General features: G+C 55.7%; 100 protein-coding genes, 1 tRNA gene and 1 pseudogene (2 of these 102 running past the window's edge). 61 read left to right on the plus strand and 41 right to left on the minus strand.

The window, feature by feature from the left end:
* Together ACYVGU_RS12435 and ACYVGU_RS12440 are read right to left on the minus strand one after the other, a co-directional pair.
* Positions 1–243, minus strand: the 5' portion of a protein-coding gene (locus ACYVGU_RS12435) for a TPM domain-containing protein (RefSeq protein WP_460614972.1). Its footprint begins 213 nt before the window's first position; only the first 243 of its 456 coding nucleotides appear in the window; its start codon is at positions 241–243; its stop codon lies off the left edge, out of view.
* Between the two features lie 89 nt (positions 244–332).
* A complete protein-coding gene (locus ACYVGU_RS12440; protein WP_460614973.1) occupies positions 333–911 on the minus strand; it encodes a LemA family protein in 579 nt (192 codons plus the stop codon).
* Between the two features lie 244 nt (positions 912–1,155).
* On the opposite strand from ACYVGU_RS12440, the gene ACYVGU_RS12445 reads away from it, so the two are divergent.
* The 11 genes from ACYVGU_RS12445 to ACYVGU_RS12495 all read left to right on the plus strand — a co-directional run bounded on the left by ACYVGU_RS12445 (position 1,156) and on the right by ACYVGU_RS12495 (position 17,274).
* Entirely contained in the window at positions 1,156–2,157 is a 1,002-nt protein-coding gene (locus ACYVGU_RS12445; protein ID WP_460622365.1) for a sugar phosphate nucleotidyltransferase, read from the plus strand.
* Positions 2,158–2,278: 121 nt separating this feature from the next.
* Positions 2,279–3,643: a hypothetical protein gene (locus ACYVGU_RS12450; protein ID WP_460622366.1), complete on the plus strand. Its 1,365-nt coding sequence runs from the start codon at positions 2,279–2,281 to the stop codon at positions 3,641–3,643.
* Between the two features lie 184 nt (positions 3,644–3,827).
* Positions 3,828–4,220, plus strand: coding sequence for a hypothetical protein (locus ACYVGU_RS12455; RefSeq protein ID WP_460622367.1), 393 nt, complete (start codon positions 3,828–3,830; stop codon positions 4,218–4,220).
* A gap of 106 nt (positions 4,221–4,326) precedes the next feature.
* On the plus strand, positions 4,327–5,775 hold the full coding sequence (locus tag ACYVGU_RS12460) for a hypothetical protein (RefSeq protein ID WP_460622368.1): 1,449 nt from the start codon (positions 4,327–4,329) through the stop codon (positions 5,773–5,775).
* 302 nt (positions 5,776–6,077) lie between these two features.
* Positions 6,078–9,545: a hypothetical protein gene (locus tag ACYVGU_RS12465; protein ID WP_460622369.1), complete on the plus strand. Its 3,468-nt coding sequence runs from the start codon at positions 6,078–6,080 to the stop codon at positions 9,543–9,545.
* A 185-nt stretch (positions 9,546–9,730) separates the two neighbouring features.
* Entirely contained in the window at positions 9,731–11,230 is a 1,500-nt protein-coding gene (locus ACYVGU_RS12470; protein ID WP_460622370.1) for a hypothetical protein, read from the plus strand.
* A 173-nt stretch (positions 11,231–11,403) separates the two neighbouring features.
* Positions 11,404–12,864 (plus strand): hypothetical protein, encoded by a 1,461-nt coding sequence (locus ACYVGU_RS12475; protein ID WP_460622371.1) that lies wholly within the window; start codon positions 11,404–11,406, stop codon positions 12,862–12,864.
* A gap of 435 nt (positions 12,865–13,299) precedes the next feature.
* Positions 13,300–13,977, plus strand: coding sequence for a hypothetical protein (locus tag ACYVGU_RS12480; protein WP_460622372.1), 678 nt, complete (start codon positions 13,300–13,302; stop codon positions 13,975–13,977).
* 87 nt (positions 13,978–14,064) lie between these two features.
* Positions 14,065–16,248 carry a prolyl oligopeptidase family serine peptidase gene (locus tag ACYVGU_RS12485; RefSeq protein ID WP_460622373.1) on the plus strand — a complete coding sequence of 728 codons (2,184 nt, stop codon included), beginning with the start codon at positions 14,065–14,067 and terminating at the stop codon, positions 16,246–16,248.
* Positions 16,249–16,416: 168 nt separating this feature from the next.
* A complete protein-coding gene (locus ACYVGU_RS12490; RefSeq protein ID WP_460622374.1) occupies positions 16,417–16,650 on the plus strand; it encodes a hypothetical protein in 234 nt (77 codons plus the stop codon).
* 111 nt (positions 16,651–16,761) lie between these two features.
* Positions 16,762–17,274, plus strand: a complete 513-nt coding sequence (locus ACYVGU_RS12495) for a GNAT family N-acetyltransferase (protein ID WP_460622375.1) — start codon at positions 16,762–16,764, stop codon at positions 17,272–17,274.
* 95 nt (positions 17,275–17,369) lie between these two features.
* Here ACYVGU_RS12495 and ACYVGU_RS12500 read toward each other — a convergent pair whose 3' ends face one another.
* The 9 genes from ACYVGU_RS12500 to ACYVGU_RS12540 all read right to left on the minus strand — a co-directional run bounded on the left by ACYVGU_RS12500 (position 17,370) and on the right by ACYVGU_RS12540 (position 27,471).
* The gene (locus tag ACYVGU_RS12500) at positions 17,370–17,672 is read right to left on the minus strand and encodes a DUF4286 family protein (protein WP_460614986.1); all 303 of its coding nucleotides are present in this window, start codon (positions 17,670–17,672) and stop codon (positions 17,370–17,372) included.
* A gap of 115 nt (positions 17,673–17,787) precedes the next feature.
* Complete coding sequence (locus ACYVGU_RS12505) at positions 17,788–18,237, minus strand: DUF6526 family protein (protein ID WP_460622376.1); 450 nt, start codon at positions 18,235–18,237, stop codon at positions 17,788–17,790.
* 110 nt (positions 18,238–18,347) lie between these two features.
* Positions 18,348–18,722: a hypothetical protein gene (locus ACYVGU_RS12510; RefSeq protein WP_460622377.1), complete on the minus strand. Its 375-nt coding sequence runs from the start codon at positions 18,720–18,722 to the stop codon at positions 18,348–18,350.
* 94 nt (positions 18,723–18,816) lie between these two features.
* On the minus strand, positions 18,817–20,067 hold the full coding sequence (locus tag ACYVGU_RS12515) for an MFS transporter (RefSeq protein WP_460622378.1): 1,251 nt from the start codon (positions 20,065–20,067) through the stop codon (positions 18,817–18,819).
* A gap of 90 nt (positions 20,068–20,157) precedes the next feature.
* A complete protein-coding gene (locus tag ACYVGU_RS12520) occupies positions 20,158–21,090 on the minus strand; it encodes a cation diffusion facilitator family transporter (protein ID WP_460622379.1) in 933 nt (310 codons plus the stop codon).
* Between the two features lie 95 nt (positions 21,091–21,185).
* The gene (locus ACYVGU_RS12525) at positions 21,186–23,642 is read right to left on the minus strand and encodes a TonB-dependent receptor (RefSeq protein ID WP_460622380.1); all 2,457 of its coding nucleotides are present in this window, start codon (positions 23,640–23,642) and stop codon (positions 21,186–21,188) included.
* Between the two features lie 286 nt (positions 23,643–23,928).
* Positions 23,929–24,495 carry a hypothetical protein gene (locus ACYVGU_RS12530; protein ID WP_460622381.1) on the minus strand — a complete coding sequence of 189 codons (567 nt, stop codon included), beginning with the start codon at positions 24,493–24,495 and terminating at the stop codon, positions 23,929–23,931.
* A gap of 43 nt (positions 24,496–24,538) precedes the next feature.
* Positions 24,539–26,965 carry a TonB-dependent receptor gene (locus ACYVGU_RS12535; protein ID WP_460622382.1) on the minus strand — a complete coding sequence of 809 codons (2,427 nt, stop codon included), beginning with the start codon at positions 26,963–26,965 and terminating at the stop codon, positions 24,539–24,541.
* 161 nt (positions 26,966–27,126) lie between these two features.
* On the minus strand, positions 27,127–27,471 hold the full coding sequence (locus ACYVGU_RS12540; protein WP_460622383.1) for a hypothetical protein: 345 nt from the start codon (positions 27,469–27,471) through the stop codon (positions 27,127–27,129).
* A gap of 717 nt (positions 27,472–28,188) precedes the next feature.
* Between ACYVGU_RS12540 and ACYVGU_RS12545 the strand changes: the two genes are divergently transcribed.
* The 4 genes from ACYVGU_RS12545 to ACYVGU_RS12560 all read left to right on the plus strand — a co-directional run bounded on the left by ACYVGU_RS12545 (position 28,189) and on the right by ACYVGU_RS12560 (position 32,344).
* The gene (locus ACYVGU_RS12545; protein ID WP_460622384.1) at positions 28,189–28,497 is read left to right on the plus strand and encodes a hypothetical protein; all 309 of its coding nucleotides are present in this window, start codon (positions 28,189–28,191) and stop codon (positions 28,495–28,497) included.
* A 175-nt stretch (positions 28,498–28,672) separates the two neighbouring features.
* A complete protein-coding gene (locus ACYVGU_RS12550) occupies positions 28,673–29,215 on the plus strand; it encodes a hypothetical protein (protein WP_460622385.1) in 543 nt (180 codons plus the stop codon).
* A gap of 145 nt (positions 29,216–29,360) precedes the next feature.
* Positions 29,361–31,193 (plus strand): heat shock protein Hsp90 family protein, encoded by a 1,833-nt coding sequence (htpG, locus tag ACYVGU_RS12555; protein ID WP_460622386.1) that lies wholly within the window; start codon positions 29,361–29,363, stop codon positions 31,191–31,193.
* 158 nt (positions 31,194–31,351) lie between these two features.
* On the plus strand, positions 31,352–32,344 hold the full coding sequence (locus ACYVGU_RS12560) for a toxin-antitoxin system YwqK family antitoxin (protein ID WP_460622387.1): 993 nt from the start codon (positions 31,352–31,354) through the stop codon (positions 32,342–32,344).
* 61 nt (positions 32,345–32,405) lie between these two features.
* On the opposite strand, the gene ACYVGU_RS12565 is transcribed toward ACYVGU_RS12560, so the two are convergent.
* Positions 32,406–32,765: a YraN family protein gene (locus tag ACYVGU_RS12565; protein WP_460622388.1), complete on the minus strand. Its 360-nt coding sequence runs from the start codon at positions 32,763–32,765 to the stop codon at positions 32,406–32,408.
* Between the two features lie 263 nt (positions 32,766–33,028).
* Here ACYVGU_RS12565 and lipB point away from each other — a divergent pair, with 263 nt between their 5' ends.
* The 10 genes from lipB to porN all read left to right on the plus strand — a co-directional run bounded on the left by lipB (position 33,029) and on the right by porN (position 43,376).
* A complete protein-coding gene (gene lipB, locus ACYVGU_RS12570) occupies positions 33,029–33,832 on the plus strand; it encodes a lipoyl(octanoyl) transferase LipB (RefSeq protein ID WP_460622389.1) in 804 nt (267 codons plus the stop codon).
* Positions 33,829–34,245 (plus strand): hypothetical protein, encoded by a 417-nt coding sequence (locus ACYVGU_RS12575; RefSeq protein WP_460622390.1) that lies wholly within the window; start codon positions 33,829–33,831, stop codon positions 34,243–34,245. Before lipB ends, ACYVGU_RS12575 begins: the two co-directional genes overlap by 4 nt.
* A gap of 65 nt (positions 34,246–34,310) precedes the next feature.
* Positions 34,311–35,378, plus strand: coding sequence for an MraY family glycosyltransferase (locus tag ACYVGU_RS12580; protein ID WP_460615002.1), 1,068 nt, complete (start codon positions 34,311–34,313; stop codon positions 35,376–35,378).
* A gap of 38 nt (positions 35,379–35,416) precedes the next feature.
* Entirely contained in the window at positions 35,417–36,580 is a 1,164-nt protein-coding gene (locus tag ACYVGU_RS12585; RefSeq protein ID WP_460615003.1) for a DUF4271 domain-containing protein, read from the plus strand.
* A gap of 75 nt (positions 36,581–36,655) precedes the next feature.
* On the plus strand, positions 36,656–37,474 hold the full coding sequence (locus tag ACYVGU_RS12590; protein ID WP_460622391.1) for a uroporphyrinogen-III synthase: 819 nt from the start codon (positions 36,656–36,658) through the stop codon (positions 37,472–37,474).
* Between the two features lie 46 nt (positions 37,475–37,520).
* Complete coding sequence (locus tag ACYVGU_RS12595) at positions 37,521–38,612, plus strand: PorP/SprF family type IX secretion system membrane protein (protein ID WP_460622392.1); 1,092 nt, start codon at positions 37,521–37,523, stop codon at positions 38,610–38,612.
* Positions 38,613–38,850: 238 nt separating this feature from the next.
* Positions 38,851–39,870 (plus strand): T9SS ring complex lipoprotein PorK/GldK, encoded by a 1,020-nt coding sequence (gene porK / locus ACYVGU_RS12600; RefSeq protein WP_460615006.1) that lies wholly within the window; start codon positions 38,851–38,853, stop codon positions 39,868–39,870.
* An 87-nt stretch (positions 39,871–39,957) separates the two neighbouring features.
* Entirely contained in the window at positions 39,958–40,764 is an 807-nt protein-coding gene (porL, locus tag ACYVGU_RS12605; protein ID WP_460615007.1) for a type IX secretion system motor protein PorL/GldL, read from the plus strand.
* An 84-nt stretch (positions 40,765–40,848) separates the two neighbouring features.
* Complete coding sequence (porM, locus tag ACYVGU_RS12610) at positions 40,849–42,438, plus strand: type IX secretion system motor protein PorM/GldM (protein ID WP_460615008.1); 1,590 nt, start codon at positions 40,849–40,851, stop codon at positions 42,436–42,438.
* 47 nt (positions 42,439–42,485) lie between these two features.
* Positions 42,486–43,376 carry a type IX secretion system ring subunit PorN/GldN gene (gene porN / locus ACYVGU_RS12615; RefSeq protein ID WP_460622393.1) on the plus strand — a complete coding sequence of 297 codons (891 nt, stop codon included), beginning with the start codon at positions 42,486–42,488 and terminating at the stop codon, positions 43,374–43,376.
* 115 nt (positions 43,377–43,491) lie between these two features.
* Here porN and uvrC read toward each other — a convergent pair whose 3' ends face one another.
* The 3 genes from uvrC to porW all read right to left on the minus strand — a co-directional run bounded on the left by uvrC (position 43,492) and on the right by porW (position 51,089).
* Positions 43,492–45,315, minus strand: coding sequence for an excinuclease ABC subunit UvrC (gene uvrC / locus ACYVGU_RS12620; RefSeq protein WP_460622394.1), 1,824 nt, complete (start codon positions 45,313–45,315; stop codon positions 43,492–43,494).
* Positions 45,316–45,514: 199 nt separating this feature from the next.
* The gene (locus tag ACYVGU_RS12625) at positions 45,515–47,857 is read right to left on the minus strand and encodes a PBP1A family penicillin-binding protein (protein ID WP_460622395.1); all 2,343 of its coding nucleotides are present in this window, start codon (positions 47,855–47,857) and stop codon (positions 45,515–45,517) included.
* Between the two features lie 94 nt (positions 47,858–47,951).
* On the minus strand, positions 47,952–51,089 hold the full coding sequence (gene porW, locus ACYVGU_RS12630; protein ID WP_460622396.1) for a type IX secretion system periplasmic lipoprotein PorW/SprE: 3,138 nt from the start codon (positions 51,087–51,089) through the stop codon (positions 47,952–47,954).
* A 276-nt stretch (positions 51,090–51,365) separates the two neighbouring features.
* Here porW and ACYVGU_RS12635 point away from each other — a divergent pair, with 276 nt between their 5' ends.
* The 8 genes from ACYVGU_RS12635 (at position 51,366) to atpG (ending at position 57,384) form a co-directional block, all read left to right on the plus strand.
* Complete coding sequence (locus ACYVGU_RS12635; protein WP_460622397.1) at positions 51,366–51,611, plus strand: AtpZ/AtpI family protein; 246 nt, start codon at positions 51,366–51,368, stop codon at positions 51,609–51,611.
* Positions 51,612–51,668: 57 nt separating this feature from the next.
* Positions 51,669–52,076 carry a hypothetical protein gene (locus tag ACYVGU_RS12640; RefSeq protein ID WP_460615014.1) on the plus strand — a complete coding sequence of 136 codons (408 nt, stop codon included), beginning with the start codon at positions 51,669–51,671 and terminating at the stop codon, positions 52,074–52,076.
* Positions 52,077–52,109: 33 nt separating this feature from the next.
* Entirely contained in the window at positions 52,110–53,174 is a 1,065-nt protein-coding gene (atpB, locus tag ACYVGU_RS12645; RefSeq protein ID WP_460615015.1) for a FoF1 ATP synthase subunit a, read from the plus strand.
* A 53-nt stretch (positions 53,175–53,227) separates the two neighbouring features.
* Positions 53,228–53,485, plus strand: coding sequence for an ATP synthase F0 subunit C (gene atpE / locus ACYVGU_RS12650; protein ID WP_044000749.1), 258 nt, complete (start codon positions 53,228–53,230; stop codon positions 53,483–53,485).
* Between the two features lie 167 nt (positions 53,486–53,652).
* Positions 53,653–54,147: an ATP synthase subunit B family protein gene (locus ACYVGU_RS12655; RefSeq protein ID WP_460615016.1), complete on the plus strand. Its 495-nt coding sequence runs from the start codon at positions 53,653–53,655 to the stop codon at positions 54,145–54,147.
* Between the two features lie 89 nt (positions 54,148–54,236).
* Complete coding sequence (gene atpH / locus ACYVGU_RS12660; protein WP_460622398.1) at positions 54,237–54,797, plus strand: ATP synthase F1 subunit delta; 561 nt, start codon at positions 54,237–54,239, stop codon at positions 54,795–54,797.
* Positions 54,798–54,803: 6 nt separating this feature from the next.
* A complete protein-coding gene (gene atpA / locus ACYVGU_RS12665) occupies positions 54,804–56,387 on the plus strand; it encodes a F0F1 ATP synthase subunit alpha (RefSeq protein WP_460615018.1) in 1,584 nt (527 codons plus the stop codon).
* 106 nt (positions 56,388–56,493) lie between these two features.
* On the plus strand, positions 56,494–57,384 hold the full coding sequence (gene atpG, locus ACYVGU_RS12670; protein ID WP_460615019.1) for a F0F1 ATP synthase subunit gamma: 891 nt from the start codon (positions 56,494–56,496) through the stop codon (positions 57,382–57,384).
* An 89-nt stretch (positions 57,385–57,473) separates the two neighbouring features.
* On the opposite strand, the gene ACYVGU_RS12675 is transcribed toward atpG, so the two are convergent.
* Positions 57,474–58,199, minus strand: coding sequence for an HAD family hydrolase (locus tag ACYVGU_RS12675; RefSeq protein WP_460622399.1), 726 nt, complete (start codon positions 58,197–58,199; stop codon positions 57,474–57,476).
* A gap of 127 nt (positions 58,200–58,326) precedes the next feature.
* Between ACYVGU_RS12675 and pafA the strand changes: the two genes are divergently transcribed.
* From pafA to ACYVGU_RS12695, 4 genes are all read left to right on the plus strand, one after another.
* Positions 58,327–60,039, plus strand: a complete 1,713-nt coding sequence (pafA, locus tag ACYVGU_RS12680) for an alkaline phosphatase family protein (RefSeq protein ID WP_460622400.1) — start codon at positions 58,327–58,329, stop codon at positions 60,037–60,039.
* A gap of 138 nt (positions 60,040–60,177) precedes the next feature.
* Positions 60,178–60,759, plus strand: coding sequence for an inorganic diphosphatase (locus ACYVGU_RS12685; protein WP_460615022.1), 582 nt, complete (start codon positions 60,178–60,180; stop codon positions 60,757–60,759).
* A 132-nt stretch (positions 60,760–60,891) separates the two neighbouring features.
* The gene (locus ACYVGU_RS12690) at positions 60,892–61,575 is read left to right on the plus strand and encodes a DUF6766 family protein (protein WP_460622401.1); all 684 of its coding nucleotides are present in this window, start codon (positions 60,892–60,894) and stop codon (positions 61,573–61,575) included.
* Between the two features lie 65 nt (positions 61,576–61,640).
* A complete protein-coding gene (locus ACYVGU_RS12695; RefSeq protein ID WP_460622402.1) occupies positions 61,641–62,555 on the plus strand; it encodes a UbiA prenyltransferase family protein in 915 nt (304 codons plus the stop codon).
* Positions 62,556–62,579: 24 nt separating this feature from the next.
* Here the strand turns inward: ACYVGU_RS12695 and ACYVGU_RS12700 are convergent, their stop codons facing one another.
* Complete coding sequence (locus ACYVGU_RS12700; protein ID WP_460622403.1) at positions 62,580–64,103, minus strand: bifunctional ADP-dependent NAD(P)H-hydrate dehydratase/NAD(P)H-hydrate epimerase; 1,524 nt, start codon at positions 64,101–64,103, stop codon at positions 62,580–62,582.
* Positions 64,104–64,164: 61 nt separating this feature from the next.
* On the opposite strand from ACYVGU_RS12700, the gene ACYVGU_RS12705 reads away from it, so the two are divergent.
* The 3 genes from ACYVGU_RS12705 to sdaAA all read left to right on the plus strand — a co-directional run bounded on the left by ACYVGU_RS12705 (position 64,165) and on the right by sdaAA (position 66,640).
* On the plus strand, positions 64,165–64,968 hold the full coding sequence (locus tag ACYVGU_RS12705) for a M949_RS01915 family surface polysaccharide biosynthesis protein (protein WP_460622404.1): 804 nt from the start codon (positions 64,165–64,167) through the stop codon (positions 64,966–64,968).
* An 85-nt stretch (positions 64,969–65,053) separates the two neighbouring features.
* Positions 65,054–65,515 carry a peptide-methionine (R)-S-oxide reductase gene (msrB, locus tag ACYVGU_RS12710; RefSeq protein WP_460615026.1) on the plus strand — a complete coding sequence of 154 codons (462 nt, stop codon included), beginning with the start codon at positions 65,054–65,056 and terminating at the stop codon, positions 65,513–65,515.
* A gap of 219 nt (positions 65,516–65,734) precedes the next feature.
* Complete coding sequence (gene sdaAA / locus ACYVGU_RS12715; protein ID WP_460615027.1) at positions 65,735–66,640, plus strand: L-serine ammonia-lyase, iron-sulfur-dependent, subunit alpha; 906 nt, start codon at positions 65,735–65,737, stop codon at positions 66,638–66,640.
* Positions 66,641–66,770: 130 nt separating this feature from the next.
* Here sdaAA and ACYVGU_RS12720 read toward each other — a convergent pair whose 3' ends face one another.
* The 4 genes from ACYVGU_RS12720 to ispF all read right to left on the minus strand — a co-directional run bounded on the left by ACYVGU_RS12720 (position 66,771) and on the right by ispF (position 71,706).
* Complete coding sequence (locus ACYVGU_RS12720; protein ID WP_460622405.1) at positions 66,771–67,820, minus strand: hypothetical protein; 1,050 nt, start codon at positions 67,818–67,820, stop codon at positions 66,771–66,773.
* 87 nt (positions 67,821–67,907) lie between these two features.
* Positions 67,908–69,311 carry a lactate utilization protein B gene (locus tag ACYVGU_RS12725; RefSeq protein ID WP_460622406.1) on the minus strand — a complete coding sequence of 468 codons (1,404 nt, stop codon included), beginning with the start codon at positions 69,309–69,311 and terminating at the stop codon, positions 67,908–67,910.
* A gap of 102 nt (positions 69,312–69,413) precedes the next feature.
* Positions 69,414–71,102 carry a M28 family peptidase gene (locus ACYVGU_RS12730; RefSeq protein WP_460622407.1) on the minus strand — a complete coding sequence of 563 codons (1,689 nt, stop codon included), beginning with the start codon at positions 71,100–71,102 and terminating at the stop codon, positions 69,414–69,416.
* Positions 71,103–71,226: 124 nt separating this feature from the next.
* Positions 71,227–71,706 (minus strand): 2-C-methyl-D-erythritol 2,4-cyclodiphosphate synthase, encoded by a 480-nt coding sequence (ispF, locus tag ACYVGU_RS12735; protein WP_460622408.1) that lies wholly within the window; start codon positions 71,704–71,706, stop codon positions 71,227–71,229.
* A 222-nt stretch (positions 71,707–71,928) separates the two neighbouring features.
* Here ispF and ACYVGU_RS12740 point away from each other — a divergent pair, with 222 nt between their 5' ends.
* The 5 genes from ACYVGU_RS12740 (at position 71,929) to ACYVGU_RS12760 (ending at position 79,397) form a co-directional block, all read left to right on the plus strand.
* Positions 71,929–72,543 (plus strand): TetR/AcrR family transcriptional regulator, encoded by a 615-nt coding sequence (locus ACYVGU_RS12740; protein ID WP_460622506.1) that lies wholly within the window; start codon positions 71,929–71,931, stop codon positions 72,541–72,543.
* Positions 72,544–72,566: 23 nt separating this feature from the next.
* Positions 72,567–74,258, plus strand: a complete 1,692-nt coding sequence (locus ACYVGU_RS12745; protein WP_460622409.1) for a TolC family protein — start codon at positions 72,567–72,569, stop codon at positions 74,256–74,258.
* 19 nt (positions 74,259–74,277) lie between these two features.
* Positions 74,278–75,417, plus strand: a complete 1,140-nt coding sequence (locus ACYVGU_RS12750; RefSeq protein WP_460622410.1) for an efflux RND transporter periplasmic adaptor subunit — start codon at positions 74,278–74,280, stop codon at positions 75,415–75,417.
* Positions 75,418–75,490: 73 nt separating this feature from the next.
* The gene (locus ACYVGU_RS12755; RefSeq protein WP_460622411.1) at positions 75,491–78,907 is read left to right on the plus strand and encodes an efflux RND transporter permease subunit; all 3,417 of its coding nucleotides are present in this window, start codon (positions 75,491–75,493) and stop codon (positions 78,905–78,907) included.
* A 229-nt stretch (positions 78,908–79,136) separates the two neighbouring features.
* Positions 79,137–79,397, plus strand: coding sequence for an acyl carrier protein (locus ACYVGU_RS12760; RefSeq protein ID WP_460615036.1), 261 nt, complete (start codon positions 79,137–79,139; stop codon positions 79,395–79,397).
* Between the two features lie 519 nt (positions 79,398–79,916).
* Here ACYVGU_RS12760 and ACYVGU_RS12765 read toward each other — a convergent pair.
* Together ACYVGU_RS12765 and ACYVGU_RS12770 are read right to left on the minus strand one after the other, a co-directional pair.
* Positions 79,917–80,270 (minus strand): annotated as a pseudogene (locus tag ACYVGU_RS12765) (YkvA family protein); the annotation flags it as partial.
* 167 nt (positions 80,271–80,437) lie between these two features.
* Positions 80,438–81,031: a C40 family peptidase gene (locus ACYVGU_RS12770; protein WP_460622412.1), complete on the minus strand. Its 594-nt coding sequence runs from the start codon at positions 81,029–81,031 to the stop codon at positions 80,438–80,440.
* Between the two features lie 315 nt (positions 81,032–81,346).
* On the opposite strand from ACYVGU_RS12770, the gene ACYVGU_RS12775 reads away from it, so the two are divergent.
* Complete coding sequence (locus ACYVGU_RS12775; RefSeq protein WP_460622413.1) at positions 81,347–81,721, plus strand: hypothetical protein; 375 nt, start codon at positions 81,347–81,349, stop codon at positions 81,719–81,721.
* Positions 81,722–81,792: 71 nt separating this feature from the next.
* Here ACYVGU_RS12775 and ACYVGU_RS12780 read toward each other — a convergent pair whose 3' ends face one another.
* Positions 81,793–82,551, minus strand: a complete 759-nt coding sequence (locus tag ACYVGU_RS12780) for an SDR family NAD(P)-dependent oxidoreductase (RefSeq protein WP_460622414.1) — start codon at positions 82,549–82,551, stop codon at positions 81,793–81,795.
* A 422-nt stretch (positions 82,552–82,973) separates the two neighbouring features.
* On the opposite strand from ACYVGU_RS12780, the gene ACYVGU_RS12785 reads away from it, so the two are divergent.
* Positions 82,974–83,543 carry a hypothetical protein gene (locus ACYVGU_RS12785; protein WP_460622415.1) on the plus strand — a complete coding sequence of 190 codons (570 nt, stop codon included), beginning with the start codon at positions 82,974–82,976 and terminating at the stop codon, positions 83,541–83,543.
* A 126-nt stretch (positions 83,544–83,669) separates the two neighbouring features.
* On the opposite strand, the gene ACYVGU_RS12790 is transcribed toward ACYVGU_RS12785, so the two are convergent.
* Positions 83,670–83,742, minus strand: a tRNA-Thr gene (locus tag ACYVGU_RS12790).
* Between the two features lie 142 nt (positions 83,743–83,884).
* Here ACYVGU_RS12790 and ACYVGU_RS12795 point away from each other — a divergent pair.
* The 3 genes from ACYVGU_RS12795 (at position 83,885) to ACYVGU_RS12805 (ending at position 85,577) form a co-directional block, all read left to right on the plus strand.
* Positions 83,885–84,355, plus strand: coding sequence for a hypothetical protein (locus tag ACYVGU_RS12795; RefSeq protein ID WP_460622416.1), 471 nt, complete (start codon positions 83,885–83,887; stop codon positions 84,353–84,355).
* A 161-nt stretch (positions 84,356–84,516) separates the two neighbouring features.
* Positions 84,517–85,293: a class I SAM-dependent methyltransferase gene (locus tag ACYVGU_RS12800; RefSeq protein ID WP_460622417.1), complete on the plus strand. Its 777-nt coding sequence runs from the start codon at positions 84,517–84,519 to the stop codon at positions 85,291–85,293.
* Positions 85,293–85,577, plus strand: coding sequence for a DUF4834 family protein (locus ACYVGU_RS12805; protein ID WP_460622418.1), 285 nt, complete (start codon positions 85,293–85,295; stop codon positions 85,575–85,577). The genes ACYVGU_RS12800 and ACYVGU_RS12805 overlap by 1 nt, the downstream gene beginning before the upstream one ends.
* Positions 85,578–85,657: 80 nt before the next feature.
* Here the strand turns inward: ACYVGU_RS12805 and ACYVGU_RS12810 are convergent, their stop codons facing one another.
* The gene (locus tag ACYVGU_RS12810) at positions 85,658–88,297 is read right to left on the minus strand and encodes a DUF5686 and carboxypeptidase regulatory-like domain-containing protein (RefSeq protein WP_460615044.1); all 2,640 of its coding nucleotides are present in this window, start codon (positions 88,295–88,297) and stop codon (positions 85,658–85,660) included.
* An 86-nt stretch (positions 88,298–88,383) separates the two neighbouring features.
* Positions 88,384–89,277 carry a DMT family transporter gene (locus ACYVGU_RS12815; protein WP_460615045.1) on the minus strand — a complete coding sequence of 298 codons (894 nt, stop codon included), beginning with the start codon at positions 89,275–89,277 and terminating at the stop codon, positions 88,384–88,386.
* A 200-nt stretch (positions 89,278–89,477) separates the two neighbouring features.
* Between ACYVGU_RS12815 and ACYVGU_RS12820 the strand changes: the two genes are divergently transcribed.
* Positions 89,478–89,981, plus strand: coding sequence for a regulatory protein RecX (locus ACYVGU_RS12820; protein ID WP_460615046.1), 504 nt, complete (start codon positions 89,478–89,480; stop codon positions 89,979–89,981).
* Between the two features lie 51 nt (positions 89,982–90,032).
* On the opposite strand, the gene ACYVGU_RS12825 is transcribed toward ACYVGU_RS12820, so the two are convergent.
* Entirely contained in the window at positions 90,033–90,662 is a 630-nt protein-coding gene (locus ACYVGU_RS12825) for a DUF4230 domain-containing protein (protein ID WP_460622419.1), read from the minus strand.
* A gap of 154 nt (positions 90,663–90,816) precedes the next feature.
* Here ACYVGU_RS12825 and ACYVGU_RS12830 point away from each other — a divergent pair, with 154 nt between their 5' ends.
* Positions 90,817–92,034 (plus strand): hypothetical protein, encoded by a 1,218-nt coding sequence (locus ACYVGU_RS12830; RefSeq protein WP_460622420.1) that lies wholly within the window; start codon positions 90,817–90,819, stop codon positions 92,032–92,034.
* Here ACYVGU_RS12830 and ACYVGU_RS12835 read toward each other — a convergent pair.
* The 3 genes from ACYVGU_RS12835 to ACYVGU_RS12845 form a co-directional block, all read right to left on the minus strand.
* Positions 92,031–92,918: a 1-aminocyclopropane-1-carboxylate deaminase/D-cysteine desulfhydrase gene (locus ACYVGU_RS12835; RefSeq protein ID WP_460622421.1), complete on the minus strand. Its 888-nt coding sequence runs from the start codon at positions 92,916–92,918 to the stop codon at positions 92,031–92,033. The genes ACYVGU_RS12830 and ACYVGU_RS12835 overlap by 4 nt on opposite strands.
* A 161-nt stretch (positions 92,919–93,079) precedes the next feature.
* On the minus strand, positions 93,080–95,653 hold the full coding sequence (locus ACYVGU_RS12840; RefSeq protein WP_460622422.1) for a YfhO family protein: 2,574 nt from the start codon (positions 95,651–95,653) through the stop codon (positions 93,080–93,082).
* A 74-nt stretch (positions 95,654–95,727) separates the two neighbouring features.
* A complete protein-coding gene (locus ACYVGU_RS12845) occupies positions 95,728–96,633 on the minus strand; it encodes an EamA family transporter (protein ID WP_460622423.1) in 906 nt (301 codons plus the stop codon).
* 138 nt (positions 96,634–96,771) lie between these two features.
* On the opposite strand from ACYVGU_RS12845, the gene ACYVGU_RS12850 reads away from it, so the two are divergent.
* Entirely contained in the window at positions 96,772–99,285 is a 2,514-nt protein-coding gene (locus tag ACYVGU_RS12850) for a bifunctional UDP-N-acetylmuramoyl-tripeptide:D-alanyl-D-alanine ligase/alanine racemase (RefSeq protein WP_460622424.1), read from the plus strand.
* Between the two features lie 65 nt (positions 99,286–99,350).
* Positions 99,351–99,980: an OmpA family protein gene (locus tag ACYVGU_RS12855; RefSeq protein ID WP_460615053.1), complete on the plus strand. Its 630-nt coding sequence runs from the start codon at positions 99,351–99,353 to the stop codon at positions 99,978–99,980.
* A 155-nt stretch (positions 99,981–100,135) separates the two neighbouring features.
* Here the strand turns inward: ACYVGU_RS12855 and ACYVGU_RS12860 are convergent, their stop codons facing one another.
* Entirely contained in the window at positions 100,136–101,035 is a 900-nt protein-coding gene (locus ACYVGU_RS12860; RefSeq protein ID WP_460615054.1) for a carboxypeptidase-like regulatory domain-containing protein, read from the minus strand.
* Between the two features lie 217 nt (positions 101,036–101,252).
* On the opposite strand from ACYVGU_RS12860, the gene ACYVGU_RS12865 reads away from it, so the two are divergent.
* Positions 101,253–101,519 carry a FeoA family protein gene (locus ACYVGU_RS12865; protein WP_460615055.1) on the plus strand — a complete coding sequence of 89 codons (267 nt, stop codon included), beginning with the start codon at positions 101,253–101,255 and terminating at the stop codon, positions 101,517–101,519.
* Between the two features lie 9 nt (positions 101,520–101,528).
* On the plus strand, positions 101,529–103,712 hold the full coding sequence (gene feoB / locus ACYVGU_RS12870) for a ferrous iron transporter B (protein WP_460622425.1): 2,184 nt from the start codon (positions 101,529–101,531) through the stop codon (positions 103,710–103,712).
* A 196-nt stretch (positions 103,713–103,908) separates the two neighbouring features.
* Here the strand turns inward: feoB and ACYVGU_RS12875 are convergent, their stop codons facing one another.
* The 9 genes from ACYVGU_RS12875 to ACYVGU_RS12915 all read right to left on the minus strand — a co-directional run bounded on the left by ACYVGU_RS12875 (position 103,909) and on the right by ACYVGU_RS12915 (position 112,270).
* Positions 103,909–104,496 carry a hypothetical protein gene (locus tag ACYVGU_RS12875; protein ID WP_460622426.1) on the minus strand — a complete coding sequence of 196 codons (588 nt, stop codon included), beginning with the start codon at positions 104,494–104,496 and terminating at the stop codon, positions 103,909–103,911.
* Between the two features lie 153 nt (positions 104,497–104,649).
* Positions 104,650–105,357: an SAM-dependent methyltransferase gene (locus ACYVGU_RS12880; RefSeq protein WP_460622427.1), complete on the minus strand. Its 708-nt coding sequence runs from the start codon at positions 105,355–105,357 to the stop codon at positions 104,650–104,652.
* 48 nt (positions 105,358–105,405) lie between these two features.
* Positions 105,406–106,188, minus strand: coding sequence for an alpha/beta fold hydrolase (locus ACYVGU_RS12885; protein WP_460622428.1), 783 nt, complete (start codon positions 106,186–106,188; stop codon positions 105,406–105,408).
* 95 nt (positions 106,189–106,283) lie between these two features.
* Positions 106,284–108,179, minus strand: coding sequence for a sensor histidine kinase (locus ACYVGU_RS12890; protein ID WP_460622429.1), 1,896 nt, complete (start codon positions 108,177–108,179; stop codon positions 106,284–106,286).
* Positions 108,180–108,368: 189 nt separating this feature from the next.
* On the minus strand, positions 108,369–108,962 hold the full coding sequence (locus ACYVGU_RS12895) for a hypothetical protein (protein ID WP_460615060.1): 594 nt from the start codon (positions 108,960–108,962) through the stop codon (positions 108,369–108,371).
* Between the two features lie 9 nt (positions 108,963–108,971).
* Positions 108,972–110,033: a selenide, water dikinase gene (gene selD, locus ACYVGU_RS12900; protein WP_460622430.1), complete on the minus strand. Its 1,062-nt coding sequence runs from the start codon at positions 110,031–110,033 to the stop codon at positions 108,972–108,974.
* Between the two features lie 19 nt (positions 110,034–110,052).
* Complete coding sequence (locus ACYVGU_RS12905) at positions 110,053–110,442, minus strand: VOC family protein (protein ID WP_460622431.1); 390 nt, start codon at positions 110,440–110,442, stop codon at positions 110,053–110,055.
* Positions 110,432–111,484 (minus strand): tRNA 2-selenouridine(34) synthase MnmH, encoded by a 1,053-nt coding sequence (mnmH, locus tag ACYVGU_RS12910; protein WP_460622432.1) that lies wholly within the window; start codon positions 111,482–111,484, stop codon positions 110,432–110,434. The genes ACYVGU_RS12905 and mnmH overlap by 11 nt, the downstream gene beginning before the upstream one ends.
* Before the next feature lie 72 nt (positions 111,485–111,556).
* Positions 111,557–112,270: a pyridoxine 5'-phosphate synthase gene (locus tag ACYVGU_RS12915; protein ID WP_460615064.1), complete on the minus strand. Its 714-nt coding sequence runs from the start codon at positions 112,268–112,270 to the stop codon at positions 111,557–111,559.
* Between the two features lie 78 nt (positions 112,271–112,348).
* Between ACYVGU_RS12915 and ACYVGU_RS12920 the strand changes: the two genes are divergently transcribed.
* The 5 genes from ACYVGU_RS12920 to ACYVGU_RS12940 form a co-directional block, all read left to right on the plus strand.
* Positions 112,349–113,365: a hypothetical protein gene (locus ACYVGU_RS12920; protein WP_460622433.1), complete on the plus strand. Its 1,017-nt coding sequence runs from the start codon at positions 112,349–112,351 to the stop codon at positions 113,363–113,365.
* A gap of 66 nt (positions 113,366–113,431) precedes the next feature.
* On the plus strand, positions 113,432–113,896 hold the full coding sequence (locus ACYVGU_RS12925) for a GatB/YqeY domain-containing protein (RefSeq protein ID WP_460622434.1): 465 nt from the start codon (positions 113,432–113,434) through the stop codon (positions 113,894–113,896).
* Positions 113,897–114,009: 113 nt separating this feature from the next.
* Positions 114,010–114,531: a CvpA family protein gene (locus ACYVGU_RS12930; RefSeq protein WP_460622435.1), complete on the plus strand. Its 522-nt coding sequence runs from the start codon at positions 114,010–114,012 to the stop codon at positions 114,529–114,531.
* A gap of 84 nt (positions 114,532–114,615) precedes the next feature.
* Positions 114,616–115,233 carry an anthranilate synthase component II gene (locus ACYVGU_RS12935; RefSeq protein ID WP_460622436.1) on the plus strand — a complete coding sequence of 206 codons (618 nt, stop codon included), beginning with the start codon at positions 114,616–114,618 and terminating at the stop codon, positions 115,231–115,233.
* Positions 115,234–115,237: 4 nt separating this feature from the next.
* Positions 115,238–115,343 carry the 5' end (the start) of an alpha/beta fold hydrolase gene (locus ACYVGU_RS12940; protein ID WP_460615069.1) on the plus strand. It continues 671 nt past the right edge of the window, so only the first 106 of its 777 coding nucleotides appear in the window; it begins with the start codon at positions 115,238–115,240; its stop codon lies beyond the right edge, outside the window.

A 115,343-nucleotide genomic window follows, 5' to 3' on the forward strand; every position in this document is an offset into this window, starting at 1 on the left:
GCCGGCGTCGCCGATTACGGCAAACTGCCGGCTTTCCCAGGCCAGGTAAAACAGTACCCCGTTGCGCTGAGCGGTGCGGTGCATGCCTAGCTCCGCAAAAACCTGAGCAGCCCGGTCGAGGGGCTCAGGAGTAGGGCAGGTGTCTTCCAGATGAACCCGAACTTCGCCGGAAGTACGTAGCTCCGCCTGACGGATGGCTGCTACCAGTGCTGCTTCCTGGGCAGGGGTGAGAGGATTAGTCATATCAGGTACCGGTTACCGGTTGCCTAGTGCCAGCTGACAGCGGCAGTAACTACACTGGCAACTGGCAACCGGCACTGGGCAACACTCAATTAAAACTGCACAGTTGGAGCCTTCTGCGAAGCGGCATCAGCCTCGAAGTAGGGCTTCTCAGCAAAACCGAACATGCCGGCAAACAAGTTATTCGGGAAGCTCTTGATGTACCCGTTGTAGTCGTTGGTAACGGTATTGAACTTGTTACGCTCCACATTAATGCGGTTCTCGGTGCCTTCAATTTGGGCTTGCAACTCCTGGAAGTTGGCGTTGGCTTTCAGCTCCGGATAGTTTTCTGATACGGCCAGCAAGCGGCCCAAACCGCTGCTGAGCTGGCTCTGGGCTTCCTGGAATTTCTGAATGTTTTCGGGAGTCAGCTGGTCGGCGTTCAGCTGCACGCTGGTAGCCTTAGCGCGGGCGTTAACTACGTCCGTCAGGGTCGATTTCTCGAAGTTGGCGGCACCTTTTACCGTATTTACTAGGTTCGGAATCAGGTCAGACCGGCGCTGGTAGGCGCTTTGCACATTGGCCCACTGGGCTTTTACCGCCTGGTCTTTGGTGACCATGGAGTTGTAGCCACAAGACGACTGAGAAAGCAGAAGCACCAGACCGGCGAAGTACAGCAGAAAACGTTTCATGATGAAGTTGAAAAAAATGGGAAGGGAGAGAAGAAAGATATTTTCGGGAAGAGTAGCGCAGCACTATACGCGCAAAATTGACTTTCCGCCTTGCTGATACGTTTAAATCTGCCGGAAGCTACGGATATGGCGGCAAGAAGTGCTGCGCTGCAAAGTACGAATTCAACTCAGAGCGGTTGTGCTACTGCAAGCTCCAGCTTGATTCCGTATTTTGCGCTTCGGTGCATCCCGATTTTTCTCTCGCATGAAAGCAGTAATTCCCGTTGCCGGTATTGGTTCGCGTTTGCGGCCGCACACGCACACCCAACCCAAAACCCTGGTGCCTGTAGCGGGCAACACTATTTTGGGGCATATCATTGACCGGCTCGTGGAGGCCGGCGTTCAGGAGTTTGTGTTTATCATCGGCTACCTAGGCGAGAAAGTGGAAAGCTACGTGCGCCGCGAGTACCCCCAGCTGCGCTCCAGCTTCGTGATTCAGGAGCCGCGCGAAGGCATTGCCCACGCGTTGTGGCTGGCGCGGGAGCAGTTTCGGCATGAGCAAGAAGGCATCCTGATTTTGCTAGGCGATACCATCGTCGATATCGATTTGCCCGCCATGATGGCCACGCCCGGCAATGTACTAGCCATTAAAGAGGTGAAAACTCCTTCCTTATTTGGGCTGGTAGAGACCGGACCGTCAGGCCGCGTCACGAAAGTGGTCGAGAAACCCCGCATCCCGAAGTCTAACTACGCTTTGGTGGGGCTCTACAAAATTGCGAATCCTGACTGGCTGGCCTCGGCCTTGGAACGCATCATCGACCAGGACCAGCGCACCCACGGCGAGTTTCAGCTTACCGATGCGCTCATGCTTATGATTCAGGACGGCGCCGAAATGGTGACTACCGCCGTTGACAACTGGTTTGACTGCGGCCGTAAAGACAGCTTGCTTGAAGCCAACGCCCGCCTGCTCAACCGCCCCGAGTTCCTGAAGCGCCGCGAGTTTCCCGAGTTTCCGGATACCATCATCATCCCGCCCGTCAGCATCGGGAAAGACTGCCAGATCAGTGGCTCCATCATCGGCCCGAATGTGGCCATCGGCGACCGAACCATTGTCAAGAATACCATCCTGAGCGAGTCCATCATTGGCTCTTACAGCGAGTTGCGCTCGGCCGTTATGCACGACTGCATCGTTGGGTCCGACGCCCTGTTCAAAGGCACCCGCCACAGCCTCAACATCGGCGACAACACCGAAATCGACTATAGTTAAGCTGTTTTACACAGAATAGGAGGGGCGCATGAGCAATTGAGGGCATCAATTGTTCATGCGCCCCTCTAATTGTTAGGTGTCTACGTATCCGTGGCCAGCAGATTGTCGTTACTTTAGCCCGATGCGCTACCTGACCTCCTTTCCCCGCCTGTTGCCCATTCTGGGCCTCTCTCTGCTTCTGCTGCCCGGCTGCTACTCCCGCTCCGATATCAAAACGGAGAAGGAAGCTGGGGAAATGCCCGAAGCTGTACCGCCTACTGAGGTGCCTGGTGCCGTTCCTATTAAGCCGGAAGCAGGCACAACTCCCGCTGCTGCTACCCCCTCACAGCCACTAAAGGCCGTGAATGTATTCCTGGAAGTATCGGGCTCGATGGAAGGGTTTATGCCCAAAACGGGGGCTAGTGGCGAGAACACCAAATTTCAGCAGCACGTCGCCCAGTTTCTCTCGGAGGTGAACCGTACCGGTGCCGTCCGCCAGAAAGCGTTTTACCGCATCAAGGAAAAGCCCTATAAGGATTCGTACCAGGGCATTTCGAGCACCGTGCGCAGCGGTATTCAGCAGCCCGCCAAAAGCACCGACATTCCCTCGGTGCTCGATACGCTGATGAGCCACTATTACCAGCCCGGCACCGTGAGCGTGCTCATCTCAGACTTTATCTACTCGCCGAAAAACACCGGTGCCATTCCTTACATCAAAACCGACATTGCCGACGCGCTTTCCCGCAGCGGTGAACAGCAGGAATTGGCTGTGTCGGTCTATGGCTACACCTCGGATTTCCGCGGTACCTATTATCCGGCCTTGGTTGCTTCAGGCAAGAAAACGAACTGCTGCGACACCGAAATTCCGTACTACATCTGGGTAGTAGGCCCCGCCGCTGCCGTGCGCCAGTTTGATGCCGCCCTCTTAGAAAAACAGCCGGCCAAGCAAGCACACTTCGGCGTAACGTACCCGCAGCCCACGTATTCGCTGCTCAACAAATTTCAGAATAAAGGCAGTTGGTATTACGGTGATGCCGGCGCCAGCAAGCGCAACGCTGACACCTACCGCGTCATCTCCGTCAGCGAAGCTTCGGCGCAGCAACCCATTGAGTTTGTAGTCGGGTTGGACCTAGCAGCTCTGCCCGGCCAGTACCGCGACGTAGCCTACCTCAAGCAGAACCTGAAACTGCAAGGCACCGACACCGATGCCAAGCTGCTGGATGTGTTTGCCGCCACCGACCAGAATCGCGCCAGCAGCGGACCCGAAAGCAAGTTCACTCACTACGCCAAAGTACACCTGACCAAGCAGCCCAAGGCCGCTAGGCCACTTGTGCTGCGCCTGCAGGATCAGCGCCCGGCCTGGGTTGCCCAGTGGACCACTAAAAACGATGCTACGCCTGCTCCTAAAACCTTTGCCTTAAGCTCCCTGCTCGATGGCCTAGAGCAGCAGGGTGGCGAGAAAAAACCAATTTTTGAGTTGCCGCTTACACTGCAACCCGCTGAATAGCAGCGGCCACGTTTGCGTTCAGGCAATGCCTAGTAACTGGCCGTGTACTAGTTGGAACGATTTTCGTTCAATGAATAGTCGCTAGCTGCTGTGCAGCCGCAAACCTACCGGCGCTACCCCACAATTTCGTCCTACCCGTATCGTTCATCACATCGCGAAGCGAAACTTCGCGTTACTTCCTTCCATGAAAGCACTGTTCCGCTCCATCTACGAAATCATTGGCGCTCCGCAACCTCCCGCCGATACACCCGTCTACCGCGACGTTATTTTCCCCAATATTGGGCTGCTTAATCTGGGTTTTTCGTTGGCGCTGGTACTTATTTTTTACTACCTCATCAACCGCGCTATGGGTGTGGCTACCTTTAACAAGGGGCGTCATTGGTCCATCTTTCTGGTGCTGAATGCTCTGATTGCCTTCGTGGTAGCCATCTGGCAGGCCGATGCGCAGCAAGTCACGGAGCACAGCTACATCTACTGGCTGGCTACCTGGAACGCCGTGCTAGGTCTGTTCTGGTTCTTCATCTTCTCCCTGATTTTGCGGAAAGGCTCCACCAATGCCAGCACCACACCGTTTTAACACAAACTAAGTAAGAGTGAAAGCCTGGAACACTACAATGTTCTACTGTCAAGGCTTCGGCGGCATTCACTTCCTACTCTTCAGCTCTCAGCTCTTCCTTCCCATAATGGCTAAACTCTTTTTATTCGGCATTGGCGGCACGGGCTCCCGCGTCATTCGCTCGCTCACCATGCTGCTGGCCGCGGGCGTAGAATTGCCCAACTGCGACCGGGTAGTGCCCATCATCATCGACCCCGACGCCCACAACGGCGACATGAACCGCACGGTGCAGCTGCTGCAGAGCTACCAGCAGATCTATAAGCGCCTCGGCCCCCGCGAAGAAGGCTTTTTCAAAACTGATATCAGCACGCTGAGCGGCATTTCGCAGGACGTGAACGGCTCGGTGAAGGATACCTTCATCTTCGATTTCGGCGGCATCAATCAGAGCTTCCGCCAGTATCTGAGCTATGATGGTTTGTCGGTTGATTCGAAGGGCCTCGTGGATTTGCTGTTCACGCAGGATAACCTTGAAAGCCCTTTGACCATTGGCTTCCGCGGCTCCCCAAACGTGGGCAGCATTGTGCTGAACAAGCTGGTGGAAAGCCCGGAAATGCGGTTTTTCGCCGATAACTTCCAGGATGGTGACCGGGTTTTCTTTGTGTCGAGCATCTTTGGCGGTACGGGCGCGGCGGGTTTCCCACTGATGCTCAAGAACCTAAAGGACACCAACACGCGCCTCAGCAACGCCCGCTACCTCCGCGACGCACCCACCGGCGCCGTGACGGTGATGCCCTACTTTGCTCTCCAGAGCGAAGACAATGCCGTCATCGACTCCAACAATTTCCTGACGAAAACCAAGGCGGCGCTCAGCTACTACGAGCACAACCTCCAGGGCCTCGACGCGCTGTACTACCTCGCCGACACCCCCGACACGCCCTACGAAAACCAGCCCGGCGGCACCCAGCAGAAGAATAAGGCGCACGTAATTGAGCTTCTGGCCGCCCTGAGCATCGTGGACTTCATGCGCTACTCGCCCGCCGAGCTGCGCACTGGTGGCCCGCACTTCCACGAGTATGGCCTACAAGCCGACGCGCCGGAAATCCAGTTCAGCCACCTGCCCGAGGAGTCGCGCGAAATCATTGCCAAGCAGCTCACGCAGTTCCTGTACTTCACGCGCTACCACAAGCAGCACCTGCCCACCGACAAAGCGCCGTACGCCGACAACCTGAAGCTGGACTACGCCATGCGCAACGAGCCCATCTTCCGGGAGCTGAACACCTTCCTGCACAGCCCCGACTCCGGCGTAGATCAGTGGCTGCAGGAGCTAGCCCAGAACCGTCGTTCTTTCCGTCCCTTCGACCTTCAGACCGACGACTTCAACGCCATGATTCTCGGCAAGCCCGTGGAAAAGAAGTGGAACGACTTCTTCAACAAAGGCCTCAGCCACAACTACCTCCTCGACAACCTCAACAAAACCGAGAAGTCCATCCAAGAGCCCGACAGCTTCCGCAAGATGCTGGAGCTGTTCTATGATGTGACTGATAAGGCGTTTGAAGAGAAGGTGAAGGTGGTCTAGGTAGAAGATCAAAAATTCCCCTCCTCAGCTGAGGAGGGGGCGCTCAGCCGCAAGGCTGAACTGGGGTGCTTGGCCCCGTTGCTGATGTTATTTAGCCTGAACGATTAACTAGGAACGTCATGTCGAGCTTGTCGAGACATCTCGCTCGAATCGTTGCACTGGCCTAGCAACATCAGCACGCGAGATGTGTCGACAAGCTCGACATGACGGCCTGAGAAGAACGCCCTAGGCCAGTCAACCACCCCTAACTCTTCCTCATCTGAGGAGGGAAACTAGCTTTCTAGAATAGATTTCAGCAGCACATGGCCAAAGTCCTTCGCTTACATAATAATGGCTCCCAGCAGGTTCAAGGCTGGCAGAAAACGGCGCCGGTAACGAGCACCGAAATCAATACCGTTACGGACCCAGCGGGCGGCAAGTCCCGCAACTTGGCCGTGAGCATCCCGACGCCGTTTGCGCGGATGCACCTGTTTGAAACGGCTTTCGACTTCCTGGCCCGAGAAGGGCAGCGCAACCCCGGCTCGGTATATCACGAGCTGACGACCCACTTCTGGGACCTGCTGGAGCTGCTCTACAACTACCACCTCTACACCCAGGCCGGTCGTAAAATCACGCTGCGCCGCTGGAATGCGGAGGCCGAAATCCGCCGGATGCGGCAGGACGAGGGCACGCGCCTGCTGGGCGAAACTTTGCAGCTGTACATGCAGGATGAGCGTTTCCGCGACTTCACTGACATGTATCTGGTGTACTATGAGTCGCCGGAGCTGGCGGGCGGTACGCGCCTGCTGGGTGGTACTTCGCCGCTAACAATCCTGTTCACCGGCCCGGCCGTGACGCCTTTGGATTTGGAGCGCCCGCAGGCTCGTGGCCACTACTTCGATAAGCAAACTGTGCTGCTCGAAGACCGTGACCCGCAGTTCCGTGAGTTTGTGTACGAGCTGTTCCTGGCCTACCCGCAGCTGCAGCGCCGCGAGTTTGCTGGCAGCGTGTACGCCGGCCTCGACCGCTCGAAAATCAATCAGCTCCAGATGCAGGGCGACCGGAGCGCGCAGCAGTTTGCCACCCGCTACCCGGCCCTAACCGATGTGCAAGGCAACTTAGTGAGCGTGAAAGGCGTGCCCCTGCCTGGCCGCGCCGACCAGTCGGCCGTAACCAGCTCCGACCTGTTCATTCAGCCCACGCGGGAAGCCATTTCGGGTCGGCCTAGGCCCCTGGTGCTGCGCCCCAACCTGACGATGCCCGGCGCCAACTATCTGAACGGCCAGCCCTGGGATGACCGCACGCCGGTTCCGTACTACGATGAAGTTGCGCTGGAAAGTCGCGTACTGCCCGGCAAGGGCTTCAAGTACCCATACCTCACGGTAGGTGACTTGCTGGAAGACTCCCTCGTGGAGCTGCCCTACGAATTGAACACCCAGCGTTTCCACACCGGTAAAGTCACGTTCCAGTACGGCGCCGATGGACAGGGCCGGGCACGTTTCCCATACCTGCTGCCGCTGAAGCAAGCCTTCTTCGAGTACTTCACCGAGAACGAGCTGGCCGAGCTGCTCACCTTCACCATTGACCTCAGCCACGTGCGCGTGCAACTGCGGGTGCCGGTGCAGGCGGGCCGCTTTATCACCTTCGAGCGCAGTTACTACACCAATCCGCAGAACCCGAAGGATGCTCAGGGCCGCGAGATTCTGGAGAAGGGCCGCATTGTGAAAGCCACCGTGGGCGTGGGCGTGTTCCCGTTCTACAAGGTGCGCTACCAGCCCGAGTACAACGACCTTTACAAGGTAATGCTGGTGGACGCCGACAACTCGCCTACCATGCTCAGCCGCCGCTACGACCTGCAGTTCTTCGTGAACGGGGAGCGGATTACGGACCAAGGTGCTGCCCGCCGCGCCACTCGCTACGAGCGCACCCAGAAGAGCATGGCTACTGCGGGTAGTACCTACTATGAGATTACCGGCACCCACTTCGACCTAGTGGAGCTTACCTGCCCGCCCGCTACCATTGGCGCCGAGCCGGCCCGCGGCCTGTTTGTGCCCCGTTGGCGCGAGCTAGACCGGGGTACCCGCCGCTTCACGTTTGCGGTGGACTTTGGTACCACCAACACCCACATTGCCTACGCCGACTCGCCCACCGCGCACCCGCGCCCACTGACCATTGGCGAGGCCGATGTGCAGGTGGAATGGTTGCATGCTCCGGTGGCCGATGCAGGCCTGTCGGCCGCGCAGCGCTACCGTACAGGCGCCGGCCAAATCTGGACCTACATTGCTACCCTCCAGAACCGAGAGTTTGTGCCTTCCTTCGTGGGCGAAGGTGGCTCGGTATATGAATTCCCGATCCGCACTGCGGTTTGCGAAACCACATCGTTTGCCAATGAGCCCGCCAAGGTGCTCAGCAACATCAACATCGGCTTCAGTATCAACACCGAAAACGCTTCGGAGCTACCTCAGAACCGCTTTATTACTAACCTAAAATGGTCGGCGGAGCTGGACCCGCAGGGCGTGTCGCGCATTGAAGCCTTCTTCAAGGAAATCCTGCTGCTGCTCCGCCACAAGGCGGCCTTGCACGGCGGTATTCTGGAAGATACCCGCGTGGTGTGGTTTGCGCCGCTGAGCTTCGATGGCTTCCTGCGCAACCAGTTCCAGCAGGTCTGGGATGAGTCGTTTCAGCAGGTGTTCAAGGCCAGGCGCCCCACCATCTGCCTCACCGAATCGGTGGCACCGTACTACTACCTCACCGCCACCAACCAGGTAGTGCCTAACCGCGACGAAAACGTGGTGAACATCGACATCGGTGGCGGCACCACTGACTTGCTGCTGTTCGCGGACCAGAAACCGGCCTACAGCACCTCGTTCCGCTTCGCCGGCGACGACCTGTGGGGCGACGGTTACGCCCGCGTGCAGGGCGCGCCGAAGCAGAACGGTCTGCTGCGCCTCGGCGTAGGTCACGTCGAAAGCTTGCCCGATTCTGAGCAAAACCAGGAATACAAAGGCTACCTGCGAGCCGCCCTCAGCAACACCGATTTCGGCTCCGCCGACGTGACCAGCTTGCTGTTTAAGTACGATGATGCGCTGCGCTTTACCCAGGCCCTCGGCCTAGGCAAGGGCCGGCAGCTGCGGGTGCTGTTCTATTTGCACTATACCAGCATCATCTACCACACAGCGCAGCTCACCAAGCATCTTGGCTTGAAAACGCCGCGCTACCTGTGCTTCTCTGGGAAAGGCAGCCTGTACCTACGCCTGCTGGCCGGTGGCAGCTCTTTGGTTTCTATCGAGAAGATTACGAAAGCTATCTTTCACGCTGTAACGGGTGTAGAGCCGCCGCATAACTTCCGCGTTATCCTAGCCGACAACCCCAAGGAAGCCACCACCAACGGCGGTGTGCTGTTCGAGGAGAAGACGAATACGTCGGATTACGACAACATCAAGCCCGTGAAGTACAGCGGCGCCGTGGAAGGTACTGAGCTCAACCAGCAGCGCCTCAAGCTAAACCAAGTAGATGCGGAACTGAAAAACACGGTGCTTGAAAACGTGCGCAAATACCTCACACTGGTGCTCGAAGGCGACGAAGTAGCACCCTATCTGCGCGAAGTAGGCGTAGACGTGGACCGTCAGCGCGTGAAGGACATTCTGCAGCGCGAAATTGAGGACAGCCTGAGCCTAGGCCTGCACCAGTTCCAGCGTCAGCTTTCTTCCGACGAAACCCTGCCGGAAACTCTGTTCTTCCTGCCGCTGAAACAAGCTCTCTACAACCTGAGCCGCGAGTTGCAAGCGTAGTTTAAATTGGAAAATCGTTGTCATGCTGAGCTGGTCGAAGCGTTTCTACCGGAGCTAATCAAAAGATGAAGCACTGCAGTAGAGGTGCTTCGACCAGCTCAGTATGACAAGTTAGTTAAGTACGTTTAGCCATTCCTGATAAGAACTGAATTCCAGGTTCAGTCCAGCTCCCTACCCGAAACTCTATGACCTTTTCCCGCCGCGCTGCTTCACTGCTTACTGGCCTACTGCTTCTGGCAGCAGGCACTCGTGCCCAAACGCCGCTAGGCCAGCCCACACTGGATGAGCAGAAGGTGCAAATCTGGTGTGCTACGGCTCGCTATGTCTATGATGATAACGGGCGCTCTAACCTGAAGAGTAAGCTAAACTGCGGTAGCTCGTTGAAGGCATTTGAAGCAAGCATTAAGGCAGATAGCCAGCGGGTATATTCGGCACTTTACCAGCCATTGGAGGGTAGGGGAGTAATGTACAAGGGACTGGGCTCCAATCCGTCGCGTCTGCAGAAGCTGACTACGGAAATTATTACTCGGCTGAAGTCTTCACCAGCTCGGAGGGCCAACCCAGCCCGGATGCAGCGCCTGGCCACGCTGGAGGCGGCTTTGAACAACTACGTGCAAAACGGTACGCCTATTGGTGAGCTGAGTAATACGGATCTAGCCACAGAGATACCGGACACCACCGCCACTCCAGACCAAGAATTGGATACCTCTACTGGAGATGCAGGCTTAGCCGAAGCGGGGGTAGCCAGCACAGCCACACCCACCAGCACCGGCGTCGGCGAAAGCCTCATGAACAAGTTCTTTGCTCCCTTGGCCCTGATTTTTTCTTTGCTGAGCTTAGTGCTGTATTACTTGATGCGTAAGAATATTGGCGCCTTCCAGAAGGAGCTGAGTGCACGTATCGATAAACGTCGCGATGAGATACTAGCGCTTCAAAATGCGCCAGCTGGTAGCAGCGGTGCGAAGTCGTCGGGCTCTGCTTCAGCTGAGCGCCTGACGCCCGCCCAACAGCGGGAAGTGGAAAAGCTAGTGAATCAGCGAGTAGAAGAAGAAATCAAGAAGTTGCGTAGCCAATTTAAGGCTACTTCAGCCGCCTCTTCAGGAGGAGCGCCAACTTCGGCAATGCCAGCCCAGCAACCAGTAGCACCGGTTGCGGCAGTTACTACCCCTAGTGTTTCGTCGCAACCGGTAACACCCGTGGCGGCTCCTGTGACTGAGGTATATACAGCTCCTGCTCAACCAACGCACGTGCCGGTAGTAGCTCCCGTTATGCCTGCTAGCCCGCAAACGGCTACGCCGCATGATGAGTTTGAGAACCTAGTGCCACCTGTACAACTGCCAACACCTGCGGCTCCAGCGGCTGCCATGCCCCAGACGCGCTACGTGAAAGTACCCGTAAATGGCGCTTTCAATGAGTATGACCTCAGTGATGAGCCGCAGCACGACAGTATTTATGAGATTCACCTGGATCCGCAGTGGCCGGAGTTGGCGACCTTCAGTGTAACCTCCAACTCTGCAGTGCATGCCTACGCCATTCAGAGCGCGCAATACTCCTTGCGGGAGGCTTGTAAGTATCAGCAGCCTAGTAGTCCTGTTACACGCATCGTGACGGAAGAAGAGGGTGTATTGCGCAAAATGGCCGGAGCCTGGCAGATTGAACAAAAGGCATCTATTCGATTTGAGTAAATCAAAGCCTGAGAACTAGTTCCCCTCCTTGAAGGCAGAAGGGTTAGCGTTGGTTGATAAGCAAGAACAGTTTTTAGAAGCAACTCTAATGCATGTTCTAGGTCCGTCAATCACCGCTAACCCTTCTGCCTTCAAGGAGGGGAACTGGCTTTTAGCCTTAGCTTCGTGGTGTTATGCTTGAAATCATACTTGAAGTGGCAGTGGTTGCCATCGTGGTCGGCCTCCAGATTCGGACGTTTTTGCGGACCCGCGCCCAAACGTACCGCTTAGGTCAGATGTACCCGATGCGGGAGCAGTTGCGAGTAGAATCGCGCCTAGTGCTGCCCGATGGTCGCGACCTACCCGACTATGCCGCCGATGCGCCAGCCGACTCGTATGCGGCTACGCTTATCAAGTCGGAGCAAGCCTCGCCGGAGTTTGCGGAAATCCTGCTGGATACCAACGACTACCTGCGCCACAATAAAGGCGCTGCGGCCGACTTCAACATCCTGAAAGACATATCGGAACGGCGTAGTCAGGTGCTCGACAATGAGGTGCAGGCCAACGTCTCGACACCGCTGTACTTGGGCCTGCTAGGTACATTTCTGGGCGTGATTCTGGGCCTAGTAGGTATTGCCCGCAACGGCGTTTCGGATGACAACGCCCTCACACCTTTCCTGACCGGCGTGCTCATTGCCATGACGGGCTCATTCGTGGGCCTGCTCCTGACGCTGCTCGGGAATGGGTTGCTACGCGAAGCCCGGGCCCGCCTCGATATGCTGCAGAACAATTACTACACGTTCCTGCAAGCGCGGTTGCTACCCATTCTGCACTCTGATATGGCCGGCAGCCTGAGCAATCTGAAGTCGGTGCTTGATGCCTTTAACCAGCAGTTTGTGGGCCAGGTGGAGTTGTTCAACCCCCTGATGGACAAGGTAACCGAGAACATTCGGGTGCAGAGCGACTTTCTGGAGCGGCTGGATACCATTGGTTACGATAAAATGGCCGCTGCTAACATTGCCGTATTTGAGAAAGTGCGGGAATCGGCGGAGATGTTCGCGGCCTTTACGGGCTACCAGCAGAAACTGAATGATATGCTGGCCAACGGCTACCAGTCGGCGCAAAGCGTGAACAACATCCTGGACCGGCTGCGCGGGTTTGAGAAGGGTATCAATGACTTGGGGCAGTACATTGGAGGTAACAACAACTCGGTGCAGCTGATGCTTGATTTCTTCCAGAAGCACCAAGTGGAGCTGCGCAACCTGCGTGACCGGGCCGAGCAGCACATCGACCAAGCGGGCGTTTCTCTGGCGGATATCATGACCCAGCGCCAGGCCCAGAACGAGCGCCAAGCACAGCTAGCCTATGAGAAATGGCAGCAGTACTTCGAGAAGCTTAACGCTGATAACGTCTTCGACAAGCTGCTGAAGCAACTGGAGCCTTTCCAGAACCTCAACGTGCAGCAAGCCGACCTCAGCCGCGACGTAACCGCTACCCAGCGCGAGTTGCTGCGCAAAGTAGAGTTAGACTCTCAGATTCAGGCCAAGCTGCTGGCCGAGCTGTCCAACCTGAATACGGTGCTAGTAAAAGCCACCTCCAAGAACCGTTTCCAGCGGTTTATGGATAAGCTATTTGGCGGTGTGCAGCCACAATAATAAGCTGCGGTCAATGACAGAGCACAGTGTTGATCAAGTAATCGAGAACAATAGGAAATGGGCTGAGGTACGCACTAGATTGGCAGAATTTCCGCCACACTTCTACCCTTATAAGACGATTGAATTACTTGAAGTATGCCGAATTTCCAGGCATACTCGGTATTTACAACCATACATCAGTTTGGGTAGACTAGGGTTATACAGGTTTGATCCATATGAGAGAGGATTAACAGACGATTTCTTGTGCCTATACTTTGACCTGAACCAGTATGTGGTTTCTACATATGACAACCACCAGAAATGGTTCTTTGCGAATCCCCAAGAAGTTATTGGGTTTGTCAAAAGGAATCTGGAAAGGGAAGGGTCTTATACTTGATTAAAAAGGATAGGATTGAAATTTAGCTTCGAGAGAAGTTGCTAGGCTACACTTAAAACATGAACAACTCCACCTCCAATAACCGCCAAAGCAACGACTTCTTCTGGCCCAGCTACGTGGACCTGATGACGTCCTTGTTTGTGGTGATGCTGGTGCTGTTCGTGTACAGTTTCAAGCTATTTAAGGATAGGGAAGGAGAACTAAAGCAGGCCAACGGCGAGTTGAAAGTGAAAGCCGCTGAACTGGAGCAGATCAGTAAGATCCGGCGCTCCTTGCAGCAGTTGGAAGGCAAATACTTCCGCTACGACCCTGCCAATGAGCGACACGAGTTGCTCGTGCCGGTGCAGTTCAAAGCCGGTCGCGACGAAATTCAGGAAGCCTATAAACCCGCTTTGCTGCAAGCAGGTCGTACGTTGCGCTCGGTGCTCAAAAACATCAAAACCGACCAGCCGGTGCGCTACCTCGTGATTGTGGAAGGCATGGCCGCGCGCTACCCCCAAGGCGACCCCCGCAACGCCCGCGAGGAGCAAATTACCTACCAACTCAGCTACCGCCGCGCCCTGAACCTGCTGAACCTCTGGAAGCAAAATGGCCTCAACTTCGGGCAGGACAAGGGGATTGAGCTCATTATTGGGGGTAGTGGCTTTTATGGCACCGGCCGCTACCAAGGCCGCCGCGAAGGCGACAACAAGCGCTTTCTTATTCAGGTGATTCCGAAGGTGGGCCGGATGCAGTAAGGCGATGCTGCCAAGGTACTTTGGCTTGCCGGAAGAGCTAGGCAGGAACTGCGCCTTATCTTCGGCCTTTTCCGCCCTACCCCTGATATGCATAAACTTGCTATTCCCGTACTAGCCTTAGCCACGCTAGCCGCTTGCCGATCTTCCCAAACCGACTCGCCAGCGGCCAGCAGCCCCATTACTGCAACTAAAATCACTGCTTCTGTGCGCTACCCCGAAACCAAGAAAGGCGACCATAAAGACGATTACTTTGGCACTTCCGTCGCCGACCCGTACCGCTGGCTGGAAGACCTGGACTCACCGGAAACCAAAGCCTGGGTAGAAGCCGAAAATAAGGTCACGTTTGGATACCTCGAGCAGATTCCGTTTCGGGATAAAATACGGGAGCGGCTCACAGAAATCTGGAATTACGAGCGGTTTGGTATTCCGCAGCCGGAAGGCAAGCACCTCTACTACAGCAAAAACGACGGCCTGCAAAACCAAGCGGTGCTGTACGTGCAATCGGGCAACGGCAAAGAAGGCCAGCCCGATGTATTGCTCGACCCCAACAAGTTTTCTAAAGAAGGCACCACGGCTCTGGCCGGCACCTACTTCTCCAACGACCACCGCTACTTGGCTTACGCTACTTCCGGTGGCGGCTCCGACTGGCAAAAAATGCACGTGCTGGACTTGAACACCCGCAAGCCCCTAGTCGATGAGCTACAGTGGGTGAAGGTATCGGGGGCGGCGTGGTATAAGGATGGCTTTTTTTACAGCCGCTACGATGCGCCCAAGGCTGGCGAAAACCAACTTTCCGGCAAGAATGAGTACCACAAGGTGTATTACCACCAGCTTGGCAAGCCGCAAAGCGCCGATAAGCTAGTGTATGAGGACCGCAAAATGCCGTTGGGTTTCCGGATGGTAAGTACTACCGAAGACGAACGGTTTTTGGTGCTCTATCTCACGGATGGTAAAGCCGATGGCAACCGCCTTTCCGTGCGCGACCTAACCGACCCAAAGCAGGCCAACACGTTTACGCCCCTCATCAACAGCTACGATCATAACAACTCGGTAGTCGGCAACGTGGGCGGCCAACTGCTTGTGCACACCAACTACAAAGCGCCGCGCTACCGCGTTGTGCTCATCGACCCCAAAAAGCCGCAGGAAGCCAATTGGAAGGAAGTGCTGCCCCAGACCGAAAACAAGTTGGAGGGTGTGGAGCAGGTAGGCGGCCACTTAGTGGCTTCCTACTTGAAGGATGCCAGCAGCCTAGTAAAAGTGTACACCGAGAAGGGCAAGTTTAAGCACGATGTAGCCCTGCCGGCCATTGGTACCGCTGCCGGTTTTGGTGGCCGCCGAGATGCCAAAACGGTATATTACGCCTTTACCTCCTTCACGTATCCCACCACCATCTATAGCTACGACCTAGCCTCGAATACCAGCACCGTGTTCCGAGCGCCGAAAGTAGATGTGCAGCCCAATGACTACGTGACCACGCAGGTATTTTATACCAGCAAGGACGGCACCAAGGTGCCCATGTTCATCACGCACAAGAAAGGCCTAAAGCTGGACGGGCAGAACCCGACTTACCTTTACGCTTACGGTGGCTTCAATATCTCGCTCACGCCAGCCTTTAGTGTAGCCCGCATGCTGTGGCTGGAAAATGGCGGAATTCTGGCCGTACCGAACCTGCGCGGCGGGGGCGAATACGGCGAGGAGTGGCACCAAGCCGGCATGACGCCGAATAAGCAGAATGTTTTCGACGACTTTATTGCCGCCGCCGAGTACCTGAAAGTGCAGGGCTATACCAGCACTGAAAAGCTAGCCATTGCCGGCGGCTCGAACGGCGGCTTGCTGGTGGGCGCTACCATGACCCAGCGCCCCGATCTCTGCCAGGTGGCGCTGCCGGCGGTAGGCGTCATGGATATGTTACGCTATCAGAAGTTTACTATCGGCTGGAACTGGGCTCCCGAATACGGCACCTCCGATACGTATGAGCAGTTCCAGAACTTGTACCGCTTCTCGCCGTTGCACACCCTGAAACCCAGCACTAGCTACCCTGCTACCCTCATCACCACCGCCGACCACGACGACCGGGTGGTGCCGGCGCACTCCTTTAAGTTTGCCGCCGCGTTGCAGGCCGCCGATGCCGGTCCTCGCCCTCAACTCATTCGGGTAGATGTAAATGCGGGACACGGCGCGGGCAAAAGCACCAAGCTCCAGATTGAAGAGTGGGCCGATGTGTGGGCGTTTGCGTACCAGAATATGGGTGTGAATCCGTACCGTAAGTAAGTGGCTTAGTAAAAGGTACTAGGTGCCGTGTTACCTGAAACCCGCCGAAAAGGAAAGCCCCGTGGCGGCCGGCAGTAACTATCAACGGCCTACTGCTGACTGACAACTGATTTGCCGTATCTTCGCGGCCGCAACTCCCGTAATTGCTTCTGACTTTCTGATTGCTATATGAAAAAAACGCTCCTGTTCGGTCTGCTGGCCGGTTCGCTGCTGCTCTCTACTACCTCGTGCAGCAACCCCGATGTGAAGTCGGACGAAGATGTGGCTAGTCAGCCGCTGCCCCCCATTCCGGCTGCTCCCGACACTACTGGTGGCAAAACAGCCCCTGAAAATGCTGCTACCCGCGAAATCAACGCGGTAAACGCCACCGAGGACATCAAAAAGATGCAGCCTGTGATGTAGGCCCGGCCTACTCAGTAGCAAAGAATGAGCAGTGGCCGATGCGCCGCTGCTCATTCTTTTTTAAGGGCCGATGCGCTACCTTACATCCCCGCTGTTTTTACATCCTTACCCATGAGTTTAACCATCCGCCGAGGCCGAGAGGCCGATTTGCCCCAGGTGCTAGCCCTCATTCAGGAGCTGGCTGTGTACGAGCGCGCGCCGCATGAGGTAACCAACACCTTGGAAGACATGCAGCGCGACGGCTTCGGGCCAGAGCCTATTTTCAAGTTTTTCGTGGCCGAAGAGGAAGCAGAGGGCAAAATTCAGGGAATTGCACTGTATTACACGGCGTACTCCACTTGGAAGGGCCGGATGCTGTACCTCGAAGACTTGGTGGTAACGGAGGAGCTGCGTGGCAGCGGCATTGGCAAGCGCTTGTTTGATGCCGTAGTAGCAGAGGCCCGGCACACAGGCGCCCACCGCATGAAATGGCAGGTGCTGGAGTGGAACGAGCCTGCTATCGGCTTCTACAAAAAAATCGGGGCCAACCTTGACCCTGAGTGGCACAACGGCAACCTCTCCGAAGAGCAGCTACTAGCTTACGCCTGCGACCCAACCGTTGAGCGCATCGTGACCAGCAGTTAGCGCCGCGCTTCCTGTGCTTTCACTACCCCTCTAAAAAGCGCAAGGCCCCATCTATCAGGATGGAGCCTTGCGCTTTTAACTTGTATTGGGTGAGGTTAGTCTACCACTTCCAGCATGGTGCGGAAGGAAGCGTAACGGCCCCCGAAATGCTTTTCAATTTCTTCGCGCAGGGCCGGGGCAGCTAGCTGCTGATATTCTTCCAGTTGCTCCAGACTGACGCAGTAGTACTGAGCCGCGTAGGTAACGCCGTTGTCTTCCTCGTTCAGCATGCGGCAAAGCTGGCTTTTGAGAAAGAAGCCGGTGGCCATGACGTCGGGCATGTGGATGTCGCGCATGTACTCCACCCACTGGTCAGCAATTTCCGGATCGAGGCTGGTCGTGACGTTGTAGAGAATCATATAATTGGGTCGTGAGGTCGAAAGCGAAGAGTAGTTCTGAGTTGGCAGAATACTACAACGCAAAAGTCGGCCAAAAAATCCAAGCTCCTAGTGCTTTCCTAGCTACTGTTGCGTTTCAGACCCGCATATGATCGAAGTGAAAGTCGGTGATACGCGCCTGAATGTCCTTGGAAGAGAGTTTTTCGCGGATGGCGACTTGCACCAGTTCAGGCAGTTCGGCGTCGCTGGCAAAGCGCAGGGCTAGTATCTGGCTGAGCGTGAGCTGACCTTCAAGCGGCCGAAAACTCTGGCCCGTAATTTCAAAGTAGCGCTGGCGCACTTCCAACCGTAGCAGGCGGTCCTGGAGCGTGAGGGCGTAGTGCTGACGCATCATCACCAAAGCCCCGAGCCCCACCACGGCCAGCAGCATCACGGTAAACCACAGCCGTGAAATCTCCGAGTCGTCGCCGGCCACCGCTATATAGCGCCGGATACTATACAAGGCGAGCACCAAGGCCGCCGGTACCAGAACGAAATGGTGCCAGGGATAAAGCATCGGAGTATTTTTGGTAGGCTTTGCCGACATACAGGGGGTAGTAAAAGAGGTGAGGAAGGAATGGTGAGGTGCTGATACGAAAAACTCCGGCCAGAAGCCGGAGTTTACATACTACAACAAATAAGCGCAGAGAAGTACAGCTACATCTTGGAGGCTTTGCGGGCTTCCTTGGCTTTGCGCTTTTCGGCGCGGGCCAGTTCCTGCGCGGCTGACTCTTGACGGCGTGCTTCCTTGGCCACTGCTTGCTGGCGCTTAAGCGCTATTTTCTGCTCCTTCAGCTGGCGCTTTTGCTCGCGCATGGCGTTTTGCTGGTCGCGGAGCTGGCCTTTGCTTTGATCAACGTTGTTGCGCGTGGCGGCGGTTTCCTGCTTTTTATTGCCTAGTGCTGCTTTTGCCTCATCGGCACGTTGCTGCTGCATCTGGAGGCGTATCTGCGTCGAGTCAACGGTTTGCGCCTGTGTGGTATGCCAGCTGAAAAGAGCAGCGCACGTGACAAGGGTTAGAAACTTTTTCATGGGGAGGGTGGATTAATGTCCATCCTCTAGTACGTATTTTAGTAGGTAACGACTGATGTAATTGTTTGAAATTCTGAAAGTTAAACCTAAGGTGTTATTCCTCAACATAGTCGAGCTCTTTCCCGAAGCTTTCCGGCAGGGTAGTTACGGCCCAAAAAGCAATTAGCAACGACACCAGACCCAATATCGCCGCGCTGCCAATGATGCCAAAAGGGCCCCTGAGTGCCTGAAACAGCGGTACCAGCAGCACCACGGAGCCCCGCGCAAAGTTGGGAGCCGTAGTAGCTACCGTGGCCCGCAGGTTGGTCCCGAACTGTTCCGCCGCTACCGTCACGAACAAGGCCCAGAAGCCCACCGAAAGGCCCAACACAAAGCACACCGTGTAGAATACCGTGGGCGAAGCTCCTTGCATTCCAAACAGATACACGGCTACTAGCACTCCACAAAACACCAGAAACAACTGCAAGGCGCGGTTGCGGCTGCGCAGCAATTGGCTAAGCGTACCGCTAGCAAAATCACCGAACACCAGCCCGAAATAGCACCAGAACACGGCCAGTCCCGCCGTAACGGGAGCCGTTATGCTGAGGGCTTTGCCAAACTCAGGGGCTAGCGTAATCAGGATGCCGACCACAAACCACAGGGGCACGCCAATCAGCAGGCACTTGGCGTAGCGCGAGAGCCTAGCGCGGTTGGTGAACAAGGCCAGAAAGTTGCCGCGCTCTACCTCGCTCTTTTTGGCCTGCTCAAACATGCCCGACTCGTACACGCCGACCCGCAACGCCAGCAACGCCAACCCTAGGCCGCCACCCACAAAATAGGCGTTGCGCCAGCCCAGCGCTTCGCCCACCCAGTAGGCTAGCATGGCGCCCGATACGCCTACGGTGGCCACAATCATGGTGCCGTAGCCGCGCTTTTCCTTGGGCAGCGTTTCCGCCACTAGCGTAATGCCCGCGCCCAGCTCGCCGGCTAGGCCAATGCCGGCAATTAGCCGCAGCCAGGCGTATTGCTCAATCGTCTGGACAAAGCCGTTGGCCAGGTTGGCTAGTGAGTAAATCAGGATAGATCCAAACAGCACCGACAGGCGCCCCCGCTTATCGCCCAGAATACCCCATAGAATACCGCCGAGCAGCATGCCGCCCATCTGCATATTGATGAGGTAGAGGCCTTCGTTGGTTACGGCCTCGGGTGCCGTAATGCCTAGGTCTTTCAGACTCTGCACCCGCACGATGCTGAACAGAATCAGGTCGTAGATGTCAACGAAGTAGCCCAAGGCGGCTACCACTACAATGGCACTAAGCAGCCCGGTGGTGCGGGTGGTAGGAGAGGAGGGAGTAACAGTTTGCATGCGGTGGAAATTGGGAACTGCAGATTACGCAATTTCCGGCACTGGATGGAATACTCATTGAGTATACCAGCGTGGCAGACCTAGTGGGCGCTACGCGACTTCCTCGTTGCAGCAGCCGTGGGCGCCCATCAATGGCAGATCATCTTCCAGCTGAATGGTGCAGTGGCTGATGTTGAATTCGTGTAGTAAATCGTGCTGCAGCTCGCGCAGAAATACATTGCCGTTCTGGCCGCCGGGCCGCACCACATGCGCTGTGAGAGCGGTGTCCTGGGTACCCAGCGGCCAGATGTGCAGATCATGAATGCTGGTTACCCCCGGACGAGCCAGCAGGAAACGGCGCACGGCCCCCACCTCGATGGCCGCGGGGGCCGCGTGCAGGCTAAGCTGCGCTGTTTCGCGCAGCAAGCCCCAGGAGCCCACACCTACCACACCCAGAATGATGAAGCTGATGATGGGGTCTATCCAGGTCCAGCCCGTGAAGTACACTACTGCGCCGCCCACTACCACCCCCACCGACACGAGCATATCCGTGAGCATGTGCAAGTAGGCGCCGCGCACGTTTACATCGCCCTTCTGCCCATGCCGAAACAGCCAGGCCGTGAAGCCATTAATGAGTACTCCCAGTCCGGCCAGCGCCATAACTACTAAGCTATTTACCGGCTCGGGGTGGCGCAAGTGGTCAATGGTATCCCAAAGGATAAAGCCCAGCGCCAGATACAGCAGCGCCGCGTTCAGCAACGCTGCCTGAATAGTAGCGCCTTTGTAGCCATAGGTGTAGCGCTCTGATGCCGGGCGCCGGGCTAGTAGCGTAGCGCCCCAAGCCAGCGCCAGGCTCAACACATCGGAAAGGTTGTGGCCCGCATCGGAAAGCAAGGCAGAAGAGTTAGCCCACAAGCCTCCCGCCGCCTCGCCGGCCACAAACAACAGGTTCAGCCCAATGCCCCAGGCAAACGCCGGCCCGAAGTTGCCGTCGGCAGGCGGGCCATGATGATGGGCGTGGTCGTGAGAGTGGTTGTGGGCCATAGCTCAAAAAAAGGGTTGGAGCTGATACGTACCCTAGTAAACCACAGTCATCCGGAGAAGGGTTTCAGGTGGCGCAGGGGCTAGGAAGCGAGAAGTTACTTAAAACTCAACGGCACTACCAGCTTCACGCTCATGGTACGGCCCATATTGAATACGCCGGCGCGTCCCGTGGCGTAGTTTACGGCCGTGTATTTCAGACGACTCAAATGGTTCTGATACCCCACATCAAACAGGTTGTTGGCCGCCAGATACACCGAAAACAGCGTCCGATCTTCAGCCGTCACTACATCCGTACCTAAGCCCACATTGAACAGTGTGTAGCTCGGAGTAGGCGTTTCGGTGTCGAAGGCGGAGAAGATGCGGTTTTGGGCGAAGTTGTGCTCCATGGTAGCCCTAGCAAACAGGTTGTGCAGCCGCGACGCACCCACCTTCCGGAAGTTTACGCGCAGTTCCGACTGTAGCCGGTCGGCGGGAATGAATGGAAGGTTTTTCTGGCCTTCGGGCTGATCGAATTCCATAGCGCGCACCATCGAGAAGGAGTTTTCAAAGTGCAGCCAGTCCAGGGGGTGCGGATGGATATCCACGCTGACCTCACCGCCGGCCAGGCGCGCATCGCCCTGCCCATAGCGGAATACCCGTTCGCCCTCGGCTGACAGGGAGTCGGAGCCATTGGCGGCGGCAATGCGCCTCGGGAAGATGTAGTTGCTGATGCGGTTGCGGAACACATCGGCCGATACGCTTAGGTGGTCCGACGTGAAGTTGATGCCCCCGTCGAGCTGGAAGCTGGTTTCAGCTTTCAGATTCGGCTCGCCCAGCTCGTAGCGGGTAGTGCCTTCGTGCACGCCGTTGGAGCCCAGCTCCGCAATGTTAGGGGCCCGGAAACCGCGGGCGGCGTTGGCTTTCAGCAGCCACATCTCGCCCAGGCTATAAGAGCCGCCCACGCTGCCGCTCACGTTGCGAAACGTGCTCCGGAAGCCCGGAAATTTCTCTTCGCCCAGGCCATTGGGAACGGGTTGCTCGTCTTCATTTAGCCACAAGGCATCGGCAGTAATGCGGCGCAGGTCGTAGCGCAGGCCGCCGCTCAGGTCGAGGTTGCCGAAGCTCTTTTTCGTGACGGCAAACAGGCCGCCATCCAACAGCCGGTACGCCGGAATCAGGAACTCGACGCCCTTGTTCTGGTTTTCCTGCTGCATCCCGCTTACCCCCAGCGTGGTGTTCCAGCCCTGTACTTCCGGCAGAAACCAGCGCAAGGCATAATCCACGGTACGGAGCTGGAAAAACAAGGACTTCTCGTAATAGTCAGCGGGGTTGCCAAACTCGCGGCGCAAATTCTGCTGCCAACCCACATTAAGCGTCAGGCGGTGCTGGCCCAGAATGAAGTTGTTATCGGTGCCGATACGCAAGTGGTTGATCTGCTGGCGCGGAACATCGAGGCCGTAGCCCGAGAAGCCGCGGCCCATCACCACTTCCTCTTCGCCTAGGCTGTTGGTTTTCAGAAAGCGCCCCGACAGGGAGTCCCGCTCGCCCTCAATCAGCCCCAAAATCTGGTTGAAGCTGCTGACGGTGAGGTGAGAGTAGCCCCAGCTTTTGTTGAAGCCCACGTAGCCGCTGCCGTTCAGCTCCCGGAAGCCGGAATTGTACACGCGGCCATCGTAGCGGTTGCGGTAGTCGGTGGCTACTTTGCCCGAGCCGCGTACCTGCCAGTTGAAGCCGTTGAGGTTGCCCGCATTCCAAAGCGAGTAGCCCTGCTGGTAGTTGTTGGTTTGATAGTTAGCCGTGACGGAACCCAGAATGCGGCCATCGTCAACGGGGTCGGGCGCTAGAAAATTGATAACGCCGGCCAGCCCATCGGAACCATACAATAAGGAGCCCGGGCCTTTGATGATTTCAGCTCTATCAATGCTGTACTCATCTATTTCGATGCCGTGCTCATCACCCCACTGCTGGCCTTCTTGCTTGGCGCCGTTGTTCAGGGTGATGACGCGGTTAGAGCTCAGCCCCCGAATAACTGGCTTACTAATGGCGGCTCCGGTGGTGATTTGGTTGAGGCCGGGCGTGTGGGCAATGGCATCTACGGCATTGGTAGCCGAGGTTTGGCGCAGGCGCGTTTGGTCTACCACGTTCGTAGGAACCGGCGAGCGGCGCATCTCGGTGCTGGCCGAAACGCCCGTGACAATTACCTGCCCGATTTCCGTTTCGGCGGGCGTGAGGGCTACCTCTAGGGGTTGGCCAGTGCTGGTATCCACGGTGCGTACTACGGTGGTGTAGCCTACAAAGCGCACCTGCATCAGAAACCGGCCCCGCGGCAAATTGGCAAACCGGAAGGTGCCGTCGGCGGCAGTGGCAGTGGCCTGTTTCAGGTCCGGAAAAACCACGGTGGCGCCGGGCAGTACTTCGCCGGTAGCCGCATCCGTAACTCGGCCCGTAACGAGCGGAGCCGCCGTGCGGGTAGTACGCGCCGGAGGGTTGGCAGCGGGTGAGGGGGTAGGCGTTTGGGCAATGATACTCCCGGAAAGCAGTAGCAGGCCGGCAGTTAGTGGGAGTCGGGACATAGAAGTGCAAATTACACGAAGCCAATGAACGGAGCGCGCCCCGAAAAGGCTGCACAGCGGCTGCTACTAAAAAGAAAATGCCGACCACTGGCCGGCACCTTCCTGGAGTTTCTCCACAACCAAAACAGGAGAAAAGGTAATAGAGAGGCCGGTTGCAGCCAGCCTCTCTGCAGGTGAAAGACAAGCAGCGAAGTAGGAAACCAACCGTGCAGCGGCCGCACTAGGGCGCGCATAGTATATGGCTCCGAACTCCCTGCTTCCCCCCGTTCACCTGAATGCGAAATGCCTAGCGCACTACCGTCGGGAAGCTTACTTCCACATCGGTGCTGCCGGGCGTAGCGGTGCCATTTTTGGAACCTGGCTGGTGGCGTAGCGTGACTTTAAGCGTGCCGGTGGCACCAGCAGCATTGGCGGCGCCCGTAACGGCCTGCGTCGTCAGCCCAACTTCCAGGTTGTTCTTGTCCTTGTCGGTGCGCGTGACGGTGAGGTTCACATTCGAAGGCTCGAAAAGGAAAAGGTGCTCATCGGCTTGCTCCTGAATTTCGGCGGTAATGTTCTCGGCCGGAGTTTTCGTTTCGTCGAGCAGCGTGAGGGCGCCGGTATACGTGGTGTTGGGGGCTAGTGTGAGGGTGCCAATGGTAGGTGCCGCGCCGCCGTCACCATCGATGTCACGGTACTGCACCGTGATGGGCGTACCGCCGCCTACCGGCGTGAGGGTGTAGTTTACCGTCGTAATCTGCTCGTTGTCTTCATCGGGGGTGGGCTCCTCTTTATCATCACTGCACGCAGCAGCTAGAAGGGTTGTAGAAGCCAACAGGGCTAGCAGAAAGGGGCGGAAAGAAGGTTTGTTCATGAGGATTGGAAAAAGGAATGAAGAATTGAAAAGTCAGAGGAGGCTAGGGCCGGCGGGGGCTGAAGGTTAGCGGCACGCGCACGCGCAGGGTCACGTTGCGGCCCATTTCATCGGCGAAGTAGCGGTAGCGGTTGAGGTAGTCGCGGTAGCGGGTGTTGAGCAGGTTGGAGCCGGCCAGGCTTACTTCCAGCGGCAGGCGGCCCCAGTGCACGGTTGCGCCGGCTTCCAGGCCTAGTAGCACGTAGCCAGCGGGGGGCAGGGCGTAATCTTTGGCGGCGTAATCAGTGGGCACGCGGCGCTGGCGGGCAACGGCATAGGAGCCCAGCTGCACATAGCGCCCAGTTAGGCGGCTGGACGCCCGCTCCGGCACCGCGTGCCGCACCGATAGCTCAGCCCGATCTGAAGGCATGAAAAACAGCCACTCTTTCTGCTGCGTATCGCGGCCGCGCAGCACCGAAGCTTTGCCGCCTAGCTCCCACTGTGGGCCCAACCGGTACGTGGCGCCCAGGTCAAGGCCACGCAAAGTGGCGTTGGTGCGCATGTACTGCCAGCTAACCAGCGTGCCCCGAATATTGATGACAGGCGGCAAAATAGGCTGCTGGTAGATGTAGCCGCTGATGGTGGTTTGGTAAATGGTAAGCTCCCCATTGAGCCGCGGATTGTCATGCCAGCTGGCGGTCAGGGCCGTGTGGTACGCCGTTTCGGGGCCCAATGCCGAGTTGCCGGGTACTAGGTCGTAGCCGAGCTCATACTGCGCATTATGCACCCCGTCGCTGAACCGTTCATTGGCTGCCGGTGCCCGTTGGGTAAGGCTGCCGGTGAGGTTTAGCGTGAGGTGAGGGGTAGCGTCATAAATGGCACCTAGGGAAGCAGCCGGGGTTACATAGGTGAACTGCCGGCGGTCCACGTAATACACGCCCAGCGTATCGCGGGTGCCGCGGCGGGTGCTGAGGGTGCGGTAATCGGCCCGCAAGCCAGCCTCCAGCTGCCACTTGCCATGCTGCCACCTTTCGATGGCAAAGGCACCGGCAATGGTGTTGTTATAGAACGGAATGAAGCCGCGGGTACCATCAGCGTAGCGGTTGAACTGATAGGTGCCTGCTAGCCCCACGCTGCCCGTGAAGTGCCCCAGCGGCTTATGCTCCCACACCAGCTCGCCGGTAGTGGTGCGGTTGGAGTAGCTCAGCGCCGGACGGTTGCGGGCGGCACGGTCGGCGTTGCGGGCACTGAATCGGTCGTATTCATCGCGGAAGTCGGTTTGCTGGCCCAGAGTGGCTGTCAGCTTTCCTACCGTGCCCGTGCGCACAAATCCCGTGACCTTCAGCAGGTCGTGGCTGATTTGCTGGTACGCCCGGTTGATGTCGTAGCTGAAGTTGGACGTCTCCAGGGGCCTAGGGCGGGCAATAGCTGCGTACAAATCCGAAGGGCTTTCGGCATGCGCCGCTGGCAGAATGCCCAGCTTGGTATTGAACTGGCTATAGAATACCTCCAGGCCGTAATTCACCTTGCGCCAGCCTACTGCCCCCGAGAAGTCGTACTCCTCAAAGCCTGAATTCTGGAGGTAATAGCCCGGCGCCCGCATCGTGCCGGCCAGTTTGGCCGTGCCTTGCACGCGCCAGCTGAGCGCCGGCAGGTTGCGCAGGTTACCTTCCATGGTGCCCGAAGCTGCCCCTAGGCCGTTGTTGCTCATGCCCACTAGGTTTAGCTCAGCCCCCGTTCCCACGGAGTCGCGCAATGGTTTGGGCTGCACCAGCACTACCCCCCCAATAGCATCGGAACCGTAGCGCACGCTGGCTGCTCCTTTCACTACGGTGAGCTGAGAGGCCACAAACGGGTCGATTTCGGGGCCATGTTCCTGGCCCCACTGCTGGCCCTCCTGCCGCACGCCGTTGTTGAGAATGGTTACGCGGTTAGAGTGCAACCCATGAATCATGGGCTTGAAGATGCTCGGACCCGTCTGGATGGCCGTTACGCCCGATATCTTTTGCAGTGCCTCTCCTAAGGCCTGGCCGCGGGTTTGCTGCAACGCCTGGCCGCTCAACGTCGCTGTGGCTTGCGGGTTGGTTGCCTCCACGTGTTGCCCTTCTACCACTGCGCCTTTCAGGGCAATGGCATTCGGGTGCAGCTGAAAGTCGCGCAGCACGGAATTGGCTACGCGCAGCTCTACCGTCTCGGAGGTGAAGCCCACAAAACTAACCTGCACATGGTAGAGGCCAGGGCAGAGGTCGAGGTGGTAATGGCCATCAGGTTCGGTTTGAGTAGCCTGCTGAGTTTCCAGCACTACTACCGTAGCCCCAGCCAGCGCATCGCGGGACTCGTGGTCCTGAATGCGGCCGCTTAGCAGCAGGGCACATCCCACCGGAGCCGACGACTGAGCTGCTAGCAACTGAGGCAACGCGCAAAATAGCGTCAGCCCCATCCAGCGCCAGGTCGTGCGACTCCGGCGAGGGCCCGGAGCACAGAGAAACATACGAAAAGGGGGAGACCTGCCGAAAAAATCTAAACCAGCCGCTGTAGCCTACCTGTCGCCGGGGCAGGCAGCACCCCGGTATTCAACACCACATTATCTACAGCAAGGCGTAACTCCGCGCTACAAGCCAACACAAGTAGCTCCAGCGGATTGCACTAGGGTTAGCCTCGGGCAGGCGGGCCGCGCAAATCGGCCGTAACAATCGGTACTAGATGCCACGTGCCCGTGAGGGCTGTAGCAGTTGGAATGGCAAAATGCCCGGTTGCTGGGGCTGCTACCGCCAAGGAAGGCGCTAACTCAAACGCCGATTTAAAAAACTGATCGGTGTCGCAGTGCTGGTGCTTAGCGGAAAGAAGCACCTTGCCCTTTGGCCAGCTGGTAGCCTGCGTGGGCTCTTCGGTCGTGTGCTCGTGTGCGTGCAAGGCCAGTACCCACGCGTCGGGCAGCAGCACCCGCACAAAGCACAGGAGCAGCACAAGGGCCAGACGGGAACGAAGAGTACGCATTTGCAACATTGTAGCAGACAGGGCAAATGTAATAGGAATTCTTAATTCCTTCTGCCTTCAGGTTCAAGGGAATGAAAAGCAGTCACACAATCATAACGCTTTACACACTTTAAGGCAATACCGCTTCCTGACCTTTGGGCATGTTAAATCAACAAACCACTCTTATGAAGAGTATTGCTGTAAAAATGTTGCGCCGACTAGCCAAAAAGCTCCGGCCAGAGCTCAAGAAAAATGTAGTGAACACTACAGAAGCGCTGTTTGTATGAGCGGTAGCGCCAAGCGACCCTTCTCCTACAAGCCTCAGCGCTTTGGCTACCGTGCCGGCTCTGTCCGCCAGCAAGCGCTCCGCCATCCCTCAGTTGCTGAACCAACCCAACCAGTAGTTCAGAATAAGCTCTTAGAGCCAGTTTATCGGGCGGCGGCCTAGCTAAAGCGCTGTTTTATCGAGCAAAGAACCTGAACCAGCGAAACTCAACTGAAACCAGAAAGTAGTAAGGTACTTTCGTGGTAGTCAGCTGTATGCGGCGTGTTGTTTAGGATTTTTTCATGATTTATAAGTTCAGTTCCTTACTGGTTCAGGTAGAACCGGTTGGGCACCTGTTGCGCTGGCAATGGCGTGGCCCTGTTTCGTTTGTCGGATTTCAGGAAGCTTTTACACAGCTGATCAGATGCAGCGAGAAACACGGCATTACCCGGTGGCTCGCGGATACATCGCACATGCCCCCGGTGGGTATCGATGAGCAGGCCTGGCTTAGTGAAGTATGGCTGGCGCAGTTTGCCTCGTTGCGGGTGCGGCACCTCGCCCTGATCCAGCCTGCCGGCCTGCATAACCAGTTAGTAGTGGAAAACTTGCTAGCCGATGGCTGTCGGCAAGTCCGGGCCGATGTGCAGTTTTTCTCAGATAGTGCGGGGGCACTTGATTGGCTTTTGCCTTCGGCACTCGTCATCAGCGGCGTAGAGCAGGAGTGGCAACAGGCGCAAAGTAAACCCGGGAAACTGTTGCCCAAAGCCTGTACGGCCCAGTAGAGGAGCGGGCCAAACCTACTTCCTAGGTGCTAGGCATCACTATTGGCTAAACCGCATAGCACCATACTCTTCCCCAAATTGGGAATACAGGTACGTACAATGCTCTACCCACTGCTAACACAACAGGAGGCTGCTTTTAGTCTGTTAGAATAGGTAGTTGGCCGGTGGCTATGCTATGCTGGCCGAATTAGTATCCCAGGACAAAAGAGGGGCTCTATCATTGGTCAACACCTGCCAATTATTGGTAAGTGATACGCCAAGCGTTATGAAGGAGCCGCTAAATATGTCCGGAAAATCTCCCTGTTTCCAGATTTGGTACGAGCCACAGCACTGCCTGCTGCGGCTGCACTGGCAGGCGCTGTCCTCCTTTTACCAGATACAGCAATGTGTGCCAGATGTATTGGAGCGGCTGCAAAAAGAACAGATTCAGGGGCTGCTGCTTGACCTAGACGGAATGCCGGATCTTTCGGCCATGGACCAGTACTGGCTGGAGGTGCGCTGCCTGGCGGGGCTCCCAAATTTGCCGTTGCAACACTTGGCGTTGGTGCTCACCTCGCATACCCAGCATCAAATGCTGTTGGAAGTCAGCCTACGTCAGCCCGCGTTTGAAATTCAGGTATTTGATGACGCTGACACGGCCCTCGACTGGTTGCGCAGTTCAGCCGCTTTGCAGGCGGCTGCCGGGGCCGCAGGGCTTTCGGCGAGTGTGGCGGCCTAGTAAGCGCGGGTCCTGGCGCGCTGCCAAGATGACAGCCACAGCAGTTGTGGAACAAGGTTTGAAATTCCGTAACCGACGCACTTACCTAGCCCTAGGGCTGGCAAATAGTCCGGTTTCTGTTTTAACTCATCTTTTCTAACCTGCTATGCAAGAGAAAGGTAGCATCTCGATTCATACCGAGAATATCTTCCCCATCATCAAGAAGTTCTTGTACTCCGACCACGAAATCTTCCTGCGTGAGCTGGTAAGCAATGCTGTGGACGCTACCCAAAAGCTGAAAAGCCTGGGCCAGCTCGGCGAGTTTAAGGGCGAGTTGGGCGACCTGAAGGTGAAAGTGAGCGTGGATAAGGAAGCCCGCACCATCACCATTTCCGACCGCGGCCTCGGCATGACGGGCGAAGAAATTAAGAAGTACATCAACCAGATTGCTTTCTCCGGCGCCACGGAGTTCGTGGAGAAATACAAGGAGAAGGATGCCGCCGCCAAAGACCAGATTATCGGTCAGTTCGGTTTGGGCTTCTACTCGGCCTTCATGGTAGCCAAGGAGGTAGAAATCTTCTCGAAAAGCTACAAAGAGGATACCGAAGGTGCCCACTGGGTGTGCGACGGTAGCACCGAGTTCAGCCTCGAAACGACCGACAAAGCCGACCGCGGCACTGACATTGTGCTGCACGTAGCCGAAGACTCCGACGAGTTTCTGGAAGCAGCCCGCCTAAAAGGTATCCTGAACAAGTATTGCAAGTTCCTGCCGGTTGAAATTGAGTTTGAGGGCGAGGTCATCAACCAGACCGCACCTATCTGGACGAAGCAACCTGCTGAGCTGACCGACGAAGACTACACCAAGTTCTATCAGGAACTGTATCCATTCTCGGAGCCGCCGCTGTTCTGGATTCATCTGAACGTGGACTACCCCTTCAACCTGACGGGTATCCTGTACTTCCCGAAGGTGAAGGACGAGCTACAGTTCCAGCGCAACAAAATCCAGCTGTACTCGCGCCAGGTGTTCATCACCGACGAAGTGAAGGATGTGGTGCCCGAGTTCCTGATGCTGTTGCACGGCGTTATCGACTCGCCGGACATTCCGTTGAACGTGTCGCGCAGCTTCCTGCAAGCCGATGCCAACGTGCGCAAAATCAACACTTACATCACCAAAAAGGTGGCCGATAAGCTCGCGGAGCTGTACCGTAAAGACCGCGCAGGCTTCGAAGAGAAGTGGTCAGATATCGGCCTGTTCGTAAAGTACGGCATGCTCTCCGACGAGAAGTTTTACGAGAAGGCCAAGGATTTTGCTCTCGTGCAAAATACCGCCAAAAAGTACTTCACGCTGCCCGAGTACCAGGAGTTTGTACAGGCCAACCAGAAGGACAAGAACGAGCAGACCGTAGTACTGTATACTACTGACCCCGAGGCCCAGCACGCCTATGTGCAGGCGGCTACGGAGCGCGGCTACGACGTGCTGAAGCTGGATGCCGTGCTTGATCCGCACTTCATTGGGCAGCTAGAGCAGAAGCTGGAAAAAACTACCTTCAAGCGCGTTGATGCTGATACCGTGAGTAAGCTCATCGAGAAGGATGAAACCACGGAAAGCGTACTCAGCGACGATGATAAAACCAAGCTGCAGGATGTGTTTAAGCAGGCCATCAGCAACGAGCATATGCACGTGCAGGTAGAGGCGTTGTCGCCGCAGGATGCGCCGGTTATTATTACGCTGCCCGAGTTTATGCGCCGCATGAAGGATATGCAGCGCGTTGGTGGCGGCGGTGGCATGCAGATGTTCGGCTCCTTGCCTGACTCTTACACTGTGAGCGTGAATGCTAACCACCCAGTAGCCCAGCGCGTGCTGCAAGCAGAGGGCGAGGCTGGTTCCAAGCTGGCACGCCAGGCATTTGACTTGGCGCTACTAGCCCAGGGTATGTTGAAAGGCGAAGCCTTAACGGCCTTTGTGAAGCGCAGCGCCGATTTACTGGCTGCTGAGTAGTTTTAGAAAGTCTTAAGAGTACAAACAAGTATAAAACCCTGATGGCTTCGGCTGTCAGGGTTTTATGTTTTTGCAGACCTAGTGCGGCCAAGTACCTAGGCCTGGTTGCTTAGCAAAGCCTGCTGGGTGGGCACCAAATCCCTTTATATTTACGTTCGATGCTGCGAATCCTGCCCGACACTTTCATGCGCCCGTTTCGTTTGTATATGCTGTGGGTGCCTGCGTTGCTATTAGCGGCCGGCGCCTGCTCTAAAAAGACGGTTTCCTTTAATAGCCGCCCCGAGACGATTGGGAGCCTAGCTGTTGCGGACACCCTCGCTACCCTTAGCGATACTACCAAGGCTCCGTCTCTGGAAGCCAAGCAGGTCGTTATGACCAAGGAGCAGGAGCGGGCCGCTAAGGAAAAAGAGAAAGCCGCTCAACGAAAGCCAAAGAAAAAGAAGAACATCTTTCTCGGAGAGCGAATTAAGAAGGGCTATGTAAAGTCGGGCCCGAAGGGTAAAAACCAAGTAGTGGAAATTTTCTACTACCTCCGAACCTTTCAGCAACCCAACCCCTATGCACCGGCTCGTTACGTGTATGATTTGAAGCGGCGCCGAATAGCCAAAGCACCTCCCGGCGAGCTGGACCCTAGCAAAGTGCATGTGCTGCATGGCCCGTATAAAAAGCTTCAGGGCGGTAAGGTGATTGAAACCGGCTTCTACGCCATCGGGACGCGCCATTTGCGCTGGGAAACTTTCAACCGCGACAATATCCTGCTCAGCAAAAGCCATTTCGAAATGGGCTTCCCGCGTGATGCCAACATTACCTATTATGATGCGGCACAGAAGCAGCTAAAGGAGGTGGTGCCCTACGTAAATGGCAAACTGGAAGGCGACTACGTGCGCTACAACGAGAACGGCCAGCTGGAGTGGGTTGGTCAGTTTGAGAACGGCAAACGCGTAGGCACCTGGAGCCAGTACTGGGGGTTCCGGAATTCTCGCAACCGCCTGCGCTATGAGTACGAGTACGGCGAAACCGGCTACGACCCCGAGGTAACCGAGCCGGTCATGACAAAGGAGTACAACCGTAACGGCGTGGCTATTTTCGAGAAAGACAAATTCGATAACCGCGACAAACCCGACACCGCCCGCCCAGGTATGAAAAAGTAGCTCTGCTATAGGGTTTAATAAGGAGGGAGGCGCCTAGGCAGGGTTTGACCACGAAGTACACCTAGTAAAACGCATCGGCGAAGTGCTCGATGCGAAACCCGGTAGCGGTAGGGAAGAGGGCCATGATATCAAATCGAATATCGCCACGCCATGGCAGCTCCTCTTGCAGCTGCTCGGCGGCCAAGCGTAGGAGTTGCCGTTTGCGTTCCGTCACGAATTCTTCTGGGTGGCCATACTGAGCAGTAGAACGCGCTTTCACTTCCACAAGCACCAGCAACTCGTCGTCAAGGCGCACCACCAAATCTACCTCGGCCCGGCGGTAGCGGTAGTTGCGGTGCACTAGTTCGTAGCCTTGGCTTAGCAGGTAGCGTAACGCAGCATCTTCACCCTCTCGGCCAAGCTGATGAGCAGGAAGCAGCATATACTCAAGTGCTAAAATGGAAGTGACTATGCTACGTGCTTTACGGCTGACTCGGCTACGCGTAACGGGCCGTGGCACTAAATCTAGTACCTTTGCACCTCTTCTTGCCTAGAAAGCGCCGCTGACCAAGTGCCGGAAGAAGGGCTGCAAAAGGCCCAGTGTAAAGTAAGCTGAACACTAATGCATATGTCCGAGCAGGCACCAGCAGAGCGCTTGCTTGAGTGCTGGAAGTATGAAGTGCAACGCTCCTTTTAATTTTTGCCATGACAACATACTCCGCTTGCGTAACTCCGGTGCCTGCGGCTGCACTTCCTCCTACAGAAGCAGCTAGTGCTGGCCAGCATCGTCGCCTTCAGGTGCGGCGCTTAGGCTTGGTTGAGTACCAGCCCACCTGGGATTTGCAGGAGCAATTGCTCGCCGATACGTTAGCCGTAAAGGTGCGCAATCGGCAAGCCCAGGAAAGCGGACTACCCCTCGAGGCAACGGCAAACTACCTATTGCTCTGTGAGCATCCGCACGTATACACGCTAGGCAAAAGCGGTAAGCCCGAGCATCTGTTGCTCGACGAAGCCGGCCTGGCAGCGCATGCCGCCAGTTTTCACCGCATCAACCGCGGCGGTGATATCACCTACCACGGCCCTGGCCAACTGGTAGGGTATCCTATTCTCGACCTCGACAATTTCTTTACTGATATCCACCGCTACCTCCGCATTCTGGAGGAAGCAGTCATCCTCACCCTCGCCGACTATGGGGTGCGGGCCGGCCGGATTGATGGCCTAACGGGTGTGTGGCTTGATTTCGAGGAAGGCGCTGCTAACCCCCGGAAAATCTGTGCGATGGGCGTAAAGTGCAGCCGCTGGGTGACTATGCATGGTTTTGCCCTGAACGTAGCCACTGACCTCTCGTACTTCGGTCATATTGTGCCCTGCGGCATTACCGATAAAGCGGTAACCTCGCTGGAAAAAGAACTAGGTCGCCCTGTATCGGTAACCGATGTACAGGAGCGCCTGCTACCTCACCTAGCCCAGTTACTAGGTGCTGAGTTGGATGAAACCTCTCCCTTATGAAAAAAGATATTGCGTTTGACCCTGTTGAAGGGGTTTCGATTGCCATAGTACCCGATGATTCGGTTTCTACCACCGAGGGGCAGCCCGGGTGGCAGGTCTACTTGCTTAACCACAATGATTTTCCCTTAGAGAATGTCATTGTAAGTTCAAACGGCTACGGTACTAGCCCCGAAGGCGAGCCTATCCGGACCTCAACGCTACGCCACTCTCTGCTGGAAGTGGAGCCCAAGGCCATTGTTCCAATTGAGCCAATTGATCCGGCGCTGTTTCATCTGAACAATCAGTACTGGGTGAGTTATTATGTTGGCTCCCAGATCTTCGACAAGAAGTTCATCTTCGTGCCCGACTCCATAATTACGGACAATTTAACGCACATTGCTTTGCTCGACCGTCCCGGTGTGCTGCATAGTTAACCGTATCTTTGCACTTCAACCTATGTCCCGGTTTGGGGCATACTTACCGTAAGAGCCGAACCGCAATGAATGCACTCGGAATTCAGTTGGGCCTGTCCTCCCTGTGGGCGTTTTTGGTGGCCTTGTTCGCCGTACCGTCCATTATTTATATCGCTCACCTGAAAAACATGCTCGATACGCCTAACGTGCGGACGGTGCATGAATCACTCACCCCGCGCCTGGGGGGCGTTGCGGTGTTTGCTGGCTTCATGTCGGCCCTCACCATTTTCGCTCCTCTGAACAACGGCGTACAGCAGCTGCTGGCCGGCTGTATTGTGCTGTTCTTTGTGGGGCTGAAAGATGACCTAGTGAGCATCTCGGTATCCAAAAAATTCGTGGGCCAGCTACTGGCTACCGGCATCGTCATGATTATGGCTGATGTGCGCCTCACAAGTTTTCAGGGAATACTAGGTATTCAGGAGCTCCCAATCGGCATCAGCTACGCGTTTACCTTTTTTGCCATTGTAGGCATCACCAATGCCATCAATCTAATTGACGGGCTCGACGGACTGGCCGGCACCATTGTGCTGATCATTGTAAGCACTTTCGGGTATTACTTCTACCGGTACGGTGGCGAGTATTTCCAGAACTACGTGTTTGTATCAGTGTGCGTCATTGGCGGCATTTTAGGCTTCTTGCGCTATAACTTCCATCGGGCTACCATCTTCATGGGCGACACAGGCTCATTAGTATGCGGCTTCATCGTTTCCATTCTCACCATTCAGTTTATTGAAATGGGACTGAAGGTGGGCCAGCCCTTTGCCTCTTCGGCACCTTCAGTAGCCGCAGGCGTGTTATTTGTTCCCCTGTTTGACACTCTGCGCGTGTTCATTATTCGGATGATGGCGGGCCGTTCGCCTTTCTCGCCGGATAAAAACCACGTGCATCACCGCATTTTGGCCATGGGCTTCCAGCAGATTAGCACGGTGCTGCTGCTGGGCTTGCTGAATGTGCTCGTGATTCTGTTTGTTATCAACTTTGCTTACCTCGGTAACACGCTGCTCATTGTGGGGCTAGTAGCTTTCTCACTGCTGCTCAGTGTATTTCTGGGAGTATATCATAGCCGAGCCGAACGGCAGCGCGTCGCTTCCTAACAACTTACCACCTAGTGCGTACTGGCAGCTTCCGGCAAATGAGAACGTTGTTCTGGCTGATTGGCCTGAGCTTGCTCCCCTTTTGCGTGGCTGCTGCAGAGTACCGACCCTTTCCCCCAGCACCGCGCGCCGGCCTCACCTCCGATTGGCTGATACATGATGAGGGGCGCAACCGCCTCGTGCTATATCTGCCCGACTACCACGCGCCGGCGCATGCTTACTATCAGTGGCTGACCATCCGGCCCGGTAAGCCCTTGCCTATCAGCTTCACTGCCCGCGAGAACTTAAGCTTATTTCTCGATAATAGGCTTGTATTCACGGCCAAGGCGCCGGCATCCTTCACCGTTGATCTGGCTAAATTGCTGCCAACAGGCAGTACGCCGGGCCCGCACTTATTATGTGTGTGGCAGCCCGATGCCATGCCGAATCTGCCGTCTTTCACAAATGCTACACCGGCCGTAATTACGCCTACCGGAAAGCAGATTGCCCCCGCACCTTTTACCGCTCAGCCTCGGCCCCGAGGCCACCAGGGCCAGAATGTATTTGTTGGGTTCCTACTTCTGATAGGCCTAGGGTACGGCGCGCTGCGTGCTACCTATCAGCCCGGCTTCGCCCGAATTTACCAGCTTGAAGGCTTGTGGGGCAAAAGCCCGGCCGAGCAGGACTTTCTGATTAAGCCAACGCTTACGTGGCTTAACCTGGTTCTGGTGCTGCTTTTCGCGCTGTCTTTCGCGCTACTGTTGGTTGCCATCCACACCAATATCCAGACTATCGTAATCCTGCGGCGCCTGTTCGACGTGCCAGAATCGGCCATTGTTGTGCGGGTGCTTCTGTACACGAGCCTAGTTACCGCCTTTGTGGTGGGGAAATATCTGTTCCTGGAGTTGATGGGCTATATATTTGACCTGACCGATCTGGTCACGATTCAGTACCGCGAATTTATTCGCACCATCCTCTTTATGGGCCTGTTCCTGCCCGCAGTGATGCTGCTTTACTTAGGCCTCAATCAACAGCTGCCCGAAACGGTGCTCTGGGTATCCAACGGAGTGGTTTCCTTGCTGTTGGTAGGTACCGTCATTCGAGTCGGAAGAACGCTCCATCGTAAGGCCTCCCTGCTAAATCTGCATTTGTTTTCCTACCTTTGCGCCACAGAAGTGATTCCCCTAGTCATTCTGCTAAAGCTGATCGTTTTTACCTACTGACATACCTCTTCTCTGGCCAACTGCCGGCGCTGCTTCAACTTCCCCTTATCGCTTTAGATTTACTTTTTCCACCCTATGGCCGAGAGCAAAGACAAACCGGGGACGGGCCGTCATGCCAAGCGTATCTCCAGCATTCTTGTCACCCAGCCAAAGCCCGCAAATGACATCTCGCCTTATTTCTTGATTGCCGAGAAATATGGTATTAAGGTCGATTTTCGGGAATTTATCGATGTGCAGCCGGTTCCCTATAAGGATTTTCGCAAAGAGAAGGTCAATATTCTGGAGCACACGGCCGTGATTTTCACGAGCCGCAATGCCGTCGACCACTTCTTCCGGATTTGCCAGGAAGCTAAGCTGGAGATGCCTGCCGAAATGAAGTATTTCTGCATCTCTGAGCAAACAGCTAACTATCTGCAGAAGTATATTGTGTTGCGCAAACGCAAGCTATTTGTGGGCCAGCGCACCGCAGCTGATCTGTTTGATGTTATCAAGAAGCATAAGGGGGAGAAGTTTCTGTATCCGTGCTCTGATATCCGCAAAGACGACATCCCAGAGTTCATGCGGGCTAACGGCTTCAAGTTTACGGAGGCGGTCATTTACCGCACCGTAGCTAGCGACTTGTCGGATCTTTCCGATGTGAAGTATGACTGCATTGCCTTCTTTAGCCCATCTGGCATCAGCTCACTGTTCATCAACTTCCCTGATTTCGAGCAGAACGGTACGCGCATTGCTGCTTTCGGCCCAACAACGGCAAAAGCCGTTCTGGAAGCCGGCCTTGAGCTAGATATTGAAGCTCCGCAGCCCAATGCTCCATCGATGACAGGAGCTATTGAAGCCTACATCCGTCATCATCACGGAGTGGAGTTGGCGAAGGAGAAGAAAAATAGTAAATAAAATTAGCTAAGTTATAGAGTGAGAGGAGCAGCTACTACTGCTCCTCTTGCGTATATCCCGTGAATTGGCAGGGGTGGTTTTTTCGTTACATTTGAAAACGTCCGGCCTGCGCTTTTCACCTATCCCTGGCCCATCGTTAATAGCTATGAAGAGAAGTGTACTCTGTGCTTGCGCTGTTTTGCTGATGGGCAAAGCCGCTGCTCAGCAACAGCCTCAGTTCAGCCATTATGGTTTCAACGGGTTGAACTTAAATCCAGCGTATGCTGGTATTAAGGGATATGGTGAAATTACAGCTCTAGGCCGCATTCAGTATTTCGGTTACAACGCCACCTTCGATGATGGTGGCTCCCCTGCAACTGCTTCGATTACTGCGTCTCTACCAGTGCCAATTCTTGCCGGAGGCATCGGCATCGGCATTTATCGGGATAAAATAGCTCAACTCAATACTACCAACGTTCAAGTATCCTACTCTCGTCATATAACCATTGGAGAAGGTACGCTGGGATTAGGTATACAAGGTATTTTTAACAATATTTATCAGGGGCAGTATCGGGCGAATGATGAGTCGGATATTTATGTGCCCCGAGAAGGATCAGATGGAAAGTTGGACATGGGAGCGGGAGTTTGGTATGAGGCGCCTAAGCTGTATGCAGGCCTGAGCGTAAATAATTTGCTTCGCTCCAGTTATAAATTTAATAGTCAGGTAGCCGCTAGTGGTAATTCGGCTCAATATTTGAACGAGAACCATGCTTACCTGACTGTAGGTAGCAATATCGAACTTACTTCTTCCGTTGTATTAACACCCACTGCATTAGTGAAGATGGTACTACCGGGTGAGTTTGGCGACAATGGTAAATTCTCTCTCCGAAACAACTCATATGAGCTGGGGGCGAGGGCTACCTTTGACGACCGTTTTTGGGGAGGATTGGGATATCGGTCGGGTGACGCATTCACGGCTTTGGGTGGAGTGAGTTTTGCAAAAGATAACTCACTTAGGTTGGGACTAGCATATGACTTTATTGCATTTAATCAAGATGCTAAGGCGGCTAGTTCATTCGAAATAATGCTGGGATATCGGTTGCCAAAACCTGGATTGAGAGTACGGCCTGCCATCCATACTCCTCGTTATAGCTTCTAATTTAAGGGTAGTAGGAATCGGAAGAAGGGTAGAAACAATTGCTTAACCGTTGTGCTACCCCTAGTCATGAATTTAACTTGTCGCCTTTTTCGTTTAACTGGTTGTGAAACTGATTCGTAGACAAACTTTTAGTGTTGACCGACTAGCTTGTTTGCGAACACAGGATTCACTAGATTTGCCAGCTCATAAAATTGTAATCTTAGGGTATCGCCGCCTCGACAGTCTTTTTCTTTCTCACATGAACAAGTTTCTCGTATTGCCTCTCATCGCGCTTTCGACGCTTATCCTGGGAGGCTGTGGTTTCGGTAATGCACCACAAGGCGACCTGGTAGGGGCGGAAGATCGTCCGGAGTTTAACCCCCAGGAAGTTCCCTATGGCATGGTGCCTTGCCCCGGTGGAACGTTCCATATGGGCCAGACGGACCAGGATATATCAGCCTCTATGGTGAACATGAACAAGCAGGTGACTATCGCCGGCTTCTACATGGACGAGACGGAAATTACCAACAATGAATACCGTCAGTTTATGAATGCTATTCGTCAAGACTCTATTGATGTCTTGGGCGAAGAGTACGTCATGACTGAACTCTACCCCGATACAACGGTGTGGGTACGTGACTTCACGTATCACATGGGCGATCCGCTCATGGAGTACTATTACACTCACCCAGCATTTGATGACTACCCAGTAGTTGGTGTTGACTGGTTCGCTGCAAAATACTTCTGCAACTGGCGCACGAAAAACAAGAACGCTGCTAACGAAGAGGCTGGTTTGGCTCCAACTCCAAACTTCCGTCTGCCATCCGAAGCTGAGTGGGAGTACGCTGCTCGTGGCGGTCGTGACCTCGCTACATATCCTTGGGGCGGTCCTTACCTGCGTAACTCCAAAGGCTGCATGCTGGCTAACTTTAAGCCCGGCCGTGGTGACTACGCCTCCGATGGTTATGCATACACTTCTCCAGTAGGGGCTTTCTTCCCCAACGATTTTGGCCTGTATGATATGTCGGGTAACGTGGCAGAATGGTGTGATGATGCCTACATGGAAGCATCGGTGCCGGTAGTATGGGATATGAACCCAACTAACCCCGATGACAATGAGCCCCGCAAAGTTGTTCGTGGCGGTTCATGGAAAGACATTGCTTATTTCCTTGAGACTGGTACTCGCAATTTTGAATATCAGGATTCAGCCCGCTCTTATATCGGTTTCCGCACTGCCATGATTCAGATTGGCATGGGAACAAATAGCGGTTTGAACTAATATTTGACCGTTTCGCCCGCTGCGGCTTTCCTTTAATTACTTCTGCTTTTCAACTCACAACAATTACTTTTTACAAATTTCTACAACATGGCAGCAAAAGGCGGTAACTTTTTCTACGATGTGGTAATGCCGAAGATTTACGGCATCGGCGCAGCAGTCGTAATTATTGGGGCACTTTTCAAAATTCTTCACTTGAAGGGTGCTGATGAAATGCTCATCGTAGGTCTGGGTACGGAGGCAATCATCTTCTTCTTGAGTGCATTCCAGCCTAACCCCAAAGAAGTCGATTGGTCATTGGTGTACCCAGAACTGAGCGAAGGTTATGACCCATCTACCAACAGCAACAAATTCGTTGAGCAAAATACTGGCACGGGCCTGACCCGCAAGCTGGATGATATGCTGAAAGATGCTAACGTAACGCCCGAGGCTATTGCTTCACTGGGCCAGGGCCTGAATCGTCTGAGCACGACTACTCAGCAACTTTCTTCGCTGGGTGAAGCCACTAATGCTACGGACGAGTACACGACGAAAGTGCGCTCGGCTGCCCAGTCGCTGGAGCGTATCAATGAGTCGTATTCGCAGACTGCATTGGCTATGACTGCCATGGCTGATGCTACTAACGACGCTCGTGAGTACCATGTTCAGGTTCAGAATGTGACCAAAAACCTGGGTGCTCTGAATGCTGTCTACGAAATGGAACTGCAGGATGCTAACACGCACCTGAAGTCGATGAACAAATTCTATGGCACCCTAGCTCAGGCTATGGAGAACCTGACCGAAGCCGGTAAAGAAACCGACCAGTTCAAGCAGGAAGTAACCAGCTTGACTTCGAACCTCAGCTCGCTTAACCGCGTGTACGGCAACATGTTGAACGCAATGCGCGCCACCAACTAATTTGTCAGGTTTGTAATGCTAGCACTTGGGTAAGCCCCAAGTGCTCTTCTTCCTACACAGCAGTTATAGACACAGAGAGATACGATGGCGGGAGCAAAAGAGACTCCGCGGCAGAAGATGATTGGCATGATGTACCTAGTACTGACTGCGCTTCTGGCCCTACAAGTAAATTCAGCCATTCTGCTGAAATTTAAATTCCTAGACGATAGTCTGCTCGGCGTTAACGAAAAGACTGCTAAAACCAACCAAGGTGCTGTAAAAGGCATTCAGGAAGTAGTAGCCCGGAACCGGAACCAAGCAAAGGATATTGCTATCCTGAAGCAAAGTGAAAGCGTTCGGGAGCGCACTTCGAAGATGGTCGCTTATCTGCGTGACATCCGTACTCAATTGCTTGAGAAAACGGAGAACCAGAACAAGAATGAATACAAGAACATGGAAGCTTCCGATAAGGTAGCTAACGTGATGCTTGGTGGTGCTGGCAGCCGCAATGGCCTCGGCTACAAAATGAAGGATGAGCTTAACGCTTACGCTTCTGATCTGCAGAAAATGGTTCCGGGTTTCACGGCGCCTGCTCTAGCACTAGATCCTAAGGATGACCCGGGTGTAACTGCTGATCAAAAGAGCAAAGATTTCGCTCAGCTGAACTTTGAGAATACCCCAGTAGTAGCTGCATTAGCTGTCCTTTCTCAGAAAGAGACGGAAGTGCTTAAGTACGAAGCTGATGCGCTAACTAAACTTGCTAATCAGGTAGGTGCTCAAACTATTGTATTCGATAAAATCGGTGCTTTCGCAAGTGCTGAGTCGAACACAGTAGCAGCTGGTACCAAATACAAAGCTGAACTGTTCTTGACGGCTTCTGCTTCTGACCTACGCCCTTCCATGACTCTGAACGGTTCGCCGTTGTCAGTTGGCCCAGATGGCAAAGGCAAGGTGGAGTTCACCGCTCGCCCTGGCGCATTTGATGCTTCGGGCAACGCTAAGGCTAGCTGGAAAGGCACCATTCGCTTTAAGCAGAATGGCCGTGACACTACCTTCAACGTAACGGTTCCTTACACGGTGACTAAGCCCGTGATGCAGATCCAGTCTGCTTCGGTACAGGCACTGTATTTCAAGTGCGGTAACAAGCTAAGCGTACAAGTTCCTGCCCTAGGTGCCCAGTACGATCCAAGCTTCTCGGCTTCGGGTGCTTCTACTATCAAAGGCTCATCGAAGGGTGAGGTTACTCTGGTGCCAAACTCTCGTGAGGTAACCTTAAGCGTAAGCAGCGGTGGCAACCCCATTGGCTCTCAGACCTTCCAGGTTCGCCCGATTCCGAAGCCAGATATCAAATGCGTAGTAGGTGGTCGTGAGGCCAACGAGAAGCAAGGCACTCCAATCACGGCAGTTCGTAACATGCAGTTGCGTGCTATTGCTGATGCTGGCTTTGCTACCTTCCTGCCTGAGGATGCTCGCTACCGGGTAACGCGCTACGAAATCACCCTGGTTCGTGGTAAGCGTCCGGCTATCCCAACCCGTACCATCAACGGCCCAGAAGCCAACTTGACGGACGTGGTTAACGCCGCTCGTGAAGGTGACCGTCTGTACATTGAAGTGAAAGAGGTTCAGCGTATGAACTTCCAAGGCAACACTGAACAGGTAAACGTTTCGAAAACTTTCAATATTCCGCTGATCTAAGCGTTGGTTGCCTGAACTAAGTACTACGCTTTTTCGATTATCACGGTATGAACAAATTCCTTTCCTTCGCCGCTTTGGCGGCCGGCCTAACGCTGTCGGTGGCAGCTTCAGCTCAGGAACAAGCAACCACCGCGAGCAGCAACGGCTCGTATCGCCCGATTCCGAACTCGGACATCATGTTCCGGAAGACGGTTTGGCGCGCGATAGACCTGCGTGAAAAGCAGAACAAACCCATGTTCGCTGAAGGCAAGGAAATCAGCAAAGTGATTCTCGAAGCAGTAAAGCGTGGTGAGCTGCAGGCGTATAAAAACGATTCTCTGACGAGCACCTTCTCATCAACCGAGGTTCTGTCGAATACGTCCTATACGGAAACCATGGCTGGCCTGAGCGACGAGGAGAAAGCCGCCGGCTTCTCTGAAAGCGACTTAGGTGGAGGCGTTGATGATTGGGGCGCTCCAGCAAAAAAAGGTAAAGGCAAAAAGGCGGTTGCGGCCAAGCCAGTTGCTCCTGCTGCTAACGAATACCGTTACAAGGACCTTTATCAGATGGAACTGAAGGAGGATATGATCTTTGACAAGAAACGGTCACGGATGTATCATGATATCAAAACCATCACGTTGCTGGTGCCTTCTACGCTGAGCTCCAACACCGCAGGCATTGAAAAAGTCATCGGTACGTTCAAATACAGCGACCTTGTGCGTGTATTCCGTGCCAATCCTGACAAGGCTGTCTGGTTCAATCCCCAGAACGATGCCCAGCACAAGAATTTGGCTGATGCCTTCGAACTGTGGCTGTTCAACTCGTACATCGTGAAGGTTTCTAACCCGAATGATTCGCGTCTGGATGAAATCTATGGTAGCCAGCAGCAGGGTATTCTTGCTTCCCAGCAAGCTGCCGCTGACCTGATTGAGTACGAATACAACTTGTGGAGCTTCTAGTAAGTCCTTTACAGGGTAAATAACTAGCTTTTGAATACTAAAAATCCCCTGCCTAAATTGGCAGGGGATTTTTGTTTTTAGTCAGAGCTTCTGAGTAAGAATACTAGGTAAGCTGTTAGCTGGAATGCGTATCAGTTTGCTCCTGTTCGGCAAAGTAGTTAAGCAAGACTCGGGCTTTGGCTTTGCCTACTTCTGCAATAAGCTCCATCTCAGTGAGCTCCTTTATCTTCTTCACCGATTTGAATTTGCTGAGGAGCTTTTCAGCCGTAACAGGACCTAGGCCTTTCACATCGGTGAGTTCAGTTTTGAGGGTAGCTGCATCGCGGCGGCTACGGTGGAACGTGATGCCGAAGCGGTGTGCCTCGTCGCGCATGCGCTGGACTAGGCGTAAGGTTTCGCTCTTCTTATCGATATACAGGGGGAGCGGGTCGTTGGGAACGTATATTTCCTCTAACCGCTTGGCGATGCCGATAATAGGCACTTGTCCCCAAATCCCTAGGTCCTTCAAGGCCTTAACCCCCATGCCCAACTGGCCTTTGCCACCGTCGACGATGATGAGTTGAGGCAGAGTAGCCCCTTCATCGAGCAAGCGGCGGTAGCGCCGCGTCACGATTTCGTACATAGAGTCGAAATCGTTTGGTCCTACTACTGTCTTGATATGGAAGTGGCGGTAGTCCTTCTTACTGGGTTTAGCGTTGCGGAAGCACACCATAGCGGCCACCGGATTATCGCCTTGGAAGTTGGAGTTGTCGAAGCACTCGATGTGCTTAGGAAGCTCGGTAAGCCGCAAATCCTTTTTCATGGTTTCCATGATCCTGACCTCATTCAGGTCTTTGCTGCGGTCGTTCATGCTTTCCTTTTCCTTGCGCAGGTACAGCACATTTTTGATGCTGAGCTCCATGAGCTTGCGCTTGTCGCCTATCTGCGGCTGCGTGATGGCAACGCCCGGTAGAGGAAGCGGCGGAATAGCTACGTTGGTCAGAATTTCCTTGGACTGACTTTCAAACTCCTCCCGCATCTGCATAATCATGGGGGCCAGAATCTCATCATCCGGCTCATCGAGCTTTTTCTGTACCTCCACCGATTGAGTGAGGATAATGCTGCCATTCATCACCTTTAGGTAATTGATGAAGGCCGACTTCTCGTTGGAAGCAATACTGAATACGTCAATATTGGAAAGCGCCGCATTTACGATGGTACTCTTAGACTGGAACTCATCCAGCTTATCGAGCTTTTGCTTGAGCTGATGGGCCAACTCGTATTGCTGTTCCTGCGCTGCTAGCATCATTTTCTCGCGGAAGTACTGCTTCGGCAAACGCAGGTCGCCGTTCAGGATTTGCCGGATCTGCTGGATGTACTGCTGATAGGTTTCCTCGTCCTGGAGGCCTTCGCAGGGGCCTTTGCAGTTGCCCAAGTGATACTCCAAGCACACCTTGAACTTGCCGGCTTCTACATTTTGGGGCGACAGGTTATAGGTACACGTGCGTAGCGGATATAAGGCTCGAATCAGCTCTAAGAGCAGGTTCATGCCCGTGACGTTCGCGTAAGGCCCATAGTAGCGTCCATCATCGGGGCGCTTATTGCGGGTAGGAATAAGACGCGGGAACCGCTCATTAGTAAGCAACAGGTACGGATACGTCTTGCCATCCTTCAGCAGGATGTTGTACTTGGGCTGATGCTGCTTAATGAGGTTATTCTCGAGCAAAAAGGCATCCGACTCTGAGTCAACGATAGTAAACTCTATGCGGCGAATGTTCTTGACCAGCTGCTGCGTCTTTTTATTATGATCCTGCTTTGTAAAATAGCTGCTGACGCGCTTCCGGAGGTCAACGGCCTTGCCTACATAAATGATAGTATCCTCATCGCCGAAGTACTTATACACCCCCGGTCGGTGAGGAAGCTGGCGGATCTGTTCTTGCAGGTGGGCGGTAGCAGCCATAGAAAGGTCGGGAGACAAAAGGATTGCTGCTAGAGAAGCAGTAAACACAAAGAGAATACGCAGCGTGCACCGATACAGATTCGGTGCTGATTTTGCGAGACTAGTGTAACAAAAAACGTGGCCGGGAAGTCCCAACCACGTTCTGGAAAGTTATCAGTTCAGCGTTTTGTGGCACCTAGTGCTGTAGCTGAGTAACAGGCTAAATGTCCTCACCACTTAAGTCCTGCAGTTCGACCTGGTTGAGTTTTTGGTCAGAAGGAATGGTGTCGCGCAGGCTGGCCCCGTTATAATAGCGGGAGCAGTCGATTTCGATGCTAAGCGGCTGTGTAGGCTTTGGGAAGGGGCCAGTATTGATGCCAATGCTTTTGTCGGCGTATACTTTGCGCATAAACACGCCATAAATAGGCAGCGCCAAGCGGGAGCCCTGGCCATATGCCCCGGTCCGGAAGTGAATGCTACGATCTTCGCCGCCTACCCACATACCGCACACTAAGTCAGGCGTAAGACCCATAAACCAGCCATCGGAGTAGTTAGAGGTAGTACCGGTTTTGGCGCCCATTTCATACGGGAACTTGAAACCACCCTTCAAAATGATGCTGGTACCGCCTTGCTCCTCGGTAGCGCCGCGCAACATATGGGTCATCAGGTACGCAGTTTCTTCGCTGAGGGCTTCGCGGGTTTGGGGCACAAACTCCCGTAGCACGTTACCGTTTTTGTCTTCGATGCGCATAACCATCATCGGGGCCGTCCAGATGCCTTTGTTCACGAAGGTGCTGTAGGCGCCGGTTAATTCGTATACGCTCACATCAGAAGAGCCAAAACCGACCGCCGGCACAGCTTCAATTGGCGACGTGATGCCAAGGCGCTTGGCATAGCTTACAACGGTTTCAGGACCTAGCTTCTGGACCAGCCAAGCCGTGATGGAGTTCATGGAACGGGCTAGGGCCTGCCGCAGGGTAAACACCCGACCGGAATAGCTGCCTTCAAAGTTGCGGGGCGTGTAGGCTGGCCGGCCACGCTCGGCTGGGAAGGTAGTCGCAACGTCAGGACGCTGGTAGCACGGTGAGTAGCCCTGGTCGATGGCGGCTACGTACACGAACGGCTTGAAGGTGGAGCCTGGCTGACGTCGTCCTTGCTTTACGTGGTCGTACTTGATGTACTTGAAGTTGATACCGCCTACCCAGGCCTTTACTTGGCCATTTAGAGGGTTCATGGCCATAAAGCCGGAGTGCAGCAGACGCTTATAGTACGCCAAGGAGTCCATCGGCGACATAAGCACCTCTTTCTCGCCGCCATTCCAGGTAAACACCTTCATTCGGTACTTCTTGTTCAGATAGTACTTCACGGAATCCTTGTTATCGGGGAAACGGCCGATAAGCGACTTGTAGCGCTCGGTGCGCTGAATAGAGGTGCTGAGGAAGTTCGGAATCAGGCGGCCGTTTTCATCACGCCAGGGCTGTTGGCCTTTCCAATGTGCATCAAACCACTTCTGCTGAAGCTTCATGTGCTCTGCCACCGCCGATTCGGCATACTTCTGCATGCGCGAGTCGATGGTCGTGTAGATCTTCAGGCCATCGGTGTACAGGTCGTGGTCGGTTTCTTTAGCCCACTGCCGCAGCATCTTGCTTACCTCTACCCGGAAGTAAGGAGCAATGCCTTCATTCTGGTTTTCTACGTTGTAGCGGAGGGCAATAGGCTTTAGCGTATCGCGCTGCAGGGTTTGGTCATCAATGTAGCCGTATTTCTGCATTTGGCGCAGTACCCAGTTGCGGCGGCTTTTAGAGCGGCCCGGATTATACTTGGGGCTAAAGCGGGTAGGGGCGTTCAGTACACCCACTAGGGTAGCAGCTTCGGGCAAAGTAAGCTCTTTAGGCTTTTTGCTGAAGAAGGTTTTAGAAGCAGTATTGATACCGAATGCGTTGGAGCCGTAGTCGTTGGTATTCAGATACATGCGCAGTATTTCGCGCTTGGTATAGCTGCGCTCCAGGCGGATGGCCAGAATCCACTCCTTGGTTTTGGTAATGAGCATCCGGATGCCGGGCACGTCGTTGAGCTTGCCGTCGTTCAGGTCCTCGCGGGTACGGAACAGTACCTTGGCTAGCTGCTGCGTGAGCGTAGAGCCACCGCCGCCACTACCCCCCGTCAGGAGGCCAGCCGCCACCCGGCCAGTTGCTTTAGGGTCGATGCCGGAGTGCTCCTCAAAGCGAGCGTCTTCAGTAGCAATCAGGGCGTCTACGAGGTGCTGGGGAAGGTCTTCGTACTCCGCAGGCGTGCGGTTTTCACGGAAATATTTGCCCATCAGCACGTTGTCAGCCGAGTATATTTCGGAGGCCAGCTCGCTGCGCGGGTTTTCCAGCGTTTTCAGATTGGGCATACGCCCAAACAAGTTCAGGAAGTTGACACTAACTGCCAGCACGTACAAGATCATCCCGACGATGCCAGCCCCGAACAGCAGCCACAGGGCACGCGTCAGGCCTGTGTAGCGTCCGGGCTGATTGGTTTTTCGAAAAGAAGCTTTCTTTTTGGTGGCAGGGTAGGCCATTTCTTCAATTGAAAATTAAGCAGGAAGCTAGAAAAGGCAGCCAGTTCAAACACTAGGGTAGTGCAAGGCGGCAAGCCTACTGCCTCGTAGTTAATTATTTAAGGTAGTTCTGTTGATAGAAGCGCTGGTATTCCTCCAGGTTCTGGCTTTGCAAAAGCAGCGGCAAGTTATCAATACCAATTATGATCGTCTGGTAACCCGCTCCTCGCAACTTGCTCAGTGGCGATTGAGGGCCGCGCAGCTTCAGGGCGTAGTTCTGAGCAACTTTCGCGCCGGGCAACGATTCTACTACCACTAACTCCTGAGTGCTGCCAAGAGCCTGCTGGCGTACCTGCAGGTTGCTGGCTTTGTAGTAACGGGTGTGATACGCAGTCAGCTGAGCGGAAATATTCGCTAGCGCAGCAGCATCCTTATTAAATACGAGTACTACTAGATGCGGCGCATTCACCTCTACTTTATAAGGCGTTACGATGGGGGCAGGGCTAGGAGGTGTACCAGTAGTAGCGGCGGGTGCCTCTTGAATAGGTGCTGATGCAGGGGCCGTACCTGGTGCCGGTGGGGTAGTGCCTGGCACAGTGGCAGGAGGCGTGGTTGCTGGCTGCGGTTGAGGTATAGGGGAGGGGGGGGCTGATTTTTTGGGTGGGGTCACGGGTTTCTTGCCGCGGGCCCGGGCCTGTGCTGCTGCCATCCGTGCTGCCTTTGCCTCATCAACAACGGGCACTGAAGCTGGCGTTGCCGAGGACGTTGTAGTGTCAGAAGCTGCAGCGCTTGTAGGAGCTGCCGGTGTGGCAGTAGGTGCGGTTGGGTTTGGAGCAGTAGCAGGGGTAGTAGCCGGTGTTGCTCCTGGCTGCGCTGGTGTTGAGACAGCCGGAGTGGTTGCTTTAGGAGCAGCAGGTGCAGCCGGCGACTCATTTTCTTTATAGAAAATACGCATCCGATTTTCAACCTCCCCCGGCTTGAACATGGATACTACCGGCTTGTCGGTGGAGGCTAGCGCACCGGTAATCTGGCCTTCTGCTTGCTGCTTGTAGGTAGTAAGCAAGGTAGCCGCCTGAGGTGCCAAAGGGCTTTGCGGATACTCCTTGTAGAATTTCTCTACGGCTGCTTTGGCCGTGCTCGGAGGCTGTGTACGGATGGTGAGCAACGTGGTCAGGAAGGCCACCCGGTCGTTGAGGTCATTCTCTGGGTATTGCTTTTGGCTTCGTGCCAGCACGGCGCTTGCCTTCTTAAACTCCTGGTTTTTGTACAAAGTAAAAGCAGAGTCTACTAGCACGGCCACCTTCGCAGTAGCTTCGGAAGTGCGGCGCAGATACTCCGGATCAGCTACCAAGCGGGCATATGATGTGGTAGGATACGCCTGCCGCAGCCGGTTGGCATATTCTTCCGCTTTGCTCAGGTTGTTCTGCTCTTTGTGAAGCAGATAAAGAATATAAAGAGTCTCCGGAGTGTGCTTGCCCTGCGGATAACGGGTCAGAAGGGTTTCATAGGTTTCGACTGCTTTGGTTTTCTCGCGCAGCTCTTGATTATAGATGCCCCCCAACTGGTACAGCGCTTCCTCGGTTTGTGCATCCGATTGCTGCCGTTGGGCTTCCGTTAGCGGAATGTTCTGGCGGTAGCTGTCTACTAAAGTGCGCAGTTGCGTGGCGGGGTCAGAAGCCTGAGCCGAGCCCGGTGTGGTGCTCCCACTCCCATTTACCACGGTGCTGCTGTTGCCGGCAATGCTCACGGGCACATTACCGCCGCGCGCCGTAACCGGCGAGCTACTGGTCTGGCTTACCGTTCGCCAATTATCCTGTAGCGGCCGGTCGCCCCACTTCCGAATAAAGTCGTTGCGGGCTGTGCCCAGAGCGGTTGGGTTATCAAAGTACCACTTCACGCCCGTGTTGCCGGCAATGAAGTCTTCGGTATTTATTCCAGGCTGCAGATCACGCGAGTTACTGAGCCCAGAATTAGCTTGCTGTTCATTGCGTTGTGCTTCCCGCGCCTCCTGGGTGGCTAATAGCTCGGCGGCCTTGCGCTGCGCTTCCAACTCGGCTTGGGCATACGCCGTGAGGCGGGTGCGCAGGGTTGCGGAGTCAAGGCGAGCTAGGGCCTGCAGGCTATCCTGAGTTTCTACTACCGTGATTTGCTGGGCAAATTCTTTCAGGATGGCTGCCCGCTCCGAAATAGTGGCGTATTCAGGCAGCTCTTTGGGCAAAACCTGCACTGTGCTGTCGTAGTAAGCCGCTGCCAGTCGGTACTTCTGCAGGTTCTCGTAATAGATCCGCCCCGTCAGCAGATAGGCATAGGACTTCTGGGCCTGGTTAGTAGACGGAGTTCGCACCGACTTCTGCAACAAAGCCAAGGCCTCAGAATAGCGCTGCTGCCGATATTCCAGCCGCGCCATCTCGTAATATATTTTGTCGCGGTACTCCTTGTTCTTGGTGTCCTTCAGCAGCTTAGCAAAGTACTTGTCCAGTCGGGCTCGATCAGTCTGGTTTAAGTCCGATACCTGCCCTAGCAGCAGCTTGCTAAAGAAATCCAGCTCGTAGGGCGGATTCTTCTTTAAAATCTGATTCAGCTGTGCATACGCTTTCTTATCCTCGCCCTGGGCCTGGTATAGCTGAGCTAAGATGTAACGCGTGCGCGACTGCTCGTTTTTGGGTTCGATATACGGAATAGCCTTTTCCAGATTCTCAATGGCCCGAGTTGGCTCTCCACGTTGCAGAAAGAAGTCGGCGCGAGTTAGGAATAGCTCCCGGGCATTCAGTTCGGTGCCCTGCTCTTTATCAAGTAAGTCGGAGACGGCGGCCGCGTTTTCCAGCTCTTTCGTCGCCAGAAACGTGCGCATCAGCCAAATCAGGGCTTCGTGCCGCGTGTTGGGCTCTTTACCGATGGAGTTAACGTAGCGAAAGGTTTTCGCCGCATCCTCGAATTCCCTTTTATAATACCGCGCCTTGCCAACCAAGATATAGCTGTCATCCGTCCAGTCAGAGCCCGGCCGGTGCTGAATCGGTAGCGACGCTTTTTTAATAATATCCTCTAAGTCGGCCGTTACGCGGGCTACGGTAGCATCATCGAGGGTAGGGAAGAGGGGTAGTACCCGGTTGTAGTCGTTGATGCGGGCCTGATATAAAGTGGCTTCCGTCGCACGCATTTTTTCACGGGCCAGAAAGTAGGCGTTGTCGCGGGCTACCACGTTGTCATACGCGTGGCCAAGCATAGAAGGACGCTCAGAGGCACAGCCCGCCATACAGAGGACAAGCAGTAATGCGGCCCCAAGGGCAGTCAGCGGGCGTAAAAGCGAAAAATTTGTCGTCGTCAAAGCAGCGGGAAGCTCAGGGCGAAAGGGGGCGGAGAGAAAACACGAATGCCAATCCGAATCGTTCGGCCGGCTTCTGTCTCTCAACGTAGCGCAATAGGTAAAAGTACAGGTTTCCACCCGGACACACCATCTGGGTAAACATAGTGCCCAGCTGCTAACGTTTGGTAGTGTAATTTTACTTTTCCCACCGCCTCGCCTGCCCTCATGTCAAGCCCTATCCCTCCTCGCCGCCCCGACCCAGAAGGCAACTCCGACCGGATGCGTGCTGTGGCGCGCTACTCCGGCATTGCCGCCCAAATGATGGTGACCATTGGGTTGAGTACATGGGCTGGTTATTGGCTCGATGGGCACTTCCACACCAAAACGCCGTGGTTTACACTGAGTCTGATGTTGCTAGGCCTGTTTGCGGCTTTATATAATGTCATTCGCTCCGTCACGAAAGAGCAATAAAGGCTGGTGCTCACCGGCCATTTTTCATCTGCCCCACTTACTAGCCCCTGCGTAGCCTTGAAGTCCTTTCTTCGCCCCTATCTGATCTTCTGCCTTCTGACAGGCTTTGTGCTCTACGCGCTCTACTCACAGTTCGGACCGCGCATTATCCATCCGTTCACCGTGTACACCTTCAGCTTCTTCGCGCTCCTGACGTTGCTCACGTATTGGATCACCGCTAAAATAGTAAAGGCTAATGCGCAAAACTTTATGGTCGCGTACTTTGGGTCAATGGTTGCACGCCTGCTTTTGTCGCTTACAGTGGTGCTAGTGTACCTTTTTCTAGGTGGCGGTCGCGAGGGCGACGGGCAGTGGGCATTTCTAGGAAGCTTCTTTCTCCTGTATTTTCTTTTTGCCGGGTTTGAAGTCTGGAGCGTTCTGAGTAACTTGCGCCCGTTTTCAAAACCGGGTGAACCCACAAAATGAAGATTTTGTGAAGATGTCCCTAAACCACTCTGAATGAAGCGCTTACTTCTAGCTCTCTTGTGCCTGTTCTCGTTCTCGGTATACGCCAACGAACCGACTCCAACGCAGGAGGAAGCCACTGATAAGGAGGCCTTCAGCCCCGGCGACATGATTTTGCATCACATTGGTGATGCGCACGAGTGGCATTTTGCCACGCTAGGCGATGAAGCGCACGGTACCCACCTGACGCTTCCGTTGCCAGTAATTGCTTACCGCCCTTCGCAAGGCCTGAGCGTATTTTCCTCTTCGCATTTGGCTGAAGGTAAAGAATACCAAGGCTTGAAGCTGGAGCATGAGCATCTGGTGTCGGAGGATGGCAGCAAAGTCTATGACTTCTCCATTACCAAGAACGTTGCCTCGCTGATGCTGAGCGCTATTGTTCTGTTGCTCGTATTTACTGCTGTAGCTCGTGGGTATGCCAAGCGTGGCACGGGTGCTCCCCGCGGCATTCAATCTTTCTTTGAGCCAATCATCGTATTCATCCGCGATGAGGTAGCCAAAAAGTCAATCGGCCCGAAGTACGAGCGCTACATGCCGTATCTGCTGACGGTGTTTTTCTTCATCTGGTTTAACAACCTGCTGGGCCTAGTACCCGGTGGCGCTAACCTCACCGGTAACATCGCCGTAACGCTCACCCTCGCTGTCCTGACGCTGCTCATCACCCTGTTCAGCTCAAACAAAAACTACTGGCATCACATCTTCGCTACGCCTGGCGTACCGAAGGCTCTGCTGCCCATCATGATTCCGGTTGAAATCATTGGCATCTTCGTAAAGCCATTCTCCCTGATGGTGCGTTTGTTTGCTAACATCACGGCCGGTCACATTGTAATTCTGAGCTTTATCTCGCTCATCTTCATCTTCCGCAATATTGGTGTTGCACCCGTAACGCTGGCTTTCGGCTTGTTTATCAACATGCTTGAGTTGCTGGTAGCTATTCTGCAGGCCTACATCTTCACCCTGCTGACAGCAATGTACATCGGTGGTGCAGTGGAAGAACACCACGACGCTGATTACCAGATGGGCGGTGGCGATGGCGCTGAGCCAGCGCACTCGCACTAAGCTTTCACACCCCCTGATTTTTTTGTTTTTCACTCCCCACAAACCATTTTTTTATGCTTCTTTCTCTGTTGTTGCAGATTGCTAACGCCGCTGGTCTGGCTGTATTTGGTGCCGCTATCGGTGCTGGTCTAGTTGCTCTGGGCGCTGGTCTGGGTATCGGTCGTATCGGTGGCCAGGCTATGGAAGCCATCGGTCGTCAGCCAGAAGCTTCAGGCAAGATTCAAACTGCTATGCTGATTGTAGCCGCTCTGATCGAAGGTCTGGCTCTGTTCGCAGTAGTAGTTTGCCTGCTGATTTCGTTTAAACTCTAGGGATAGAGGTAGTACAAAAGCAGCCCGCTGCGCGCGTCGCTTCAGCGCACGGCGTAGCGGGCTGTCTTGGCTTTTCTGGGGCCTAGCCAAGACAGCAGTAGAAAGCAGATTGTCTGCTTTTGCTGTGTAGGTCTCCACCCATTACTCATCCCCTATCAGTTTCTACGATGCAAATTGTAACGCCCGAATTAGGCCTTATCTTTTGGCAGCTAGTGATTTTCGGCATCGTGCTGCTGTTGCTGCGCGCATTTGCCTGGAAACCCATCCTGAGCTCGTTGAAAGAGCGGGAAAGCTCCATCGAAGGAGCCCTGCGCATGGCTGACCAAGCCAAGCTGGAAATGCAGCAATTGAAAGCTGGTAACGAAAAGTTGCTGGCTGAAGCTCGCATGGAGCGCGACCGTATTCTGAAGGAAGCCACCGATATTTCTAACCAGCTCATTGAGCAGGCTAAGGACAAGGCAACGGAAGAAGGCAGCCGCATGATTATGCAAGCCCGCGAAGCCATCCAGAACGAGAAAAACTCTGCTCTGGCTGAGGTGAAAAACACCGCTGCCAAGCTTTCCATCGATATTGCCGAGCGCATTCTGCGCCGCGAACTGACCGATCAACCGGCCCAGCAGCAACTCGTGGACTCGTATCTGAAAGAAGTGAAATTGAACTAAGGCGCCAGAAGTTAAAAGCGTAGCTGTGGTACTCGCCTACGTGAGTGCATTGCTAGTTTTTGGCTCCTAGCTTCTCAACTTCTATAAGAATGTCTGAAATACGAGTTGCCTCCCGTTACGCGAAGTCGTTGCTGGATCTGGCACAGGAACGTGGCGAGCTGGAAGTAGTAAAGCAAGACATGGATCTGTTCAGCAAAACGCTGGAAGAAAACCGTGACCTGCGTCTGCTGCTTCGCAATCCTATTGTAAAGCACGATAAGAAGCTGGCTATCCTGCGGGCTATTTTCAACGGTAAAGTGTCGGCAATGACGGAGAAATTCTTCTCTATTGTTACCCAGCACAGCCGTGAAAGCGCGCTGGAGTTTATCGGTTCCGAATTTCTGACCCAGTACAACTCACTGCGCGGTATGCAGGTAGCAGAAGTTACCACTGCCATGCCACTGTCTGCTGAGTTGCGCGCCCAGTTGCAACAAATGGTGCGCCAGCAATCCGGCCTAGCCGATGTCTCGCTCACCGAGAAAGTAGATGCTTCGCTCATTGGCGGTTTCGTGCTGCGGATTGGCGACCGGCTCATCGACGACTCGGTTAGCTACCGCTTGCGCAAGCTGCGCAACGAATTCTCGAAGAATCCCTACCAACCCCAACTATAACCCACCATGGCAGAAGTACGTCCGGATGAAGTATCCGCCATTCTGCGGGAGCAGCTGTCCAACTTCAAAACCGAAGCCGAACTCGAAGAGGTTGGTACGGTTCTGCAGGTTGGCGACGGTGTAGCCCGTATCTACGGCCTGGGCAAAGCCCAAGCAGGGGAATTGATCGAATTTGAAAACGGGCTCCAAGCCCTCGTGCTTAACCTGGAAGAAGATAACGTAGGTGCCGTAATGCTCGGCGACTACTCTGAAATCCGGGAAGGCGCAACGGTACGTCGTACCAATAAAATTGCCTCTATTCAGGTTGGTGAAGGTATCATTGGCCGCGTTGTGAACACGCTCGGCCAGCCTATCGACGGTCGTGGTCCTATCCAGGGCGAAACCTACGATATGCCACTGGAGCGCAAAGCTCCGGGTGTTATCTACCGTCAGCCAGTAAACGAGCCTATGCAGACGGGTATCAAGGCTATCGACGCCATGATTCCGATTGGCCGCGGCCAGCGTGAGCTCATCATCGGTGACCGTCAGACGGGTAAGTCGACGGTAGCCCTTGATGCTATCCTGAACCAGCGCGAGTTCTATGAAGCTGGTCAGCCAGTATTTTGTATCTATGTAGCCATTGGCCAGAAAGCTTCCACCATCGCTCAGATTGTGCAGGCCCTGACCAAAGGTGGTGCTATGGATTACACGGTGGTAGTAGCTGCTCCGGCCGCTGACCCTGCTCCGCTGCAATTCTACGCTCCCTTCACTGGTGCTGCTATCGGTGAGTTCTTCCGCGACACGGGTCGTCCGGCACTGGTTGTATACGATGACTTGTCGAAGCAAGCAGTGGCTTACCGCGAAGTATCGCTATTGCTGCGTCGTCCTCCCGGACGTGAGGCCTATCCAGGTGACGTATTCTACCTGCACAGCCGCTTGTTGGAGCGTGCCGCGAAGATTAACTCTTCCGACGCCATTGCGCGTGACATGAACGATTTGCCCGACAGCATTAAGCACCTTGTAAAAGGTGGTGGTTCGCTGACGGCACTTCCGATCATCGAGACCCAGGCCGGTGACGTTTCGGCGTATATCCCAACCAACGTAATTTCGATTACGGATGGTCAGATCTTCTTGGAAACCAACCTGTTCAACTCAGGTGTGCGTCCGGCTATTAACGTAGGTATCTCGGTATCGCGCGTAGGTGGTAACGCCCAGATCAAGTCGATGAAGAAAGTGGCTGGTACGCTGAAGCTCGACCAGGCTCAGTTCCGCGAGCTGGAAGCTTTCGCCAAATTCGGATCTGACCTCGATGCTTCGACCAAACTCACTATTGAGCGCGGCCGTCGTAACCTTGAAATCCTGAAGCAGCCCCAGTTCTCGCCCCAGAAAGTAGAAGATCAGGTAGCTGTAATCTATGCTGCTACCAACGGCCTGCTTGACTTGGTGCCTGTAAACCGGGTGCGTGAGTTCGAGAAAGAATTTACCCAGGTGATGAATTCGCGTCATCCGGAGGTTCTGAAAGGCTTGAAGGCTGGCAAGCTGGATGATGAAATCACCGGTGCCATCCGTCAGGTCGCTAAAGATCTGTCGGCGGTTTACGCCAATAAGTAATCAGTTTAAAGGTATCAGCTGCCAGTTGTCCGTTACCGATTAGCTCTTTGAGCAAGGGTAGCAGACAGCTGGCAACTGGTAACCGATAACTGGCAACCCATACCCTATGGCTAGCTTAAAAGAAGTTCGGAGCCGCATTACGTCGGTGCAGAGCACGCAGCAAATCACCAAAGCCATGAAAATGGTGGCGGCGGCTAAGCTGCGTCGGGCGCAGGATAACATCCTGCGTATGCGCCCTTACGCGCAGCGGCTCAATAGTATTCTGGGCAATCTGACGGCTCTGGCTGGTGAGGATGTAGTAAGCGAGTACGCAGAGCAGCGTGATGTACGCCGTGTGCTAATTATTGCTATTACCTCTGACCGTGGCCTAGCGGGTGCTTTCAACAGCAACATCTTTAAAGGGGTGAATGCTGTGCTGCAGGAGCGCTACGCAGCACAGGCTGCGGCCGGAAACATCACAGTAATGGCTATTGGCCGCAAAGCACACGAGTACTTCGGTAAGCGGTTGCCTTTGCTAGGTAGCTACCAGCACGTATTCGGCAAACTGTCTTTCGAAACTGTTCGGGAGGCCGCTGAGCAAGCCATGGACGGCTTCCGGGCTGGCCAGTACGATGAGGTAGTGATGGTGTACAACGAGTTTAAAAACGTAGCTACTCAGATTGTGCGCACCCAGCAGCTGCTGCCGCTGGTGCCCGCAGAGCAGCTGGCCAATGCGCCGGCTACTGCCAACGTAGACTACATTTTTGAGCCTTCGAAAGAGGAAATCGTACGTACCCTGATTCCACAGTCGTTGAAGGTGCAACTGTACAAGGCAGTGCTGGAAAGCAATGCTTCTGAGCATGGTGCCCGCATGACGGCCATGGACAAAGCTACCGACAACGCGGGTGAACTGCTGAAACAGCTGAAGCTCACGTACAACCGCACGCGCCAAGCGGCCATTACCACCGAGATTCTCGAAATTGTGGGTGGTGCTGAAGCGCTGGCTGCCAGCCGCTAGGTTAAGCCTTTTCAGAATGAAATGCCAAGGCCCGTTTCCGTAAGGAGACGGGCCTTGTTGCTTGATAAGACCTAATAAGTTGGTTTGGTTTACAACTTCATGTACTGCCGCTTGGCTAGTTGTTTGCTCGGCTTGGGGGTAATAGGGTTCTTTTCCAATAGCTCCAGTACTCGCTCAGGCGTTAGTTCAGTAAAGTCTTTGATGAGCGCTAGGGGGCTTTGAAACGATTTGGGGGGTAGTGTGGTGGTAAGGCCAATACAGCGCATGCCGGCTTTATACGCGGCCTGCTCGCCCATCAGGGCATCTTCAAAGACTAAGCACCGCTCTGGCGGAAGACCTAACGCACGCGCTGTTGCGGTATAGGTGTCGGCGTGTGGCTTGCCGCGGTCAACATCATCTTTTCCTACAATCACGTCGAAGTAGCGGCGCAAGTCCAGATGGTCTACGATGTAGCTAATGGTATCCGTAGCCGAGCCGGTGCCGAGGCCAATTTTGAAGCCAGCGGCGCGGGCCTGTTGCAGAAAATCAGTCAGGCCGGCTACTTCTCGGCGCTTATTCCAGTATAGCACGCGGTACAGCAATTCCCGCTGAGCTGCGTACTCTTCCAGCTTTTTCTTCGGAACGGGGTTAGTGAAAACGGTTTCCAGGATTTTGGAAGCGGGCATGCCATTAAGTCGCTTAAGCAAGCCCAGCGCATTGGTAGTCAAGCCTACATCCCGAAATAGCAGCTGGAAGGCCTTGGCCTGCTCACGCGTATTGTCAATCAGAACGCCATCCATATCAAAGATGAGCGCATAGGGGAGGGTAGTAGCCATGCTAGATCAGGTAAGGGGAGGATAGGCAGATTCCTTAGTACGCAACTCCGAATCAAGCCGGTTATCTTTACGGCCGCGTACGCTGTTATTGAGGCGCTGAGCTGCCTTTCATCCTTTCTCATTTGCCTTGAAAATTCGTCTGAGTTTGTTGCTGGCGGCTACACTGGCCGCGCCCGCCGTCGCCCAGAAACCTGGTAAGCCTCTTGACCGCCCCAAGCTGGTAGTAGGCATTGTAGTGGACCAGATGCGCTACGATTATCTGTACCGCTACTGGAATAAGTACGGCGCGGGCGGATTTCGGCGGTTGCTGGGCGAGGGGTTCAGTTACGAAAACGCGCACTACAATTACGTGCCTACCTATACCGGCCCGGGCCACGCCAGCATCTATACTGGTACTACCCCTTCGGTGCATGGCATTGTAGGCAACAACTGGATGGTGCGCGAAGAAGGCAAGGGAACCTACGTGACGGAGGATAAGACCGTGGAGCCAGTGGGTGGTTCGAAGGCTGCGGGGCAACAATCGCCGCGCCATATGCTAACTACCACCATCACTGATGAGCTGCGCCTGGCCACCAATTTCCAAAGCAAAGTGATTGGAGTGTGCATTAAGGACCGGGGCTCTATTCTGCCGGCAGGCCATGCGGCCAATGCCGCATATTGGTATGATGGCACCAATGGAGCGTTTATCACCAGCACTTTCTACACACAGCAATTGCCGGACTGGGTTGCCAAATTCAACTCCGAAAACCGCGCCGCGCAGTACCTCGACAAGCCCTGGAACACGCTGCTGCCGATTGCGCAGTACACTGAAAGCTCGCCGGATGATGTGCCTTGGGAAGGCGCGTTTAAGGGCGAGACCAAGCCCGTATTCCCGCACGACCTACCAACGCTAAGTGCAGCGCCAAGCACAGCGGTGAAAGGCAATATGGAAGCAGCCGGCGAAAAAGCACCCGTTGCCACGCCCCGCAACCTGGACCTGATTCGCTCCACGCCCTTTGGCAATTCCCTGACGCTGGATTTCGCGCTGGAAACGATGCGGGCCGAGCAACTAGGCCAGCGCGGCCAGACCGATTTTCTGGCCCTGAGCTTTTCCAGCACCGACTACGTAGGGCACCAGTTCGGGCCCAACTCCATTGAAGTGGAGGATACCTATTTGCGCCTCGACCGGGATTTGGAGCGCCTCTTTGCCTACCTCGATAAAGCGGTAGGGAAAAAGCAGGCTCTGGTGTTCCTGAGCTCTGACCACGGGGCAGCGCATTCACCCAATTTCCTTATCGACAAGAAAATACCGGCGGGTTCTGTGGGCCCAGGCCTGATGCGCGACTCCCTGCAGCAGCGGCTGGTGCGCCTACACGGCCCGGGCAACTGGGTGATGAGCTACGAAAACCAGCAGGTGTACCTCAACCGCCCCCTGATACAAAGCAAAAAGCTAGACTTGTATCAGATGCAGCGCGAAGTGGCCAGTATTATGCTCACATATGCGGGCGTAACGCGGGCACTGGCCGCCGAGGATGTGCAGAAATCACATTGGGAAAGCGGGATGCTGATGCATCTGGAAAACGGCTACTTCCCCAAGCGCAGCGGCGACGTGATGGTGGTGCTGGAGCCGGGTTGGCTGGAGTCCTACCAGTTCCCGGTGAACAAGGGCACTACCCACGGCTCCTCGGGCAACTACGATACCCACGTGCCGGTAGTGTTCTGGGGTTGGCAGGTTAAGCACGGACAGTCGTCAGCTCCGGCAAAGATTACCGATATTGCGCCCACGATAGCTCGCTGGCTGCATATTCAGGAGCCTGATGGCTGCACGGGGCAGCCGCTGGCCGAGGTGCTGGGCTGGTAGCCACTGGCGAGCCGAAATTACTAGGCTCCATTGGTTGGGAAAAGCATCCAAATCAGCGGGTTGCCGTTTAAATCGCACACACGTTTACTTACCACGACTAGCGGGCACGGCTATTTCCTGCCCCAACATTTTTCTCTCATGGCTCATTTTAACCCCTGGCACGACGTAGAGCGTGGCGAAGACGCTCCTAAAGTCGTAAACGGTATCATTGAAATCCCGAAAGGCTCGAAAGGCAAGTACGAACTGGACAAGGATAGCGGCCTGCTAAAGCTGGACCGTGTGTTATTCTCGGCAGTGCATTATCCGGCCGCCTACGGCTTTATTCCGCAGACGTACTGCGACGACAAAGACCCACTGGACATTCTGGTGTTGTGCTCCGTTGACATCGTACCGATGTGCCTAGTGGATGCCAAGGTGATTGGCGTGATGCAGATGATTGACCAGGACGAAGAAGACGACAAAATCATTGCGGTAGCCGCCAACGACGTGTCGGTAAATCACTTCAACGATATTTCTGACCTGCCCCCGCACACGCTGCTGGAAATGCAGCGTTTCTTTGAGGACTATAAGGCACTGGAGCACAAGCAGGTATCTGTTGAGCGCTTCATGGGTCGCGAAGATGCGTACCGCATCATCGAAAACAGCATCAAATTGTACGAAGAAACTTTCCCAAAGGGCAACCCGCAGGATGTTGCAGACGTAAAGGAGGCCCTGAGCTAATTTCGTCCCTAGTACCACACACCGTTACAGCCCTCGTGCGTCTTTTGGCGCCGGGGGCTGTTGTGTTTTGCAGCAGGTGGCAAGCACAAGCGTAGCATCTTTTTGGGTGCTGCTTGGCGTATGAGGCTGTGTATGCTGAAACAACCGCCTAAATCCAGGTTTCTTAAGTTCCTCTACGAAAACAGCCTGCTGCTGCTAGGTGGGTTGCTCGTGCTGGGCACCCTAGTGGGCCAGTTCTTTACCGGCTGGCATGAGTACAATGCCGACCTGGAGGAGCTGAAACTACTACCCCTTACCATGGGCCAATACGCCCAATCTGGCCATTTTCTGGAAGCAACCTTCGAGAACTGGGAAAGCGAGTTTTTGCAAATGGGGCTGTATGTGGTGCTCACCATCTGGTTGCGCCAACGGGGTTCGTCGGAATCTAAAAAGCTCTACGAAGAAGAAGAGGTTGACAAAGAACCGGACCCTAGTAAAGAAGACGCGCCGGGCCCGGTAAAGCACGGCGGTTGGCAACTGGCATTGTACCGCCGGTCGTTGAGCATTGCTTTTTTCGTGTTGTTCTTTGCCTCCGTTTGGCTGCACGCAAAAGGCGGAGCAGAGGTATACAGCATCGAGCAGGTGCAGCAGGGAAAGCCTCCGGTAGATGTGCTAGGGTATATGGCTACCAGCCGGTTCTGGTTTGAGTCGTTTCAGAACTGGCAAAGCGAGTTTCTATCTATCGTTTCCATCGTCGGGCTGTCGATATTTCTGCGGCAGCATGGCTCACCGGAGTCAAAGCCCGTAGATGCCGCGAACAGCGAAACCGGCGGGTAGCCGTGCAGTATATTCGCGCTGCCGAAAGGGGGCCGCCGGTGCTGCCTCGCCCGTAAGTTGCCCCTATGCTATCCGCCCGTTCATTGCCTGCGCTTTTACGCTCACTGGGGGCTAGTCTGAAGCTCCTGCTCGATGCCGTGTTGTATAGCAGCGTCTGGCTGTCGTTGGCCGCGCTGGGGCTGATGTGGGCGACCTTTCTGTTCTGGCGAGTGCATATTCCGAGTCACCTGGGTGGCCTGATTTTTACGGCCACTCTTTTCTTGTACAACCTCGACAGTGTGCTGCCCTATAAACAGGCGCAGCAGCCCGGCCTCTCGAAGCGCAAGCAATGGATGCGGGGCCATCGGAGAGAATTGGTGGGGTTGACGCTGCTGGCGGGGGTAGTGGCTGGCCTGCTCTTCCTAACCGATGCCCGACTGAGCCTGACGCTGTTTCTGGTGCACTTGGGCGTGATTTCCGTGCTCTATTCCATGCCGCTTGTGAAGCGTGGCGGCCGTTGGTGGGCCCTGCGCGACCTGCCGCTGCTCAAGGTGTTTCTGATAGCGTATGTGTGGGCAGCCGTTACGGTCTGGATTCCGGCGTTGTACCTCGGCCGCGGGCTTTCAGAGCAGGTGGTGCTGGTGCTGTTCGCGCGGCGGTTTCTCTTTATTCTGGCCCTAGCGTTTGTGTTCGATATCCGCGACTACACCAAAGACCGCCTGACAGGTACGCGTACGTTTCCGGGCGTGTTTGGCATTCGGAATACCAAGCTAATAGCTTTGGCGGCCTTGCTGGCGGCGGCTGTGCTCACTCCGCCCGGTGCGCCCACCGCACATGAGCTAGTATTGCTACTACCTCTCGCGTTGGCCGCAACCGTCATCTGGTTTGCCGAGGAGTCGCGCCCCGACTATTATTTTGCGCTGCTGACGGATGGCGTGATGCTGGTGCAGTTTCTGGCGGTGTGGTGGGCCAGTCGCGGAGAGGCCGTTGGGTTTTACTAGGTGCTGGTACGTGGTAAACCGTGTCTACAGCTTCGGCGCAACGGCCGTTAGCTCTTGCAGCGCCGGACCAATGAAACGCACTATATCACCGGCCACAAGGCCTGCTTCGCCGGTTTGCTGCGCAGCCAAGTCGCCAGCGCGGCCGTGGGCATAGATCCCCAGGATAGCCGCATCAAGCGGTGAGAGGCGCTTATCGGCTCGCAGAGCCAGCAGCAGACCCGTCAGCACATCGCCACTGCCGCCGGTGGCCATGCCGGGGTTGCCGGTGCTGTTAAAGTAAAGCTGGCCAGTAGGGGCAGCCAGCGCGGTGTAGGCGCCTTTCAGTACGCAAAAGCACTGGTAGGTGTGAGCAAATTCCCTGAGCTGCTCTAGCCGCTCGTAATCATGAGCCGCCGGCTTTCCAACCAACCTTTCAAACTCTTTGGGGTGCGGTGTGAGCAGCGACTCCGGGGGCAGCAGCTTGAGCAACTCCGGATAAGCCCCCAGAATATTCAGCGCATCGGCATCGAGCACCAGCGGTACTTTGGCCTTGCGTAACAGCTGCCGCAGTACGTCGCAGGTGGCATCTTCCTGCCCTAGCCCCGGCCCGATGCCAATAGCTGCATACGGTCCTAGCTCCGGCAACTCCGTTACGAAATCTGTGGCCGGATCCGTGAGAGTCATGGCCTCGGGAGCAGAGGTTTGCAGGATGGTATAGCCTACTGCTGGTACCCGCACCGTGAGTAGCCCCACGCCGCCCCGTAGACAAGCTTGTGTCGCCAGTACTGCTGCGCCTATTTTACCTCGGCTGCCGGCTAGCAATAGCGCGTGGCCAAAAGTGCCTTTGTGGCTGAATCGGGTTCGGGCCGGTAAGCGGCCTAGGATAAAGTTATCATCCACAAAGTAGTTATCCACAGTGGTGTTGTGGATAAACTCAGCATCGAGCCCGATGGGAAGAACCTGCCAGTTACCCACGTACTCGGCATGTTGCGGCAACAGGAAAGCCAGCTTAGGCAGCTCAAAACTTATCGTGAACCGGGTCCGCACAATAGCGCTATCAGCAGGCTGTGCAGTATCAGCGAACAAACCGGAGGGAATATCAATGGCTACTATAGCTGCCTGAGAAGCATTCAGGTGATGTACCAAAGTAGCGGCGGCGTCCGTTAACGGCCGGCTCAAGCCGGTGCCAAATAAGGCATCAAGAACCAGTGCTTGCGGGTGTAATGGCGGGAAGTTGCCGGCTGTAAGTTCCTGGCAAGAAACTTCTGTGGGCAGCCGCTCCCGATTATGCGTGTAGTCAGCGGAATAGCTTGCGGCCGGTAACAGCCACACCTGCGGAGTATAGCCAGCCTCGTGCAACTGCCGGGCAATGGCCAGCCCGTCGCCGCCATTGTTGCCAGGGCCGCAGAAGATGTGTATCTCTGTAGTATAAGCCGGCTGCAGCGTATCCAAAAGCCAGGCAGTTGCGGCCGTGGCGGCCCGTTCCATCAGGTCGGTGGAGCTAATGCCCTGGCTCTGAATGGTAGCCTGGTCAAGAGCACGAGTCTGGGCAGCGGAGAGGATTTTCATGGTTTAGCTGATAAAAAGTAGCTTGTCGACTACAATCAAGGATCGGGGTTATATGCGTTCTATGAAGCTATTCTACGCACTAGGCGTACTGGCCTTTTTCGGAGTAAGTTGTTCGGAAAGGAAAACGGAGGAAGCGAAACAAGTCACTATTACTAATGATGCTTCCGTTTCTGTTGTATCGGATAGTATACAGAGGCCAGACAGCATTAGAACACAGGCAGTACCACTAGAGCAGGTTCCGGCTGCTTTACGGATGCCAGGTAAGTTATTAGAGGCCCTCCGCTGGACAGATGCCAAGGGAGAAAATATGCTAGTGGTGTTCCGGAAAGGGCCATTTTCGGAGAATACAACTAAATACACCGACGAAGAATCGTACGTGGAGCTATTTGCCCGCCAATACGTGCACCGCGCCGGAAGCTGGCAGGAGCTATGGCGCCTGCAAGATGCGATTCGGAACTGTCCTTTCGATTTGTGGCTGGGGCCGCTTCCAGGCGCTACGTCTATTACGGACCTTGATGGCGATGGCCAGTCAGAAACCACGCTGCTGTATAAGCTCACCTGCCGCAGCGATGTGAGCCCTTCTAACCTCAAGCTGATACTGCACGAAGGTGCAGCCAAATATGCGCTACGCGGACAAACGGTAGTGGCCTACGACTCTATTCCAGTAAGTGGGCGCGCGCCGGCTAACCCCTGCTGCCTCGATACCATCAGCAAGCAGCAACTCGACGCTCCAGATGGCTACGAACTGCTGGCGGGGCGCTATGAAACGGAAAAGGAATTTAAGAAAGCTCCGGCAGTGTTTCTGCGCTTTGCCCGGCAGCAGTGGCGTAAGTGGTCGGTGCAAAATGAGTTTGATCAATTTTAGTAAACCGCAACTCAGCCATAGTAAACTTCCGGCTAGCCTGTCGCGTTTGTAGCTATTCGACTTCTGCACTAATTTTCTATACCTCATGCAAACCTGGAACGACGTCATCCGGCTGGCCAACCACGGCAGCCCGGCTCCCGATAAACGAGTAGAAAAAACCGATGCTGAGTGGAAAGCCCAGCTGACGCCCGAGCAGTACCACGTAACGCGCCAGCACGGCACCGAGCGGGCATTTACTGGTGAATATTGCGAAGCCCATGAAGCGGGCCTATATGCCTGCGTGTGTTGCGGTACGCCGCTGTATGATTCGACCACCAAATTTGAATCAGGCACGGGTTGGCCGAGCTTCACGCAGCCAGTAAAAGAAAATGCTATTCGCTACAAGAAGGACACCAGTTATGGCATGACGCGCGTAGAAGTGCTTTGCAACGTCTGCGACGCCCACCAGGGTCACGTCTTCCCCGATGGTCCGCCGCCGAGCGGCCTACGTTTGTGCATCAACTCGGCTTCCATTAAGCTGGTAACCGAAGCAGAAAAAGTAAGCTAGCCTACTAGGTCTGGTTTTAGTTGAAAGGCTCCTTACCGCTGCGGTAAAGGAGCCTTTTGCGTATACGCTAGGGTCCTAACCGGAGCAAAGCCGAAAACAGACGTGGCCCGCATCTTGGGCCTGTGGTTTTTATCCCGATTTTTGTAGCCCCGCTGCCCTGAACCCGGGGGCAGCCGCCCGTGTTACGAGCCTTTCCCACCCTCTTTTCCTACCCCACCCATGTCTCTGCTCTTCACCGATTTTGCCAGCTGGCAGGCGCATTGCGCCGCTACCCAGGAGCCTCTGTTCCAACCCGTATTAGCTTATGAAATAGAGCAAAAGGGTCGCACAGAAGAAGAAATATGGGCGGGCCTGCAACGAGCCTACGATGTGATGCGCGACGCCGTACATACGGGCCTTACCCAAAACATGACCTCCCGCTCGGGCATGGTGAACAACGGAGCCAAGAAGATTGCTGCCTCGCCCGTAACCGTTCTGTCGCCGGAGTTTAAGCAGCTCGTGACGCGCGCCTTGGGAGCGAAGGAAGTAAATTCCTGCATGGGCCGCGTGGTGGCTGCTCCTACGGCCGGCGCTTCGGGTATTTTGCCCGGCGTGCTGGTTACGCTCCAGGATATTCATAAGCTCGAAGACCGCGCGATTCTGGAAGGGTTGCTGGTGGCGGCGGGGGTAGCGCTTATTATTGAGCAGAATGCTTCCCTGGCTGGCGCCGTGGGTGGGTGCCAAGCTGAAACGGGCTCGGCGGCAGCCATGGGCGCGGGTGCCATTGTGTACTGCCTAGGAGGCTCCGTAGAAGAAACCTTTGCGGCCGTAGCCATCACCATTCAGTGTATGTTGGGCCTCGTCTGCGACCCGGTGGCGGGCCTCGTAGAAGTGCCCTGCGTGGTGCGCAACGCCTCGGCAGCGGCCATTGCCTTCAGCTCCGCTCAAATTGCCATTGCTGGCGTCGACCCCGTAATTCCTGTAGATCAGTGCGTGGCGGCGCTGGGCGAAGTAGGCCAGAGCATGGAAACCCGCTACAAGGAAACCGCCTTAGGTGGCCTAGCCAACACAAAGCGCGGCCGCGAAATAGAAAAGATGGTGCTGGTGCAGGACGTGCACATTTTGCCCGACGAAGACCAGCAATAGAAAGTAGGTTTTACATTTCGATTAGAAGCGAGGAGTATAGGAGCTAGCCTACCAGGAAGCCCCGGCTCCTCGTTTCTGCTTAATGCCCCGAATGAATGATATTCACTGACTTAAAGAAGGGTAGGGTAAGCTAAATGGGCTTTATCTCTGGTGCCATGGTCAGTTTGGCCAAGTACATGATGGCAGGCGTGTAATGGGAGCGGAGCTCTTGATACTTCTTCCAAGCGGCTTCCTCATCGGCTACCAGTGGAATCCCAGCTTGGAACAATTGTTGGCAAGCGTCGCGGAAGTCAGCATGCTGCGGGTTATTATCGGGCTGATAGTCGCTGAGAGAAGCGGGTGCTTTTGTCTTCGCTGATACCTCAAAAAAGCGCGCTACTCGGTTGATAGCCACACTGCCTGCCTTCAGGCACATCACCATATGCGGGTCGCGGGCTAGGTCTACGGTGCTGATAATCAGCGAGGCAGCATCCAAGATAAGGTCGGCGGCCGTTACCCAGGAGCGCCCCGGCTGCGGAGAGCGGAAAAAAGAGAGAATAGGCAGGGAAGTGTGGGTTTCTTCAATCTCAATAAACCACTCTTCCCAATGCTGCCACTGCGGGCCGTGGTGAAGCAACTCTGCTTCATGAAGCCACACCAGCAGCTCCACGGCCGAAGCTTTAGGGCCGGCCCGTAACTCAAGCCGGGCTACCGTAAGCTCCCGCCGCGAAAATGCCTGGTAGATGGTAGGCAGGTAAGAAATCAGCAGCGTGAGCAGCAGCAGGCCCAATGTAGCCTCTGAGTACGACATGATGTTAGCCAGCCCATGTTTACTAGGCTCTTCTGAGCCTAGGGTAAGTAAGGAGCTGTTGCTAATGCGGTAGCAGCGTTCTAAATCACCTTCGCCTAGCGCCCAGTAGATAATGGTGTAGCCAAAGCTGACCACTCCCAGCCACGCAATAGGCAATGCTACTAGCCCTACGGGAGCGTACAAGGCCATTACCTTGTCGCGTTGCTCGTAAGTTTTGCCTAAGGAGGCCATGGCCTCGAATACTTTTCGGATGCCCTGAAACACCCAGTTGTTAAGCAGCACCGACTCATTGCGGGGCAACACAAACGAACGAATGGCCGACAACACAGTGTAGGCCACCATAAAAGCGCCAATGGAGAAAACCAGCGCGTTAATACCACTATTCAGCATGCATACGTAGCCATCCGCGGCTGAACTGCCGCGCTTGCCTTGTACTTGGTTATAGGAAATGAGGTTGGGAAAGAAGCTAAGGTGCGGTTACTTGCGTTCCTTCCACAATTGGCGGAAGGTTTTGGGCGCTACCTGTACGGCGTCGCGGCGCTTGCTCCAGCCTACTTCGCCTAGCAAGCGGCTCAGTACCCAGTTTTTGGCTGAAGCCGGTGCCAGGTCCCATACCCAGCGGCGCTTCATACCGTGCATCCACAACGCAATAGCCCGGCGCTCTTCCTTATCTGTAAGGCCTTCCTGTACGCTCTGTTGGCGGTTTTTGAGCAGGATATTGTGGATAGGAATCTTGACGGGGCATACCGAGGAGCAGGCCCCGCATAGGCTGCTGGCGTAGCTCAAGTGCTTATTTTCGGCCATGCCGCTCAGGTGCGGCGTAATAACCGAGCCGATAGGGCCAGAATACGTGGCCTCGTAGGTGTGACCGCCAATGTTCTTGTACACAGGGCACACATTCAGGCAGGCGCCACACCGGATGCAGTTCAGGGCCTCGCGCTTGTCGGGTTGGGCCAGCAGGTTGGTGCGGCCATTATCCAGCAAAATCACGAACATTTCTTCCGGTCCATCCTTTTCCAGCGGCTGGCGCGGCCCGGTGTAAATGGTGTTATACACGGTTACTTGCTGGCCGGTACCGCTCGTGCTGAGCAACGGCCAGAACAAATCCAGGTCCTGAAGGCGTGGAATCACCTTTTCAATGCCTACAATGGCAATGTGGGTTTGCGGGAAGGTGGCTGAAAGGCGGGCGTTGCCTTCGTTTTCCGTGACGGCAATAGCCCCCGTATCCGCAATGATGAAGTTGCCGCCCGTAATGCCTACTTCGGCCGCGGTGTACTTGTCGCGGAGCAGGTGGCGGGCCGTGAGCACGAGCTTCTGCGCATCATCTGTGTACTCAATGCCGAGGTGCTTCACGAAGATATCGGCAATATCGAGCTTGCTCAGGTGCATAGCTGGCGTCACGATATGGTAGGGCCGCTCTCCGTTCAGCTGCACAATGAACTCGCCTAAGTCCGTTTCAACCGACTCAATACCGCGCTTTTCAAGGTATTTGTTGAGGTGGATTTCCTCGGTGGTCATGCTCTTGGCCTTCACTACGGTGCGGGCCTTGCGGCGCTCCATAATCTTGCCCACCTCAAACAGCGCTTCCTCGGCGTTCTGCGCCCAAATGACCTTGCCACCCTTCGCCGTGAAGTTCTGCTCAAATTGCAGCAGGTATTCGTCGAGGCGGTTGATAACCTGCGTTTTGAGGTACGAGGCCCGCGCCCGCGCTAGCTCATGATCTTGGTAGAACCCAAGCCCCGTTTGTACAGCCGCATTGTACTTGCCGATGTTGAAGCGAATCTTGCGCCGATGCTCCAGGTCAAAGGCTTTGCGGTCAGAGTCGGTGAGGAACTGAGCGGCTTTGGTAGGGGCAAAGGGGGTAGTGGTCGTCGGATTCATGGCAGGCAGCAGGTTGACCCAAAGGTCAGCAAATATAAAACCCGCCGCCCCCTATTGGGTTCGACGGGTTTTGAAGGTAGGAAGAATCAGAGAAGAAATTACCTATTTCTTATTCGAGTCAACTACAATGCGCTGGTCGCGAGTGGCTAGCTCCCAGGCGGTGTAAAACACCAGGCGGGCACGTTTCTCCATTTTCGGAAACTCAATTTTCTCCACTTCGTCTCCCGGGCCATGGTAGTCATCGTGCACCCCATTGAAGAAGAAGGCGACCGGAATGCCGTGCTTCGCGAAGTTGTAGTGGTCGGAGCGGTAGTAGAAGCGGTTGGGGTCTTCTGGATCGTTGAAGCGGAAGTCAAGGTCCATCTGGGTGTACTTCTCGTTCTGCGCTATCAGCACTTGGTGTAGCTGCGAGCTAAGCTTGTCGGAACCAATTACATACACGTAGTCGCCTTTGCCTTCGTGGTCCTTATCGGTGCGGCCCACCATGTCGGTGTTCAGATCCACCATCGTTTTCTCCAGCGGGAAAATGGGGTGGTCAGTGTAGTACTCGGAGCCGAGCAGGCCCTTTTCCTCGCCCGTTACGGTCAGGAACAGGATGCTGCGGCGCGGGCCATGGCCTTCTGCCTTGGCTTTCACGAAGGCTTCGGCCATTTCCAGCACCGTTACCGTACCGGAGCCATCGTCGTCGGCACCGTTGTGCACTTCGCCGTTAATGACGCCGATGTGGTCGTAGTGCGAAGAAAGCACCATAATCTCCTCTTTCAGGTCGGTGCCTTCCAGGTAGCCTAGCACGTTTTCAGTCGTGAAGTCCTCGGTTTTCTTAGCGGCTTTTACTAGGGTCTTGGCGGGCTTGAAGGTGCCAGCTACGGGCTTGCCGGCTTTGTTGATGCCAGCGGTGTACTTGGTTACAGCGGCCGAGGTAGTACCCAGCATTTTGTAGCCTACTGCCGGCGACACGAAGAAGGCGGTAGCGCGGTTACCGTCGGGTTTGGCGTCTTTGAAGGCAATGCTGGGGCGGCTGATGTAGGGCGTCATGCGCGCAGCCAGCTTCTGGAAGTTGCTGTTCGGGTTGAAGTCCACGAAGAATACCGAGCGGGCGCCTTTCTGGCTGGCCATCTGGAGCTTGGCCCGGAAATCCTGGCCCCATTTGCTGTTCTGGCCGTCTTTGCCGAGCAGCGCCGTGCCTTTATCGGTCTGGGGCTCGCCCATCAGAATCAGCAGGTCTTTGCCTTTCACGTCGCCCAGGGCGGCGTAGTCGGAGTAGCCATCCTGCTCAATGCCGTAGCCCGCAAATACGGGCTGCACGGCCGTTTCCTGCGCGAAACCAGTGTTGCCGTAGGCGTAGAAATCGGTCAGCCACTTGTAGCTCTGGCCGCCCACTTTCAGGGTAGCGCCATCGGCCCAGGTGCTGCGCACCATGGTGAAGTGCTGCAAATACGGGTTATCGGAGCCCTGCACCGGACCTTGCAGGCCTAGTTCTTTAAAGCGGTTGGCAATGTATTCGGCGGCCATTTTCTGGCCTTTCTCCCCGGTTTCGCGGCCTTCGTACGCATCAGAGGCTAGTACCGTCAGGTGCGTGCGCAGATCGGCCTGTGTGATAGTTTCGGCGTAGGTGCGGGCAAAGTCAGCGGCAGGTGCGGCGGGAGCCGGCGTGGCTTCGGCCGCGGCAGGCATCTCGGTTTTGGCCTTGCGCTTGACCTTGACTTTGGTTTTCTCGGGTTTCTGCTGGGCCACGGCTGAGGTAGCCATACCGGCCGCCAGTAACAGAGCCAGGAAGGAAGTTTTCTGCATATAGTAAGGAATGTAGGGGATGAGAGTGGGGTGGGTTTGGTGGGAAACAGAACCTAGGAACTACGGCCCATATAGTACCCGCGGCAACGCAGCAGCGCCTGTCACAAATTCACCGGATTGCGGGCTAGGGTTGCATGATGAGCACCGACGCGTACGCGGCCACACCTTCGCGCCGGCCTACAAAGCCCAGCTTTTCAGTAGTAGTAGCTTTAATGCTGATGTCGTTTTCCTCGATGCCCATTACCTCGGCCAGTACGCGCTGCATTTCCGGAATGTGCGGATTTACTTTTGGCGCTTCCAGGCAAATGGTGGAATCGATGTTGGAAATAGTATAGCCGCGCTCCGTGAGCAGGCGCACCACTTCCGCCAGCAAACGCTTCGAGTCGATGCCTTTGTATTGCGGGTCGGTGTCGGGGAAATGGAAACCAATGTCGCGCAGGTTAGCCGCGCCCAGTAGCGCATCACATATAACGTGGATGAGCACATCGGCATCGGAATGGCCCAAGGCGCCGTGGGTGTGGGGCACCTGAATGCCGCCGAGCCAGAAGGGCAGGCCCTCCCGCAATTGGTGCACGTCGTAGCCGAAGCCGGTACGAATTTTCATAAAAGCAAAAGTTTGGGGAACAGAGTGGCAAGGTACACCAACGCAGCGGACTAGGCCATACGCCGCCTCAAACCCAAAAAAAGTTGCGGCCGGCTAAAGTATATAGGTTTGCTAATCGTCAGAGAATATGGGGAACTATCTACCGCTAGGAATTGATAGCAAAATACTAATGGAAACTTAGGAATCATTTAAAGTTTCCATAGTACCTTTGCCCACGAAGTGATGGAAGTGAAAGATAGAATCCTGCAAGCGGCCCTGGGGCTCTTTACCCGCAACGGCATCAAGAGCGTGTCAATGGATGACATTGCTACTCATTTAGGCATCTCCAAAAAGACTCTGTACAAGTGGTTTGAAAACAAAGACCAGATTGTGTCGGCGGTTATTGCCAATCACCTGAACGGTGTGCAAGGGGAGTGTGAAGGCATCATCGGCAAAACCCAGAACGCGGTGGACGAGATGGTGCAGATGATGGATTGGGCAGAACGTCAGTTTGCTGAGGTAAACCCCAACGCCATTCATGACCTGCGCAAATACTACCCCGAGGCTTGGAATCTGTTTCACACTCACAAAAACAAATACATCCTCAGCCAGATTCAGGACAACCTGCGCCGTGGCGTTGCCGAAGGCCTCTACCGTGCTGATCTAGACATTGAGGTTCTCTCGCGCCTGCGCCTGGCCCAGATTGATATCCTCTTTGACCCCGCACTCTTCCCGCATACTCAGTTCAACCAGAGCCGGGTACAAATGGCCTGCAATGAGCACTTTTTGCTAGGCATGGTAACGCTCAAAGGCCACAAGCTCATCAACGAGTACCGTCATGTGACGGAAGAAGAATAAGCTACACTCCCCGCTTTTTGCATATGAAAAATAACCTCCGCGTTTTGTTGCTGGCCGCCGGGCCGGGCCTGCTGGCCCCCGCAGGCGCCGCACTGGCGCAGACCCCTGCGGCGCGCCCGGCCCTAGCTGGCCAGGCGGCCCCAACCGGCAACCTGCCTCTGTCGTTGCAGCAGGCCGTTGAGTACGCTATCCAGAACAAGTCTTCGCTGCTGGCCACCCGCTTGGGCGAGCAGACGGCGCGCGCGCGGGTGGGCGAAATCCGGGCGGCGGGCCTGCCGCAGGTAAACGTAGCCGCTAACCTGGCTGATAACTTCAAGCTCCAGAAAAGCCTAGTAGATTTTGGCGCCTTTGCCGGTGGCAAAACCGCCACACCCCTGACGGCCGCCGATATTGCCGCGGCCCAGGCCGGCCAAACGGTGAACATTGAACCCATTACGCTGCCCGCCGACCCGGTGCCCCCGCAAGCTATTGCCTTCGGGTTGCGGCACGCCGGCAACACCAGTGCCTCGGTGTCGCAGCTGCTCTTTGATGGATCTTACCTTATCGGGTTGAAAGCAGCTAAGGTGTACGAGCAGCTGGCCCAGAAGCAAACTCAGCAGGCCGAAATTGATGTGGTAGAGCAGGTGAGCAAGGCGTATTACAGCACCCTGGTAGCCCGCGAGCGGCTGCAGCTGCTGGCCCGCAACGTGCAGCGCCTCGATACCATTCTGTACCAAACCAACGAAACCTTTAAGGCTGGTTTTGCCGAAAAGCTGGACGTGCAGCGCCTACAGGTGCAGCGCAACAACTTAGTAGTGGAGCAGCAGAAAGCCCAGCGCCTCACGGAGCTGAGCGTAGCCTTGCTGAAGTTCCAGATGGGCCTGCCCCAGGGCCAAACCGTGCAATTGACCGACTCGCTTAACTCGGCTGTGGTAGATGCCAGCGCGTTGCGCCAGCGCCTAGGTGCCGCCGACTTCGCAACCGGTGGCGGTGTAAGCGGGCTGGGTGGTGTGCCTGCAGCACCGGCTCCGGCCACTGGCAACGCTACCGAGCAAAACCGCCAGGACCAGCAGACGGCCCTCAGCGGAGGCCGCACGGGGCAGCTGTCGGCTACCTTCAACTACAACAACCGCATCGAGTTTTCGACCCTGGAAACCCAGCAGGCCCTGGCCGGCCTCGACCTGGCCAACCGTCGGGCAGGTGCTTATCCGCGCCTGCTGGCTACGGCGGCCTACGGTTTCACGGGCTCGGCCAACACCCGCGGCGACCTGTTTGCTTTCCGCGGACCTGATTCCCGGGCGGCCAACGGCTTCCCGAACCAGAACTGGTTTGGTTTCGGCAACGTGGGCCTGAGCCTGCAGATTCCGGTGTTTGATGGTTTCCGCCGCAAATACCAGGTGCAGCAAGCTCGCATTCAGCAGCAGACCATTGAGAAAGGCTTCGAGACCCTGCGCCAGAGCATTGACCTGCAGGATGCCCAGAGCCGCACTACCCTCATCAACGCCCTGGATGTACTGGATAACCAGAAGGCTAACCTAGAGCTGGCCGATGAGGTAGCCCGCGTATCGCGCATCAAGTTTAAGGAAGGGGTGGGCTCCAACCTGGAGGTAGTAACCGCCGAAACCTCCCTGCGCGAGGCGCAAACCAACTACTACGCCGCCCTCTACGATGTGCTGGTTGCTAAAGTCGATCGTGATAAAGCCACTGGCGAGCTATACAGCCAGGCGAAAAAGTAAGCTCTTGCTTTCCTCTCTTATGACTACCCTCTTCCCCATGAAATACGCTACTTCCGCCTTTCTGCTAACCTTGGGCCTGCTCACTGCTTGCGGCGAGAAAGATCCGAAAGCTGAACTGGCCAAGCTGAAGCAAGAGCAAGCTTCTAACCAAGCCAAAATTGCTGAGCTGGAAGCCAAAGCCGGTACTACCGGTGAAAAAGCGGCCATTCAGGCTACCCCCGTTTCCGTTATCAGTGTTGCTCCCGAAAGCTTTAAAAGCTACTTGGAAGTACAAGGCCGGGTTGATTTCGACCAGAATGCTACCGTAGCGGCCCGCGCGGCCGGTACGCTTACCAGCCTGCGCGTACAGCGCGGCGACCGGGTAAGCAAAGGCCAGACCCTGGCTACCATTGATGCCTCGGTACTTGATGCCAGCATTGCTGAGTTGCGCACCCGCATGGACCTAGCCCGTGTGGTGTACCAAAAGCAGGAGCGCCTCTGGAAACAGGAAATCGGTACCGAAATTCAATACCTCCAGGCTAAAAACAACTACCAGGCGTTGCAGCGCAACCTGGCTACGCTAAACCAGCAGCGGGCCCTGTACAGCGTGGTGGCTCCTTTCGCGGGTACCGTAGATGATGTGCTGCCCAAGCTGGGCGAAGCCGTAGCACCTGGCTCGCCGGTGGCGAAACTGCTCAGCGGCAGCGGTACCGGTAAAATTGTGGTGGATGTTTCAGAAGCCTACGCCTCGCGCATCAAAGCCGGCGACAAGGCCTTGGTGTCTATTCCGGACCTAGGCCCCGAGGAAATGACTGCTACTGTACGTGTGGTAACCAGCACCATCAACCCTACCAGCCGCACCTTCACCACGGAGTTGCGCCTGAACGGCAACAAAGCCGGCCAGCTGCGCCCCAATATGGTGGCCAACGTGCGCATTCAGAACTATGACCGCCCGAACGCCACGGTGCTACCCGTTGACCTAGTGCAGAAGGATGAACAAAATAGCTTCGTGCTGGTAGTGAGCGAGAAAGGTGGGCAGAAAGTGGCCGCCAAGCGTATCATCCAGACGGGCAATACTTACAACGGTAAGGTGGAAGTGACCGGCGGCCTGCAGAACGGCGACCAAGTGATTTCAGCGGGCTACCAAAACCTGAACGAAGGCCAAGTGGTGAGTTTATAGCAGGCGCTGCCGGTTTGCCCACCAGGGCAGGCTAGGGAGCTGAGCTACCACCAGAACGTCAAAACCAGAACTCATGCAGGATTTAGAGAAAGAGTTCAAGCCGACCTCCTGGTCGATTGATAATAAAACCAGTATTTACATTATCACCTTGCTGCTGTGCGTGGCGGGTATCTTCTCCTACATCAAGCTAGGAAAAGAGAAGTTTCCAGATATCGTGATTCCGCGTATCATCGTGGCCACTATTTATCCTGGAACCTCGCCCACGGACATTGAAAACCTGGTGACGCGCCAGCTGGAAAAGGAAATCAAGAGCGTAAACGGGGTAAAGAAAATCAGCTCTACCTCCAACCAGGACTATTGCATCGTGGACGTGGAGTTTGACTCCGGCGTGGACGTGCAATACGCCAAGCAGCTCATCAAGGACGCCGTTGATAAGGCTCAGAACGAGCTGCCCAACGACTTGCCTTCGCCGCCTACCGTGCAGGAAGTAAACCTCTCGGAGCTGCCGATTATGAACGTGAACCTGGCCGGCAACCTGCCCGTGAGCCAGCTGAAAAAGTTTGCCGACGAGTTCCAGGATAAGATTGAGGCCCTGCCCGAAATTACCCGGGTAGATATTATCGGTGCCCTGGACCAGCAGGTGAACGTAGACGTAGACCTGAACCGCCTGCGGGCTTCCCGCCTGAGCTTCACTGACATCAGCGCCGCTATTGCCCGCGAGAACATTACTATTTCAGGTGGTTCCGTGGATGTTGGTTCCCAGAAGCGGGCCGTGCGCGTAGCCGGCCAATACGTGCGCGCCGCCGACATTGCCGATATTCAGGTGAAGAATCTGAACGGCTCGGCTGTACGCCTAGGTGACATTGCCACCGTAACCGATGCCTTTAAAGACCGGGAATCGTATGCCCGCCTCGATGGCAAAACGGCCGTAACCCTGAACGTGATTAAGCGCCAGGGCGAAAACCTGATCGACGCCTCCGACAAGATCAAGCTGATCGTTGACGAGTCGAAGAAAACGCTACCCAAGGAACTGACCATAACCGTAACCGGCGACACCTCCAATGATACCCGCGTTACGCTGCACGACCTGATCAATACCATCATCATCGGCTTTATTCTGGTAACGCTGATTCTGATGTTCTTCATGGGCACCACCAACGCGTTGTTCGTGGGTCTCTCTGTACCGATTTCGATGTTCCTGGCTTTTGTGCTGCTGCCGGGCTTCGGGTTTGCGCTGAACATGATTGTGCTCTTCGCCTTCCTGCTGGCGCTGGGTATTGTGGTAGATGATGCCATTGTGGTAATCGAAAACACACACCGCCTGCTGCACGAGCACCCCAACCTGACGACGGCGCAAGCTGCGAAATACGCTGCCGGCGAGGTGTTTATTCCGGTATTGGCCGGTACGCTTACCACAGTTGCGCCGTTCGTGCCGCTGATGTTCTGGCCGGGAATTGTGGGTAGTTTCATGTTCTACCTCCCCGTCACGCTGATCCTGACCCTGATGTCGTCGCTGATTGTGGCCTTCATCATGAACCCGGTGTTTGCCGTGTCGTTCATGGAGCGCGAAGACCACCATGCCGAAGACAACAAGCCCAAGCTGACCAAGAACTTCTTGATAGCCATGGGTGTGCTGACGCTGATTGCGGTGATTGGCTACGTGGCCGGCTCCACGTTTGTGGGCAACCTAACGCTGACTCTCATCGTGCTCTGCTTCCTGGATAAGTTCGTGTTCATCTACATGATTGCCGCGTTCCAGACCAAGGTGCTGCCCCGCTTCCAGAACGGCTATGCCAGCCTAGTAACCTGGGCCATCAGTCACCCGGCGCTGGTGATGATAAGCATGGTGGTGCTGTTCTTCGTGTCGATTTTTGCGGTGGGCGCGCGCAGCCCCAAAGTAGACTTCTTCCCTAGCGGCGACCCCAAATTTGTGTACACCTACCTGAAAATGCCGGTAGGTACGCGCGTAGAAGTTACTGACTCGGTTGCCCGGGTGCTGGAAAAGCGGATTAATGGCGTAGTAGGGGAGAATAACCCCGACGTAGAATCCATCATCACAAACGTGGCCATTGGCGCCAGCGACCCCGGCGAGGCTTCGGCTTCTGGTACGTCGCAGTCGAATCTGGCTAAGGTTGCCGTGGCGTTCAAGGAGATGAGTGAGCGTACGGGCCCGCCGACGCTTACTTACATGGACAAAATCCGGGAGGTAGTGAAAGGCATTCCCGGCGCGGAAATCTCCGTAGACAAGGAATCGAGCGGACCGCCTACGGGTAAGCCCATTGCCATTGAAGTAGCCGGCGACGACTACCAGACCCTGGCCAAGCTCTCCAAGAAAGTAACCCGCTACATTGATTCGCTGAAGATTGGCGGCGTGGAGCAGTTGCGCTCGAACCTGGAAGACCGCAACCCCGAAATTGCGGTAGACATTGACCGGGTGCGCGCTAACCGCGAAGGCATCAGCACGGCCCAGATCGGCTCTGAAGTTCGGACGGCCATTTATGGCACTGAGGCCAGCAAGTTTAAGACCCCCGACGACGAGTACCCAATTCAGGTGCGCTACGCCGAGCCTTACCGCTCCGATGTGGATGCCATCCTGAACTCGCCCCTCACGTTCCGCGACGCTACCGGCGCCATCCGGCAGGTTCCGATTTCGTCGGTGGCCAACGTCCGCTACGGCACTACTTATGGCGGTATCAAGCGCAAAGACGTGAAGCGGGTGATTACCATCTCGTCTAACGTGCTCAGCGGCTTTACCGGGCCCGATGTGGTGCGCCAGATTGAAACGGCCTTGAAAGCTTACCCAACGCCGGCAGGCTACACCATTAAAATGGGTGGCGCGCAGGAAGATCAGCAGGAAACCAGCTCCTTCCTGGGAGTGGCGGCCGTTGGCGCTATTGCCCTTATCTTCTTGGTGCTGGTGATGCAGTTCAATTCCGTGAGCAAGCCTATCCTCATTCTGACCGAGATTATCTTCTCGATTATTGGGGTAATGCTGGGCTTGGCCGTAACGGGCATGAACATCAGTATCGTAATGACGGGCGTGGGTATAATTGCACTGGCTGGTATTGTGGTGAAAAACGGTATTCTGCTCGTGGAATTCACGGATATCCTTCGCTCGCAAGGCATGCCGCTGCGGGAGGCCATTGTGCTGGCCGGCCGGACGCGTCTGAACCCAGTAATTCTGACGGCTACGGCCGCCACCCTAGGTCTGATTCCGCTGGCAATCGGTCTGAACATCGACTTCTACGAGCTGTTCAACTCGGGCCACGCCAACTTCTTTATCGGCGGCGAATCGGTAACCTTCTGGGGCCCGCTGGCCTGGACCATCATCTTCGGACTGGTTTTTGCCACCGGAATTACTCTGCTGGTGGTGCCGGTGATGTACCTGCTCACCGAAAGCCTGAAACTGCGTCTGAATAAGAATCCGGAGTCGCCGGTATCTACCGAAGAAGTAGAGGCCGCTCGCCCGCCCGTGCTGGCTGAGTACTAGGCTTGATTTCTGCTCAAACCCCTGGCAAACATTGGCTTGGTATCCTTGGAGGTACTGGCCGTGTTTGCCAGAGGGAAGAGCTCAGCGCAAGCGGCTAGTGCAATTTTTCTGGGAAGCCTTGCAACCATTTTGTTGCCCACAGTACTCCTCCGCCCGAAAGGGCGAGGGAACGTCTGACGGACCAGGCCCACCCGTGTTAGTAGCATCTCGTACCCTGTCGTTCTCTCTTATGTATTTCTCAACGACTACCGACCCCAAAACCATTCAGCAGCAAGTGCTGCGCATTATCAGCAAGCGCAAGGCTATAAAGGCCCGGCGCCTGCGTATTGGCAGCAACCTCAGCCAGGAGCTGGGCTTCGACACCGTAGATGTGGTCGATATCATTCTGGAGCTGGAGCGTAATTTTGATATCACCATCCCCGATGAAGTGCCTTTGGCTACCATTGGCGACTTTGTTGATTACGTGACTTCGCACGCAAAAGCAGCCTAGTAGCTGCAGGCGTAGCAACCGCCCAACTGGTGCTGTGCTATGTTTCTCTCCTTAAGAGTTACTAGGTACCCAAACAAGCCAAAGCCCCTGCAACCAGAGTACCATGTGAATGGCATTCTGGCTGCAGGGGCTTTGGCTTGTTTGGGTGCTTACGAACGGCTAGCGAACGTTGCCGCCTGCGTCGCCGCCGCTGGGCCGGCCGGAGTCGGCGCTGAGGCGTGGCTCGCGGCTGCTGTCCGTGGTGTTGGCAGCAGCATCAGCGTGCGGCTTAGCATCAGCCGGAGTAGTTGGGTCAGTAATAGTGGTCGGAGCCGGCTTGCTGCTATCAGGCGAGCTGATGCCGGAATCGGTGTTAGAAGAAGCCGAGCGATTAACAGCAGGTGCTTCCACGGGGTCGATAGAAGGCGAATGAGCTGCCTTGTCTTCCACAATGACGGCGTCACTTACCAGTGTGGGGCGGGTCTTCTCCCACTCCAGAAACTTGTCCATTTCTTCTTTGATAGTGGTGCTGAACCAGGCCACTAGGGCTACGTCATCAAGCAAGCCTAGTACCGGAATGAAGTCCGGAATCAGGTCGATGGGGCTCAGAAAATAAATGGTGACGGCCACCGCCGCTATTACTGTAGAAGTGGGCAGACCGGTGTACTCGCCGGAAACTGAAGTGCGAATGAGGCGGAACAACGACTGGAGCGTTTCCCAAGCCTCGTGGGCAATGGTACCCACGTCGTTTTTGTCGCTGGCCTTCTGGTACGCGTCATTCAGCAGCTGCTTCATGCGCGTGGGCTTTTTTACGTACTCTTCAGCTTTGCCGACAAACTTTTTGAAGAGGGGGGAAGAGGCAATATGTTCGCCTTTAGGGTTTTGCTTGTCCATGGAGCGGTAGGAGAGAGAATGGTGGCAGGAGCAGACAAATGCTCCAACGTGGTGCTATACTCCGTTGGAGCAAAATGGTTTTAAGCGGTTAGAAAGCTGCAAAAAAACAAAAAACGCTTCGTTCTGCTGAACGAAGCGTTTACAATCGGTTGCTGTGCGTAAGGGGCCTAGCGGTCTACGCGACCAGCAGCATAAAAATTGCGGCTGTAATAGGCCTGGTTTAGCGAGCTTACCATCACGCCGCCATTGGTGGCCGAATGCACAAACTTGCCATCTTTCAGATAAATACCTACGTGGTAGATGGGCTGGCCGGGGCCGCGACGGAAGAACACCAGGTCGCCGGTTTGCATTTCGCTTTTCTGCACATGCTTCACGCTGCTGAACATGGAGCGGGAACTGCGCTGCAGGGTAATGCCGTAAGCTTCTTTGAAAACGCGGGTTACAAACCCGGAGCAATCGGTGCCGCTTTTGCTGTTGCTGCCGTAGCGGTAAGGGGTGCCGAGCCAGGAAACCACAGTTTCGAGCAATGACTGGTCTTCGGTATAGCTGGCATCGATGCCTAGCTTATGGGCTACTTTATCGTAGGCCAGAGAATCAGAGGAAGTAAGCAGGCGGGGCTCGTCCGTGCCGGAGAGCAGCGTGCTAAAGAAAGATGCCTCTTGGGCAGTTGAGGCTGAGGAAGCAGCCGTAGGATTGGATTCGAAGCAAAAAGAGAGGACCATCGAGGCCGCGGCGAGGCAATACAGTATGCTGTTTTTCATTGTCCGTCGAGGGGTGTCAAAAGCACTATCGGGGGCAACCAGATAGCGTAGGCGTACTTCCTTTATTTGATAGGCAACCGGGCAGTCCGGATAGCAAAAAGAGAAACAAAAAAGGTCTTTTTGGTCGTTGAACTAGTAGTCCAGTTCGATGGCCAGTGGTTAAAGCTAGGTCTAAATTTCCGGAAGCACCAAGCTTTGGTACCTTTTTAGAGGAAAGTTCTTCTAATTGGACAAGTTTTTTTGGGAAAATTCATGGCGTATTAGCCAACTCGTCTGAAACCGTCTGCGTATACTCCGGCCCGTTTTTACCTGCTTATGGAGCTGCCCCGTATTGTTGAGAATTCCCCGTTGGCCCGCCTCGCTCGCTTGAAGCTCGGGGCGGGCAATGTGGCCATGGTGCTCGGCGCCAGCATTCACCTGAGCGGGGTTTCCAAAGAGGAGTTTTTGCGCGACCCGTTTTGGGTGGCGCACGAGATGGAGCACATCCAGCAGTATCGGCAGTTTGGTCGGCTAGGCTTCTTGGCGCGTTACCTCCTCGACTGGATGCGCCACGGCTACTATAACATCCCGTTTGAAGTAGCTGCTCGCGAAGCTGCCGAGCTCAATGCCCATCTGTACGCGCAAGGGCTACCATTGCCAACTGAAGCCGAGCGCCATCCCACACCCAAAGCCAAGCAGGGCAAGGCGTAGACTACCGGTATAGGTTATTTTACTAGGTATGCAGGTAGGCCAAACCCTATGGTGCCACCGGTAGTAGCTGCCTAGAGTGCCGCCAAGCGGCCACCATCTACCACCAGGGTTGTACCATTGATGAAGCTAGCCTCAGGTGAAGCCATAAAGCAGATAGCCGCCGCCAACTCCTCGGGCGTACCTACCTGCCCCGTAATTTTTTCGTGGCCGTTTTTTACGTTGGGGTTATTCCAAAGCATGGGCGTATCCACAGCGCCGGGGGCCACAGCGTTGATGCGCGCATGTGTATGCGGAACTTCCTGGCTGAGGCCGCGCACAAAGGCTTCCGTGGCGCCTTTGCTGGCGGCGTAGGGTACTACATTGGGCGTAGTTTGTGCCGCGTGCACCGAGCTGACAGCGACAATGGCACCGTGCTTCATATGAGGCAGGCAGAGCTGGGTCAGCCGGAACAACGGCCGCAGATTTACCTGCATGAGCTCATCCCAATGCTTGGGGTCTAGTTTCTGGATGGAGTCAAAGGTCATCATGCCGGCGTCGTTGATGAATACATCGATGCGACCCCACTCTTTTATGGTACGCTCTACGGCGCGCACCAGCTGGCTGTCTTTACCTACATCTGTCCGGATAAACAGGGCACTGCCGCCTGCTTTTTGGATAAGCTGAACCGTTTCCTTGCCTTCGTTCGCATCGCGACCTAGTACGGCCACACTGCCACCCTCCTGTGCCAACCGGATAGCCACGGCCCGACCAATACCCGAGGTAGCGCCCGTCACCAGACAAATCTTGTGTTGGAAGCGCTTGTTACGGTCGGGCACAGAGGAAAATGGCATGGCAGTACAGGTAGGGTAGATGCTGGCAACCAACAGAACAGGCCACTGATTGTTGGTTCGGTTGGCTGGTATTAGGCCAGAATACGGAAGTTTGAGGCAAGTAGAGGTAAGCGAAAGTATCCGGAGTACCGTTCTGCTTGAGCGAAGAGCAGAAATTGCCCAAAACCTCATGCCTGTTTTATAGCACACGCCACGTGCATCTAGCCTGGCGCACTTCAATTAATAGCCTTCGTAGTTGTATACACCAGCTACCAATTGGGAGCCGCCTGCAAGCTCGAAAAACAGAATTAAGTTGGATTAGGCTAATATTTAATAAATTTTACCAGAACAATTATAACCTTCGGAAGGGTTTTCACGAATAGGGGATAGAAATCGGCTAACCGCCTGATTTCAATTAGTTCTACTTCCTAACCCTCCTTTCTATGAGTACGCAAAAGCCCAACCAACCCGGCGCTCCCGCCCATAAGCACGTAACCTTCACTCCTGCCAACGAGGCCAACCAAGGCGCCAGCGGCTCCGCTGAAAATGCGGATAACACAGCTTCTTCGGCCTACAACGAGGCTAGCCGCTCCGGCTCGCAGTCATCGGGAGCTTCATCGCAAGGCCGTTCGAACTCTTCTAGCCAGTCGGGCCAGCAGAACTCGTGGCTGGATCAGCAGCAGTGGCTGAAAAATATCGACTTAAAGCAAGTAAAGGACCTAGGCACGAAAGCCATCGACCAGGTTAACCGGCTGTCGCCTACCCAGAAGGTGGTAGGAGGCGCCCTGCTGGTAAGCGGCCTAAGCTGGCTGGCGCTGCGCTCAAAGAGCAGCAGCTCAAAAGGCGAAACCTACCGCTCGTACCGCGGCTCCGCTGATAGCAGCGACAAGAGCTCGAAGTGGAACAGCGCCGACAAGAAAAGCTCAGACAAGTGGAATAGCTCCAGCGAGTCAGTATACCGCGGCACCACGTCGCGCACGTACGGCGAGGACGACTACGCTACCGATCTGTAAGCCAACCTCAAATTTGCCTTAAACGCCAGAACGGGCGGAGAGATACCCATCTTTCCGCCCGCTTTTGTGTGTAGCAACGGCCATAAAAAAACGCCGCCTTCCCTGAAAAGGAAAGCGGCGTTTGAGAGCCTCTTATTGGACTCGAACCAACGACCTGCTCATTACGAATGAGCTGCTCTACCAACTGAGCTAAAGAGGCATTTCCGAACCAGCATATCCGGTAGGGGCAGCAAAGATAGAAAGCCCACCGAACAACGTGCAAACCCTAGGGGTAATTTTTTGCCAAACCCCGTATTTCAGCAGTCAAACCGCATTCGTCACTCGTTACTCAACTATCCGCTATGAACTCTTCCACCTCAATTTCTTCTCTCGGCCAAGCAGTAGGCAGCGGCTTTGCCGGCGCATTGGTCCTGACTCTGGTACACGAAACCATGCGGCAAGTGCGCCCCATTGATGCGCCGCGCATGGATATTCTGGGGGAGCGAGGTTTGCGCAAGCTTCTGTTCAAAGCCAACGCTCCGCAACCCGATGCAGATACGGCCTATGGCCTTACCATGCTCGGCGACCTAGTGAGCAACGGGTTGTATTACAGCTTAGTAGGCACGGGCTCCGGGGTATGGTGGCGCGGGGCAGCCTTGGGTTTGGCTGCCGGCGTTGGGGGTGTGGTGCTGCCCGGGCCACTAGGCCTCGGCGACGGACCAAGTAACCGAACCACGCAAACCAAGGCCATGACGGTGGCATGGTACCTACTAGGCGGCTTAGTGGCCGCAAGCGTGTCGCAGCTCTGGAGTCGGCAGCTAGCTCGAGAGTAGATAACTGCAAAAATGCGTGCTCTGGTGCAGTAAGTAGGTTCGGGCCAAGTTGGGTACCTAGTAAATAGCAGGCACGTTGTGGCGTGAGGTTTCTTTGCCTATTTCTGATTTAAGAGCCTGAGAATTCTGATTTCCTCGGTTTCCGGCATCTTTGCGGTGTTATGATGAAACAACTGCGCAAGCTGCTGGTCCGCACACTGGGTTTTGAGCGCTACATCCGGCTAGTAAGTCGGGTGTACCTGCGGCTGGTAGAAGCGGGCTGGGGCCGCCAAAAGTACCCCGAGCTGTTTTTCCTGCAACAGATTATCAAGCCCGGATTTGTGTGTCTGGATATTGGCGCCAACCTGGGCTACTACTCCGTGGCCCTGTCTCGGCTGGCGGGCCCACAGGGGCAGGTGCTGGCCGTGGAGCCCATTCCGGATTTTCAGGCCATCTGGAAAGACAATGTGCAGCTCAGCGGCGTCCAGAACCTGACGCTGCTGCCCTACGCGCTTGGCGGCTCCGATACCATGGTACAAATGGGCACGCCGGAGCGCAATGGCCTGCTGCACCACGGCATGACCAAGGTGGCCGCCAGCAACCCCCATGAGCACTATGCCCGCACCTATGAGGTGCCCATGCGCGTGCCCGATACGTTGTTTGCAAGCCTGCCCCGGCTTGATTTTGTGAAGTGCGATGTGGAAGGGTTTGAGCACGAAGTATTTCGCCACATGCAAGCCACGCTGCGCCGTTTTCGGCCCCTTATCCAGACGGAGCTCAATGGCTTGGAAAACCGCCGGGCCGTGACGTCCTTGCTGGCAGAGCTCGGCTATAAACCATTTGTGCTTTCCGAGCGTTTTGAGCTCGTACCGTGTTCCGAAGCGCAGCTCACCAGCGCCGTTACGGCCGATTTTTACTTTCAACCCACCTCCTCGCCCTCTTCCTCTGAGCTTCGCTAATGGTTAAATTCCTGCTCATTCTGCTGGTTCTGTCCCTTATCATGCGCTTTGTGCTGCCCGTGATACTCCGGATAGTAGTCGGCAAACTGGTTAAGAAACAAGCACAGCGTTTTGGGCAGCAGTTTGGCGGCGCCCCCTTTGAAACCCCGCGTCCTGACCCTCGCGCTTCAGGTGCTACCAACACGGGCGAGGTAAACGTTGACTATGTACCGCCCCGTCAGAAACCCAAAAAGCCAAAAGAGTTTACGGGTGGTGAGTACGTTGACTTTGAGGAGCTGAAATAGCCCCAGATCATAAAGAAAGAGCGGCTGTTGTTCGGAGGTGTACTCCGCGCAGCAGCCGCTCTTGCATGGTACTAGCGTAGTTAAAAGCCGAAACCCATCCGGATACCGGTGCCGGCGCGCTTGCCTGACTGTAGGCTGGTGAAAAAGTCAATCCGGCCAAACTTAAGCACATGCTCTACGCCCACCCCCAGTTCCAGGTAGTGGTTGGCGGTAGGGGTAGTGAGATAGTTAAGCGAGGCCACTTCCTGCCAGTGCAGACGGCGCAGCAGTGGTACCTTGTTCAGCAAAAACCCATTGAAATGGTGGTTGTAGTGGGCTTCCAAAAACTGGTCCTGGGTACTAAAGCGGTAATAATCCAGCAGTTGAAACTTGGCGAAGTCCTCGGTGAGGTAAGTGCGGTTGCCGCTGAAGTGGCGGAAATCCATGAACGAGAGGCGCGGCGAACCCGGGAAGAAACCAGCGGCCACCCGATAATTGCTAGTGCCCAGCAGCCCCAAGCTTACGGAGTGCCGAATGCCGGCTTCCAGCAGGGTATACCGCACATCGGACCCTAGTAGCCCGCCTACCCCTTGCCGCCACGTGAACAGGAACGTGGGGTATTTGGAGCCTAAGTTGAACTTGCCATCGGGACGGGTGATGTAGCGCTGGCCGGGCCGGAAGGAAGCCGTTAGCTCCGTGGTAAGGGCCTGATTACGGCCAAAGCTGGTGCCGCCTGGTAGCTCGGCATTCACGGGGGCATTCGGGGTGAAAGCCTGGCCCTTTTGGTCTAGCAGCAACTTATAGGTAGTGTTTTCCAGCTCATGGCGCGTGAAGTAGCTGGTTTTGGCCTCCACCGTCAAGCCATTCACCGGTTCCCACTCGTAGCCTAGTTGCACACCGTCGCGGCGGTAAAGCTTGGCATAATTGCGGTTTTCTAGCAGAGTGTAGTACGTGTTGATGAAGGGCGTAAGCTGGCTACCTGGGTCAAAGTTTTCAATAATACGACCAGCTCGGATGCTCACCCGGGAAAGCTTCACCGCATCCAGCTGCCAGGAGGCTGCCACGCTGGGGCTAAGCAGCTCGTTGCTGAAGCCGTAACGCAGGGCCGGCGTCACGGACCACATGCGCCGGTCGTCGGTGCGTTGGGTGTAGGTTGCCTCGGGGTTTACTACTAGCCCCTCTACCGTGTTATAGTTCAGAATGTTGAATACTGGGGCAATAAACCACTGGCGCTTCCGGAAGGTGTTGCTGTGCACATATCCGGTAACCAGCAGCTTTCCAGCCCCAATTTCATTGCGCTTGCGGTCCAACGAATCTTGGTAGGGCCGGGAGTTACGGATACCCTCGGTGCTGTCTTTTACTTGATAGTCCTTCTGCTCTTCCTCCGTAAGCGGCACTGGCCGGATGTCGGCCCAGTAGCTGGTGTCACGCTCATTCACGCCTTTTTCTACCAACATCACTTCGCCGCGCTTCATTTTACCTATGCTCAGGCCCGTGGTGTCGCGCGGCTCAGCCTGGCGGCTTTGGCGGCGCACCGCTTTGGTCAGGCCCGCTAGGTTGGGCTTCTGTTTCTTGACTTGGGCTACCGTTTCGCGGGTAACCGGCGCGTCATCCGGCGCGTCGGGGTTGGCAGCGGGGGCAGGGGTAGTGGGCGCCGGGCGGTTCGGGAAGGTGGGCGTAACCTTGTAGTTAGAGAGCATGGCCGTGATGTAGCCATTGCCCTTAAACCCAAACGCCGTGAAGCCCACCGTCACTTTCTGCGACTGCATCACCCATACATCGGAAGGGCCGGGCGCCGGCGAGAAAATCTGCTCAATGTGCAGGTTATCCACGTAGTCGAGCTGAGCGTCTTTGCTTAGGTCCAGCGCCACTGAGTGCAGGCGCCATGTGCCATCCACAATATAGATGTGGCCAGCAAACACCGGATCGGTGCGGCGGCGGGGCGTCACGCGTATCTTATGAATAAGAAGGGCGCCCTGGCGGGTGCTGCCCTCCAGCTCGTAGCGGTAAAACAACGGGGCGTTGGCCGCAATCGGCGACACAAAGCCCCGCTCCGAAAAGCCGCTTTTCAGTACATTCTGGTAGAAGTTGAGGCCCCGGCCCGCGCTGGCCCGGTTAAAGCTGATGCCCTTCGTGTCGCCGCTTACCCGGGAGGAAATCATGCGCTCCTGGACCACATTGGGCTGGCGGAAGCTCATTTCCGACACCGTTTCAGAGAGGTAAAAAATACCGGGCTTAATGTCGGGCCCTACTTTCACTAGGCCCAGAATCTTGCCTGGTACATCCGTAAAGCGGCCTAGGGTTTTGATGTAGGTGCGGGCTTTGAACGCGGCCACCTCGCGCTGGTGGTAGCGGCGCCACTGCATGGCCTGCTGCACAATAGCATAGGCCGGGTCTTTGTCAGTGGAGCGCACTACCACTTCGCGGAGCTGGTAGTTTTCCGGCGTCAGGGTTACGTTGAGGGTGGTGGCTGTGTCGCCGCCGGCTACGCGCAGCGTTTCGAGGCGCGGCTTAAAGCCCACGTACTGAAACACCAACTCGTAGGTGCCGGCCGGCAAGCGCAGCTGGTAGTTGCCTTGCTCATTGGAGGCGGTGCTGGTGGTGGTATTGCGAACGGCTACGTTGGCAAAAGCCAGCGGGGCGCCTTTTACATCCACAATACGCCCACGCACAATGCCTGCCTGGGCCACTGATGTCAGTACCGAAAAAAATAGAAATAGCGCGAGAGAATAACGGGGCATCTGGGGTAAAGTCACGAGGAGTTTCAAGATAGATGAAATACCGCCGCCAATGGTTGGTTTTGCGCTAAAAATGACACGCGGGTTACTTATGCAGGCACCTCTTCAGCGGCTCGCGGCGGTGCTACCACTCGGCGCTGGCGCAACAGATACCAGGTGTTTAGGCTCACACCCAGCAGCACCAGCGCCATCCCTAGGTAAGAGGGGAGCCCGAAGCTCTCCTCAAAAAATACGAAGCCCAGCCCCACCGCATACACAATGCCCAGGTAGTCGAGGCTGCTGATACTGGCCAGCGGCCCGGCTTGGTAGGCCTTGGTTTTGTAGAGCTGCGAAAGCTGCGTGAACACGCCCGTAAGTGCCAGCAAAGCCCATTCCTGCCAACCCAGCGGCGCCACCCAGTTCAGCCCGGTGTATAGGGCGCTGATGGGTACTACTACCAATTGCGAGTACAGCACGATCACCAAGGGGTGTTCTTGCCCGCCCATTTTCCGGATAGAGTTATAAGATAGCCCCGCGGCTATGGCCGAGGCAACCCCTAGCGCCAGCTGCAACGGCTCCACCCGCGTATCAACGCCCTTTACTACCACTACCCCCGCAAACGACACCAGAAAAAATAGCCATTGCCAGCCGGCTACTTTCTCCTTTACCAGAAAAATGCCCAGAATAGCCGTGAAAATAGGTGCCAGGTACTGTATGGTAACGGCCGTAGCGAGGGGCAGGGTTTGCAGCGTGTAGAAATACAGAATAATGGCCAGCGCCCCCGTAACACCGCGGGAAAGCAGATAAAACCGTTTGTCGGGCGTACTCCAGGGGCTTACCCGTTGCTGGCGCAAGGCACTGTAGCTAAAAAGCAAGGAAATTACCGAACGAAAAAAGATGATTTCGAGCGGAGGCAAGTGGTGCAGCAATTTCACGCTCACGTTCAGCAGGGCAAAAAATACCGTGCTCAACAGCATGTACCGTACACCCATACTGTTCTTCATGGAGAGGGCAGGGAAAGGTAGGAAACGGCGTAAGGCCTTTCTTAGGAAGCGGCCAGCGGATGTAGCTTGCGCGCCGTACTACCCCAAAAACCGGCCCGAACCCGAAATGTCACGCCTCGTAGTTCATTCCGGAATCAAGGGTAGCAACTGGTTGTTGACTTCTGATTGCCATTCTTTGTACAAGCCCCCTTCCCGCTTTTATGCAGGCGCCTAAAAAGAAATTCTATACCCCCGCCGAAGCCCTACTAAAAATTGCTGCTTTCTGCGCCTACCAAGAGCGCAACCAGAAGGAGGTGGAAAGCAAGCTACGTGAGTACGGCCTGGATGAGGACGAGGCCGGCGAAATTATCATTCGGCTCAGCCGCGAAAAGCTGCTGGATGAGGAGCGTTACGCCAAGGCGTATGTGCGCGGCCATCATCGCAACAAAAAATGGGGCCGCCGCCGCATTGTGCAAGAGCTAAAGCAAAAGGGTATTTCCGACTACTGCATCAAATCGGGGCTAAAGGAAATAGACGGCGACGAGTACTACCAGAACCTGGTGAACCTGCTGGAAAAAAAGGACCGGCTAGAAAAGGAGCGCAACCCCCGAATACGCCGCCAGAAAATTCAACTGTTTCTGATAAGCAAAGGCTACGAGCAGGACCTAGTAAAAATGGCGCTCGATGAGCTGGGCAAAGTGCCGGAGCCCGACGACGAGGACTAGCCTAGTGGTTTAAGTAGAACTAAGCAAAAGAGGTTGGAGCCACTGCCGGGCCTAGCGCTTGGCCGGCCGTTGCGGATTGGCTAACTGCTGCGTGAGGATAACCTGCCGACCCGTCATGGTTTCCAGCATGGGCCGTAGGATAAGCTCGGCGTTCTGCTGCGTCTGGGCCAGAATGCCCGACTGCAGGGCGGCCGTGCGCACGTTAGCCTCGGCGTATTTATAGCCGGCATCTACTAGCTCTGCATCCTGAAAAAAGCCGTTCTCGACGCTGAATACTTTGCTTTTGGAGTGGTCGACTTGCCAGGTGCAAAGCTCCGCCGGCGGCAAGGCCAGCCGCAGCACGGAGTCGCCCTCTAGCACCACATCCTGGGCGCGCACCTTGCGCAAATCGAGACAGCCCACGGCGTGGCCGGCTACAATAAGGGCTACTTTGGCATCGGGCAGAAAGCGGTAAGTGCTTTTTTTGTACTCCACTACATCTTTAAACTGATAGCGCACCAGTTCCATCCGGCCAAGCGCTTCTACCTTTTCAAGCACGGTGTTGTGCGTGACGGTGATGCGCGGGGCAGTGGAAAGCGGATTTTCGAGCTCTGCTAAAGCAGGCCGAACCTTCGTCCAGAGAAACCAGCCGAGGCCTACTAAAAATGCAAAGGGTAGTAAGCGACGCAGCAAATAGGGCATGTAGGGTAAAAAGCGAAAAATGGGAGAAGCGTACTCTAAAGACGCAGAGTAGGCTCGTAGCGTTGTGCTTTGCGCCGAGAAGCAACTGGAGAAGGGCTTCGCATGGTCCTCATTTCTGCAGCCTTACGCGGTTCCAGCCCTATCTTTGTGGTTGATGCTAACAGTTGAACGTCTTCCGGCTCCTAGTGTAACAGCCACCCGCGAGGTTGGCCCGGCGTGGCTGCGCACGTGGCACGTGTGGCTGTTGGGCGGGCTCTGGGTGCTGATGCAGGTATCTTTGCTATGGCAGCACCATGGCCCCCGGTACGTGAACGATAGTGGCCGCTACTTGGCCTATGGCACCCGCATTGCGCAGGAGTGGTACTTCGAGCACGACCATAACCTGCGCTACGTCGGCTATCCGCTGTTTGTGAGTTTCTGGCTGAAGCTGGGCACGGGGTACTGGGGTATTGTGCTGGGCCAGATGGGGATTAGTGCTGTGGCAGCCCGCGCCTTTTACCAAATCATCCGCCGGCTCACTCCCGCTGCGGATGACTGGCGACCTGCCGCCCTGGCCACCGCCGCCCTGGTTGGCTGGCGCGATGCCCAGCAGTTCAACGTGTATATCCTTACGGAGTCGTTATTTACTAGCCTCTCTATTTTGTCGTTTTGGGCTCTAGTACGCGCCCGGCGCGGCCCGGGCAGCCGCTGGCTGGCAGTTGGGCTGCTAGTGGTGCTGGCCGGCATTGTGCGCCCCAACGGATTTGTGGTGCCAGCTGCGGCGGTTGTAGCGGTGCTGGCCGGTTTGCGCCAACTTCCCGGCCGGAAGGCATATCATCAGGCCCTGCTGGCACTGGTGCTGCTGACACCGGTGTGGTGGATTATTCTGAACAAGCTGCTGCTCACCTTCACGCTGGTTGAAACCTACCTGCGCGGAGAAATTATCTATGGCTATACGCCCTGGGTAGTGGAGCCCACCGAGCCAATGCTGTTCCCTCCCGATGGCTTGCCGCCGGTATTCCGCCTAGGGTATTTTATCTTGGCGAACCCCGTGTACTTTGCCAAACTAGCGGCTCTAAAAGGTGGACTGTTCTTCAGCTACGTTAAATTTTACTACTCCTGGACGCACAGCATCCTGATTGTGCTCTTCATTTATCCGTGCTACTGGCTGGCCTTGCGCGGACTGCGGACCAGCGCGGTATGGCTGCCGGCACGGGTGTTCCTGGCCAGCATGATTTTGTTGCAGGGACTGGTAGTTATGATGACCGTGGAGGACTGGGACGTGCGCTTTCTGCTGCCTCTGCTACCCTGCGTATTTGCGTTGGCTGGGTTAGGCGTAGGGCAGTGGCTAACCCAACGCCAACGGCAAGTCTCGGCACAGGTAGCTTCCTAGGCTTCAAAACCAGCCCAAGCCTGCAACCCGCCTGTATGTACTGCCACTACCGTGCTGCCCACCGCAAAGTAGCCCCGCGCCATAAGGTCCAGAATACCCCACATCATTTTGCTGGTGTAAATAGGGTCGAGCAGTACGTTGTGCCGCTGTTGAAACTCCCGGATAAATACCCGCAGCTCCGGGCTCAGGCGGGCATAACCGCCGCCGTGGTAGTCGGTGCGCAGTTGCCAGTTCTGGAAGGTGTGGCCAGCCGCCTGCTGCGTCAATTTTTGCACGTCGTGGCGCAGAAAGTCGGCTCCTTTTAGCGCCGCAAACCCCAGCGCTTGCCGCTGGCCGTTGAGGCCCAGTATCAGGCCTGCTAGGGTGCCGCCAGTGCCACATGCCACGCACAACGTATCAAAATCCGTTAGGGCCAGCAACTCGGGCACCAGTTCCGCGCAGCCCGGTAGCGCCAGGGCGTTGGTGCCGCCTTCTGGTAAGATATAAGCCGGGCCGGTTTCGTGCAGCAAGGCACCTAGTACCTCGGGGTCGTGCTTGCGCCGGTAAGTAGTGCGGTCTACAAAGTGTAGCTCCATGCCATCGGCGCAGGCCTGGGCCAAGGTTGGATTAAGTGGCTTATCACGCAGCTCTTCACCTCGCACAACACCTACCGTGCGCAGGCCGGTGAGGCGGCCAGCAGCGGCTACCGCCGCCACATGGTTAGAGTACGCACCCCCAAACGTAAGCAGCGTGTTGTGGCCCATGCGCTGCGCTTCCTGCAAATTATACTTCAGCTTGCGCCACTTATTGCCAGGCAGCTCAGGATGATTTAAATCGTCGCGCAACAGCAGAAGCCGTACGCCGGCCTGAAGGGCGATGGACTCCTGAAGCTCCTGCAGTACCATGGCAAATAACGAGGGATGAGAAGAATGATAGGCGCACTATAACTTGAAAAAGCACTGCACGTTTCTGCTGCCCAAGCCCTAAACTAACGGCTTACTGACAGCAGAAACGTGCGGTGCTTTTTTGCCGGATAACGGTTAAAGCCCGAAAGGAACCTAGCGCTTTAGGCTGCCAGCAGCGTGTCCTGTATAGAGTGAGGCTCCGGGCGGTGCTTGATGGCATAAAACAGCGCAACCAATAAGCCCGCAACTAGCAGAATCGACGAAACCAGAGAAATCGTGTTGCCGAGGGCGTATTCACTAGGCTCAAACTTAAACTCAATGGTGTGCGTGCCGGCCGGCACGGGCAATGCGCGAAGTACATAGTTGGCGCGCAGGTAGGGCACCTTTTTGCCATCAAGGTAGGCATTCCAGCCATCGGCGTAGTAAATCTCCGAAAAAACTACCAGGCCATCCTGCGCCGCATTGGCCCGGTACGTTAGTGCGTCGGGCGAGTACTTGGTCAGGGCAATGTTGGAACCGGCCGTTGCGTACGTGGTTTTGGGCACGGAGAACTTCGAGGCATCAATTACGGCGGTAGTAGCCGTATTCAGCTTGGTTAGGGCATTTATTTCCTGATCGGGGTTCTGCACCTTCTGGACTTCACTTACAAACCACGCGTTACCTAGGGCGCCGGGGTTACGCTGCACCTGTTCCGGCTGGCCTTGCTGGCCGGGCATGATGATATAGCGGGTGTTCAGCATGTTAATCACCTGCGTATTGTTCTGCATAATCTGCCGCTCAATCAGGTCTTGGTAGCGGCGCAGCTTGGCCCCGTGGTAGCCGCCAATGCTCTTATGGAAGTAGGAGGTATTGGCTTCATTAAACGGGCTTTGCAGATTCAGTACGCGGTAGCTCAGGTCCTTGTCCTGCAGAATTTGCTGGTCTGCTGCCGAGGGCACAAACTGCTCGGCCACAGTTTCCCGCTGGAAGTTGTCGTTGTTGAGGTAGCGCTTATCCACACTCCACAAATCAACCAGAGTGAGCAAGCCTACCAACGCAGCAGCTAAGCCAGCTGAGAGCTTGCGTTGCAGGAAAAACCACAGCACTGCGCCAGCGGCAGCTATAAAGGCCAGGGAGCGGAATACATCCGTGCGCAGCAACGAGGCCCGGTCAGCCCGGATGGCATCCAGTGGAAATCCCTGCTGCTGCAACTGGGCATCAATCGGAGCCGCATAATCGGCCACCAAACCCGCCAGGAAAGCCAAAGCGCACAGTCCGGCCGTGATGCCCAGGGCCCGCAGCACCTGCTGCTTCATGGCCGCGGTATCCGGATGATCGGCAGAAGGGCCGGCCAAGGCGGCAAGACTAGGGTGTAAACTAGCCCCAACAGGTGTGGTAGTTGGGGCGGCGCGTAGTACCCGGGCCAATGCCAGCACGGCCAGCAGCGGCATGGCCAACTGGGCAATTACCAGGGCCATACTCACCGAGCGGAACTTGTTGTAGCCTGGGAAGTAGTCGAACATCAGGTAGTTGAAGGTCTCGAAGTTCTTGCCCCAGGCCAGCACAATGGAAAGCAGCGTGCCAACCAACAGCCAGATGCGGGTGCGCCGATCCGCCACCAGCAAGCCCAGCACAAACAGGAAGCATATTACTGCGCCCACATACACTGGGCCGCTGGTAATGGGTTGGTCGCCCCAATAAGTGGGCATTTGCGCCAGATAATCGGTGAGCTGCACGGGTGGCACGCCGGCGGCCGCCAGGGCCTTTCCGGTTTTTGAGTTTTCGCTGAGCTTCATCTGGGAAGCGCCGCCGTAGAAGTTGGGGATGAGCAACGTGGCGGTTTCGCCCACGCCGTAGCTCCAGCCAAAGGCATAGTCCCGATCAAGGCCTGAGCCCACCACATCATCGGAGGAAGCCGCGGGCTGGCCCGCCGACGCGGGAGCCGGCGTCGTCAGTTCCGATTTGCCGCGGATGCTGTACTTGCCATATTCCACCGTTGTGTACAGGCGGCCAAAGCTTACGCCCACCGCCAGCACGGCTGCCAGTGCCAGCAAGGCCGTGCGGGTAAAGAAGTCGGGCAAGCGCTTTTCGCGGAAAGCAAACACCAACTCTACTACCCCAAAAATCAGCACCAACAGCAGCAGGTAATAGGTTATCTGGAGGTGATTGGAGCGCACGTTCATGGCCAGCCCCAAAGCAAAGAGTGCCGTGCCCAGCCACTTATTTCGCCGAAACGTGACCAGTAACCCCGCCAGCACCAGCGGTGCATAGGCCAATGAAAGGCTTTTGGTATTGTGGCCGGCCGCCAGAATAATAAGGTTGTAGCTAGTGAAACCCAACGCTACGGCGCCTACCACACTTACTAGCGGCGAGAGGCCTAGGGCAATGCAGAGGGCATAGCCGCACACCAAAGCCAGAAACAGGTTAGCTACTACTGCTGGCAGGCCCAGCGTAAAGAGCTTGTGCAGGTAAATGCTCAGGTCGCCGGGAAAGCGGGTACTGATCAGGTAAGTAGGCATTCCGGAGAACATGGAGTTCGTCCAGAGGGCTTCCTGGCCGGTTTGCTCCCGGTACTGAGCCGCTTCGTGGGCACCACCGTTAAACTGCACGATGTCGTGCTGGGCTAGCGTCTTGCCATCAAACAGGATGGGAGAGAAATACACGGCGGCCAGCACCAAGAAAAACAGGACGGCGAGCAGGTGCGGAAGCACCCGGCGCCAGAGCGGCGCGGTGGCCGGACGGAGTGGAGTTGTCATTCGGCTTAAAACAAGTCGGAAAACCATCTGCCCCGAGCTTTTAACCCGGCCAGACAGCCCGAAGGTATCCGTTTTTAGGCGTTTATTGGTTGTGGCCGGCGCCGGAACGAAAGATTATACAGCACCACCGACAGCAAGATAACGCCATAGGCAGCCATTTGGATGGTAGTGGCCCGCTCCCCGAAATACAGAAACGCTAGCACGAAGCTCACCACCGGGTTCAGGTACATCAGGATACCCACCGTGCCCGAAGGCAGCACATTTAGGGCATATAAATTCAGGAAAAGCGGTAGCACCGTGAAGCCGGCACTCAACAGGCCTGCTACCAGCAGCAGATGCGTATCCTGAAAACCGGCTATCGGCTCGGCGCCCAGCAGGGGAGCCAGCGGCAGAATAAGCAGGGCCGCCAGCAGCAGCTGCGCCGTCAGGAGTACTAGCCTATCATAGCCCTGCAACCTCCGCTGACTGATGAGGTATGCCGCATACGTTGATGCCACCACTAAGCTCATCAGCAGGGTTTTAACCTCGCCGACGCCTAGTAGCACGCAACTTAGGGCACTGAGGCCAATAGCCAGCCATTGGTTGGGGCGCAGTGTTTCTTTGAGTACGACAAAGCCGAGCAAAGCCGTCATGATGGGGCAGATAAGATAGGCAAAGGAGCCGGCCTGCACGCTTACCTGGTTGACTACATAGATAAAGAGCAGCCAGTTAGAAGTAAGCAATATGCCGCCCAGGCCCGTGCTCAACGCAACCCCGCGCCGTTCGGCGGCTGGTGCTGCCTGCCACTGGGCCCACAAGGCCCGCACGGCATCTCGGCGCCCTAGGCCATGAATGAGTACCAACAGCAGCAGGGAAAGTAGAATGCGGAAAAAGAGAATCTGGCCGCTGGCGTAGCCAGCCAGCCAGCGTAACGGAATGGGGAAGAAGCCCCAAACAAGAAAAGCCGCTAGGGCGGCCAGGTGATGACGCGAAAGTTTCAAAATCGAAAAGAGCACTAGTAATTGCACAAAGATACCGCGCCGCTGTTTCTTCGCTTGTACTATTCGCGGCCTTCAGCAGTTTGCGGTCCTGCGGGGCCTAGTGTCCGTGGCTTGCTCCTGCTGTACCTTTGCCCTGCTATGCTTCAGTTCTCTGATCTGGCTGCCCTCATAGGCGGCACCTTGCTTCAGCTGCCGGCGTCGGTGGCGCCCGTTCATCGCCTGCTCCTCGACAGTCGGCAGGTATCTACCCCCGCGGGCAGCGTGTTTTTTGCCCTGCGCGGCCCGCAGCACGACGGACACCGCTATCTACCGGAGCTTTACCAAGCTGGTGTGCGGCTGTTTGTGGTATCAGAGGTAGGTAGTATTCCGGGCGGGGTGAGTGCCTTTCCGGAAGCCGGTTTTCTGGTGGTGCCCGATGCACTAGCGGCTCTGCAATCTATAGCTACCCACCATCGGCGGCGTTTTCATCTGCCGGTGTTTGGTATTACGGGTTCCAATGGCAAAACCATTGTGAAGGAGTGGCTGGCCCAGCTACTGAGCCCCGATGAGCTGATCTGCAAAAGTCCGCGCTCTTACAACTCGCAGGTAGGCGTACCCTTGAGCGTGTGGGAGTTGAACGAAACGCACACCCTAGGCATTTTTGAAGCTGGCATTTCGGAGCCCGGCGAGATGGAAAAGCTGGCCCGCATCATTCAGCCTACCCTCGGCATCTTCACCAACCTAGGTACCGCCCATGATGCCGGCTTTACTTCTCACATGGAGAAGGTAACCGAAAAAATGCGGCTGTTCGAAGGCATCGAAACGCTTTTCTACTGCGCCGACCATGCCCTGATCCACGCCGCTGCTCGTCAGCAACTGCTTCCCCAACGCACCACACTGTATGCCTGGACGCGCCAACGCGCCCGTTACGATGCCCAGGAGGCTGATTTACTAGTAGTAGTGCACGACGCATCCGCTGAGCGCACGGTAGTGCGGGTGGAGCGGGCCCGGCCCCGGCCGCAGGAGTTTACGTTCACGCTGCCGTTTGCCGATGAGCCCTCGGTGGAGAATGCCTTACATGGCCTAGCCGTACTACTATGGCGCCAGGTAGCGCCCGCCGAAATTCAGCACCGCCTCGACCGCCTGCAGCCGGTGGCCATGCGCCTGGAAATGAAGCAGGCTCTCAACGACTGCTACGTCCTCGACGACACTTATAATAACGACCTGGCCGGCCTGCGTCTCGCCCTCGATGCCCTCACGCGCCAGCCCCGCCGCGGCCGCCGTACCCTTATTTTGTCCGATGTGTTGGAGTCGGGCCTGTCGGGGGCGGAGCTGTACGCCCGCACGGCGGCCCTGCTGCCCGCACACGGCGTCGACCGCCTGATAGGTATTGGCCCCGATATCAGTCAGTTTACTGCTAGTTTCACTGGCCTTGCCACGTCCTTTTACCCCAATACCGAAGCCTTTCTGGCCGCGTTCCAGCCCGACCAGTTTCGGCACGAAACCATCCTAGTAAAAGGGGCGCGTCGTTATGGCTTCGAGCGTATTGTGGCTGCTTTTCAGCAGAAAATCCATGGCACCGTGCTGGAAGTCAACCTCGATGCGCTGGTGCATAACCTCAACTTTTACCGCCGCCGCCTGCAGCCTGAGGTAAAGCTAATGGTGATGGTAAAAGCCTTTGCCTACGGTAGCGGCTCCTATGAGGTAGCCAACCTGCTGCAGTTTCATCGGGCCGATTACCTGGCGGTGGCCTATGCCGACGAAGGCGTAGAGCTGCGCCAACATGGCATCAGTCTGCCGATAATGGTGATGAACCCCTCGCCGGATGCCTTCCAGAAGCTGCGTCAGTATCACCTGGAGCCGGAAATCTACTCCTTTGAGCGCCTGCACGACTACCTTGCTGCCGCCCGCCAGCAGGCTATGCCGGCTATCCACCTGAAACTCGACACGGGCATGCGGCGCCTAGGGTTTGCGGAAGAAGATTTGCCGGAGCTGTGCCAGACTTTGCGCGATAATGCGGCCCTAGTGCGCGTAGCCAGCGCCCTCACGCACTTAGCCGGCGCCGATGAAGCCCAGCACAACGACTTTTCCCGGCAGCAGCTAGCCGCTTTTCAGCGCATGACGCCGCAGCTGGAATCCACCCTCGGCTACCCCATCCTGCAGCATGCGCTTAACTCCGCCGGCATTGTGCGCTTTCCGGAGGCGCAGCATAATATGGTGCGCCTCGGCATTGGGCTATATGGGGTAGAAGCCAGTGGCCAAGAACAAGATGCCCTTAAGCCCGTGAGTACGTTGCGCACCACCATATCCCAAATCAAAACATTGCCTGCCGGCGCCACCGTAGGGTATGGCCGGCGCGGACAGGCTGCCCCCCACGAGCGGCGTATTGCCACGCTGGCCATTGGCTACGCCGACGGCTACGACCGGCGCTTTGGCAATGGGGTGGGGGAGGTGGTAATTCGGGGGCAGCGCGCGCCGTTGGTGGGCAATGTGTGCATGGATATGTGCATGGTAGATGTAACCAACATCCCGGCGGCCCAGGCCGGCGACGCTGCTACGGTGTTTGGTGAACTACTACCCCTCACGGAGCTGGCAACCCGCATTGGTACCATTCCCTACGAGCTGCTGACCAACGTGAGTGAGCGGGTGAAGCGGGTGTTTGTGGCAGAATAAGCGGCAGATATTAACATTACGTGATATTCTTCGTACCTCTGCCCACAACCAACTCCCCCATTCCTATGAAAAAGCAACTGTTTTCCCTGCTCGCGGCCACTGCGCTGCTAGCCTCCTGCTCCGATTTGAAGAAGCCGGAAGAAAAAGACCAGCTTCAGGAAGCCACTGCCGATACGGCTGTGGTAGCCCGTGATGGTCAGACGGTAGCCGATGCCACCGAAAACGCAGCCGATAAAGCCGGAGCTGCGGTGAGCAGCGCCTGGGACATGACCAAAGCCAAGCTCGCCGACGTGAAGCTGGAAGAAATTGATCTGCCCGAAGTGAGCGTGCGGGGCGACGACACTTACAACGTATACGGCCTCGAAGAAAAGGTGCTTTTCGACACTGATAAAGCCGAAATCAAATCCACCGCTACGCGGGCTCTGTCGGAAATCAGCGCATCTATTGCGCGTCGCTACCGTGGCAAGGAGGTGCAAGTGATGGGATTCGCTGACTCCCGCGGCGACAAGAGCTACAACCGGGAACTCAGCGCCAAGCGTGCTGCCGCCGTGAAAGACTGGTTGGTGAAAAACGGGCAGGTAGCTGCCGATAAAGTAAGCATCGAGCCCATGGGCGAAAGCGCTCCGGCTGCCTCTAATGCTACTGCTGCCGGCCGCCAGGAAAACCGCCGGGTAGAAATTGCCGTGCGTAAGTAGTTTGTAGGCCTAATGCGTTCAATGAAGTAGCATCGAATGCACTAGGCCTCCCTGAGGTGTAAACCTGTTTAACAACAAAAAGCCCGCTTAACCAATGGTTAAGCGGGCTTTTTGTTGTTAAACAGGCTACGTAACCGTAGCCGGCGAATCTGTGATTAGTCTTTGATCTGGTCTACTTCTGCCCGGATCATGGCGTTGTAGCGCATGCCGTTGTTCGCAAGCGTAATTAGGCTCCAGCCCCGGCCAATAGTGTAGTTCCAGGTACGGGCTTCCTTGAATTCGAACGTGGGTCGCAGAATCTGTCCGTAGGGAGTGTAGTTGTCCATGAAGTTGGTGGTGTAGAACTTGTCACCACTCACAATCCATTCCATGGCTACGAAGAAGCCTTCAACCGGCGCTTCAATATTGTACTGAGTCAGATCTACGGTGTACCACTCTCCGCCTTTGGGGGCCGAAACCACAATGTTTTCGGTGAGTAGGTCAGAGTTAGGCGAGTTGTAGTTGCCGTCGGCTTTGTAAAGGCGCACGCGGAAAGGCTCGCGGGGGAAGCCGTTCTCACCAATGTAGAACGACACCGAGCGGACGTTGCCAAGCTTTTTGCCTTTGTCATTCTTCACGAAGAATGCATACTGGCTGCCGGGCATACCCTGAATCATACCTTCACCCGGCGTGTTCGACTTCGAGCCCAAGGCCAGGTCTTTCACCTTGCCGCCCTGGATCTTAACTTCTTTCAGCTCGATAGCACGCTTGGGCACTTCAATAATCATGTCCTGCACTTTAATGCCGGGCTTGATCAGAACCGCTTTCTTGAAATAGCCGAGCGCCACAACCATCAGGGAGTCCTGAGGGTTTTTTTCGGGCATGGCCAACTGGAAGTAGCCGTACTCGTTAGTTAGAGCACCGGTTTGCTCTTCCTTCAGCCCGATAGAGGCAAACGGAATAGGTTCTTTCGTCTTTTCATCGACGATCCGGCCCGATATTTTATTCTCCTGAGCAAACACCAGTGCTGGCAGAAGTAAAGCCGAGAAGATAAGGGTGAGTACGCGTTTGAGCATATGCAGGCAGACTAATGTATATGCCAAAATTACAATGAAAATGGGCATCACAAGCAAGTCATCCCAGAATATTTATAATGATGCAATTTGATTTCGGAATAGTTACAAATCAAATACTTAACTGTTGAGTAAGACAACGAAAGCGCTGTTTGCGAATTTTGGCTGAAACATAAAAGGGTGGTACCTTTGTTTGAAGTAAATCTAAATAACCCCACCCGTGTCCAAGCAATCTGCCCCTTCCCCCATATCGGTCACGCCCCGGAGCGTGAAAGACCTCCAGTTGGGGGAAAGCGGTACTATTTGCTGCCTGAAAGATCCGGAGATGGCACTTAAGCTGCTGGAAATGGGTTGCATTCCGGGCACGCAGGTGCGCCTGAATAGCCGTGCGCCACTAGGTTGCCCCATCACGGTAGTGGTAGGCGACATGGCAGATTACACCTTATCGTTGCGGGTTAGTGAAGCAGCGACGATCCTTCTGAAATAACACGAGTACATGGCAGGCGGGCAACTACTTTCCGGCCGAGCCGGCGCGGGGGTATCAGTAGCCCGTTTAGAAAGCGTCGCTCAGCGTCATCCAGGAGACCTCACGCGCATAGCGCTGGTAGGCAATCCAAACTCTGGCAAATCTTCGCTATTCAACCAGCTGACAGGCCTGAACCAGAAGGTCGGCAACTTTCCGGGCGTAACCGTCGACCGCAAAACGGGCATCAGCCAGCTCACCTCGCAGCACCGAGCTGAGATTATTGACCTGCCCGGCACATATTCGCTCTACCCCAAAAGCCTCGACGAAAAGGTAATTACGGACCTGTTCTACGACCAGACCAGCTCCCAGTATCCTGACTTTGTGGTGGTAACCGTTGACGCCAGCAACCTACGGCGTAACTTGCTGCTGTTTACGCAGCTAGCCGACATGGGCTTGCCCACGGTGCTGGCGCTGAACATGATGGATGTGGCTGAGCAGCACGGGATAAAAATTGACGTGCCTGCGCTACAAGAGGAGTTGGGGGTGCCTATCATTCCGATGAATGCGCGCAAAGGCGTAGGCATTGCAGCCCTCAAAATTGTGATGGCGCAGACGTTGGATGCGCCCACCGCTAATTTCTACCAGCCGGACGAAGAGCTGCTGCCCATGATTCGGCAGATACGCTACTACTTCAACCTGCATAACGACTATCTGGCGCTGCACTACGCGCACCAGTACCGCCATATCAGCTTCCTGTCGCCTGATGACCGGGCGTATATTCAGGAACTGACCGAGCAGTATGGCTTTGAGCCTACCGCGCGCCAGGCTCAGGAAACCATTGACCGCTACGGGCGCATCAACGACATTCTGCTGAACTGTGTCTCGGTAACCCGCACAGAGAAAAACGAGCCGTACAGTAACCGGCTTGATCGGGTGCTGACGCACAAGATCTGGGGCTACCTCATTTTCTTCGGCGTCCTGTTCCTGATGTTTCAGGCGGTGTTTGCCTGGGCCAGCTACCCCATGGAGTTGATTGACCAGGGAGTTGCCTGGATCAACAGCCTTATCCAAACCAACTTTGATGGGCCGCTGATCAACTTGCTTACTGAAGGCGTACTGGCCGGCTTGGGCGGGGTACTTATCTTCATTCCGCAGATTGCCCTGCTCTTTGCCTTTATAGCGGTGCTCGAGGAGACTGGCTACATGGCCCGGGTTACGTTTATGATGGACCGCATTATGCGGCGGTTCGGGCTGAACGGTAAAAGCATAGTGCCGCTTATTTCTGGGGTGGCCTGTGCCGTGCCGGCCATTATGAGTGCCCGCACCATCGAAAACCGCAAGGACCGGCTCATTACCATCTTCGTTACACCGCTTATGTCGTGCTCAGCGCGCATTCCGGTGTACACGGTGCTTATTGCGCTGGTGGTGCCCGACGAACCGGTACTAGGCGTATTTAACCTGCGCGGCGTGGCCCTGATGGGGCTGTACCTGCTGGGCTTTTTTGCGGCTATTTTATCAGCGTGGGCCATGAAGCTGCTGATGAAAACCACGGAGCGGAGCTACTTTATTATGGAGTTTCCGGTGTACCGCTGGCCGCGCTGGAAAAACGTGGGTATTACCATCGTGGAGAAGGTAAAAGCCTTTGTATTTCAGGCAGGTAAGGTTATTCTGGCCATTTCTATCATCCTGTGGGTGCTGGCCTCCTACGGCCCACCCGGCGCCCTCGATAAAGCCGAAACACAAGCCCGAGCTACTGCTACCACCCAAGGGCTTACGGCCGCCGAAACTGAATCTCGAGTAGCTTCGGAGCGCCTGGAAAACTCGTACGCTGGCATGTTTGGTCACGTGCTGGAGCCGGCTATCCGGCCGTTGGGCTTCGACTGGAAGATTGGCATCTCGCTGATAACCTCGTTTGCTGCGCGGGAGGTGTTTGTGGGCACTATGTCCACGATTTACAGCGTGGGCCAGGATGCCGATCAGCAGACGGTGCAGGAGAAGCTGGCAGCTGAAAAAGACGCCGATGGAAATCCGTTTTTTACACCAGCCAGAGCGTTTTCACTGCTGGTATTCTACGTGTTTGCCATGCAGTGCATGAGTACGCTAGCTGCCACCTACCGCGAAACCAAAGGCTGGAAATGGCCCTTACTTCAGCTATTCTACATGACAGGCCTGGCCTACGTATCATCGTTGCTAGTGTACCAGATCATGAAGTAAGACAGGCTAGTAGCAGCTAGTCACAAGCGGCGTCTATCGTTTAGTCCACTGGGCCAAACAATAGACGCCGCTTTCAATGTATCTATAAGCTGTTTCAGGCACTTGATCTGACCGGTTCTCCTCTCTTAAGAGGAATGCAAAGGGCGAGATGCCAGCCAGAATAATCAGGTAAGCAGTTTGTCAGCTGTAAACTTCTCTATTTAGAGAATGAGGTTACCCGTGCAAGAGAAGAGGCAGTATATAGCAGTGCAGGCCTCACAAGCAGGTAGAGCACGGCACTTATTGCCACTAGTATAGCGCCGATACCCGTTGGCAGCACTCCACCAAAGGTAAACGTCATGCCTAGCACAAACCCTAGCAGACACTCAGCCCGATACAGCGGGAAAAAGAAGGCGAGGAAGAAAATTGTCAACAGCAGATACCCCGCCAGGTCAGTATAGGCAAACGTAAACAAGATAGAAATCAGAATCCCGAAGAGTAAGGCGCCAACGAACCCGTATACTATCTGGCGCTGGTAGGGTAGGGGCTGCATATGCTGCTGTTGGGAGTGCCGAATCCGCTGATGCAGGCGATACAGCAGCAACCAGGTTAGCAGCGGCACTATGAGCCCGCCCCACCAATTAGAAACCGAAGGCAGGTCTTTATCGGCGAGAAGATGGTGGCTTGGCACCCCACCATGAAAATAACTCCACGCCAACAGAGACCAACTCCCTACCAGGACGAGGGCGGTACAATAGATACGAACCTGAGTAAAGGAGTTTTCATCCAGTATACCTGCTTTCATATAGGCTGTATATGTAGTTGACGTGTATCCGACCACTCACAGTCATTATGGGGGCAGGGCCCATCAGACGTTGCTTCACTGCAGGAGAGGGGGCTTGGGGATGAGGCAATTACCAACATCCGGCCCTACATTCCTAATGCCGATATAACGTACTTACTTACCGAGTAGAAACACGGCAGGTTGCTTGTGCAGCTCCGGGAGCGGGGCCTTTTTCCAACCGGCTACCGTATCAGTCCGGATGTACTCATTTTCGGCTGTGAGGCTGGCCGCTACGCACAGGCGGGTGCCTGCGTGCAGTGTGCTAAGCAGGTCCTCCAGCAACTGCATGTTGCGGTAAGGCGTCTCGATGAACAGTTGCGTTTGGTGTTGTTGCAGGGCTTGTTGCTCCAGCTTTTTCAGCGCTGCCACACGTTTGGCCCGCTCAATGGGTAGGTAGCCATGAAACGCAAAGCTTTGCCCATTCATGCCCGATGCCATCAGTGCCAGCAGCAAGCTACTAGGTCCTACTAGCGGCACAACCCGCACCCCAAGCTGGTGGGCGCGGCGCGCCAGCTCTGCCCCTGGATCAGCAATGCCGGGGCAGCCGGCTTCCGAAATTACCCCCGCGTTCTGGCCATTGACGATCGGCTCCAGTGCCGCCTGAATCTGAGCTTCGGTGCTGTCCTTATCAATGACGCTGATACGGAGCTCCTCAATGACATGCTGCGGCGCCACGCTTTTAATAAAGCGCCGTGCCGTGCGGGCATTTTCTACCAGAAAATACGACAGGCCCGCGACTTGCCCAGCTACTTGTAGCGGCAACACTTGCGCCGCCGTGTCATCGGCCAGAATGGTGGGAATAAGGTAAAGCGTGCCTTTCAAGGAGTGCGAGGGTTATGCAGAGGAAGGAGGAAGAAAAGTGCCGCTAGGTTAGCCCTGGCTGGCAAAGGCATGCACCAATTCAAATACTTCGTCGGGCTTTTCGGCGTGCACCCAGTGGCCGGCATCCACTATGGTTTCCACCTGCGAGTTAGGAAACAGGGTAGGGATACTGTAGAGCTTATCCTCCGCCGTGATGTAGTCTGATTTGCCGCCCCGGATAAACAGAGAGGGCTTCAGGAAAGGCTGTTCGGCCGTTATTTCCTCGCCAATATCTTCCATCTCGGCCGTTAGGGCAGCCAGGTTGGGGCGCCAAGCAAAGCTGTTATCGTCGCGGCGGTACAGGTTTTTGAGCAGGAACTGTCGCACGGCGGGCTGCCGGATGTGCTGGGCTAGGGCGTCATCGGCTTGTTGCCGGCTCTCAAGCGTAGCCAGAGGTACCGCGTTTAGGCCCGCCAGAATATCATCCTGATGGTTCATATCGGAAAAGCGCGGGGCAATATCCACGACTACTAATTTGCCCAGGCGCTGCGGATGGTCGAGAGCAAAGCGCATGGCTACTTTGCCGCCCATGCTGTGGCCCAACAGCGTGGTATCGGGGCCCAGCTGTAGCTCGTTAAATAGCCCCAGCACATCCTCACTCATGAGCTTATAGGTGTGCTCGGGTGCGTGAGGCGAGCGGCCATGGTTGCGTAGGTCGGCAATGATGACGCGGTAGCCAGCATCGGCCCAGCGGCGAGCCAGCGTCTGCCAGTTATCAAGCGTACCAAACAGACCGTGGAGAATAACCAGTGGGGCGCCTTGCCCCATTTCGCGGAAGTGTAGTTGCAGCATAACGGGGGCAAAGATGGGAAGTTTAGGCCTAGCAAGCTCTGTCCGGCAGGTTCAGTGCCTTGCGTGGCCTAGGTGCTCAGGCCGCTCCTTGTTCCTTACGCCTGGGCCGCTGGTAGCGTTACCGATAGGGTAGTGCCGTGGCCGGGAGTGCTTTCTATGCGCATGGTTCCGCCTTGTCGCTGCACAAAAGCCCGGCACAGCATCAGGCCCAGGCCCGTGCCGGACCGGGGGCCTCGGGCCGGGTGTGTAGCGGCCTCTGGCGTGAGAAGCAGCTCTATCTGCTCTGGCGACATGCCAGTGCCCGTATCCGTTATCTGGAATTGTACGCTGCCACTAGGTGCTGGGTGGGCGCAAAGCCGGATGGTGCCACCTGGCGGTGTAAACTTTAAGGCATTACCTACAATGTTGCGCAGAATGGTCTGGGTCATGTGCGCATCGGCCCACACAGCTGCCTTCGGATCTGCTGCCAGCTGAATGGTAAGCTGTTTGGCTTCGGCCGAAGTAGAGTAGAGTTCAGCCGTTTGCTTGAGCAGATCCGCCGCCAACAGTGGCTCAGGGTGATAAGCCAGTTCGCCGGTCTGGCTTACTGCCCAGCTCAGCAGGTTGTCCAGGAGGTGGTTGAGCTGATAAGCCGACTGGCGCACTAGGTCGGGGAGGCGGCGCAAGCCCTGCTCGTCGCCTTGCTTTAGGTAGAAGTCAATGAGCTCGGTAACGCCTGCAAAGGAAGTAACCGGGCCCCGCAAATCGTGCGCAATAATGGCGTAGAGGCGGTCTTTGGAGGCCGAGAGTTGCCGCAGTTCCTGGGTGGCTGCTTCCAGCGCTTGGTGGTTGGAAGCTAGCGCGGCCCGGCTGCGGCGCAGCTTGGCGTAGAGTAGCGCCATGCCGCCAAGCCCCAGCAACAAAGCCGCAATAGCGCCCCACAGCGCCCTGGTGCGTTGCTGTGAGGCGAAGCTGCGTTCCGTCAGCCGCCTAATCTGATTTTCTTTGTCTGCGGTTTCGTAGCGGGTTTGCAACGCCGTGAGGGTTTGCAGGCGGGAGCGGCTGTTAAGGCTGTCGTTTAGGTCTCGGAACCGAAGCTGCCACTTATATGCTTGCTCATGCCGGCCACGAGTGAAGTTGATTTCGGCCAGTAGGTTATACGCATCAAGAGCCAGTTCTTGATAATTGCTTTGGCGCGCGAGCTGCAAGGCCCGGTGGGTTAGTGCTTCGGCTTCGGATAGCTTATTTCTAAGCACCAGCACCGTGGCCAATAGCTCCAGGTGCCCGGCCTCGAAACGGGGGCTTTTTAGCGGCTCTACCAAGGTTATGGCCTGACGGATAAGGCCTTCGGCCGTATCTAGCTGGTTCATGCGCATATAAAACGACCCCAAATCAGCCATATACAGCGTTTCGCCCACCTGGTCGCCACTGCGGCGGGCCAACTGCAAGGCTCGCCTCGTGTATGTCAGGCCTTCCTGATGACGCTTCAGGTAAAAGTACAGACTGCCTAGGTTGCCAAACAGCAGTAGCTGCGTGCGCACTTGCACTCCGGGCCGATACACTTGCGCCAAGGCTCGTTTGTAATTCAGGAGGGCCGCCGTTGTGTCCTTGCGCTCATGATGCACGCCGCCCATGCCAGTATAGCTGCGCACAATTCCATCGGTATTTTGCAGGTGGCGGGCTAGCTGCAAGGCTTCCTGCTGCAATTGCAGGGCGTGTGGGCCATCGGCTAGGTTGGCGTAGCAGCTGGCAAGGGTGAGCAGGCTTTGAAGGAGGCTTTTCTGGTCGGGGAGCTGCCGTGCCAGCGCCACACTTTCCTCGCCGTAGATAAGGGCGCGGGTGGGGGCGTCATCGTGCAGCAAATAGCAAAGCGCCGTCAGGAGCCGTACCCGACCGGTATCGGCAGGCTGGGTCTTTAGTTGGCGCAGCAGGGTAGCAGGCGTGACCTCGGGGGCCGCCCTTGCCTTCCAGGCGCAGCAGACAAGCAAACAGACAAGCAACAAACGTCGCATGAGCAACGGAAAGGCAATAGGCGATAGCCGCGCTTATAAGAGCAACGGTAGAGAGACAAGGACGCGGTTGGGAATATGGAAAGCGTAATTACCAAATATAGAGGAGACTTGTACCTTCTGAACAGGATAAATAAGCAGTTCAACGAGTTGAAAAGGCCGTTGAGCCTAAAATACTTACAAATGCACCCCCTATGCCCAGCAAAACCACCGTTGCCGATGCTCCAAGGGCGTGTTGCGCAGGAACTCGGCTACAGGACCCAACTTGGTCAAAAGAGACGTAAGCGTTAGTACCTCGCCCGTACGCAAATGCAACTTCAGGTACTCATAATGGCTCCAAAACAGCCGCGGCGACTTGCAGGTAACGTACTCAACCCGCACTAAGTCGCTTTTAGCGAAAGGGATGCGTACCCGGCCCTCATATACCTCCAAGGTATTCTGCTTCGGGTCAAAGACTAGGGTAGTAGTCAGGTTACGCGCATAGTACTGGCTGTGGAGTACGAAAGCGGGCATCGAAAACCCTAGTATCACGGCGGCTAGGGCCGAAAGTAATACCAGCTCGAAGCTGGCCAAACTGGTTGCGTAGAAGAAAGACCCTAGGAAAGGCAGCCCCACTCCCAGGCACAGCAGCGGCCAGAACAGCAAAGCAAACTGCCGCAGAAACGTAGGCCGATACACCCGGCTTTTGCGGGTGAAAAAGCCCGTTACAATGCGCAGGCTGACAACCATAACGGTAATGGCGGCCGCTGCTTCCAGCAGCGGCCGCAAGAATGGCAACAACTTCATCGGGAAGGCTTACCGAACCAAAATCCAGGGCTCACCCGCCTGGTGCTCGCGCAGCCGCCCAAATGATTCCAGGGCTAGGCCGTGCGCTTCAAAAACGGCCTGCACTTCTGCTCGGCCGGCCGGATCTACGCATACGAGCAAGCCGCCCGAAGTTTGTGGGTCGCAGAGCCAGTGACGCTGCTCATCGGTGATGGTGCCTACCTTGTGGCCATACGAATCCCAGTTGCGCACCGTACCGCCCGGAATGGCTTTTTGGGCTCGGTATTCTTCGGCTTCCTGAATCAGAGGGACGTTGCTGAACTCGACCTCAGCCGTGAGGTTACTACCCTCGCATACCTCGGAAAGGTGACCTAGCAATCCAAATCCCGTAACATCGGTCATGGCCCGCACGGCGCTAAGCTGGCCCAGCTCCTGCCCGATTTTGTTAAGCTGCATCATGTAGCCGGGCGCCAGCTGCTCGTGTTCGGGGCGCAGAATGCCGCGCTTCTGAGAGGTTGTGAGCATCCCGACACCTAGGGGTTTGGTTAAGTACAACTCGCAGCCTGCAGTGGCGGTGTCGTTCTGCTTCAGGTTGCGAATATCAAGTAAGCCCGTTACGGCCAACCCGAAAATGGGCTCTGGGGAGTCAATGCTGTGGCCGCCCGCCAGCGGAATGCCGGCTTCGGCGCAAATGCTGCGACTGCCTTCAATTACGCGGCGGGCTACTTCCGGGGCCAGCTTATCAATGGGCCAACCTAGCACCGCAATGGCCATGACCGGGCGGCCCCCCATAGCGTACACGTCACTGATGGCGTTGGCCGAGGCAATGCGCCCGAAATCGTAGGCATCATCTACGATGGGCATGAAAAAGTCGGTGGTGCTGATCAGGGCCTGGCCGCCCCCAATATCGTACACGGCCGCGTCGTCGCGGGAGGAGTTGCCTACCAGTAGCTTCTCATCGTGCGGTTGCGGAATGCTGGTGTGCAGAATCTGATCCAGAACCTTGGGCGCTATTTTGCAGCCGCAGCCGGCGCCGTGGCTGTACTGGGTAAGGCGAATCTGGTCGGTGGCGGGGTCAGGAGCGAGAGACATAAGAACTAGAGGCAAAAGTTTAGAAATCCCAGGCGGCTTGCTGAAGCACCACGCGGTAGCCATCGGGGTCAGTAAAAGTAACTCCGTGCTGATTCCAGTACGGATTGTGAGCCGAAACCGACTCAAAGCCTGCTTCCCGCATTCGGTTCACGGCCAGTAGCCACTCATCGGCATCGGGTACGTAAAACACCAGCAGGTGCTCTGCCGACGGCACCCCAACGGCCGTATAGCCGCGCTGCGAAGTAAACTCCAGATGATACGGCGCCTGCGGGTGCCCCAGCATTAGCCCATCAAAGCCATCGTGGTTGGTAAACGAGCCGAGTACCGTCAGGCCCAGCCCGTCGCGGTAAAAACGGAGCAGCGCGTGCAAGTTGTTGGTAGGCCGGGCTACCCGTAGCTTAGGAACCATGCGTGGCTGGCTGAGGTAGAGCCGATAAGCCGGCCTTGGTTGCGGCCGCCAGCACCAGCTCTGCATTCACGTCTGGGTCGCAGGTAGTGGATGGCACGCGCACTACGGAGCGGTCATCGAGGCCGTGGCTGTACGTTTTGTCGTAATAATCCAGCACCAGGCTCACCATCTTTTCCATGTCGTCTTCGCCAATAGCTGCTAGGGCCTCTTTGGTTACCAAGCCGCCCAGGCGCTTGCGGATGCGTAGCACGCTAGTAGCCAGGGCAGCCGGGTCGTGGCGGCCATATTCTTCGGCCAGCTTGCGCACGCGCAGCTCTCTTGGGATTTCCAGCACCACCAGCGGGGCCGACCGCAACTGCGCAAACAGCGGCGGCGGCACATGAATGCTACCAATGGTGCGGCTTTCATCCTCTACCCAAACAGGCGCAGCTACGGGCAAGGCCGCCAGTACTAGGGCCAAATTGTTCTCAAACTGCTCCTGCGTAGGCTGGGCGCTCTGGCCAATGCTGCCAAAAGCAGAGCCTTTGTGGCTGGCTAGTCCTTCTAGGTCCAGCACGGGTTGCTGGCGCGCGGCCAGGGCATGCAGCACATCCGTCTTGCCCGAGCCAGTAAGGCCGCCTAGTACCCACAACGGGCGCGTTGTGGCAAATTGCGCCAACGCCCAATGGCGGTAATCTTTGTACCCTTTATCGAGCAGTTGCACCTGAAAGCCAGCCAGCTCCAACAGCCACAGCACGGCCCCGCTGCGCATACCGCCGCGCCAGCAATGCACCCGCACTTGTTTGTGCGGGGCCAGCTTCTGGGCCTGCTTTACCATCTGGCTCATGCGGGGCCCAAAAAAATCGAGGCCTAGCAGCACGGCCCGGTCCTGGCTTATTTGCTTGTAAGTGGTCCCGATGCTGGCGCGTTCCTCATCAGAAAACAACGGAAAGCTGAGCGCCCCCGGAATATGCCCTTGGGCGTACTCAACAGGAGCGCGCACATCCAGAATGGGAATATCAGAAGGACCTTGCAGAAAGTCAGGAAGGGAAAGACGAGGCATAGAAGGAAAGGACTGGAAGGCAGTTGGCCCGGTCAGGAAAAAAGAGAGAAAAGCGGCCGGGAAGCCAGCGCCTTACTGCAGCTGCCGCCGATACAGCTGAATGGTATTCTCAAGCCCCAGGTACAGGGCATCACAAATCAGGGCGTGCCCGATGCTAACCTCCGCCAAGCCGGGTAAGTTCTGGTGCAGATACGCTAGGTTGTCAAGGTCAAGGTCGTGGCCCGCGTTCAGGCCCAAGCCCAGCTGCTGGGCGAGCTCAGCGGCTTCGCGGTAGGGCCGGATAGCCGCCTCGCGTCCGGCATGAAACTGGCGGGCGTATTCCTCGGTGTAGAGCTCAATCCGGTCGGTGCCGGTGCTAGCCGCCGCCCGAACCAGCTCCGGTACGGGGTCCAGGAAAATACTGACCCTAGCGCCTAGCCCTTTCAGCTCCTTTACTATATCCTGCAGGTACTCCTGGTGCCGGGAGGTGTCCCAGCCAGCATTGGAGGTAATGGCATCGGGGGCATCGGGCACCAGCGTAACCTGTTCGGGCCGCACCTCGCGCACCAAATCCATGAAATCTGGCGTGGGGTTGCCTTCCACGTTCAGCTCCGTGGTCACCACCTTTTTCAGGTCGCGCACGTCCTGATAGCGGATGTGGCGCTCATCGGGCCGCGGATGCACCGTAATACCTTGGGCTCCGAACCGCTCACAGTCGCGAGCGGCTTGCAGCAGATCGGGGCGGTTGTGGCCGCGTGCATTCCGCAGGGTGGCTATTTTATTTATGTTTACACTAAGCTTCGTCATTAGAAAGGCGGGCTGAGGGGTGGTACATTGTCAAAGATACGCACCTAAACCACCAGCCGCTCTTTTCAGTTTTTCATCATGACCATCACTTCTACTATTCGTTGGCGCCCTGCTGTGTTCTTCTGCCTGCTGGTGCTGGCGGTGGTAGGAGTGGAGCTGCTAGTAATCCGACGGCCTGAGTTCAATAGTAGGCCCTTGCTGCCCGCGGCGGTTTCCGCTGATGTGCTGCTGGGGTTGCCGCTATTGTATTACTGGTTGGTGGTGCGGCCCTACCGGCTGCCGGCTACATCAGTGGTAGGGGCGTTTGTGGCCGCAGTAGCCCTAGCCACTTGGCTGATTCCGGTGCCGCAACAGGAATATGTACACTTGGCCTCGCGGGCGCTGGCAGGGGTAGAGGTCTTTGCTCTGACTATGGCCCTAGTTAAGCTGCGCCGCTTACGCCGGGCCTATCTGGCGGCTCGCCTTACAGATATTGATGTAGTAGCCAACCTTACTACGGCTTTCCGCAGCGTGTTCGGGCGGGCGATGGGAGTTTTTGTGTCGGAAATCAGCCTGTTTTATTATGCACTGCTGAGCTGGCGTGCTCGGCCCGAAGTAGCTGCCCCCGACACCGTGTTTACCTCGTACCGCGAGTCGGCTTTCACCGCCACGATGGCTACTGTCGGCTTGCTGTCAGTGGCAGAGATGGGCGCCGCTCATGTATTGCTGGTGCGCTGGAGCCCCACGGTCGCGTGGGTGGGGCTGGCGCTGCACCTGTATGGGCTGATGTTGCTGCTGGCGCATAGCCGGGCCGTGCGGTTGCGGCCCATCCGGTTTACTGAAAACCAGGAGCTAGTGCTGCGGACCGGATTTTTCTGGCTCGTGCGCCTGCCGGCTTCTGCCATTACAGCGTGCCAACCCCTCACAGATGCACCGAAGCCAGCGGTGGGCTTGCTTAACTTGGCAGGTCCGCTGCTTACCCCGCCCAACGTATTGCTTACTCTCGAGCAGCCGTATCTGGCCGCTGGGCCGTACGGAATCAGCCGGCCGGTGCGGCAGGTAGCGCTTTACGTTGATCAGCCCGCCGCTTTCTGCCAGGCTCTGGCATTGGCCTGAGGGTAGAGAAAGGGGCTTGTTGCCTTAAAAAACTGTAATCTTGCACCTTCATTATCCCTCCTGACTATGGCCCTGAAAGAAATCATCGACGCCGATATAAAAAAGGCCATGCTGGCCAAAGACAAAGTACGCCTGACGGCTTTGCGCAGCATTAAATCCCAGATTCTGCTGGCCGAAACTGCCGAAGGACAGCATGGCGCGGCCCTCACCAGCGAGGCCGAGCTGAAGCTGCTGACCAAATCGGCCAAACAACGCCGCGAGGCCGCCGAGATGTACCAGAAGCAGTTCCGCTCCGATCTGGAGGAAATTGAGCTGGCGGAGCTGGCCATCATTGAAGAATACCTGCCCCAGCAGCTTTCCGAGGCTGATTTAGTAGAAAAGCTGGTTGACATTATCCAGCGCGTAGGTGCCACCGGTCCTTCCGACTTGGGCAAGGTAATGGGGGTAGCAGCCCGCGAGCTGTCAGGCCAAGCCGATGGCCGCCAGATTTCGCAGGCCGTCAACAACCTGCTCAACAACACTAACCTCTAAAAGCGTACAACTCAGCCGGCGTCGTACGGGGTTTGATGGTCTGGGTGGCCTAGGGCAAACCGAACAGCAAACCCCGTACGGCGCCGGCTTGGGTGCTTTCTTCCGCCTTCCGCATGTCCGCTTTTGATATTCTCCTGCTAATTCCGCTCGGTATTGGTGCCGTAAAAGGTTACCGCCGCGGACTAGTGCTGGAGGTGGCCTCACTGCTGGCCTTCGTGCTCGGAGTAATAGGTGGGCTGGTATTGCTGAATGATGCTATTCCGCTGGTACGCCATTACGTTGGCGATGCCTTCGGCATGTTGCCGTTGGTGGCATTCGTGCTGGTGTTTGCGGCCATTGTGTGGGGCGTGCATCTGCTCAGTAACTTTATCCGGACAGCCGTGCACCTGACGCCGCTAGGGGTTTTGGATAGCATAGGCGGGGCCGTGAGCGGCGTATTGAAATGGGTGCTTGGCCTGAGCTTGCTGCTACACGGTATTGGTATGGCGGGCTTGCAGCTCATTTCGCCTCAGCTACTGGCCGAGTCACAGGTGCTGCCCGTGGTGCGTGAGGCTACGCCCGTGGCTCTGAGCATTGTCGGCTTCGTAATGCCTTTTGCCGATACCTTGCTGGAAAAGCTGCGGCAAGTATTTTAGACAAGGACAAGAAGCCTGAAATAGCGCGAGGAAGCCTTGGCCGGCCTTGCTGACGCGTTTCTGGGCCACCTTACTCTACCACTTATGCGTCTGTTACTGCTCGATAATTTCGATTCGTTTACCTATAACCTGCTGGATTACTTTCAGCAGCTCGGGTGCGATGTGCTGGTACGGCGCAATGATGTAGCCTTACCGCAGCTGGGACAGGAGTCGTTTGATGCCATTGTACTGTCGCCGGGGCCAGGCACGCCGGCGGCCGCCGGTAATATGCCAGCCGTAATTCAGCAGTATCATCAGCGGGTGCCAATGTTGGGCGTATGCCTTGGTCATCAGGCGCTTGGGGAGTTTTTTGGGGCTAGCCTTGTGCGCAGTGCAAAGCCCATGCACGGGAAAGTATCGGAAGTAAGCTGGACAGAGCCCGATGCGTTGTGGGCCGGGCTGCCGGCACATATGCCGGTTACGCGCTACCACTCGCTTGTGCTAAAAGAGCTGCCGCCCACGTTAAGTGCCCTAGCGGTTACGGCCGATGCCACCGCCGAGCTGATGGCGCTTCGCCACCGCACGCTGCCGCTATATGGCGTGCAGTTTCACCCTGAAGCTCTGCTAACTCCGTATGGATTGGCATTGCTAGGCAATTGGGTGAAGAATTGTATCATTGCACAGACCGCTCCGGCTAGCCCAACCGGTCTGACTATATCCTGAGACAATGGAGTTGCAGATCAAGGAAAAAAACGGATTTCAATACGTAGATGAAGGCACCGGCGAGGTGCTGCTGCTGCTGCATGGCCTTTTTGGGGCCCTCAGCAACTGGC

Source organism: Hymenobacter tenuis (genome assembly GCF_054780495.1).

Bases quoted from the DNA above. Each gene is read 5' to 3' on its own strand.
- ACYVGU_RS12820 (WP_460615046.1), top strand. From the start codon at position 89,478: ATGCAGGCGCCTAAAAAGAAATTCTATACCCCCGCCGAAGCCCTACTA.
- htpG (WP_460622386.1), top strand. From the start codon at position 29,361: ATGCAAGAGAAAGGTAGCATCTCGATTCATACCGAGAATATCTTCCCC.
- ACYVGU_RS12930 (WP_460622435.1), top strand. From the start codon at position 114,010: ATGTCCGCTTTTGATATTCTCCTGCTAATTCCGCTCGGTATTGGTGCC.
- uvrC (WP_460622394.1), bottom strand. From the start codon at position 45,315: ATGGCTGCTACCGCCCACCTGCAAGAACAGATCCGCCAGCTTCCTCAC.
- ACYVGU_RS12500 (WP_460614986.1), bottom strand. From the start codon at position 17,672: ATGATTCTCTACAACGTCACGACCAGCCTCGATCCGGAAATTGCTGAC.
- ACYVGU_RS12915 (WP_460615064.1), bottom strand. From the start codon at position 112,270: ATGACGAAGCTTAGTGTAAACATAAATAAAATAGCCACCCTGCGGAAT.
- ACYVGU_RS12685 (WP_460615022.1), top strand. From the start codon at position 60,178: ATGGCTCATTTTAACCCCTGGCACGACGTAGAGCGTGGCGAAGACGCT.
- ACYVGU_RS12460 (WP_460622368.1), top strand. From the start codon at position 4,327: ATGGCTAAACTCTTTTTATTCGGCATTGGCGGCACGGGCTCCCGCGTC.
- ACYVGU_RS12730 (WP_460622407.1), bottom strand. From the start codon at position 71,102: ATGCAGAAAACTTCCTTCCTGGCTCTGTTACTGGCGGCCGGTATGGCT.
- ACYVGU_RS12810 (WP_460615044.1), bottom strand. From the start codon at position 88,297: ATGCCCCGTTATTCTCTCGCGCTATTTCTATTTTTTTCGGTACTGACA.
- ACYVGU_RS12775 (WP_460622413.1), top strand. From the start codon at position 81,347: ATGGAGCTGCCCCGTATTGTTGAGAATTCCCCGTTGGCCCGCCTCGCT.
- ACYVGU_RS12815 (WP_460615045.1), bottom strand. From the start codon at position 89,277: ATGAAGAACAGTATGGGTGTACGGTACATGCTGTTGAGCACGGTATTT.
- ACYVGU_RS12725 (WP_460622406.1), bottom strand. From the start codon at position 69,311: ATGAATCCGACGACCACTACCCCCTTTGCCCCTACCAAAGCCGCTCAG.
- ACYVGU_RS12705 (WP_460622404.1), top strand. From the start codon at position 64,165: ATGAAGCTATTCTACGCACTAGGCGTACTGGCCTTTTTCGGAGTAAGT.
- ACYVGU_RS12700 (WP_460622403.1), bottom strand. From the start codon at position 64,103: ATGAAAATCCTCTCCGCTGCCCAGACTCGTGCTCTTGACCAGGCTACC.
- ACYVGU_RS12720 (WP_460622405.1), bottom strand. From the start codon at position 67,820: ATGCTGAATAGTGGTATTAACGCGCTGGTTTTCTCCATTGGCGCTTTT.
- ACYVGU_RS12520 (WP_460622379.1), bottom strand. From the start codon at position 21,090: ATGGCCCACAACCACTCTCACGACCACGCCCATCATCATGGCCCGCCT.
- ACYVGU_RS12510 (WP_460622377.1), bottom strand. From the start codon at position 18,722: ATGAAAAAGTTTCTAACCCTTGTCACGTGCGCTGCTCTTTTCAGCTGG.
- ACYVGU_RS12545 (WP_460622384.1), top strand. From the start codon at position 28,189: ATGCCCCCGGTGGGTATCGATGAGCAGGCCTGGCTTAGTGAAGTATGG.
- ACYVGU_RS12585 (WP_460615003.1), top strand. From the start codon at position 35,417: ATGAGAACGTTGTTCTGGCTGATTGGCCTGAGCTTGCTCCCCTTTTGC.
- ACYVGU_RS12540 (WP_460622383.1), bottom strand. From the start codon at position 27,471: ATGCGTACTCTTCGTTCCCGTCTGGCCCTTGTGCTGCTCCTGTGCTTT.
- porW (WP_460622396.1), bottom strand. From the start codon at position 51,089: ATGGCGGGCTGTGCCTCTGAGCGTCCTTCTATGCTTGGCCACGCGTAT.
- selD (WP_460622430.1), bottom strand. From the start codon at position 110,033: ATGTCTCTCGCTCCTGACCCCGCCACCGACCAGATTCGCCTTACCCAG.
- ACYVGU_RS12755 (WP_460622411.1), top strand. From the start codon at position 75,491: ATGCAGGATTTAGAGAAAGAGTTCAAGCCGACCTCCTGGTCGATTGAT.
- ACYVGU_RS12825 (WP_460622419.1), bottom strand. From the start codon at position 90,662: ATGCCCTATTTGCTGCGTCGCTTACTACCCTTTGCATTTTTAGTAGGC.
- ACYVGU_RS12905 (WP_460622431.1), bottom strand. From the start codon at position 110,442: ATGGTTCCTAAGCTACGGGTAGCCCGGCCTACCAACAACTTGCACGCG.
- ACYVGU_RS12530 (WP_460622381.1), bottom strand. From the start codon at position 24,495: ATGAACAAACCTTCTTTCCGCCCCTTTCTGCTAGCCCTGTTGGCTTCT.
- ACYVGU_RS12525 (WP_460622380.1), bottom strand. From the start codon at position 23,642: ATGTCCCGACTCCCACTAACTGCCGGCCTGCTACTGCTTTCCGGGAGT.
- mnmH (WP_460622432.1), bottom strand. From the start codon at position 111,484: ATGCCTCGTCTTTCCCTTCCTGACTTTCTGCAAGGTCCTTCTGATATT.
- porK (WP_460615006.1), top strand. From the start codon at position 38,851: ATGAACAAGTTTCTCGTATTGCCTCTCATCGCGCTTTCGACGCTTATC.
- ACYVGU_RS12560 (WP_460622387.1), top strand. From the start codon at position 31,352: ATGCTGCGAATCCTGCCCGACACTTTCATGCGCCCGTTTCGTTTGTAT.
- ACYVGU_RS12675 (WP_460622399.1), bottom strand. From the start codon at position 58,199: ATGGCTACTACCCTCCCCTATGCGCTCATCTTTGATATGGATGGCGTT.
- ACYVGU_RS12505 (WP_460622376.1), bottom strand. From the start codon at position 18,237: ATGTCGGCAAAGCCTACCAAAAATACTCCGATGCTTTATCCCTGGCAC.
- ACYVGU_RS12895 (WP_460615060.1), bottom strand. From the start codon at position 108,962: ATGAAGTTGTTGCCATTCTTGCGGCCGCTGCTGGAAGCAGCGGCCGCC.
- porM (WP_460615008.1), top strand. From the start codon at position 40,849: ATGGCGGGAGCAAAAGAGACTCCGCGGCAGAAGATGATTGGCATGATG.
- ACYVGU_RS12800 (WP_460622417.1), top strand. From the start codon at position 84,517: ATGATGAAACAACTGCGCAAGCTGCTGGTCCGCACACTGGGTTTTGAG.
- porL (WP_460615007.1), top strand. From the start codon at position 39,958: ATGGCAGCAAAAGGCGGTAACTTTTTCTACGATGTGGTAATGCCGAAG.
- ACYVGU_RS12750 (WP_460622410.1), top strand. From the start codon at position 74,278: ATGACTACCCTCTTCCCCATGAAATACGCTACTTCCGCCTTTCTGCTA.
- ACYVGU_RS12805 (WP_460622418.1), top strand. From the start codon at position 85,293: ATGGTTAAATTCCTGCTCATTCTGCTGGTTCTGTCCCTTATCATGCGC.
- ACYVGU_RS12490 (WP_460622374.1), top strand. From the start codon at position 16,417: ATGAAAAAAACGCTCCTGTTCGGTCTGCTGGCCGGTTCGCTGCTGCTC.
- ACYVGU_RS12835 (WP_460622421.1), bottom strand. From the start codon at position 92,918: ATGGTACTGCAGGAGCTTCAGGAGTCCATCGCCCTTCAGGCCGGCGTA.
- ACYVGU_RS12860 (WP_460615054.1), bottom strand. From the start codon at position 101,035: ATGCTCAAACGCGTACTCACCCTTATCTTCTCGGCTTTACTTCTGCCA.
- ACYVGU_RS12795 (WP_460622416.1), top strand. From the start codon at position 83,885: ATGAACTCTTCCACCTCAATTTCTTCTCTCGGCCAAGCAGTAGGCAGC.
- ACYVGU_RS12475 (WP_460622371.1), top strand. From the start codon at position 11,404: ATGCTTGAAATCATACTTGAAGTGGCAGTGGTTGCCATCGTGGTCGGC.
- ACYVGU_RS12760 (WP_460615036.1), top strand. From the start codon at position 79,137: ATGTATTTCTCAACGACTACCGACCCCAAAACCATTCAGCAGCAAGTG.
- ACYVGU_RS12575 (WP_460622390.1), top strand. From the start codon at position 33,829: ATGAAAAAAGATATTGCGTTTGACCCTGTTGAAGGGGTTTCGATTGCC.
- ACYVGU_RS12770 (WP_460622412.1), bottom strand. From the start codon at position 81,031: ATGAAAAACAGCATACTGTATTGCCTCGCCGCGGCCTCGATGGTCCTC.
- atpE (WP_044000749.1), top strand. From the start codon at position 53,228: ATGCTTCTTTCTCTGTTGTTGCAGATTGCTAACGCCGCTGGTCTGGCT.
- ACYVGU_RS12695 (WP_460622402.1), top strand. From the start codon at position 61,641: ATGCTATCCGCCCGTTCATTGCCTGCGCTTTTACGCTCACTGGGGGCT.
- atpB (WP_460615015.1), top strand. From the start codon at position 52,110: ATGAAGCGCTTACTTCTAGCTCTCTTGTGCCTGTTCTCGTTCTCGGTA.
- atpH (WP_460622398.1), top strand. From the start codon at position 54,237: ATGTCTGAAATACGAGTTGCCTCCCGTTACGCGAAGTCGTTGCTGGAT.
- ACYVGU_RS12580 (WP_460615002.1), top strand. From the start codon at position 34,311: ATGAATGCACTCGGAATTCAGTTGGGCCTGTCCTCCCTGTGGGCGTTT.
- ACYVGU_RS12635 (WP_460622397.1), top strand. From the start codon at position 51,366: ATGTCAAGCCCTATCCCTCCTCGCCGCCCCGACCCAGAAGGCAACTCC.
- ACYVGU_RS12850 (WP_460622424.1), top strand. From the start codon at position 96,772: ATGCTTCAGTTCTCTGATCTGGCTGCCCTCATAGGCGGCACCTTGCTT.
- ACYVGU_RS12920 (WP_460622433.1), top strand. From the start codon at position 112,349: ATGACCATCACTTCTACTATTCGTTGGCGCCCTGCTGTGTTCTTCTGC.
- ACYVGU_RS12440 (WP_460614973.1), bottom strand. From the start codon at position 911: ATGAAACGTTTTCTGCTGTACTTCGCCGGTCTGGTGCTTCTGCTTTCT.
- atpA (WP_460615018.1), top strand. From the start codon at position 54,804: ATGGCAGAAGTACGTCCGGATGAAGTATCCGCCATTCTGCGGGAGCAG.
- atpG (WP_460615019.1), top strand. From the start codon at position 56,494: ATGGCTAGCTTAAAAGAAGTTCGGAGCCGCATTACGTCGGTGCAGAGC.
- ACYVGU_RS12550 (WP_460622385.1), top strand. From the start codon at position 28,673: ATGCTGGCCGAATTAGTATCCCAGGACAAAAGAGGGGCTCTATCATTG.
- ACYVGU_RS12855 (WP_460615053.1), top strand. From the start codon at position 99,351: ATGAAAAAGCAACTGTTTTCCCTGCTCGCGGCCACTGCGCTGCTAGCC.
- sdaAA (WP_460615027.1), top strand. From the start codon at position 65,735: ATGTCTCTGCTCTTCACCGATTTTGCCAGCTGGCAGGCGCATTGCGCC.
- ACYVGU_RS12445 (WP_460622365.1), top strand. From the start codon at position 1,156: ATGAAAGCAGTAATTCCCGTTGCCGGTATTGGTTCGCGTTTGCGGCCG.
- ACYVGU_RS12655 (WP_460615016.1), top strand. From the start codon at position 53,653: ATGCAAATTGTAACGCCCGAATTAGGCCTTATCTTTTGGCAGCTAGTG.
- ACYVGU_RS12625 (WP_460622395.1), bottom strand. From the start codon at position 47,857: ATGGCCTACCCTGCCACCAAAAAGAAAGCTTCTTTTCGAAAAACCAAT.
- msrB (WP_460615026.1), top strand. From the start codon at position 65,054: ATGCAAACCTGGAACGACGTCATCCGGCTGGCCAACCACGGCAGCCCG.
- ACYVGU_RS12875 (WP_460622426.1), bottom strand. From the start codon at position 104,496: ATGAAAGCAGGTATACTGGATGAAAACTCCTTTACTCAGGTTCGTATC.
- ACYVGU_RS12785 (WP_460622415.1), top strand. From the start codon at position 82,974: ATGAGTACGCAAAAGCCCAACCAACCCGGCGCTCCCGCCCATAAGCAC.
- ACYVGU_RS12935 (WP_460622436.1), top strand. From the start codon at position 114,616: ATGCGTCTGTTACTGCTCGATAATTTCGATTCGTTTACCTATAACCTG.
- ACYVGU_RS12480 (WP_460622372.1), top strand. From the start codon at position 13,300: ATGAACAACTCCACCTCCAATAACCGCCAAAGCAACGACTTCTTCTGG.
- ACYVGU_RS12780 (WP_460622414.1), bottom strand. From the start codon at position 82,551: ATGCCATTTTCCTCTGTGCCCGACCGTAACAAGCGCTTCCAACACAAG.
- ACYVGU_RS12485 (WP_460622373.1), top strand. From the start codon at position 14,065: ATGCATAAACTTGCTATTCCCGTACTAGCCTTAGCCACGCTAGCCGCT.
- ACYVGU_RS12745 (WP_460622409.1), top strand. From the start codon at position 72,567: ATGAAAAATAACCTCCGCGTTTTGTTGCTGGCCGCCGGGCCGGGCCTG.
- ACYVGU_RS12740 (WP_460622506.1), top strand. From the start codon at position 71,929: ATGGAAGTGAAAGATAGAATCCTGCAAGCGGCCCTGGGGCTCTTTACC.
- ACYVGU_RS12515 (WP_460622378.1), bottom strand. From the start codon at position 20,067: ATGCAAACTGTTACTCCCTCCTCTCCTACCACCCGCACCACCGGGCTG.
- ACYVGU_RS12890 (WP_460622429.1), bottom strand. From the start codon at position 108,179: ATGCGACGTTTGTTGCTTGTCTGTTTGCTTGTCTGCTGCGCCTGGAAG.
- ACYVGU_RS12495 (WP_460622375.1), top strand. From the start codon at position 16,762: ATGAGTTTAACCATCCGCCGAGGCCGAGAGGCCGATTTGCCCCAGGTG.
- ACYVGU_RS12925 (WP_460622434.1), top strand. From the start codon at position 113,432: ATGGCCCTGAAAGAAATCATCGACGCCGATATAAAAAAGGCCATGCTG.
- ACYVGU_RS12470 (WP_460622370.1), top strand. From the start codon at position 9,731: ATGACCTTTTCCCGCCGCGCTGCTTCACTGCTTACTGGCCTACTGCTT.
- ACYVGU_RS12690 (WP_460622401.1), top strand. From the start codon at position 60,892: ATGCTGAAACAACCGCCTAAATCCAGGTTTCTTAAGTTCCTCTACGAA.
- ACYVGU_RS12590 (WP_460622391.1), top strand. From the start codon at position 36,656: ATGGCCGAGAGCAAAGACAAACCGGGGACGGGCCGTCATGCCAAGCGT.
- ACYVGU_RS12840 (WP_460622422.1), bottom strand. From the start codon at position 95,653: ATGACAACTCCACTCCGTCCGGCCACCGCGCCGCTCTGGCGCCGGGTG.
- ACYVGU_RS12450 (WP_460622366.1), top strand. From the start codon at position 2,279: ATGCGCTACCTGACCTCCTTTCCCCGCCTGTTGCCCATTCTGGGCCTC.
- ACYVGU_RS12565 (WP_460622388.1), bottom strand. From the start codon at position 32,765: ATGCTGCTTCCTGCTCATCAGCTTGGCCGAGAGGGTGAAGATGCTGCG.
- ACYVGU_RS12885 (WP_460622428.1), bottom strand. From the start codon at position 106,188: ATGCTGCAACTACACTTCCGCGAAATGGGGCAAGGCGCCCCACTGGTT.
- ACYVGU_RS12465 (WP_460622369.1), top strand. From the start codon at position 6,078: ATGGCCAAAGTCCTTCGCTTACATAATAATGGCTCCCAGCAGGTTCAA.
- ispF (WP_460622408.1), bottom strand. From the start codon at position 71,706: ATGAAAATTCGTACCGGCTTCGGCTACGACGTGCACCAATTGCGGGAG.
- feoB (WP_460622425.1), top strand. From the start codon at position 101,529: ATGGCAGGCGGGCAACTACTTTCCGGCCGAGCCGGCGCGGGGGTATCA.
- lipB (WP_460622389.1), top strand. From the start codon at position 33,029: ATGACAACATACTCCGCTTGCGTAACTCCGGTGCCTGCGGCTGCACTT.
- porN (WP_460622393.1), top strand. From the start codon at position 42,486: ATGAACAAATTCCTTTCCTTCGCCGCTTTGGCGGCCGGCCTAACGCTG.
- ACYVGU_RS12535 (WP_460622382.1), bottom strand. From the start codon at position 26,965: ATGTTTCTCTGTGCTCCGGGCCCTCGCCGGAGTCGCACGACCTGGCGC.
- ACYVGU_RS12455 (WP_460622367.1), top strand. From the start codon at position 3,828: ATGAAAGCACTGTTCCGCTCCATCTACGAAATCATTGGCGCTCCGCAA.
- ACYVGU_RS12830 (WP_460622420.1), top strand. From the start codon at position 90,817: ATGCTAACAGTTGAACGTCTTCCGGCTCCTAGTGTAACAGCCACCCGC.